A 115,343-nucleotide genomic window follows, 5' to 3' on the forward strand; every position below is an offset into this window, starting at 1 on the left:
CCCTTTGCCAATCTTCAAGGTTCATCTCATGCGGCATGGCTTCTGTACCGTTGAAGCCTGAATTGTTCACCATTACATCAAGCGTGCCAAAGTGTTCTAAAGCGGCATCCATCAGCGCCTGGATCCCTTCTTCCTTTGACACGTCCGCTTCGACTGCGACGGCTTTCCCTCCGTTTTGCTTAATGATGTCCACTGTTTCATCGGCTCCTGATGGGTCATTGTGATAATTCACCACCACATTCATTTTCTCGTGGCCAAAGCGTTCCGCAATGGCTTTCCCGATTCCTTTTGAAGAGCCTGTTACGATGGCTGTTTTCCCGATTAAATCTTTATACATAAATGATGTCCTCCTCTGATTTTCCATTGTGTATCTGGAAAATACCCCATTTTTCCGGGTTGAAAACAGCATAAAAAAAAGCAGAGAACCTTTTCGGTTCTCTGCCATCTCTTATTGGAAGCGCTGCTCGGCAAGTGTCTTTTTTATGTCCATCAGCCTGCGGTAAAAGAAAGCGGCGGACTCGTAATTTTGCTGCTGATTGAAGCGTTCTGCCGCGTCCAGCAGCAGCTCCTCTGCATCAGCGAGAAGCTGGCGGGATTCGAGAAGGTCAAAGCATTCTTCAAGTACCTTCCTGTCGCCGCTGCCAAGATAAAGCTCGTGAATAAGGCGGAATTTTGTTAAGTACATGTCATCCGCCCATTCTGCCGCGCTTTTTACCCCGTGTTGATACGCCTCTATTGCTTTCTCATATTTTTCTTCTTTACAGTAGATATGTGTCAGTGAAAATACAGCTTGAACGGTCTGCTGAAATTTGTGCTCTTCAAAAATGGCGGCGGCCTTCTTGAAATAGCCCTCCGCTTCGCTAAGATCTCCCAAGCTGTACTTACAGTGGCCTACGTTATAATGAGCGGCGGCAATCATATATGCTTCCTCAAGCTGCCTTGCATGATCCAAAGCGCTGCACAAGTGCTTGAGCGCCTTTTCATGATGGTAGACATCCGTCAAATTTCCGGCAATGATAAATTCACACTGCACACGGCGGCGGCCGTACAGTTCGTATTTCGTATAGATATCAAGCGCCTGGCTTGCATAATTCATCGAAAAATACGTTTGTTTGATGTGATAATACACTTCTGCGACCTTAAAAAGAAATTCAGCTTTTTCGATCTCATCTTCCACATACTCCAGCTTTTCCTCGGCGTGCTTATAATGATCGATGGCTAAAATGAAATTTTTCTGCTTAAATTCGTACATCCCTCTGAAATAGTAAAAATAATATTCTAATAAGCCCGTCAGTTTTTGCTGATTGCTTTCAATTTCGTTCAGCATGTCAGAGAACGGAGGCTCGGTGTCGCTGTCTTTCACCGGCATCAGCTTGTCCAGCATGATCCGATGCCGAAATTCCATCAAAGAAAAATATAATAGCAAATCCTGATTTTCTTCCATGTCTTCTAATTCGTACTCGATCTCCTGCTTTAACGCTTCTGCTTTATCTGCTTCAAACGCACGAATGTGTTTGTACCATTCGTTTAGTTTTACCGCCACTTCTTCAGATGGAATCTTTGCTCTCATTGTTCTGCCTCCTTCCTCCTGCTACTATTTATGTTATATTTTATCATAGCTATTCTCTTTTAGAGAGAGTCAATGGCTTAAAACATAACATTCAGCACCTCATGAGAAAGTGAGACCGATATGAAATTAATAGCAAAAACATCCTTCATCTTATGCCTCCTGTTTGTGGCGGACCTTTGTTTTTCATATGTGCGGCACGCATGGCACGCTCAAACCGCCCTGCAGGACAGGCCTGTTCCGTCTGCTCTTAATCCGATTGTGAAGCAGAATGCCGACACCCTCAAGGCTGCCGCTGCGCATAAAGGCATCTCAATTGTGATTACCGAAGGATTCAGATCCTTCAAGGAACAAGACGAATTATATAAGCAAGGACGTACAAAAAAAGGGAATATTGTCACCTATGCAAAAGGAGGGGAATCATATCATAACTATGGTTTGGCGATTGATTTTGCTCTTCAGAAAAAGGATGGAAGCATCTTATGGGATATGGATTACGACGGCAATCAAAACGGGAAATCAGATTGGCTGGAGGTCGTCACCATCGCTAAAAAACTCGGATTTGAGTGGGGCGGGGATTGGGAACGGTTCAAGGATTACCCTCACTTGCAGATGATTCCTGACTAGACACCTCACAGCCTCTTCTTTTTTCTTTTATGCGCGTCAATATATGAAGGATAAATCGGCTTATACACAAGCTTATAATGCTGATGGCTGCCTGCTGAAAAATCAGGCTGCCACTCCAGCTTCACATCAAACGCTGATAAAAATGCTTCTCTCGCTTCGTCAGCTGAAACATCCGGTTTGTGGTTGATTGTTTCTAATTGCTCTGGGTCTATATCCGGAGCCATAAAAGCGTCAACTTTTCCGGTTTCCGGGTTGACGATGATGCGGGCAGCGCCGAACCGCAGCGGTATTCCTTTATACCAGACAGAAAAATGATTGCGGACCCTGCCTCTTTCGTCGATTCGGATTGGATTAACTCTGAAAAACTCATCAGCTCTCGGATAGAGCGCGTACAAAAACTGAAGCGCTGTCTCTTGGCATTCTTCCATTGAGCAATGTGCAGAACCCTGCTGTTCCATAAAAGAAATAGCTGCTTTTAATTTTCCTGTTTTTTTATCAGTCTTCATTTTGATTGTATTTTTATTTCTCGTTGCAAAATAGCTTCCTATGCTTAAATCCTTTCGCTCCGGCGCACTGCCTTTGCGCCAAGTGCTTCCAAGTTCCTCTCCGAAGTCCTTTTCACCGACTTTTTTCATATCAGGGGTAAACCCCAGCATTCCAAATATATCGGTTTCTTCTTTTTTTTCAAGCGGCGGGAGAGGCGCCCCGTTTTCCGTTCTTTCATCCGATATATGCTGGTCAGGCACGATTTCATCTACATCCGCTGGATAGCTGTAACCGGGCAAAATCGGTTCATAGACGAGTCTGGGCGACTGTTCATCATCAATGACGTCATACATGAGCCGTAAAGACATGGTATTGACGTAATGGGAAATGACCTTCTCTTTCTCTACGAATTCCTTTGGGATGTCGGCTTTGTTCCCTTCTCCGTAATATAAAAAATGGACAATCTGTCCGCTGCGGGTGATATCTATTAAAAATCCTGAATTAGGAAGCGAGAGGCCCAGCAGTTTTTTTGTATAAACAAACCGGATGTGATGCCCTCGTTCTTCCTTGGCTTGAAAATGAAATTTCATAAATGTGGCCGGATGGTGGGCTGCGGCAAACTGAAGAGCTGTCAGCTTCAGCTCGGCATCTGGGAGCTTATTGTCCTGCTCGAGGCCGGCGGCTGTTGAAAATGTGAGCAAAGCACCGTCGTTCGAGAGTTCTACGATAATTTGCTTTTCCGGATCTTCGGGGTCCTTCCAAATGAAGTATGCATGCCCCTTCTTCTTTTGTTTTTGAGCATAATCTTCGATCTCAAGCTCATAATGCGGCGGTACATTTCCGATCTCTTGCGCCTTCTTTTTCAGCTGTTTGTTTACCAATGAAGTCATCCTTTCAAAGAGTCTACGACAAAGAGAACCTTGTTTATTATATAAAAAGACCCTTCTTCTTTGAAAGTGAAGAAAGGTCCTTTTCTATTAAGGAAACTGGGTTTCCATATTCTTTCTGTTACTTTTTTCATACTTAAACCAGTACACACGCCGAAAATGTGTGACTTTTGGCTGTTTTACAATGCACTTATGACAGCCTCACCAGTATGGGCATCAATCAATCTCGGATATACCGGCTTGTAGACGAGACGATAGCTGTTTTCTTCATCTTCTTCGTATTCTCTCTCCCAGCCAAGCTCGACTTTAAAATGGCGCCAAAAGATAGACTTGGCTTGTTCCGGTGAAATGGAGGGAACTGGGTCAACAGCTTGGAGCACTTCAGGGTCAATGTCCGGTCCCATATAAACGGTAATGCGCCCAGTCTGGCGGCTGACGCAGATTCTCACCTGCCCAAACCGAAGCTGAACTCCGTTACAGTGCACGTCAAACGTAAAGCCGGCTGACGAACCTTCTTCACCCTGTTTATCGTATTTGATCTTAAAATATTGATCAGCATTCGGGAATAACGCGAACAGAAAACGAATGGCGATTTTTTCGCACTCTTCCTCGCTTACGGTATTCGGCCCTTTTTCGTCTATAAACGACATAACACCTTCGAGTTTTCCGGTTTCTTTGTTATGGATGGTTTTCAGCACTTGGTGAACCCGTCCTCTTAACCAGCTGTCCATGCTTTTATCCGCCGGATGATACACAGGAACATCCGGTTTCCGCCAGACGATCCCGATTCTTCCATTTCCTATATCTGCTTCCCTTACTTTTACCAGTCCGCTGTTCAAGCCGATCATGCTGCCAAGGTCTGCATTTTCGTGAATACCTTCGAATAAGGGAAGAGGACAGCCTTCTGACTCCACGTAATCATCATCCAATACTTCTTTTTTTTCACTTACATCTGCAGGCACAGCAATGCCCGCGTTTTCAAACTCATACACCAAATGCGGCTGATCGTCTCCGTTTTTGTAGACAGAGCGATGAAGGATCTCAAACAGGAGAGTGACATCTACATCTTTCTTGAAATAAGCCAGTGCTTCTTTTTCATCTGCGACCTGTTCCGGCTTGATTATATTGCACGCTTTCCCGTAATACCGAAAATACACCACCTCCCCTGATAAGGAGACATCAGCCATAAATCCGCTCATAGGAAGCGGCAGCCCGTCTTCCATTTGAACATATGAAAACCTTACTTTATCATCATACGCCTCATCATTTTCTTCACGGACAAACGCAGACGGAGCTTCAGGATAATGAGAGTTCACGAACTGAATCAAGATATCCTCTATTTGGTCTTCGGACAGCTTCTCATCGCTTTCAAGCTCAACATCACGAGAAAGCCCTTCCAGCTGTCCGTCCGGTCCAAGCTCTACGATGATCCCTTTGTGTTCATCCTGCGGATCTATCCAGCAAAAATACGACCTTTTCTGTTCATCACCATAATCTTCAATTTCCAGCTTTAAGTGTGTCGGCACACGGCCGATTTCCAGTGCTTTTTGTTTCAATTCCTCTTTTTTCACCAAGGCGGCCCCCTTCTTCGTTCGAATGTCACCCTCTGAATGATCACAAAGTAATAGTCTAATATACACAAATTTCTGTGTTTTCCAGTTTTACCAGAACATTTTTCACCAAAAATAGTATGATGAACCTATTCAATATAAAAGCTAATAATCTTAAAATTAATTCCGTTGCAACTTTTTATAGGTCATCAATCGCAAAGAAGGACGGAGTTTCCAGAAATCTGGGTAAAACCGTGAGAAAAGAACCGATTTTTTTGGCTGCATGATGTCAATCCATTCAAAAAGATCCAATTCTCAAAGACAAAAGACTCCCCTTTCCTAAAACCATTTGAGGAGGAAAAATGAATGTTTCAGAAAAAAACGTACGCTGTTTTCCTTGTTCTCCTGCTGATGCTGTTTACAGCTGCTTGTTCCGGAAGTAAAACAAGCGCGGAGAAGAAAAATTCAGAAACAGAAAAAAGCGCAGATATAGCTCAAGTTAAGATCAAAGATGTCTCTTATACACTTCCGTCTCAGTATGATAAGTCAACTTCAGATGATCAGCTCGTGTTAAAGGTAAATGTCGCTGTGAAAAACACAGGGAAAGAACCGCTTAATGTAGACAATATGGATTTCACTTTGTACCAGGGTGATACCAAAATGTCTGACACAGATCCTGAAGACTATAACGAAAAGCTGCAGGGCAGCACGATTAACACTGACAAATCTGTTGAAGGAAATCTTTTCTTCGTTGTAGATAAAGGCGAAAAATACGAGCTGAATTATACGCCGGAATCTTACGGTGATAAGAAGCCAAAATCAGTTACATTCAACATTGATGGAAAAGACAAAAAAATCCTTGCGACAGCAGATCAGCTCCAAGACTCTGCGAAAGCTTTATCGGCATATATAGATGTCCTTCTTTTCGGTAAAGATAACAAAGATTTCGAAAAAATCACCGGCGCTAACAAAAATGAGATTGTAAACGACTTTAACGAGTCAGCAAAAGACGGCTATCTCTCAGCTTCAGGCCTTTCAAGCACATATGCGGACAGCAAAGCGCTTGATAATATCGTGAACGGTATTAAAGCGGGATTAAGCAAAAACTCATCGATTCAAGCGAAAACTACTTCAATCTCAAAAGATGAAGCCATTGTAGAAGCTACAATTAAACCAGTCGACGCTTCTTCTCTCTCCGACCGCATCGAGGACAGAATGAAAGACTACTACAGCAAGAATTCAGGTGCGAGCTATGAAGATGCTGTAAAATATGCGCTTCAAGTCTATCCAGAAGAGTTCAAAAAGCTTGGCCCGGCTTCAAGTGAAAAAACGGTTGAAGTGAAAATGAAGAAAAATGACATCGATCAGTGGCAGCTTGATATGGACGATTACAGAGCAGCAGAATTAGTTGAAGCATTCATTAAAGAATAAACATCAAAAGGAAATAGCCCTGTGGCTATTTCCTTTTTTATTTAAAAATCCTGCTGATGAAATCTGCTTCATCATCCGTCAGTTCAACATCTAAGGTTTTCAGGTTAGCCTTCAGCTGTTCCGGGCGCTTAGCACCTGGAATGATGGCGTCTACAGCCGGTCTCGTTAACAGCCAAGCCAAGGCGACATGAGCCGTTTCCGCATTCTTTTCCTCAGCTGCCGCTTTGAGCTTGTCCACTTTTTTCAGGTTTTGAATAAAGGTGTCTCCCTGGAATTGCGGCTTGTCCTTTCGAGTGTCGTCAAAGGTATCATCTTTTGTAAACTTTCCGGTCAGCAGCCCGGATGCGAGCGGGAAGTACGGAATAAAGGAAATCCCGTGTTTTTCACAGTATGGGAGCAGCTCCTTCTCAGCCTCACGCTGAATTAAAGAGTATTCTGACTGAAAGACCTCCAAGTAGCCGTCCGCATTAAATTCCTGCAATTGCTGATAATTGAGATTCGAAGCCCCGATCGCTTTGATTTTCCCTTCATCCTTCAGTTCCTTCAGCGTGCCCGCGACTTCCGCAAGAGGTGTCTTGCCATCCGGAAAATGAACATAATACAGATCGATGTAATCTGTCTTCAGCCGCTTCAGGCTCTTTTCCACCTCGCCGCGAAGAAAATCCTTGCTGTTATCAAATTCAATGCTGCCGTTTACTTCTTTATGGGCTCCTTTAGAGGCGATAATGAGCTGGTCCCGGACACCGCGTTCCTGAACAACCTCACCGATTAATTCTTCGGATCGCCCCAATCCATATATAAAGGAGGTATCGATAAAGTTCACGCCGCCGTCCAATGCCGTGCGAACCAAGTCCTTGCCAGTTTCATCATTCAGATTCGGAAACAGATTATGCCCGCCGACCGCATTTGCGCCGAATCCGATCCGTTTCACCTGTAAATTCGTTTGCCCAAGTGCACGTGTTTGATCCATTGTCCCTTCTCCTTCCGAAATGATTTGATGAAAAATAGCGCAGGTTCCACTTTCTGTATTAGATATCCTTTTTCTATTTTCCTTCTTTTTTCAGCATACACAAAAAGGAGAAAGTGTATTTCTCCTTTTGCAAGTTTATTTTGGCAGAACCCATTTGTCTTTTAAGAAGCAGGCTCTGGCCAGTAAAAAGAAAATGACGATGAGCACGACGATGGTTCCGCACGTGTATAGAATGGCAGCCGGATTTATCATCCCGAATAACAGCTGTTTAAATAAGGCGTGCAGGTTTAAGAATGGGATGAAAAAGTAGGATAGATCGATTTGATTCGGCGCCTTATTGAAGATGAAAAACATCGGGAATATAGGGAGAAAGACGACAAGAGACATATAGCTCTGCGCTTCTTTTACCGTGCCGGAAATGATGCTGATCATAAGCTCCATTGCGGCGATCAGCATTGCAGAAAGCACGATGATCAAGGCTGACGCTCCGATAATGACCCATAAATGATCTCCCAGCTGAAAGGCTGTTCTTAACTTTTCCGTAAATAAGACGGTGCACAGAATCAGAAAGATCAGTGACAATACGCCAGAGGCTATCCCGAAGGTAGAAACCGCAAGCCACTTGCCGACTAACACTTTGTTTCTGCTGACCGGGGTTAACAGCAGCGCTTCTATGGATTTCCGGTCCTTTTCTCCGGCAATAATATCTAAAGCAATCGGCATGGCACCTGAAACGATTGATGTTAAAAGCAGCATCGGAAGAATGGCGGAAAGCATGATCGCGGAAACGCCTTGCTCTTCATCTGCTTCTTTTTGCTGAACCGAAAACGGCTGGATCACCGAGTGGTCAATATGTTTACTCGTTAAACGTTCTTGCACAATTTCATTTTTGTACTGCTCTAAGGCAGATTGCACAAGCTGCATAGCATTTGATGAACCTTGATCGACCGAGCTGCCGTAAACGTCAACCTCAAAAGATGTCATACTGGTGATATAAGAATCAAACTCTTTCGGGACATTCAGATACACATCCGCTTTGCCGTCATCGACCGCCTGTTCAGGTTTTGCGAATGTCTTTACACTGATTTCGTCAATCGCATTCAGCTTATGTTCCAGCTCAGACGGCAGGGACTGGCCGACAGCGATCGTATACTGCTCCCCTTTGTCCGACAGCATGCTTTCGTAGAAAAACACAAGGCCCAGCATCGTAATCATCGGAACCAAGATCGTCAGTAAAATTGTTTTTCTGTCCCGTAATGCGTCGATCATCTCTTTTTTATAAATCTGTCCTACCATTTATGAAATCCCCCTGACCAGCTTAGACATAAAGATGTAGTTCAAATCGTCGCTGCGTTCGCTCTCGTATAGTGTTTCAAGTGCTCCTCTGTAAATGACCTCTCCGCTGTGCATCATAATGACACTGTCACAGAGCGCCTGTACCTCCTCCATAATGTGGCTGGAGAACAGGATGGTTTTGTGTTCTCTTTTCAGCTGCTGAATAAATTCACGGAAGATATTGCTTGACGTAATATCTAGTCCTGTCGTCGGCTCGTCAAATAAAATGATATCCGGATCGTGAATCAGCGCCCTGGCAATGGCGACTTTCTGCCTCATTCCTTTTGAAAACCCGCCCACTCTCCGGTCCATATAATCACGCATGCCGAACCGTTTTGATAAATCTTCAATTCTCGCTTTGATTTCGTGGCGGTTCAGCCCGTACAGCCGACCAAAGTACTGTAAATTTTCTTTTGCAGTCATCCGGTCATAGAGTCCTGTTTCTCCTCCGAATAAGACGCCGATTCGTTTCTTGACCTCCGCCGGCTGCTTGGCCGTGTCAAAGCCGTCTACTGCGATCGTGCCCTGTGTCGGTTCAAGCAGGGTCGCGATCATTCTCAGCATCGTTGTTTTGCCGGCTCCGTTTTCTCCGAGAATGCCGACGACTTCTCCTTTTTGAATCGTTAAGCTTACATCACGCACAGCTTTGACTACTTTTTTCTTATCTGTAAACCTGCGGCTGCAATCCGTCAGTGTAATCATGTCACAATCTCCCTTTTCGTTATTTCTAGTAATGACTATATACGAAAAGCTGGATTTGTTGGATAAAGTTGTCGCGAAGAGTTCTTTTTATGTCGCGAAATGGGATAAAATAAAGATGATTCTATTTAACTAGGGGAATGATAATGGTAAAAGTCGGACTAGTCGATGATTATCGAGTAGATTTAGAGAAGCTGGAAGCAATCGTGTCCAGAATGCAGGATGTCGAAATTGTCTTTGCCACCGATTCGGCGGAGGAAGCTTACAGCCGGGTGAAGAACGGGGACATTGATCTTCTGCTTGCCGATATTGAGATGCCTCACATGTCAGGCTACGAGCTGGCGGATTTAATCAGATCTCATTCGCTGGATGTGGATGTGATGTTCGTCACCGGCAACAGCGGCTATGCGGTTCACGCATTTGACCTGAACGTCCACGACTATATTATGAAGCCGTACCACGCCGATCGTCTCAGCTCTTCCTTCGAACGTTATTTCAAAAAGAAAACGGAAACGAGCTTGAACGGGCGGATTTTGATTAAACAAAAATCTAAAATGCATGTGCTGCAAAAGAAGGATATCATTTTCGCCGAACGCACAGGACGGTCGACGACGATTGTGACAACAGCTGAAGAAGTGCAAACGTATCAAACATTAAACGATATTAAAGGCGATCTGCCGGAGAAGGATTTTCTTCGTTCGCACCGCTCCTTTATTATCAACATTCATTACATTAAGCATTTTTCCGCTTATACGAAGCATTCGTTTACGGTTTCGTTCGAGGGAACATCTAAAAAAGCGATGATTACCAAGCAGCAGCTTGATTATTTTCAAAACTATTATTTTTGAGGAGCGCAGGTTGTGATAACTCTGTTTCAATGTCTTTATTTGTTTTTATTCAGTTTCCTATTTTATCAGTCGGCTGCCATTCTATCGCACAGCACAGCCATTTCTTGGCTCGCCGCTGCTTTAGGCGCGGCGGCAGCGGTTTTATACATATGGAAAACGAAGCCTCTGCGGGATCGCTGTCCGCTTCAGCTCTATTCATGTATCGCCGTGATTCACATTCTGTCGGCGGCGTTTTTGCTGATCGCCCCCTCTGGATTGGCGCTGCTGCTTGTGATTGTGATATTCGCAACGTGTGAATGGCTCCGCATCGGGCTGTGCCGCTCGCTGACAAAGCTTTTTGAACAAATTGATCGGCTGACTCAGGCTGAACAGCACGCCAATCGAATGCTGATGGATGTGAGGAGCCGGAATCACGATACAATGAAGCATATCACAGCGCTCAGCTCGGCGCAGTCAGATCCGGACACACAAACATACATAAAACATTGGGCGGGCCAGTACAGTCAATATGACCGGTTTTTGAAAGGAGAGAGTGCGTACATTGCAGGGGTGCTGTATGACTTTCTGGAAAAAGCAAACGCTTCGAATGTGAACGTTTCACTGCATTTGCATACACCGCTTTCTTCCCTCCCTTTCTCTCCCGCTGATCAGGTCAGCCTGGCCGGCAACATATTAGAAAATGCGCTAGACAGCGCTGCAGAGGCCCCTGAGAAAGCGGAGATCAAGCTGGAGACATCACTGCGAAGCGGACTTTATGTGCTGATTTGTGAAAATACGACACCCGGCATGGAACCGAAAGTGCTCGATACACTGTATCAGTCATTCGGCCATACGACGAAAAGCGGCACTCATGAAGGAATCGGCACTTATGTGATCCAAAAGCTGGTGAACCAAGCTTTTGGCAAGCTTGATTTCACATATCGCCATCCTGTCTTCCGATTAGAAATCAAAATTCCGTTCCAAAAATAAAAAACCTTGAAAAGCTTGGCTTTTCAAGGTTTTTGGTTCGTCATTAAGATGTTAAAGATTGTGCAAAGCGATCCGCTTCATCTTGCAGCGTGCTTTCAATTTCTTTGTAGCGGCTTGAAATCGTTGATGCGCTTACGCCGTATTTTTTCGCCAGTTTGGCTTGGGAAACGGTTGCGCCGTTAAGAGAGATTGCATTTACATAATATTCAACTGCCGCCGCAAAAGCTTCCGGCTTTCTGATGACAGGTGATTTTTTCTCGCAGAACGATTTCCAAATGTCAATGACTGCCGGAATCAGCTCATTCGGATATTCATCTCCGCTCATGCCTTTTTCGATCGCCGCGGCTGTTTCTTTCTCCATGTCATTTGCCCACTCAACGCTGCTTTCTTGAACAGGCTCCGCTTGCTGCGGCTGTTCATCTTTTTCAGCTAACAGCGCGAAAAGTACGTTGTTGAACTCCTGCTTCATGAAGTCCTCCGGCGTTTTGCCGTTTTTCACTGCAGCATCCGCATATGTTTTCACCTTGCTGATCAGCTCTTCCGTTCTCTTCACTGGGAAGATTGTGAACTGCATGAAGAATTCCGCTTTTTCCGCTTCGTGAATCGGATAGCCGAGAATCAAGCTTCCCACTGGAGGGAGGTCTTGACTTGTGACGTCCATTTCCACGTCGAATTGTTTTTTCGTAATGACATCTTCAAAATGAATAACTGCTTCTTTCATATCCTTCAGCAGCAATAAAGCAGGCGTCATGCTCTTCCAAGATTCAACGATCTCACGTGTTTTCGGGCGGGTGATCGTATCGCCTTTTTTCTGAAGGTACTCTTCAAAGATCGTTTTGTCACCAGCGAGCGGGTGGAAGAAGATTCCCCATATTCCTAAATTAAACACACTGATGTCCTTTGTCTGCCTGTCCATAGTAGAAAGAAAATCATGCTGGTTGATAAAACCTGAAATGCTTTCTCTATGTACTGTGAAGGCATACTCCACTAAGTCTTCCTGAATTTGTTTTGCTTCTTTTGCCGCTAATTCTGTCGGGAAGTCGACAACTTTATTTCCGCAGCATTTTTTATATTTCTTACCGCTGCCGCATGGGCAAGGGGCATTTCTTTTCACTTTTCCCACAATAAACCCTCCGAATTCTGTTGTAACTTTTCTATTTTAACAAAAATAACTTCTGAGGGCTTGGTTTCGGGCTAAAAAAGAATTTGGTAATGTGACAGCCTGGTTCATTATGTAAATTTACCTATGGCTTTTTCATCAACTTTTGTGATGTAAGACTTATAACCTATTCCCACTTTAGGCCCTTCTTTTTTACAATTGTTAGGTATTTATCTAAAATTTTTAAGGAAGTGTTTATGTTGGAACTAGCTGGTTTTATGCTGCGCGCCTGCGCTCTTGTGCTTGACGTGATCATTGCGGCCGCAGTGATTTTAGCATCCGGATTTATGTTTGGCGACGGGTCCGCTGGCGTCATTGCTGTCGCCATATTGATGCTGCTTGTGTATCCTTTGCTGATGCCGCTGACAAATTGGAAGGGTACGCTGGGCAAAAAAATCATCGGGCTGCAAATCGTGAGAGATGAAACACACGAGAAAATCTCCCTCCCACAGGCCATTGTCCGTTACATGATAGCGTGGGTGCATGTGTTTTCCCGCCTTATTTATTTGACAGCTGCATTTACAAAGAAAAAACAAGCCGTTCATGATATGGCTGCGAAAACAATTGTGCTGAAAGCAGAATAACCTTGAAGAATCGGATTCTTCAAGGTTATGTTTCTCATTAGTTCGTATTTTGTCCGCCACCGTTCAGCCCTTCTTTAATCAGGCTGTTGACTTGGCTGCTGTACAGAAGGCCGATATGTCCGACACCGTTGATACGAACATTTTTTGCCCCTTCTAAGTTAGACAGATAGTTCATAACAATCAAATCCGCCGAGCTGTAAATGGACGTATATAAAATCTTTTGATTTGGGTCCGTTCCCGGAAGAGCCTTGTTTGAAACGAGACGGTTCGCGCCGCCAAGCGTTACGACGTTTTCAATTTTATTACCGCCGTCCAGTTTTTTTATGTAATAAAGCGTGTTGGCGCCCCCCATGCTGTGAGCGACAATGTCCACTTTTTTCGCACCTGTTTCATCTAATACCTTTTGCACAAAACGTGATAATACTGGGCCGTTGTTTAAGTTATTGCCTGTCTTGTCCCAAAAATCTACAGCATACAGCTTGTCCCGTGACCAGCCTTGTGATGCCAAATAAGTTTTAATACCGGCAAAGTTAAAAGAAGCTCCGCCAATTCCGTGAACCATCACCACCGGATTATGTTCAGCGGCTTTCGCTGACGGCTGCATCGCAAACATGGATGTAACTGACAGCGCAACAATTGTTACAAGTGCAATGAACTTACTTCTTAAAAGTTTCATAATTTCCTCCTTTTTTTGTAACAAATTCTTAAATTATATTACTTTGCCAATTTAATTAAGTAAAGGGTAAATTTGACTTATTTTTGAAGAAATTTTAAGGTTGAGAGAACATTTCAGCTGTTTATGATCCCGAAAATGCAAAAAAAGAAGGCTTTTCCGCCTTCTTCTCTTTAATATTCATTAAAATAGTCTTGGATTTTTTTGGGATCATCTGTTTTGGTGAGCGCGAGCATTAACAATATCCGGGCTTTTTGCGGATTTAAGGAGTTTGATGCCAGAAGGCCGTTTTTCACATAGTCGCCGTTCGGTGTGACGACACCATTTCCCGTACGGGTTGAGCGAACCACTGTAATGCCTTTTTTGACCGCCCTGACTGCTCCTTTTTCGGCTGCGTCAGATAAAGATCCGTTGCCTGATCCTGCGAAGACTATGCCTTTTGCTCCGGCTTTCACAGCCGCATCAAACAGATAGCTTCCGTCATTTTGGTAGCCGTACAGAATGTCTACTTGCGGCAGTTTATCAAGGCCGGAAATCGAGAACTCGGTATCCTTTGTATGCTTGTGTGTCATTTCATTATGAAAATAAATGTCATCGGCAATCGTTCCGACGTATCCCATTTCTTCTGATTTAAAGGTGTCTGTTGCGGTTGTGTTGGTTTTTGTAACGTACCGTGCTGAAGCAATGCGGTCATTGAGAACGACGAGCGTCCCTTTCCCTTTTGCGTCAGGTGCGCCTGCCACTTTAACTGCGTTGTACAAGTTGGACGGGCCGTCAGCACTGATGGCTGTAGACGGCCTCATCGAACCGGCAACAACAACCGGTTTGTCACTTTTTACAATGAGGTTCAGAAAATAAGCCGTTTCTTCTAATGTATCTGTTCCGTGAGTCACGACAATACCGTCAACATCTTCTGAAGAAAGCAGTTTGTTGACTCGTTTTCCGAGCTTCAGCAATGTTTTGTTATCAATGTTTGTGCTTCCGACGTTAACCACTTGCTCGCCGCTGACATTCGCAATGTCTTTCATCTCTGGCACCGCTTCGATCAGAGACTCAACGCCGACGACACCTGCTTTGTATTCAGTTGTAGAGGTTTTTGATTTATCGGCTCCGGCAATCGTACCTCCTGTCGCCAGTATTTTGATATTTGGAAGATCATTTTTTTTGGAAGCAGAAGCTGAAGAAACTTTTTGTGTCTGCGGTTTTTCTTTTGGGGATTCTTTTGCTTCAGGAGATTGTGAGCATCCGGTAAAAGCAAGCAATAGTACGGTAAAAAGGGTCAGTAAGAGGAATCGTTGTGTTTTCATGTTTTTCTCTCCTTTTGTATGGTAACGTCTTTACGTCTTTTAATAATTGAATATTTCATTTATTCAGTCAAAACGTGCGTCAGGTTATCTCTCAGCTTTTTTATATGCTTATTTTATTTTCTTATACAAGTTTCTTTATCTTGACAATCTATGGGGGAATCAAGATAATAGACCAGTCACTATATTTTATGATCGCAATCAGTAAGGTGGGAATGTTATGAGCTATGGAGATTCTCGTGAGAAAATCCTTTCTGCAGCTACCCGGCTTTTTCAGCTGCAGGGGTATTACGGCACGGGACTGAACCAGATTATTAAAGAAAGCGGTGCACCTAAAGGCTCTCTTTACTACCACTTTCCCGGCGGTAAAGAACAGCTGGCAATTGAAGCCGTGAATGAAATGAAGGAATACATCCGACAGAAAATCACAGATTGCATGGACGTGAGCACTGATCCCGCAGAAGGCATTCAAGCCTTTCTGAAGGAGCTCTCCTGTCAATTCTCATGCACAGAGGACATCGAAGGCCTGCCCGTCGGCTTGCTTGCGGCAGAGACATCATTAAAAAGCGAGCCTTTGCGAAAAGCCTGTGATGAAGCCTACAAAGCGTGGTCCCTTGTGTTTGAGGAAAAATTGCTGCTGTCGGGTTACAGCGAGAGCCATGCCAAGGAATCAAGCATCATCATTAACGCGATGATTGAAGGCGGCATTCTTTTATCATTAACGGCAAAAGACAGCACACCGCTTCTTCATATCTCCAGCCGCATTCCCGCTCTGTTGAAGAAATAAAAAAAGAGACATACTACTACAAGCTGAGTGAATACATTCAGATGAACGAGAGGAGAAATAGATTTGGAAACAGCAGCTAAAGCATCTCAGCAATATAAAGTGATGCCAATTATGATATCTTTGCTGACGGCCGGTTTTATCGGCATGTTCAGTGAAACAGCGCTGAATATCGCGTTAACCGATCTTATGAAGGAATTGAACATTACAGCAGCAACCGTTCAATGGTTAACAACAGGCTATTTGCTTGTGCTCGGTATTCTTGTTCCTGTTTCAGGTCTGCTATTGCAGTGGTTTACAACTAGACAGCTTTTTACTGTGTCACTGATTTTTTCAATCATAGGCACCCTGATTGCGGCGCTTGCGCCTAGCTTCTCATTTTTATTAGCGGCGAGAATCGTTCAGGCACTTGGAACAGGACTCTTATTACCGCTCATGTTTAATACGATTTTGGTGATTTTCCCGCCCCATAAACGGGGAGCGGCCATGGGAACAATCGGACTTGTCATTATGTTTGCGCCGGCAATCGGCCCTACATTTTCCGGGTTGGTTCTTGAGCACCTTAACTGGCACTGGATTTTCTGGATCTCTCTTCCGTTCCTTGTGCTTGCGCTCATTTTCGGTATCCTGTACATGCAAAATGTGTCGGATATCACAAAACCGAAAATTGATGTCCTGTCTATTATTCTGTCGACGATCGGCTTCGGCGGCATTGTGTTTGGATTCAGCAACGCGGGTGAAGGCTCTGGCGGATGGTCCAGCCCGACGGTGATCGTTTCACTTATTGTCGGTGTTATCGTCCTTATTCTATTTTCAATCCGTCAGCTGACGATGAAGCAGCCGATGATGAACCTGCGTGCATTCAGATACCCGATGTTTATTTTGGGCGTCATTATGGTCTTTATTTGCATGATGGTCATCCTTTCATCCATGCTGCTTCTGCCGATGTATCTGCAAGGCGGCTTAGTCTTAACAGCATTTGCCTCAGGACTTATTCTCTTGCCGGGCGGTATTTTAAACGGATTTATGTCACCTGTCACAGGCCGTCTGTTTGATAAATACGGACCGAAGTGGCTTGTTATTCCGGGATTTTTGATTGTGACTATTGTTCTGTGGCTCTTCTCAAATCTCACGACAGCTTCAACAGCAGTGCTGATTATCGTGTTGCATACCTGCTTGATGATTGGGATCTCCATGATTATGATGCCTGCTCAGACAAACGGTTTAAACCAGCTTCCGCGTGAGTTTTATCCGGACGGCACTGCCATTATGAACACACTTCAGCAAATGGCGGGCGCGATCGGGACAGCTGTTGCGGTCAGCATCATGGCTGCCGGTCAGCATGACTACATGAGCAGCGTAAAAAATCCAGCCGATCCGGCAGTCATTCCGCAAGCATTGACAGCTGGCGTTCAGCATGCATTTGTCTTTGCGATGATTGTTGCGATTATCGGTTTAATTGCCGCTTTCTTTTTAAAGCGAGTAAAGGTTGATCATCAATAAGAAAACCCCCTGATCTTGAGGTCAGGGGGTTTTTTATGCCTATATCGGACAACACACTCAAGCAAGACGCGAGCGGCGCCGAAGGAGGTGAACATCTATTTTTAGGTGATCGCTTTTAACGCGCGGATAAAATCGCAGCCATTTCATCAATCGCATAACGCAGTTCGCCCTTCGTATTATAAAAGTGAGGAGCGAGACGGATGACATTGTCCCGCGGAGCGCAAATCACGTTTTTCTTCTTTAGTAACGCCGCCGTTTCCGATGCCCGTTCATCCCGAATGGAAATCATGCCCGGCTGCTGTCCTGATGGCGCCCCCGCAAGCTTCAGCCCTTTTTCAGCAGCATATTGAAACGCATCGGCACTCACTGCTTTTATATGATCGCGGATACGGGACATTCCGATATGATTCAGCAGCGATAAAGCCGCAGCCGCTGCATACACGCTTATAAAAGCAGGGGTTCCTGTTTGAAAACGCCTCGCGCCTTCTGCATAAGACGACGCCCCAAACCCGTTTTCCCGCCCGAACCAAGCAGATGCTTTGGGCTTCAGCTCGTTCGCCAGCTCTTTTCTCACATAAAGAAACGCCATGCCCGGTATGCCGAGCATATACTTTCTGGTGCCTGCCGCCAGCATATCTATGCCCCATTCCTTCACATCAATAGGAATATGCCCGGCAGATTGATATGCATCCACAAATACCATCGATCCCTTTCTCTTGGCGATGGCAGCGATGGCTTTTATATCTTGAATGCAGCCGTCACGATAATGAACGTGCGGAACACAGGTCAGCACCGTCTCTTCCGTGATATACCTTTCATATTGTTCGAGCGGCAGCTCACCGTCTATTGAAGGGATCATAGATACATTATAATCAGATTGTGCCTGCCAAATATGAGACACCGCCGGAAAATCCATCTCCGTGTATACAACATGTTTCTTTTTAACAGCAGACAAGGATGATGCCACGGAAATCAGCGCATCAGAAACTGACGGCACAATCGCAATCTCATCCGGCTCAGCCCCTACCAGTCTCGCAAACTCGTTTCTGGCACTCTCTGTCTTTTCAATCGCTTCATTCCAGTTCGTCCCTCTATGCAGCAAGCTGTCATGATAATCTTGTATCGCCTTTGACACCGGCTCTGCCAACGCGCTCTGTGAGCAGCTGGCAAGCATGATGCGGCTCTGCACGGTTGGGAACAGAAGTCGGTACTGCTGCGGCAAATGTTCCATTCTGATTCACTCCTTTTTATTATTTTGATGAAAAATCCAGAAATAAACAATAGAATAATAAAAAAAAGGAGATGGTTACCATGAGAAAAAAAGTGCTCTTCACAGGTTTTGACCCTTTTGATCAAGAAACTGTCAATCCATCGTGGGAAGCGGTGAAACGGCTGAATGGCTTTGAAACGGATCAGGTGATCATCGCTTCGGCACAAATTCCGACTGTGTTCAGAACCGCTCTCGACACTTTGCGGCAAGCGATTCATAAACATCAGCCGGACATCGTGATCTGCGTCGGGCAAGCCGGCGGCCGGATGCAGGTGACACCGGAACGGGTCGCGATCAACCTTGCAGACGCGCGTATCCCGGATAATGATGGAAACCAGCCGATTGATGAAGAGATTTCTCCCGGCGGGCCTGCCGCTTACTGGACAGGGCTTCCGATTAAACGCATTACATCTCAAATGAAGGAAAACGGCATTCCGGCGGCTGTTTCCTTTACGGCCGGCACATTTGTATGCAACTATCTGTTCTACGGGTTAATGGATCACATCCACCGTACGTCTCCGCACATTCACGGCGGGTTTATCCACATTCCGTACATTCCGGAACAAACAATCGACAAAACAGCGCCGAGCCTCAGCCTGGACATGATAGTCAAAGCATTGAGGATCGCCGCTGTTACGGCCGCACAATATGATCAGGATACGAAGTCACCCGGCGGCGCGCTGCACTAAGCGGCGGCCGCTTCACTGGTCAGTCTCTTTTTGTATACAAACGCTGACAGTGTGACGCTCACTTCGAACAGGACAAGCAGCGGAATCATCACGAGAAAATCAGAAATAAAATCTGGCGGGGTAATCAATATGGACACCACGATCAGCAGAAAATAGGACAGCTTTCTCGCTTTGGCCAGCCGGTATGGATTTAAGATGCCTAACCTTGTCAAAAACATCACCACAAGGGGCATTTCAAACAGAAAACCGAACGGCAGGCTCAAATTCACCATAAACCTGAAATAGCGGTCAGCGGTAAACATCGTTTCAAAATGGCCGGCAGACAAATGAGTCAAAAAGCCGAGAACGATCGGAAACAACACAAAATATCCGAACGAGATGCCGGCCAGAAACAGGGCGAATAATCCCGGTATGTACATCAGTGTCACGTTGCGCTCCGTTTTTGTCAGCGCCGGCGCTACAAAACGCCAAAGCTGATAGGCGGCAACGGGGATGGAGGCGGCAATCGCACAAATGCCGGCAAGCATCATATATACCCAGAGAATTTCACTCGGTCCGAGAACAGCTAATTTTCCGTCAAAATCTCTGATCAGCCAATCATAAATGTCCTCCACAAACAAAAAAGCCGTAATTAAAAACAGAAGAAAAGCCGCAAGTGTGAAGATGATCCGACGGCGAAGCTCTTCTAAATGTCCGATCAGATGAGTTTCTTTTTTATCCATTCAAAAAAGCCCTCCCTTTCATGAGAAAAAGAGGCAGACCATGCGTCTGCCTCATCAGCACTCAGCCTGCGTTTTTGTCCTGCTTCACCGCTGACAGCTCAGCTGATTTTTCTTCTTTTTCATCACCAGACACAAGTGATTTTGTGGCGCTTTTGAATTCCAGCAGAGTCCGACCGGCGGCTCGCCCGATTTCCGGAAGCTTTGAAGGGCCAAAAATAATGAGGGCGATGACAAAGATCAGAATCAAGCCTGGTATTCCAATGTTTGAAAACATTATGTTTCACTCCTTAATGCGTAATTTTTGCCCGTTTTTTGATCATTTGTTTTTCATGGGCTTTGTTGTGCTCAAAGAAACGGTCCTCTTCGACTTCATTGGATTGTTTCACTCCGCCTTGAACCATTGTCGAGGATACCTTTCTCAATCCGGTTTGGTCTTTTTGATAGACGAATGAAGCCCGTGTGGAAATAGCTGCTCCGGGCTCTGTCACAAATGGCATTACCCGATAATCAGCTTTCCACTGGTGCGGCGTTACTGTACAGCGGACATATCCGCGGTAATCGTTAAAGAACTTGATATGTGGATTTTCCTTTAAAATTTGATCGGTATCCGCCCGCTTATCCGCTCCGTTTCCTCCGGATGTGATGGAGGTGCCGACAAATTCAGCCCCGAAAATTTTTGAGCTTGTTTTATTAAAATCGACATGCAGATTCGATGCCCAGCTTGCGTGTACATCTCCTGTCAGCACGACAACATTGTTTAAATTTTTGCTGTTAATGTAATTGACGACCCGTTCGCGCTGAGCCGGATAACCGTCCCATGAATCCATGCTGTAGATCGGGCTTGAGCTTGTCCCGAAATTCCACTTCGCAAAGAAGATTTGCTGTGCCAGCACATTCCAATATGCAGTCGAGCTGCTCAAATTGTTAAAAAGCCATTGCTCCTGTTCTTTTCCTAACAAAGTCCGATTCGGATTGAGCGATTCATCAGAAGGCGGCTTATTGCCGTCGTTATTGGCTTGGTCATCTCTGTACTGGCGTGTATCCAGCACATTAAATGATGCCAGATTTCCATACGTAAAGTGGCGGTACAGCTGCATATCCGGGCCATTCGGCAGAGAGGAGATGCGGAGCGGCATATGCTCATAATAAGCCTGATACGCCGCCGCACGCCGCAATACAAACGCGTCAACCGACTGCCCTTTTTCCGGGATTTTATTGGCATAGTTATTTTCAACTTCATGGTCATCCCACGTGACAACCCAAGGAAACGCCGCATGCGCCGCTTTTAAATTAGCGTCTGAACGGTATTGGGCATGGCGGTTTCGATAGTCCTGCAGCGTAATGATTTCTGCGCTGTTGTGCGTCCGGACATTGCCTGTTTTCGATACATATTCATTCGGCCCGTACTCATATATGTAATCACCGAGATGGAAGACAAGATCAAGCTTTTCCTTCGCCATATGCTTGTAGGCTGTATAATAGCCATGCTCATATTGCTGGCAGGAAGCGAAGGCAAAGGTCATTTTCGGCACATTGGCACCTGGGGCCGGCAGTGTTTTTGTTTTTCCGACAGGACTTAGCTCATGTCCGGTTTTGAATCGGTAGTAGTACACTTTGTTCGGCTCAAGCCCGTCCGCTTCCACGTGGACAGAATGGGCGAGACTCGGTTTGGCCATTTCTGTGCCCTTTCTTACGATCTTGCGGAAGTTCTCATCCTTTGCCACTTCCCATTTGACAGGCACAGCCTGGTTCGGCATCCCCCCGTCGTTCAGCGGATCTGGCGCCAAACGCGTCCAGAGCACGACGCTGTCAGAAAGCGGATCTCCTGAAGCGACGCCGAGCGTAAACGGATAACTAGAGAACTTAGGCGCAGCATTTACTTCAAATGCTCCGACTGACTGAGCAATGGTTAACCCAAGAGAAAGCCCCGCAATTTTTCCAGCCCCCTGAATAAATTTGCGGCGGTCAAACGTATTATTCTGAAAGCTTTCGTCTTTCAATTTCTTTACCCATTCGTCAAAACGACTGTCATATGCCATTCCAGATCCCCTCTCTTCTCATTGATCGCTTTCATTATAGGAAACCATTGTTAATTAGCTGTGAAGAAGTGTGAAGGGATTGTAAGCACTGAACATGGGAAACAGGACTTCATTCACAGCCCTTTCGCCGAAACATGCCGACAGCTGGCAAAACGGCGTGTTTTCTGCATATCCTGTCGTTTGCAAGCCGCCCTTTTTACCCATTTTTCTTCACATGATCTTAAAAAAACAAAAACACCGAGCGATTTTGCAAAATCACTCAGTGTTCGGAAAGGCTATCTGTTATTTAGAAAACAATCTGCTGAAAAAGCCCTTCTTTTCCGGTTTTGCAGCTTCAGGCTCTTGTTCTATTAAAATTCCTTTTTCCTTCACTTCTTGCAGCCAAAATGGAAATTCAGTAAGCAATGCATCATAAAGCTCATCATCAGAGATGCATTCAATGTCTTCGATATGCAGGAAGTTTGCGTTATCAACAACACGCCCTTCTAGCGTATCCAGTTTATTAAGAAAATCGAAATTGCCGTTACCGATGCCGACAAACTGCCAAAACACCGGTTTATCAGAGGCAGCTTCAATAATGGGTTTGATGGATTTTTTACACCCTCCATCATTAATAAAAACGATAAAAGCGGGATATGAACTCGGTTCTTCCACAACATATTTATGTAACACGTCTTTTATGACCGGCGGCTCATCATTTCTCCCGAATTTATGCAAGAGTTCATTATTCAAAATTTCGCGATCAACATAGCCTGAAAAATCGATTTCAGAGACTGGCTTTAACCGGGAGAATTCATTATCATAAACCCATACATCAAGCAGGCCGTTATCATCAAACTGATCAGCCACAGCCAAAATCCGCTCCACCACTTTTTGAACCGTTCCGTTTTTATACAGCGTTCTCATTGAACCGGTAATATCCAGCACCAGCCCGACACGAGCCGTCACCTTGGTTAACTGTTTTTTCTCCAGTACGATTTTTACGCTCTTCTTTTGCAGGTCAATTGTCGCCATTTTGTCATCTCCTGTAGTTCTTTTATCCGATTATCTCACAGAAATATTTACCATTGGTATAACTTTTTAAAGAAAAAACACCGTTCAGATGTGAACGGCGTCTCTCTTTAAAATGTGTTATATACATTTTCACATGTTTCGCCCGTCGGCTGATAAAAACAATGTGATTTGAATCTGGCTACAAACGGCTGGTTATACCAGGTCGGCGGGCAGTTTCCTTCCGGCTTGAAATACCACAAGCTGAATTTTGCCGGCCAGAACCTCTCCCCGTTTATCGTCCGGCGTGCCAAGGCCCGCTCGCTTTCCCGCGGTCTTTGATAAAAGTATCCATGAGTCACCGCTTCAAACGCATGCGGCTGAAAAATCATCTGCCTGATGGTGCGGAGGCCTTTAAAATCAGAGCAATTGGCCCTCAGCCGATTAATCCCAACATTTCCGACAAGCAGCATCCCCTGCTTTCCTTCACCTTCCGCTTCCGCTCTGAGCAGCCGTGCCATCAAGTTGACATCAGCACTTGTTGCTCTCACAACCGCCATCACGTCACCTCCCCTTTTTCTCCTTTCATCATATTGCAATACCCAAAGAGTGATGACGGAGGGACAGAAGAAGTTTTAAAATTTATTCTCTCGGTACTGTCACAAACCATAAAGATCGGTAATTGCAGAAGAAAAATGGACACCTGGCCGTCAAGGGAAATCTCCAGTAAAATCCCGGATTCTACGGCATGGCAGATGCAGATTCACCCCTAAATTCATAACAATTCCTCATCCTTTTTCCACCCATAGCCGAAAACGCTTTGTGAAGAACACAAAGTAATGTTTAACTTTCCGTATTTGAGGAATCATACATAACAAATCAGATAAAAGAAGGAGGAACCTTATCATGACACATGTGAAAGCGCTCGCGATTAAAGGTATTATGACGATTATTGTTTTGTATTTGGTGCTGGGTCTTGGCTTTGGTTTCACGTTTGGTGATACGCTGCTGATGACAGTTGTGTTAGGGGTCATTTCTTATTTGCTTGGAGACCTTTATGTATTGCCCCGATGGAACAATATGATCGCCACTTTGGCTGATTTCGGTTTGGCATTTCTCGTGATTTGGCTGATGGGCATGCCGCTTTCTATGGGGATGACTGGCGGAGAAATTGCGCTGGCGGCTCTATTCGGAGCAATCGCCATGGCCATCGGTGAATATTGCTTCCATTTCTATATGATGAGCAAAGAAATTGGCAAAAAGCATTATCTTGAAACAAGAACAAATTCATAATCAAAAGGCCGGTGCTGACAGCATCGGCCTTCTATCATAAAGCATCTTCCCGGTCTATGTTTCGGACAGACCAAATCGCTATCAAGATGCCGATCGCACCTAAAGAAAGCGGAATGTAGATAATCGTTGCCAGCGATAACTCGGGGCTTTGCTGGCTGATCAGTATCGTCAATATAACCGATGAAATGATAGCAGCCGGAACAGAGCGTTTCCTCATCCCAAAATATAAAGGAATAAAACTCAAGCACGCAGCCGAAGCGGCATATATCGCCATACTGCCGACCTCTTGCCCGATAGTCTGGACTGATAACATCTCAGGTATAAGTTGATAATATTGATTGATTTGCGCAAAGATGAATGAAAGCGCAATTTCAGACACCATAATGGTGGTAAACGTCAGTCCGCCTGTAATCAGCAGCTTGGCAGCAATCAGTTTTTTCCGGCTGATGGGATATGTAAACATGACGGTAATCGTTTTATTTTTGTACTCACTAATAATCAATTTGGCAATCAGCACACTGGCGAAAACAACAAATACAGATCTTACAAACGTTCCAAGCAAAAATAGCGTGGATGCCGCATCAGTCATCACCTCCGGCTGCGGGAGTTTTTTTTCTTCTGATGCGATCAAGCATATAAATCCGAGAATACATAGATTTGCAATAACGGCGCCTCTGTAATACCAGCCTAATTTCATTTTTTTCAATTCAAGTTTCATTAAATTCAACATGTTGTTTCAACTCCGTATTTAAGCATCTTGCCGGTCAGCTTTCCTGACTGCCATGTATGAAAAAAACAAACCGACAGCAGCTAGAGATAATGGAATATATACAATGGAAGAAATGGACAGGCCCGGGCTTGTTGAACTCATCAGCATGACGAGCACGACAGATGAAATGATGGTTGCCGAGACAGAGTGCTTACGCATCCCAAAAAAGATGGGAACTAAACTGGTGCCAGCGGCGCCAAAAGCAAAAACCGCCATTTTTACCGAATGCTGAGAAATGACATCGGCGCTCAATTCTCCCGGAATGACATGGTAGATCGAGTTCAGCATATAGAAAGCGGCTGCTACGAGCGCATTTGAGACCAAAATGGTGATAAACGTCAGCCCGCCTGAGATGCTAAGCTTAGCAGCGAGCAGTTTTTTCCGGCTGATCGGGTACGTGAACATCACTTGAATCGTTTTGTTTTTATATTCCGATATGACTAATTTGGCGATCAGTACAGCGCCAAAAACGATAAACACCGCTCTGACAAAAGTGCCAATGACGAGAAATGCATCATCCATGCTTTGAAACGATTCAGTGCCCTCCGCTTTTTCTATGTAACTGACCAACCACATAAAGCCAAGGATAATCAGGTTAGCAATGATGACTCCTCTTACATACCATCCCATCTTCATTTTCCTTAATTCGATTCTGATCAAATTCAGCAACGGTCTCGCCTCCTTTACGCACTGATGTGATTGCCGTTGATCAAGCTGATGAAGTAGTCCTCCAGTGACGTATACTTTTTATTCATTGATTCAATGTCTACATCATTTAAAATCAGCGCTTTTGATATGGCACCCTGTGATTGTTGAGCATTATAAATCCGAATGGTTTTATCATTTAAGATTTTAAAGTTGGCAATGTGAAGTTCTTTCTCAAGCACAAAGCAGGCTTTTGTCTGATTCGATGTAACGAGTTCGATGTATTCTGTGTTTTGCCCCCTGACATCTTCCATCGACACCTCTTCCAGCAGCCTGCCTTCACGAATGACGCCGATTGTGTCCGCAATTTGTTCGATTTCACTCAGCATATGGCTGGAGATCAGCAGTGTCATTCCATACTCTTTGCTTAATACTTGAAATAAGTTTCTGATCTTTTTAATGCCGACAGGATCAAGGCCGTTTACCGGCTCATCCAATATAAGCAGATCAGGTTTGGTGAGGATGGCGCGCGCTATGCCGAGGCGCTGCTTCATTCCAAGCGAAAATGTTTTGACGGGTTTCTTGTCGATCTGTTTTAAATTCACCATATCGAGCACTTCTTGAATGGCTTTTTTATTGTGGTATCCCATGTATGCACAATGCAGCTCTAAATTTTCGATAGCCGTCAGATTTTCATAGAAAATCGGATATTCAATCATGCTGCCGATCTTGCCGAGCACCTCATATGACGTATGGGTGAGATTGTTTCCGAGGATAATGATTTCACCGCTTGTCGGTTTTACAAGACTTGTCAGCATTTTCATGATGGTTGTTTTCCCTGCTCCGTTCGGGCCGAGAAAGCCGTAAATTTCACCTTTTTTGATATGCATGCTGACATCTGATACGACTTCTTTGCCTTGAAACGTTTTGGTCAGTCCATTTGTTTGTACGATGTAAGTCAACGTTGTTGCTCCTTTCCTCTTTTTCCTGTTTTCTATTGTAGCGGCGGGCCCTGTCATTTTTATTTCTTCATTCTTAAGAAATTCTTACGATTGTTAATAGGTCATTCGTTTTAATGTAATCGTAAACGCTGTCCGTTCACACGGCTTGCTTTGAAGAGAGATGGAGCCCCCCATTTTTTCCACAAGCCTTTTCGTGATCGTCAAACCGAGACCGCTCCCTTGGAATGCTTTGTTTCTTGATTCTTCAAGTGTGTACAGCCTCTCAAAAACCCGCTGCTGGTCTGTTTCACTGATTCCTTTTCCGCGGTCCCATACGGAGATGGCAATGCTTGTCTCATCATAAGAAAGTGATAATCCGATAAACTTGCCAACCGCGCCATATTGAATCGCGTTGGATAATAAATTTTGCAGGATACGGTCCAGCGCCTCCTCATTTGCATGCGCGTATACCGGCGTATCCGGAATATCAATCTCCGCGTTAAAACCTTTTGCCTGAACGGCATCATAGTAATGCAGGATATTTCGTTTGCATACTTCGTTGATATGTATTTTTGTAATCGGGATTTGTTTGTCTTCAGATTCCAATTTGGCTAAATCAAAAAAAGAGTGGATCATTTGGATGAGTTCATTTGTTTTTTGGTGCAGCTTCTCAAGCAGTCTTTCCCGCTCGCTGTCCGGCATATCCCGGTCACTTTGGATGGCTTCGATATAACCGAGAATAACCGTCAGAGGTGTTTTGAGATCGTGTGACATATTGGTCAGCATCCGTCTCATGGATTGCTCTGTTTTTGCAAACCGGGCGTTGATATGCTGATGATCCTCAGCGAGCAGATTGATGTTGACGAGCAGGTCCCTGAGCGCACGGTCATCTGTATGAAGTAAAACCTGATCGGCCGATTCGTTGTCAAGCATGGCGCTAAGCTTTTCTGCCGTATACGTCAAATTCCTGTCCCGGTTCTTTTTCATCATATATTGAATGACATTCAGACACGCCAAAGCGATGATAGCGGCTATCGTTAATACTGCCATTCTAAAACTCTCCCCATTTATAGCCGATGCCCCATAATGTTTTGATATATTGAGGAGACGATGGATCATCTTCAATCTTTTCTCTCAGCCGTCTCATATGTACATTAATGATGTTTTGGTCGCCAAAGTACTCCTCATTCCATACGGAACGATAGATTTGTTCTTTCGTAAACACCTTTTTAGGATTTGCTGCAAATAGTATCAGCAGCTGCCATTCGGTTGACGTCAGCTGAAGCGGTTCGCCGTTTTTCAGAACGGATACATTGTCTATATCGATCGTAAGCTGGTGAACACGAATCACCTGATGTTCAGCCGGTTCACTCGACGAATATTGCGTCGCCCTCCGTATCGCTGCTTTGACTCTGGCTGTCAGTTCAATCATCGAAAACGGTTTGGCGATATAATCATCCGCCCCGAATCCCAGCCCCAGTGCTTTATCAACATCTCCGTCTTTTGCTGAAATCATTAAAACAGGAATCTTGCTTTTTTCCCGAATGATTTTTAAAACATCCATTCCATTCAGCTCCGGAAGCATAATATCAAGCAGAATAAGGTCGTACGCCTGCTCTTGAAACCTCCGAATGCCCTCTTCACCGTCGTAAGCATGCACGATTTCAAAGCCTTCTTTTGTTAAATAATGGTCCACCATTTCACTGATTGAATGGTCATCCTCCACAAGCAATATGCGCTGCATCCTCTCACCTAACCTTTTCATAGTCAAAAAACACACATGTCATTACGCTTATTGTAATTGAAAAACATGTGTGTTTTACAAAATTTATTCTTTTTTTCCTGTTTTCAGCTTTTGCCTGCAGCCGCTCTGCTCAGTTTTTCTCCTTTACTTGTTCATATGTTTTTGGATAAAATCCAAAAGCGTATTTCCTTGTGCGGTAAGAATGACGCCCTTCCCGCTGCATGCCGGGCAAGGTTTGCCTTCTATTTCTCCGGCTCTTTCACAATGCGGACAAGCAACCTCCAGATCATCAGTTGCGATCACCATTTGAATTCCTCCTTTCCCATTGATTAAACATGGACCACCAGCCTTCTTCCATTGGCCGTCACCTCCTTTAAGAAACACAAAAACCCCCGTCCTATCAAAGGACGAGGGTCTCGCGGTACCACCTTTATTAACAGCTAAAAAGCCATTCGCTCATCAGTACAGAAAACGTCAGTTTCGATACTCCTCTCTTGGTAACGGGGAGAGCATCCCGGCATTGCCTACTATCTATTCAGCAAAGCAATTCAGAAGCCCATTCGGCATCAGGGGAGGATCGGTTCACACCTGCCACCGACTCTCTGAACCCCGCTCACTGATGCTTACTTGCTCTTCCTCTTAATTGTTAATCCGTTCTTTTCATTTGTAAAATTTATAATACTCCGTCAATTTACAGAAGTCAATTCTTAATTCAATTTAGGTTCGCCAAGTGCTTCCAGAGCCATATTTACGTGCTCCTCCTGCTGTGTCTGAAGAGCGAACTTGGCAATTTCCAGCGGATACGCCGCCTGCATCTCTGAGATGTGATCCTGCATTTTTGACCATACACGGCCGCCTGCTTGATCATAGCATTCAAGCAAACGGGCTGTTTCTTTTTCTCCGAAAATCATGTGGTAAAAGACAAAATCCTTGGCTGGATCGGCGACTTTCGCTTCTGTCCAATCCAGGAGGCCTGTCACGTGTTCGTTTTGATCAATAAGGATATGCGGCGGATGGAAATCGCCGTGTATCAGCGCGGAGAAACCGGGCCAGTATGCATCATCATTGATCCACGTTTGCCATCTTTCCCAAAGCTGCTTAGATACGCCAAACTTATTCTTTACATCAGCCATAGATTCAGCTGTCATTTTCCTGAAATCTTCTGGCATCACCACTTCTATTCCGGATTGGCCGGCAGATGTTTGATTCATGCCATGTAATTCTGCCAGTATTTCAGCAAGTGTATGAACAAAATTATCTGACGGCGGCTGATGACTCATATTCCATACATACTGTTTCTGTTCCAAATCAATCCCAGCAGCAGGCGTTCCGCTAAGCTTCGGATAAGCGATCAATTCCGGCATATGAATTTTCCAATCCGGCACATCAGCTGTGAGGTTCGCGCGGAGAAAGGCAAGCGTTCTGCCTTCTGAAGCTGCTCTTTCAACTACATCGCTTCGCCGCGGTTTTCGCAGTACCCATGGCATACCTGTATCATCCTCGGCAAATACAACTTGAAAATCCATTCCCGTTTCATTCAATTGAGCGTTATCACAGTGAACCGTCAAACCTTGATTGCGTGCAAGCGCGACAATCTCAGTGATTAGCTGCCTTTCGTTCGGGTTTGTCATCTCTTTTCCCCTTTCTCATATTCCGCCTGTCGTTAGAGAGAAGGGATGTTTTTAAGGAACAAAAAAAGAGGGCAGCATCGCCACCCTCTTTTCATGACAATATAAGGGTACATACATAGGCAGATTCATCCCGATTCCCCGCATCCAGGCGAGTGTCGTTCACTATTGAATTCGTGTCAATCGGAATCTAATGAATGCCATGTCGGAACCCCTCCGTTCATTGTAGTTGATCTCCATCTTACATCATATTCCAGTTTTGATCTACTATAAAAAATGAATCAAGTCACAGGCGCGGGATTAAACAAACACAAATCATTATGAAGGCCCCAATGGTCCGCCCATGTTTGTTTCCTGCCGCTCGCTACATCTAAGACCATGCGAAAAATCTCCCAGCCGACTTCTTCAATACTGGCCTCTCCGGTAGCAATTCGCCCGGCATTGATATCGATTAAATCCGCCCAATGCTCTGTTAATGAATGGCGTGTAGATACTTTCAGCACTGGCGCAGCAGCCAATCCATACGGTGTTCCTCTGCCTGTCGTAAAGACCTGCAGATTCATGCCTGCCGCCAGCTGAAGGGTTCCGCACACAAAGTCGCTTGCCGGCGTCGCTGCAAACAGCAAACCCTTTTTCTCCGCCTTCTCCCCAGGCCCGAGCACACCGGAAATGGGGCTTGTGCCTGACTTTGCTACCGATCCTAACGCTTTTTCCACCACATTGGATAAACCGCCTTTTTTATTGCCAGGTGACGGATTGGCGCTTCTGTCTGCTTCCCCCCGCCTCAGATAGCTGTCATACCACTTCATCTCATCGATCAGCGAACGTCCGACCTCTTCGCTGACAGCCCGGGGCGTTAATAAGTGAATCGCATCCCGCACCTCAGTCACTTCAGAAAACAAGACCGTTGCGCCTGCCCGAACCAATAAATCAGCCGCATATCCCACTGCCGGATTCGCCGTCACGCCGGAAAAGGCATCACTGCCGCCGCATTGAAGGCCAATTACCAGATCAGAAACAGGGCAGGTTACACGGACTCTGCTATTGAGTCTGATTAACCGCTCCTCCGCCATTTCCATCAACGATTGAATCATATTCGCAAAGCCTTGATGATCTTGAAGTGAAATGATGTGATCTTTTTTCTCAGGTGCAATCCGTGCCGGGAGGAGCTTTTCACATCCTAATCCGACCACCATCACTTCCCCGCCGAAGTTCGGATGCTTTGCCAGATTTTGAATCGTGCGTATGGGAATCACGGCGTCTGGGGCATTGATGGCCACGCCGCATCCATATTGATGATGAAGCGGCACGACATCATCGACATTTGGATATTTCGGAAGAAGCTCTTCTTTTATCCGTTTTACCGCATAACCCAGCACGCCGACGACACATTGAACACTTGTGGTGATACCGAGAATATTTTTCGTTCCCGCACTGCCGTCAGCATTTCGATATCCTTCAAACGTATAGCCTTCAAGAGGCGGCAGCGGTTCAGGCACTTTGTTTGCGATAGGAAGGTCATGGAGTTCCGGAGGGGCGGGCATTCTCACCAAAGCTTCCCGCACCCAGCTTCCGCGTTTGATCGGCTGATCTGCAAATCCGATCACTTCTCCATAACGCACGATGGCATCCCCCTGATTCAAATCGGTTAGGGCCACTTTATGGCCTTGAGGGACATCTTCTTCAAGCATCAGCCCGCATGGAAAAACAGTGCTCTTTTTCAGTCCGCCGTCATTTACAATAATCGCCGTGTTATCTTTTACATTCACTTTAATGTAAAGAGGCGCTTGATTCTGTCTGAGGTTCATCACCATAGGAATATCACTCCTCAACATTGTAAACGCTTTCTGATTTTGGTTTAAAAAAAGCCGCAAATCCCGATTTCAAACTGCGGCTGTCATAACAATTATGTTTCGTCTATCCCATTCAAAATTTTGTCACGGACAAATTTCAAATGCTCATACATGTGGTAATGAGCCTGGTAAGGATCTCTTTTGGCAAGGGCGTCGTAGATTTTTTTGTGGTATTCAACCGTAACATCCCTTTCCCTGTACGGAATCTGGCTGTCGATTTTCGCATGTGTGATCAGCAAAGATTGAATCATTCCTTCAACAACGGGATTATTAGCGCTTAATGCAATAATTCGGTGAAATTCTTTATCTGCTTCTCCATAATTGTTGTCAGTGCTGCTGGCGATGTCGTCGATTGTTTTCTGTAAACGCTTAAGCTCATCTTCATTTATCTTTTCCGCGGCAATCGTCACCAGCCCGAGTTCTAACGCCATCCGCGCTTCAATAATGGCCGGAAGATTATCAGTCGCCAAAGCAAGCATGACGGAAAAAGGCTGCATCCCGATTTTGTCGTTGAAATACGTGCCGCCGCGGGTTTTTCTCGTGATAACGCCCAGCGTCTCTAGTGAGCTAAGCGCTTCGCGAAGCACCGGTCTGCTGACATGTAAGATATCCATTAGCTCCATTTCCGTCGGCAATTTGTCTCCGGCCTTTAATTGTCCGCTTGACAGTAAATGGACAATCCGTTCAATGACCTGCTTGGCTAATGTTTTCCGATTGACTGTATCCACCTTCAGATCTTCTAAACCTTCGTACACGAACAACTCTCCCTTCAGTTGTTCAATTGTAAGACAAAATATTCGTTATGACAATATTTAGAATAAAACTTATCTCACCAGACACGGGCGCTTGCGGTCAAATTCCCAATTGCTGATTAGAAACTGCATAGGGATTGCATCGTTCCGTGCGCCTAAATTCATTTTTCGATAAAGATCATGCGCTTTTTCCACTTGTTCCATATCAATGTCGATGCCAAGCCCAGGCTTATCAGGCACCTTCACACAGCCATCAGCAATTTCTAAAGGCTGTTTGGTTAAACGCTGACCGTCCTGCCAGATCCAATGGGTATCAATCGCCGTGATGCGTCTCGGAGCTGCGGCCGCCACATGGGTAAACATGGCAAGGGAAATGTCAAAATGATTATTGGAGTGCGAGCCCCACGTCAGCCCCCAATCATGGCACATCTGTGCAACCCGCACCGAACCCTGCATCGTCCAGAAATGGGGATCAGCCAGCGGAATATCGACCGCATGCAGCTGAATCGCGTGCCCCATTTCCCGCCAGTCAGTCGCAATCATATTTGTCGCTGTCGGCAGGCCTGTCGCGCGGCGGAACTCAGCCATCACTTCACGTGCGGAATAACCGTTTTCCGACCCGCACGGATCTTCGGCATAAGCAAGTACATCCTGCTTTCCTCTGCATAATGTAACAGCTTCTTCTAGTGGCCAAGCCCCGTTCGGATCAAGGGTAATTCTCGCCTCAGGAAAACGTTTTGATAACGCGGTGACGGCCTCCATTTCTTCCTCGCCCCGCAATACGCCGCCTTTCAGCTTGAAATCTTGGAAGCCGTAGCGCTCTTGCGCCGCTTCTGCAAGACGTACAACGGCCTCAGGAGTCAGCGCTTCCTCATGGCGGAGGCGGAACCACTCGCAATCTGACTGCTGATTACTTTGATACGGCAATGTCGTCCGCTTTCGGTCACCAATGTAAAATAGATAACCGAGCATCTTGACCTCATCCCGCTGCTGTCCTTCTCCAAGCAAAGCCGCAACCGGTTCATTGAGAAATTTGCCGAGCACATCTAACAAAGCGGCTTCTAAAGCCGTGACCACATGCACCGCAGTGCGCAAATCAAATGTCTGGATTCCGCGGCCTCCCCTGTCCTGGTCCGCAAACTGCTTTCTGACTGTTTGCAAAATCGACTGGTACGCGCCGATCGATTTTCCGACAACAAGCGGCTCTGCAAGCTCCAGTGTGCGGCGGATCGCTTCCCCGCCCGGCACCTCGCCGACACCCTGATTCCCGCTGCTGTCCGTTAAGACGACAAGATTTCGGGTGAAAAATGGGCTGTGGGCGCCGCTTAAATTCAGCAGCATACTGTCATGCCCCGCGACTGGAATGACTCTCATTTCAGCAATTGATGGAATATTCGATCTTTTTTCTTTTTGAACCTGTTCCTGTATTGGTGAACTCATCTGTCATCCTCCTTTGATAAAGCGCTTTCATAAGTATTAGACAGGCAGTGATTGATCGGGGTCTTGCTCTTGTTTCTTTAATACGACTCGTTTGATCGGCCCGACCAGCAGCAAATAGCTGAGGACTGCTGCAATCGCATTAGCGCCGACAAAAACGAGCGCGCCATTAAAAGATCCTGTAGCATTCACGATGTAGCCGATAATAATCGGAGTCGTAATCGAGGCGATGTTTCCGAATGTGTTGAACAAACCGCCGCTTAATCCTGCACACTCTTTTGGCGACGTGTCCGACACGACAGCCCAGCCCAAGGCGCCAAAGCCTTTTCCGAAGAACGCGAGTGACATGATTACAACGACGAGCCACGCTGAATCTGTATAGTTGCAGATAATCATGCTGCAAGACAGCAGCATGCCGACAATGATCGGTCCTTTTCTCGCAAAGGTGAGAGAACGGCCTTTTTTCAATAAAAAATCAGACACGATGCCTCCAAGCACGCCGCCCGCAAATCCGCACAGCGCCGGGAGGGAAGCCACAAATCCCGCTTCAAGAATGGACATTCCGCGGGCCTGAACCAAATATACCGGAAACCATGTGAGAAAGAAATAGGTGAGAGTCGTAATGCAATATTGCGCGATGTACACGCCAATCAGCATGCGGTTGGTTAATAATTGTTTGATATACGGCCATTTTGATTCTTTTTCCTGCTTGCTTTGACTGTCATCCATTGAAATCAGCCCGCCGCCTTCTTCAATGTACGCAAGCTCTGCTTTGTTGACCTTTGGATGTTTTTTCGGTTCATATACCGTTTTTAACCAGATAAAAGCCAGTAGGATTCCCGCGGCCCCCATCACCACGAAGACGGAATGCCAGCCAAAAGAGTGGGTGAGCCAGCCCATTAAAGGAGAAAAAATGACGATTGCGAAGTATTGAGCTGAGTTAAAAAAGGCTGAAGCTGTACCGCGTTCGGAGCTCGGGAACCAGGAAGCAACCACTCTGCCGTTTCCGGGAAATGAAGGCGCCTCAGAAAGCCCGACTAAAAAGCGCAGCGCGAACAGCAGGATAATCGCTGTGCCAGCGGTAAAAAATCCAATCGCCCCTTGCAGCAGCGTAAAAAATGACCAGAAAAAGATGCTTAACGCAATAACCGTTTTTGAGCCAAATCGATCCAGCAGCCAGCCTCCGGGAAGCTGTCCGATGACATAGGCCCAGCCGAATGCAGAAAAAACATACCCCATGGCAACCGAATCCAGTCCAAGGTCATGCTGGACGGAATCACCTGTAATCGAAAGCGTCGCACGATCTGCGTAGTTAATAGACGTCACAAGAAACAGCATAAATACGATGAACCAGCGTACAGATGTTTTTTTGCCCGCCGGCGAAACATTCGCATGGTCTTTTTTCATAATATCTTCTCCTTTGTCAAAGTAGAGAATCATATGCTGGCGGTGATAAGGCTTGGAAAGAGACAAGCGCCTCTTTCCAGCACCTTTACTGCTTCACAAATACGGTTTTGATCGCCGTGAAGAAGTCCTTCGCGGCCTCACCCTGTTCGCGGGAGTGGGAGCTTGATTGCTTCATGCCGCCAAATGGCGCCTGAAGCTCAACCCCTGCGCTTTCCGCGTTGACCCTGACAAGCCCGGCTTCAATCTCATCAACGAATGAAAACATACGGCCGATGTTTTGCGTAAAAATAGATGCACTTAATCCGAACTTCACATCATTGGCGATGTCTAAAGCCTCCTCCATCGTGTCCACCTTTAACAGAGCGATGACCGGTCCGAAAATTTCCTCCTGGGCAATCGTCATGTCAGATGTCACGTTGTCAAATATGGCAGGCTGCACATAATATCCGTTTTGATACTTTCCATCCTCCAGCTTTTCTCCTCCGATCAAAAGAGAAGCGCCCTCCTGCTTGCCTTTTTCAAAATATGACAGACAGTTATCAAGCTGATTTTTGCTTGCGATCGGTCCCATCCAAACGTTTTCGTTCAAGCTGTCTCCGATCGTAATCTCCTTTGTGCGCTGCAGCAGTTTTTCTTTAAAGCGGTCGTAAATTCCGCTTTGGACAATGACACGGCTTGTTGCGGTGCACTTCTGGCCTGTTGAACGGAAAGCGCCTGTCACCACGGCTTCTGCTGCCGCTTCAAGATCAGCATCGTCCGCTACGATCACCGGGTTTTTCCCGCCCATTTCAAGCTGATATTTGGCGCCTCTCGCTAAAGCGGCTTGCCCGATGATTTTCCCAACCTGATTCGAACCCGTGAACGTAATGGCATTGACCCCGTCATGTTCGGCAATGCCTTGGCCGACAACTGACCCTTGGCCAGTCACCAAATTGATGACTCCCGCCGGAAGTCCCGCTTCTTCAAAACAAGCGATGATCTTCGCACATGTAACGGCAGTTTCTGTTGCGGGTTTGATGACAATAGTATTGCCGTACACCAGTGCCGGCGCCATTTTCCAAATCGGGATCGCTACCGGGAAGTTCCACGGCGAAATCACGCCGACGACACCAAGCGGGACACGGGTTGTAAACATCAGTGCGTCTTTGTCAGTAGACGGGATGACATCGCCTGTTTTGCGCATGCCCTCGCCGGCGTAATAGCGAAGAATCGCAATGCCGCGAGCGGTTTCTCCTTTTGCTTCCGGCAGGGTTTTTCCCATTTCACGCGTCGCACATGCGGCGATGTCCTCTAAGCGCTGCTCCATGATATCAGCTGTTTTGTACAGCAATTGGCCCCGTTCTGCACCCGTCAGCTTTCTCCATCCCGTTTTTGCCTCATTAGCGGCGGCGACGGCCCGGTCCACATCATCAGCCGTTGAACTCTGCACATAGCCGACGATGTCATTCACATCCGCAGGATTTTCCGACTTGATCATGTCGCCTGATTGAGCTTTGACCCACTCTCCATTAATAAAATTGAGATATGTGTTTTTTTCCGTGATTACAGACATGCCCATTGCCCCTTTCATGCTTTTTATGTTTGTCAAACCGTCGCGGCCTTCTTCGGGAAACGATCCGCCGCTTGCTTCAAAATGGCTTCCAATTGCTGATAGTGTTCTTTTTCAACCGGTCCGACAGGCGGTCTGGCTGTATTTCTCACATTCATCCCCATAATCTCCATGCCGGCTTTGATCAAGGACACCGCATACCCTTTCCGCTGCTTCCGAATATCGTTGATCGGCAGAATGACATGCTGATAGAGTTCCTTCACTGCATCGTTGTTTCCGTTTTTCAAAGCTTCATAGAACATCCGGGAAATATGCGGAATATAATTCGAAATGGCTGAAGAATAAGAGTGAAAACCGATTGGCAGGTAGGACGGCATCGTCACTTCAGCCATCGGCATTCCGTTAAGCCATCCCAAGCGGTCACCGATTGTATAGGCGAGGTTGATATTCAAATCCATGTTCCCCACCCCGTCTTTCACACCAACAAGCTGTTCAAGCTCCGTCAGCCGCTTGATCTGTTCAAGAGAAAATACGGCGTTGTCGCGCTGATACAGAATGGCATTCAAGTCCGTGCTTTCAATAATCGTTTTGGCGTACTGATACAGCCCCTCCTGTTCGCCATGCACCAAATACGGAGGAAGGATCAAATAGCCGTCAGCGCCTTTTTTCTCCGATATACGCGCCCAATCAAGCGCGGTGCTGAGGTTGCCGCCCACTCCCGTATAGACCGGGACCTTTCCTCCCGCTGCCGAAACTGCGACTTCGACCATGTTTTCGTATTCTTTCTGGCTAAGGGACTGAAATTCCCCTGAACCGCAGGCGATAAAAATCGCTTCCAAGCCTTCTTCGAGCAAAAACTCGATATTTTGAAACAGAGCTTCTTCCTCCAGCTTTCCTTGTGTATTAAAAGGCGCAACCGGAAAACCTAAAATCCCTTCAGGTGCTTTTCTTATACGGCTCATGTACAAAACCTCCTGTCATTTGTGTAAACAGCTCATTTGAAAGCGCTTTAAAATCATGTGATTGCATATCCTCTCCTTTCAACATATTCTTTTGTTTAATTGTAAGACAAATAAACAATAAGTCAATAACTTTATTTTCAGACTTTTCATAAAAACGCTGAAAGCCCCCGTTTTTCCGCATAAAAAAAACAGCCGCTGCTAGCCGGCTGTTTTTTCACATACTTCTTTCTTTCATCGTTTCGTTCAAAAGCTTTGCTTCCAAAAAAAATACGTGGATAAATTTTTTCATATTCACTCTGGCAGGTGCGAGGGGTTTTGCCTCTTTGGATTGAATTTCTTTCATTTTTTGGCTGACGACCGGAAAATCAAAGAATTTTGATGCGTAGGTTTCGAATTTAGGATTCGAAAAATCAGTTGTGCCCAATGAGGCAAAATGGTCCAGCGAATGGATAATGGCTCTGCGGATTCGCTGTTCCGAGGCTTTCACTTCGCGGTTGATTTCCGTTTGTGATGCCGCAGCTCCAAGCTTTCGTTCCGCTACTTGTGTGAAGATTTGTTTTAAAGAAGGGATATTTTTTTCGTAAGGTTCAGATTGTTCATGCTCAGTTAAATACTGAAGGACCGCCATCATATCATGAGCGCCGCCTTCCCCCATCATGCCGAGCTCGGATAGCAAGAACGTTCCCGCTTCTTTTAAGCTGTTGTCATTTTTATACTGAGACCGTGCTTTCCGTTCGGTTCGGCTGACCAGCCGGCTTAAAGAGTTTTGGATATCTCCGATCGAGTTTTCAAGCTCGATCCGTTCCTTCACCTTTTGCAGAACAGTCACAATTTCAATACGGTTAATTGGTTTATGAATAAAATATTCAATGCCGAGAGAATACGCTTCTCCGACCATTTCTTTAGCTTCCACTTGTGAGATCATTACGATTTTCCCGGAATAAGAGTCCTTGATCCGGCGTATGGTCTCAATTCCATCACGCCCGGGCATTAATAAATCGATTAACAAAATATCAATCTGCTTAAATTGCAATATATGCCCTTCCACTTGGCTTCCGTCTTCCGCTTCACCCGCAGCCTCTCCAAGGTCCTCATCCTCTATGATCTGCCTTAAAATCGACCGCACCGCGCGGTCATCATCAGCGATAAAAAAACGCATATTATCCGTTCATCCTTTCTGAATCAAATGTCTGGCAGGCAGCCTGATGGTAAAGATCACTCCTTGCTGCTGGTTGTGAAACTTGATGTCTCCCTCAAGCTCTGTCACGATTTCCTTGACGTAGGAAAGCCCAATTCCGGTTGAGGGCGTGCCAAACTTGTCATACGTTGAGGTAAAGCCCGGATCAAACACAATATCTCCGATTTTCTCCGAAATGCCGGGACCATTGTCTTCCACCTGAAATTCTATCATACTCTCATCTGGCTTACGGAGCCTCAGGCTGACTGTTCCCTCATCCCTCATTGCCTCCACCGCGTTTGCCGTCAAATTATTAATGATAGAAAGAACAATAAATACATGATAATCGTCATGCTCACCCTCTATTGAACAATGAAAATTGATCTGTTTGCCCAATGATTCAGCGTACTTTTCATTCATTCGTATGACAAGCCGGAAAAGGTCCGAGGCATTCATATAATCTTTAAAACTTTCATTAGAAATCAGTTTCGAAAGCCCGGCATATATCCTCTGGTTGTCCTTTTTCACTTCATGAATTTCCCCTGCCAGCCTTAAAATCCTGCCGCCGAGCTGATCGTCCTTGCCGTTCACTTCCCGGTAGAGCTGATAGGATTCATTTGTCACGTGCTCTGTCGTTTTCAGCGTCTTTTTTAAATGCACTGTTTCTTCATATAAATTCGACACAATCATCAGCATGTGCTCATTTTGCCGCCTTGTCTGCTTTTCTCTGGACTGCGTTTCATACAGCTTCAGCACGTTAAAAAAGCTGATGACAATAAATGTATGAGAAATCGCAACGACCGCGATATCCGTTATTTTCTCAGGCGTCACCACCGTATGAAAAATAAGAAACTGAACGGCCAGTTCGACGCTATCGGAAGCAATTTCAATCATAAATCCATAAAAACCGAGCATAACCGGCCGATCACGATAGCGGTTCGCCCGCAACACATAAAACAGACATGCAAACGTCATGTAAAAGAAAAAGCCGGACGCTTGATCATACAGGATTGGAATCAGTCCTGCGTGTCTTCCGTCCCATAATTCCAATAAGACACGAAATACGAAAACCGATGTTCCAGTCAAAAATCCCGGCAATACAGCGGACACATGCCGCAGCAGCACTAAGAAAAAGAAAAAAGCCGGCGCGCCGAAGCTGATTCGGAACTCTTCATTGAGGGGATAAAATTTCAGTTCGCCTGCAAGCGGCACAGTAACGAGCATGAGCGCCATTATATATGCGTCTTTCTCAAAAAAACGTTCCAGTTTGATTATGATCACATCCTCATTTTTTATTTTGAGGAAAGGACAAAAAACCTGCAAATTTCTTTCGACCCAGTATGTAAGCTTTTTATAAAACCAACGGCTTATTTTCAAAAAATTTTTGTCGTATTTTGTATGATTCTGTAGTCTCCATTATAAAGTTATGATACCTTTCCGCATTCTTGAAAGCGTTTAACGCCTCGCCTGTCTTCGATTTTACTCCGCCTCAGTCCCCAATAGCAAAAACAGATAGGAGGAATTTGATGAAAGAACTGATAAAAGAACGCCCGGAAGAAAAGAATCTGGCGTCACAGCTGTATGAATGGGTAGAACATTACCGCCCCTTTGCCGCCAATGGACAAAGCGCAAATTATATCCCCGCGTTAGGAAAAGTTAATGACTCACAGCTCGGCATTTGTATATTGGAGCCTAATGGAGCAATGATACATGCCGGCGATTGGAACGTCCCTTTTACCCTGCAAAGCATTTCAAAAGTCATCAGCTTTATCGCTGCGTGCATGAGCCGCGGCATTCCCTATGTGCTTGACCGCGTCGATGTCGAGCCGACAGGTGACGCCTTTAATTCAATTATCCGTCTTGAAATGCACAAGCCCGGAAAACCGTTTAACCCTATGATTAACGCTGGCGCCATTACAATCGCCTCGCTTCTTCCGGGAGAGACAGCCCGCGATAGGCTGGAGTATCTGTACTCTGTCATTGAAACATTAATAGGGAAACGGCCCAGAATACATGAGGAAGTTTTCCGGTCTGAATGGGAAACCGCCCACCGTAACAGAGCACTGGCTTACTACTTAAAAGAGACAAACTTTTTAGAAGCCGATGTGGAAGAAACGCTGGAGGTTTACCTGAAGCAATGCGCTATGGAAGGCACGACAGAAGACATTGCATTGATCGGCCTGATCCTTGCTCATGACGGTTATCACCCGATTCACCGCCAGCAGGTGATTCCAAAGGATGTGGCAAAGCTCGCCAAGGCTTTAATGCTGACATGCGGCATGTATAACGCCTCCGGAAAATATGCGGCGTTTGTCGGGGTACCGGCCAAAAGCGGTGTCTCCGGCGGCATCATGGCGCTGGTTCCTCCAAGCGCCAGAAGAGAGCAGCCTTTCCAAAACGGATGCGGCATCGGCATTTACGGGCCTGCCATTGATGAATACGGCAACAGCCTGACTGGCGGCATGCTGCTGAAGCACATCGCACAGGAGTGGGAACTCAGCATTTTTTAAAATAAAAAACGAGGTGATTGTATGCAGCAATTCCTGGAACATATCGTCGGTTTCGCTAATGATTTTTTGTGGTCAAAGCTATTAATTGTATTGCTTCTTTCTTTGGGAATCTATTTTACGTTCAGGCTTAAATTTTTGCAGGTTCGCATGCTGAAGGAAATGGTCAGGGTGTTAAAGGAAGGCGCTGCATCCCGGTCGAAAAACAGCATCTCTCCGTTTCAAGCGTTTTGTATCAGCATGGCAGCCCGTGTCGGCACTGGAAACATTACGGGTATTGCCATTGCGATTGCGCTGGGCGGGCCCGGTGCGATTTTCTGGATGTGGATTATTGCCATTATCGGGTCAGCGTCAAGCTTTGTCGAAAGTACACTGGCTCAAATTTATAAGGTGAAAGATGCAAACGGCTTCCGCGGCGGTCCTGCTTATTATATGGAAAAAGGACTGAACAAAAGATGGATGGGCGCCTTGTTCGCCGTTTTAATCACGCTGTCGTTCGGTATCGTCTTTAACTCGGTTCAATCAAATACGGTCAGTCTCGCGTTTGAAAACGCGTTCGGCACAAACCGCCTGACACTTGGACTCATTTTAATTGCTGTGTTTGGAACGATTATCTTTGGCGGAGTCAAACGCATCGCAAAACTGGCTGAATATATTGTTGTTGTTTTGGCTGTCCTGTATATCGGAGTCGCTTTTTTCGTGATTCTCACAAACATCACCCAGCTTCCTGCCGTTTTTGCGCTTATTGTCAAAAACGCGTTTGGATTTGACCAGGCGGCCGGCGGCGCTTTGGGAGCGGCTTTAATGCAAGGTGTCAGACGGGGGATTTTTTCAAACGAAGCGGGAATGGGAAGCGCACCGAATGCCGCTGCCACCGCGACGACAAGCCATCCTGTAAAACAAGGGCTGATCCAGGCATTTGGTGTGCTTACTGATACGCTGGTCATTTGTACAAGCACGGCCTTTATCATCCTGTTTTCAGACGCCTATCATACACCGGGACTGAGCGGAATCGCCTTAACTCAAGCCTCTCTCAGCTCCCATATCGGACCATGGGCATCAGGCTTTCTCGCCATCCTGATCCTCTTATTTGGATTCTGTGCCTTGATCGGCAACTATTATTATGGCGAAACCAATATCGGCTTTTTGAACAAAAGCAAAAAACTGATCTTCGTTTACCGCATCGGCGTGCTTGCAATGATCGTGTTTGGCTGTGTAGCCAAGGTGCAGCTTGTATGGGATTTGGCCGATTTGTTTATGGGCTTGATGGTCGTCGTCAACTTAATCGCCATTTTCTTATTGTCGAAGGTGGTTTTTGCGGCTCTCAAGGACTATACCCGGCAGAAAAAAGCGGGCAAAGATCCCGTTTTTTATAAAAATGTCATAAAAGATCATGAGCGGATTGAATGCTGGGAGCTTTCAGAAACGCCTGCTGATCCTCATAACAAACAAATATCATAACGCAGAAGGTGTTCAGATCAATGGAATCTGAACACCTTTTATCTTTCGGTTGATTGACAAACATCAAGACGTCCTTTACCATTTTCATATCTTTTCAAAAAATCAGAAAGAAGGATCGAAACAGCCTATGAATCCAATTCAGCATCTATTAGATACATACCCGCTTATCGTGTTAGACGGCGCGATGGCAACCGAGCTTGAACGCAAAGGCTGCAACTTGAATGACAGTCTCTGGTCGGCAAAAATTCTGATGGAGCAGCCGGACCTGATTAAACAAGTTCATACTGATTATTTTGCGGCAGGCGCCGACTGTGCGATCACCGCCAGCTATCAGTCTACGTTTGAAGGCTTTGCCGCACGCGGGCTCAGCGAAGCGGAAGCCCGCCGGCTTATCCAGATGTCCGTCAGCATCGCGGCCGAAGCCCGTGATGAATTTTGGGCACAGAAAGGTAACCGCTTGAATCGGCCAAAACCGATCGTTGCGGCCTCTGTCGGCCCGTATGGCGCCTATCTTGCGGATGGCTCCGAGTATCGCGGAAACTACGGAATCTCTGAGGATGAGCTGGCTGAATTTCACCGCCCCCGTATGAAAGCCCTGATTGACGCCGGTGCGGATGTTTTGGCATGTGAAACGATTCCATGTCTTACTGAGGCAAAAGCAATTGTCCGTCTGCTGAAGGAATTTCCTGAAACATATGCGTGGTTCAGCTTCAGCGCGAAAGACGGTCTGCATATCAGTGACGGAACCCCTGCCGCTGAATGCGCGTCATGGCTTGATCAGCACAGCCAAGCGGCGGCGGTCGGGATCAACTGCACTCCGCTTCAGCATATCCCTTCATTGATTGCTGAGCTAAAGAAGAACACTTCTAAACCGATTATCGTCTATCCGAATTCAGGCGAACAGTATGATCCGGACACCAAAACGTGGAACGGCGCAGCATGCGGCGAGCCTTACGGACAAAGCGCCCGCATCTGGTATGAAAACGGAGCAAAGCTGATTGGCGGCTGCTGCCGGACAAAACCGGAGGATATTAAAGAAATCGCCGGCTGGGCCCGGACTTTAAAAACCACTTGACTTATCGGAATAGTTTGTATATTCTAACCTAAAAGCCAGCTTGCCGGAATCTCGTGTCACCCGCTGACATGAGATTTTTTATTAGGAAGCCATCAAATCGCCGTATAGAAAGTTGGAAAAAGATGAAATCCGCTCACAACAAGAATGAGACAAACTTTCAGAGAAGTATGAAAAGCAGACACCTCTTTATGCTTTCATTAGGAGGCGTCATCGGAACCGGTCTGTTCTTAAGTTCAGGCTATACCATACAGCAAGCAGGCCCTGCCGGAACCATCCTTGCGTACTTAGTCGGCGCGGGAATTGTCTATTTGGTCATGCTGTGCCTTGGCGAATTGTCTGTAGCCATGCCAGTGACAGGCGCGTTTCATACCTATGCAGCAACATACATAGGGCCGGGCACAGGTTTTACGGTCGCCTGGCTGTACTGGCTCACATGGGCCGTTGCATTGGGATCTGAGTTCACAGCGGCAGGCCTGCTAATGCAGCGCTGGTTCCCCGATACGTCTGTTTGGATGTGGAGCGCCGTTTTTGCTTTGTTGATTTTCTTGCTCAACGCGTTTTCAGTTAAGTTTTTCGCTGAATCAGAGTTTTGGTTTTCCAGCATTAAAGTATTAGCCATCGTATTATTTATTCTTTTAGGCGGCGCCGCTATGTTCGGCATCATCCCGATCAAAGACGGGGGCGCCGCTCCGATGCTGTCAAACTTCACAGCGGAAGGCGGGCTCTTTCCGAATGGATTTGTCCCCATTTTCATGACCATGCTGTCTGTCAACTTTGCCTTCTCGGGAACTGAGCTGATCGGAATTGCCGCGGGTGAAAGCGTCGATCCCGACAAGACCATACCAAAAGCGATTAAAACAACGGTCTGGCGCCTCTCACTCTTTTTTATTGGAACCATTTTTGTACTCTCAGGGCTGATTCCGATTCAAGAAGCGGGCGTTATCAAAAGCCCATTCGTTGCAGTCTTTGACAGAGTCGGTGTACCATACGCAGCTGACATCATGAACTTTGTCATTCTGACAGCCATCCTGTCAGCCGCTAATTCCGGACTTTACGCTTCGTCCCGTATGCTTTGGTCACTGTCAAAAGAACAGACGCTTCACCCAACATTTGCAAAGCTGACATCAAAGGGAATCCCGCTAAACGCGCTGGTGTTCAGCATGATTGGCGGCATCCTGTCATTACTGTCCAGCGTATTTGCGCCAGACACGGTGTACGTTATACTCGTGTCGATTTCCGGCTTTGCCGTCGTTGTCGTTTGGATGGGCATCGCCGCTTCTCAATTCATGTTCAGAAAACGGTATCTGGAAGCGGGAAACAAGGTCACAGATTTAAAATACCGAACGCCTTGGTACCCATTTGTGCCGATTGCCGCATTTCTTTTATGTCTGGCATCCGTGATTGGCATTGCCTTTGATCCGAATCAAAGAATCGCGTTATATTGCGGTGTGCCGTTTATGGCCATCTGCTATGCGGTGTATTACACGAAAAACCGCAAAAGCCGTCCGGCCGCTGATATGACCCATTCAAAATAAAAGAACCTGCCCCAAGGCAGGTTCTTTTTCTATCCTCATACTTCCACTGTCCAACGAAACGGATCTTTCACTTTTCCAAGCTGAATATCGGTTATCGTTTGATACAGCTTTTTTGAGATTTCTCCTATTTGCCTGTCGTTCACAATCACCGTTCTTCCATGAATATTGAGTTCGCCGACAGGCGTAACAACTGCAGCCGTACCTGTGCCGAATACCTCTGTCAATTCTCCTCGTGCGGAGGCTGCATAGATATCATCGATCGATATCCTTTCTTCCCGGACCGGGATGCCCCAGCTTCGGATCAGCTCAATAGCAGAAGCTCGTGTAATCCCGCTCAAAATACTTCCGCTTAATGCAGGAGTCACAACTTCTCCATTTATGACGAAAAAGATATTCATACTCCCTACTTCTTCCGCGTATTTCTTTTCAATGGCATCCAGCCACAGCACCTGATCATAGCCTAATTCATTCGCCTTCTGCTGCGCCTGAAGACTCGCCGCGTAATTTCCTGACGTCTTGGCATTTCCGACTCCGCCATTAACTGCCCGCACAAACTCATCTTCCACATAGATGTTAATCGGCTGCAGCTGATCGCCATAGTAAGAGCCGACAGGCGAAAGCACGATCATAAATGTATAGTTTTTTGACGCCTTTACACCGAGACTCGGTTCAGTGGCAATAACAAACGGACGAATATACAGCGACGTTCCCTTTTCCCTCGGAACCCACTCTTTTTCCAGCTCGACCAATTGCGTCAGTGCCTCCAGCACCAGCTCTTCGTCTAAAGGAGGCATACTCATTCGCTGACATGATCTGTTCAGCCTTTTCATATTTTGCTCCGGCCTGAACAGCAGCACCCTGCCATCTTCAGTTCTGTATGCTTTCAAACCTTCAAAAACAGCCTGGCCGTAATGGAAAACAGAAGAGGACGGATCGAGCATAATCGGTGCATAAGGAGTAAGTCTTGGACGATGCCAGCCCTTTTCCTCCTCATAATCCATCACAAACATATAATCTGTAAAGTATTTGCCGAACCCTAAGGATGAAGGGTCTGGTTTTTCCTTCTTTGATGTGATTTTCTCTCGTTCAATAAGCTTGTTCACTGATAAGCACACCTTTCTAGATGAATTTGTTTAAATTTTCTGTCAATTTTGAGCTGCAAATCGGTAATGCCTTTCTTTTTTACAGGCGGTTTTCCGTTCTCATTTGATATAAGAGGGCTCAAATACAAATGTCAGAATATTCTTTATCGTCTTCGGCTATTATACACTACATTTAGTGTAAGATGAAGGTGAAGTTATAGAAAAAACAGCCAGAGATTTTTCCGGCTGTTTTCGTTAAACTGCTAAAAACAAAATGACAGCATGACCAATCAGCAGAATATAAACCGCGATCCCTAACTGCCAGTTGACCTTCCGCGCCAATGCAAAAACAATCATCAAGGCCGGCAAAATAGCTGTTCCAGCCAGCTTGTTGACCGTCAAATCCGGGCTGTTCGTTACATCATAATGAATCGGCATATCTGCCGGAAGAAAAGGATAAAACACCATAGAGAGTATGACAGCCGCAAAGACAGACCCCCACACCACTTTCTCATTCATCAATAGAAACATAGAACCAGTCCTCCTCATCACTTCCTAAAACAATAAAGCGTTTTCTTTATCTCCCATTGCTTTACAATTGATATGACTGTTCTACGGTGAATTTCGTTCGGTCTCCTCGTGTAATAATTTGTGCATATTCTACTACTTCTTCATTTTTGTCATAGGTGAGGGATTCCGATAAAAATGCAGGCGCTCCAACATTGGTTAACAGGTGCCCGCTGATCGTTTCATCCGTTAAAATCGGTTCGATCGATTCCGTCCCCCTGCTGATTTCGATATTGTATTTTGTTCTTAATAATTCAAACAGAGATCCGGTGCACTCTTCCTGCACCAGCCCCGGTGCCGCTTTCCAAGGTATATATGAGGTATGGTATTGCAAAGGCTCACCCTCGGCGTATCTGACTCTGACAAGCTTGTTGACAGGCTCATTCTCTTTCATTTTCAGCAGCTCGGCTATGGAATGATCGGCAGGGATCACCACAAGTTCAAGCACTTTTGACTCAGAACGCAGCCCTCTCATTTGTTCTGCAAAACTCGTAATCTTATGCGGAATCGGCGTTTGGATTTTAGCTGCCGATACAAATGTTCCTTTTCCCTGGATTCTCTGAATATATCCTTCAAGCTCAAGCTGCTGCAAAGCCAGCCTTACAGTTGTTCTGCTGACATCATATTGCTCGCAAAACTCGCTCTCTGTCGGCAGCTGATCATTCGCCTGATATTTGCCCGACTTGATTAATTCAATGATTTTAAATTTGATAACAGAATATAAAGCTGCCATTTCATCCTCCCCATTCTGTATGTAAACCGATCTTTTTGAATGAAACCATAATACCATCTGCTTTCCTATTTTGAAAGATTTGTACTTCCTTTTGTAACAAATTTTCAGAAAATAACGTTGACAATTTTATGGCGATGGTGCTAAATTCGTAATGACAAATATCATAAATTGATCATAACAAATATGGTGCTTGTCTATTTCATTGAGGGGGTGTCAGATGAAGATTATCGTTGCTGATCATTATGAAGATCTCTGTAAGTTAAGCGCTAACATGATTAAGGAATATGTACAGGCAAAGAAAGATGCCGTTCTTGGCCTGGCTACCGGCAGCACGCCGATCGGCTTGTACAAACAGCTCATTTCAGACTATCAGGCAGGCGAAATTGATTTTTCAAAGGTTATAACATTTAATTTGGATGAATACGCAGGCCTGTCTCCATCTCATCCACAAAGTTATAACAAATTTATGCACGAGCATCTTTTTCAGCATATCAATGTTCAGCCTGACCATGTTCATATCCCGCAAGGAGACAATCCCCAGCTTGAGGCTGAGTGCAAAGTGTATGAGGAACTTATCCGCCAGGCGGGAGGCATTGATGTGCAAATCCTTGGCATCGGCTCGAATGGCCATATTGGCTTTAATGAACCCGGCTCTGATTTTGAGGACCGGACACGAATCGTCAGGCTGTCTGAAAGCACGATACAGGCAAATGCCAGATTTTTCGGCGGCGATCCTGTACTTGTGCCGAGGCTTGCCGTTTCAATGGGCATCAAAACGATCATGGAATTCAGTAAACACATTGTGTTATTAGCAAATGGCGAGGAAAAAGCGGACGCGATCCAAAAAATGGCTGAAGGCCCTGTGACGCCGGACGTACCGGCCTCAATTCTTCAAAAACACAATCATGTAACCGTTATCGCCGATCAAAAAGCAGCTCAAAAACTGAAGAACTTATCATCCTTATAAAACAAATAGAAGGAGACTGTTATGTTTAAAAAGGCATTTCAAATTCTGCAACAGCTCGGCCGCGCTTTGATGACTCCGGTTGCCGTCCTGCCGGCAGCCGGCCTGCTGCTCCGTTTCGGTGACAAGGATTTACTTAACATTCCTATTATAAAGGATGCAGGCGGCGTTGTATTCGATAACCTGCCGCTGATTTTTGCCGTAGGTGTCGCGATTGGTTTAGCTGGCGGCGAAGGAGTGGCCGGACTTGCCGCTGTCATCGGATACTTGATTTTAACCGTCACGCTGGATAACATGGGAAAATTACTCGGCCTTCAGCCTCCTTATGAAGGGGCCGAGCATCTGATTGATATGGGGGTATTCGGCGGCATTATCATCGGGCTGCTTGCCGCATATTTGTACAAGCGTTTTTCATCAATAGAGCTGCATCCCGTTCTTGGATTTTTCTCAGGAAAACGATTTGTCCCGATTATTACTTCGGTCAGTTCATTGGTCATCGGTGTTATTTTCTCATTTGTTTGGCCGCTAATTCAAAACGGAATAAACGCCGCCAGCAGCTTAATTGCCGATTCAACGGTCGGCCTGTTCTTTTATGCGACAATCTATCGCTTACTGATTCCTTTTGGACTGCATCATATTTTTTATACACCTTTCTATTTTATGATGGGCGAATACACAGATCCATCAACAGGCAATACCGTAACCGGCGATCTGACAAGATTTTTCGCCGGAGACCCGACTGCGGGACGTTTTATGATGGGCGATTTCCCTTACATGATTTTCTGTCTGCCGGCAATCGCGCTTGCCATCATCCATACCGCGCGGCCCGAAAAAAAGAAAATGATTTCCGGCGTCATGATTTCAGCAGCGCTTACGTCTATGCTCACTGGAATTACAGAGCCAGTTGAATTTGCTTTCTTGTTCGTCGCGCCTGTGCTTTATTTAATAAACTCTATTCTTGCCGGCGTCATCTTTGTCGTGTGTGATCTGTTCCATGTCCGTCACGGCTACACCTTCTCCGGCGGCGGAATTGACTATGTGCTGAATTACGGGCTTTCGACAAAGGGCTGGGTCGTCATTCCTGTCGGGATCGTCTTCACCTTTATTTATTACTATTTGTTCCGTTATGCGATTTTGAAATGGAATCTGAAAACACCCGGCCGTGAAGCAGATGAAGGTGATCAAAGTGAAGCCAAATCTCCTGTTTCAAAAGACCAGCTCGCCTTCCACGTATTGCAGGCGCTGGGCGGCCAGCAAAATATCGCCAACCTCGACGCATGTATTACAAGGCTGCGTGTCACCGTTCATCAGCCAAGCCAAGTAAACAAAGACGAACTAAAGCAGCTTGGGGCGGTCGGTGTGTTAGAAGTGAACAACAACTTCCAAGCGATTTTCGGCACAAAGTCAGATGCTTTAAAAGATGATATCAAAACGATTATAGCTGGAGGTGTCCCGGCTGCCGCCGCGGCGCTTGATGCTGAAGCCGAGACCCAGCAGGAGCCTCCTGCCGAAGAGTCTTTTATATATCCGGTACAAGGAGAAAAACTCTCCCTATCCGACGTGCCTGACCAGGTATTTTCAGAAAAAATGATGGGTGAGGGTTTTGCGATTGATCCAACAGAAGGAAAAGTCGTTGCCCCCGCTGACGGCGAGATTGTATCGATATTTCCGACAAAGCACGCCATTGGCTTTACAAGCGCTGGCGGCACGGAAATGTTGATTCATGTCGGCATTGATACGGTGAAGCTGAACGGAGAAGGCTTTGAAGCTCATGTCACGAGCGGCCAAACCGTCAAACAAGGCGAACTGCTTCTAACCTTTGATCTGAATTACATTAAGCAGCATGCCGCTTCCGCCATAACGCCTATTATTTTCACAAATGTATCTGAGGAACAAATGAACCGTATGAACATGAAGTAAAAAGTCCCCCTGACGAGGGGGGACTTTTTATCCAACATAATGAAAGCGCTATCAAAATAAATTTTTAAAAAAGGGGTTTGCATTTGATTCACGAATGGTATGAATAAGCCTCATCATATCATTCTAAAGGGGGATTCATTTGAAAAAATTTATCGCGTTTCAAATTTTAATCGCATTGGCTATCGGCGCAGTAATCGGCCACTTTTTTCCTGATTTCGGAATGGCGCTCAGGCCTGTCGGTGACGGATTTATCCGCTTGATTAAAATGATTGTCGTGCCGATTGTATTTTCTACCATTGTCATCGGAGCTGCTGGAAGCGGAAGTATGAAAAAGATGGGCAGCCTCGGCGTAAAGACCATTATCTGGTTTGAAGTGATCACCACTTTGGTGCTGGGCCTGGGACTTTTATTGGCAAATGTCTTAAAACCGGGCGTCGGGCTGGATCTTTCTCACTTAGCGAAAAAAGATATTCATGAACTTTCCGGCTATACAGAGAAAGTCGTGGATATCAAACAAATGATCCTCGATATTATCCCGACAAACATTATTGATGTCATGGCCAGAAACGATTTACTCGCTGTCATTTTCTTTGCGATTTTATTCGGTGTCGCCGCCGCTGGCATCGGCAAAGCCTCTGAACCAGTGATGATTTTTTTTGAATCGGTCGCTCAGATTATGTTTAAACTGACGCAAATCGTCATGGTGACCGCTCCTATCGGCGTGCTTGCCCTAATGGCCGCCTCTGTAGGCCAATATGGCATCGAACTCCTCCTCCCCATGTTTAAATTGGTCGGTACTGTTTTTCTTGGTCTGTTTCTGATCCTCTTTGTCCTCTTTCCGCTTGTTGGTCTCATCTTTCACATTAAGTATTTTGAAGTGCTGAAAATGATATGGGATCTGTTTCTGATTGCGTTTTCTACAACCAGCACCGAAACCGTTCTTCCTCAGCTTATGGATCGAATGGAGAAATACGGCTGTCCGAAGCGGGTGGTATCATTTGTCGTTCCTTCCGGCTTATCGCTGAATTGTGACGGATCAAGCCTATACTTATCGGTTTCCTGTATATTCTTGGCACAGGCCTTCAATGTAGACATGACGCTGTCACAGCAGCTTCTCATGATGCTTGTGCTTGTCATGACCAGCAAAGGCATCGCTGCTGTTCCGTCGGGCTCCCTTGTCGTTCTTTTGGCGACTGCAAACGCTGTGGGGCTGCCTGCCGAAGGCGTCGCCATTATTGCAGGCGTGGACCGCATCATGGATATGGCCCGAACAGGTGTGAATGTACCGGGACACGCGGTCGCCTGCATCGTGGTTTCTAAATGGGAAAAGGCCTTCCGCCAAAAAGAATGGGCCGCCGCAAACGGACAAACGGAAAGCATGTAAAAAAAGAACACCTCTCTGCATGAGAGGTGTTCTTTCCATATTATTCAGCGGCAGCGTGCTCTTCTTTTTCAATCGCTGCAAGTCTGGCGCTAACTTCTTCCGCCGTCATATTGTGTTCTTGTACATATAAGTTTCTTGGGTTCGTGCGGCATTCGTGGCTGCAGCTGCGCATATATTTGTATTCATTTTCCGGTGTGCATATGATTTTCTTATTGCATGATGGATTTGCACAGTTGACATACCGTTCACACGGTTCACCTGTAAAGTAGTCTTTTCCGACAATGACATGCTCGACACGGTTGACCGGCACGCTGATTCTTTCATCGAATACGTAGCATTGGCCGTCCCAAAGCTTTCCTTGCACCTCAGGATCTTTTCCGTATGTGACGATTCCGCCGTCAAGCTGTGATACGTCTTCAAAGCCTTGCTTCATCAGCCAGCCTGAGAATTTTTCACAGCGCACGCCGCCCGTACAGTATGTCAAAATCTTTTTGCCTTCAAGCATCTCTTTATTTTCTTCGATCCATTCTGGCAATTCACGGAACGCCTCGATGTCAGGACGGACAGCTCCTCTAAAATGGCCGAGATCATATTCATAATCATTACGCGCATCAAGGACGACTGTATCAGGATCCTGCATCTTTTCAAAGAATTCTTTAGGCTTCAAATGCTTTCCTGTTGTTTCATTTGGATCCACATCATCCTCAAGGCGAAGCGTCACAAGCTCTTTTTTATGACGGACGAACATTTTCTTGAACGCATGATTTTCTTCTTCATCAATCTTGAACACCATATCCGCAAAACGAGGATCAGCTTTCATCGCTTGCATATATTTTTCAGTCTGTTCAAACGTACCTGATACCGTACCGTTAATCCCTTCAGCTGATACAAGAATACGGCCTAACAAACCAAGCTCCTTACAAAAAGCCAGATGCTGCTCTCTAAACACCTCCGGCTCTTCAATCGGAACATATTTATAGTAAAGTAATACTCTGTATTGTTTTTCCATGATATAAACACCCTGTTCAATGATATAGTTAGTTGTTATGCACACTCTTACTATATCATACAGGAAAACACCTCAAAGATGAACACATCCGCCCAGACTGATAAAAATATCCAAACTCTTACAAACCCAGGAGGCGAGCGGGTTTGCGGAAAAACAATAGTATTTTCCATTAATTCGCTAATTGTTTTATGTATTATCATGGATAGTTGTCAGATAACTATAACAAAAATTATTATTAAAATCATAACCCTGTGTTTAGCACAGGGTTATGCCACTTTACTTTATAATAACAGAAGGCGTTATATGCTCCAGCCAAATCACACCGTCATATTGTTCCTTCAGTATCATTTGCTCCTCCTTGAAACCCCAATATAGCGCTGTACGGGGGGTATACATCCATGAAGTTCCTTTGCTTTTTTTGGTATGGAGAAAATCAACAAAGACCGATGGATGGTTCGCAGCTTTCAGCAAGTCTTCAAGACTTCCAGCCGGCGGCGGGCTTGTTACCGGATTAACGGTCTTATTATCGGAGCTATCCAGACTGGCTCCAGAGTACGCATAGATTCCAATGGTATAGGTCTGTTTTTTCAGCCGCTCAGGCAAATAATCACCCATGTTAGGTCCGTTTAGCTGTACCCAGTCCTTTATCATTTTGGTATTCTGTTTGCGAAGATGGTAATTGTGCCCCCAGACGATGATCTTCTTTTTTGGATAAAGCGTTTCTGCAACCCACTGAAATTGTTCGGCCATCATGCGGTCTCTCATAAAGAATGAAAAATCCTCCATATTCTCCGGATAATCCATTAGCTTTTCTTTCATTTCTTCCAGCATGTATGTTTCCATTACGTCAATTCTCAACTGAAGGGAATGCACAAAGATCTCATAAGCTTTCGGCTCTTTCGGAAGGTGCGCTTTTAGCGTTGAAGCATGTGTGTCAGCGAACTTGATAAGCTCCCGGTAGTTTGTTACAAGCGCTTCCTTCTTTTGCGTAAATTCTTCCATCGTTTTGCTGTTTGACACTAAGCTGAAAAAATCATTTTCTGATTGAGAAAGCAGCTCGGCTTTTTCAGGGTCCGCTGCCTTTACCCATTGATTCGCAGCACCGGCAAATGAATTCCTCAGGCTTTGAATATCAAATCCAGTGAGAATAAGCGGATCGCCTTTCTCTTTTTGCGCTTTCATATAATCAAACAGTTCAACCACATCTTCTGTGTGCCATACGGGGTAAATGGATTGTTTCATCATGCTCTTCGGGGTTAATTGATCCATGTGAAGGTAGGATGCATTTGCTTCGGGAAAGCCAGACTCAAAGGCCAGTACATCATATCCCAGTTCTTCGTGGAGGTATTTGATCATGCGGACCTTTGTTGCATTCATCTCACCTGAGCCATGTGTGGTTTCTCCTAACTGGACGATTCGTTTTCCTTTCAGCACTTTCCTCAGAAATCGAAGATCTTTGTTTGAAGCATCGGAAGAATCCAGCGGATGGGCATTCCGTTCAATCCAGCGATCCCAATGTTTTTCTTCAGAAGCAGCACGGGCGGGCGCCGCAAAAGAAGAAAATGCCAGACAGACGATCAGCAGCGGCAAAGTCATTTTTACTAACTTATGTTTCAATTCTATCTCTCCTTTTCTGCTAGGTTCTCTAGTAGTTACGAGATAGTTATAGAAAAAGTTTCCTTTTCAGTTATAAAAAAAAGCTTCTGCTGATAGAAGCCGTTTTTTTAAGAGCCTTTCATTGCCTGATGAAAATAAAACCGATACGTATTTCTCAAAAACGTTTCAACCGGAAGCTGCACATCCGATTGGTATTTGCTGATGATGAATGGAAACCGCTCCAATCCTTTTTGGCGCAAATCGTTCACTTGCTCTGCATCAGTTGCCGCCTCTTGCAGAACTGTTTCCACAATCGGCCAGCACGCTTCCTGCACCTTGTGAAGAGCCGCTCCATCTCCGGTTTGCTGATAATGTGTGATCCAGCTGACGATTTGTTTTTCCATCACTCTCACCTTTCTTCAAAAAAAGAGGCGCCGCTTCCATTTGCGAGCTCCTCTTCTTTACTCTCCATAACCTATCAGTTGCCCGACTTGGACTTCTTGGCCTTCTGTTACATCAGCAGACGGCCGGAACGCGTCTTTTTCAAAGATCAAAATGACGGTTGAACCAAATGAAAAGTACCCCAGCTCCTCGCCGATCTTCAATTGATCACCTGTGCTGGTCTGCACGATGGAGTTAATATTCATCGCGCCGACAGGAATCATCAGCACGTTTCGATTGCCGCTATTCAACTCATAAACAACTCGGTAATTTTTCGACAGTACATCTTTTCCGTATTTTAATCCTAACTGATTCACCGGGTATGAACGGTTTCCGAGTTCAGCCAGCTTTTGATATGTGCAGCTGATCGGGGAATGAAAACGGTGGTAATGCCGCGGGCTTAAATAAAGCACGATGAAATATCCGCCGTTGTATTGATGATCAGCGCTTTTACAGCCGGTCAATTCAGCAAATGAGTAGTCTTTTCCCTTTACCGTAAAGGTTTGATTATGATTGATAGTCCCTATCGTCTGAACGACACCGTCAACGGGGCTGACCACAGCATGCGCCTCTTTTGAAACAGGGCGACGCTCCAAATTAATATTCCGAATAAACAATTCGGAAAGCGAACCGTAGTCAGCGGCCGTTCCGTCTACATCATTCCAGTTAATCTGAAAGTGTTTAGAGAAGAGCGGAATGACCGGCTTACTGATTTTCGATTCGCAAAATCCTTTGATCAGGCAGGATGATAATCGATGGTTTGTCAATTCTATCAATGATCGGTACAGAATCTTAATAGCCGTATTAAACATGAATAATCCCTATGACCCTTCCGATTGTAATAAAAATAAAGCACCACAAAAAGGCGCCGATCGCTGCATATGCGATATACGTTTTCAGCTCCATTTTGCCGATTCCCGAAAAATAACACGTCACATGCCGGACGCCTGGAATAAAATAACCTAATATAAGAGAATACGGTCCGTATTTCTTCATCCATTTTTCTACTTTCAGCATTCTCTTTTCTTTCAAACCGACCCATTTGCCATACTTATCGATAAACGGACGCCCGGCCTTTCTGCCGATCATGTAGCTGATCATCATCCCTAACAGGGCTCCGACAAAGCTGATAAAAATGGCAAGCTCATAATTCAGCACATCAATATGCGTAAAATAACCGACGATTGTCATCATGACTTCGTCGGGTATCGGCAATCCAATAATTCCAAGAACAAGCATCAAAAAAATAGCGAGATAACCATAATCCGCTATCAGCTGCTGCACTAATTCCATCTTTCGGACTCCAGATTTTCTGCTGCGTGTTTTTTAAAATGAGGAAATTTCACTTTGCTCACCATTAAATAAGACAGCCCGCATGTGCCGAGCGCCAGCAAAATCGGGTTATTCACAAAGCATAAAATGACGAGACACATTGCCGCAAATGGAATCGGCATTCCGATAAACGTCGGAAGCTTGCTTTGTTCAACATTAAATTTAGAGAGCCGAAGCATTCCGCAAATACTGTAAGCCAGCGCGCATAGTATCCCGATAAACGGCAGGGCATATAAAGCGACACTGTAGGCGAGCATGGATGGCGCCACGCCAAATGTAACCAGATCGGCAAATGAATCCAGTTCTCTCCCCATATCAGATACAGCATTCAGCTTCCGCGCAGCCATTCCATCGAAGAAATCGAGAAACATGCCGGTAAAAATGAAAATCACTGCTGAATGGATGTTGTGAAATATTAAGGAATGAACCGCCAAAAGCCCGCAAATAAAGTTTCCTATCGTAATCATACTGGGTATATAATTCACAGTGTAATCAAACCTCCAATTGAAAAAACCTTATATCAACACGACGTTGTATATCGAATCAGCGTTACAGGAAAAATCTCTCTATTAAGCATGATAACATAGACTGCCAGAAAAAAAGCAGCACTCAAATTCTATTATTATACAACATTTGTTACCTTTTGAACAATGAATGCCAGTCTTTTCAATTTATGTGCAAATTTCATTTTCGCCTAAAAATGACAAAACACGTTCATTGACATAATCCGGCTGCTCCAGAGGTAACAGGTGTCCCGCGTTCTTAACCATTTCCGTCTGAATCCCCGTAACCAATACAGAAGCTCTTTCTAAAGCCATTTGCTGACGGTACATCACCTCATGCTCACCGAACATCACCAGCATCGGAACCGTGATCGACTTTAACTCCGCGTCTGTGAACACGTACGGGAAGCCTTTTTCTCTCGGTGTCAGGCTTCTTTTCTCATCCTGCCACTTGACTCCAGCCTTGATCTGCTTTTGCAGCATGGGATGAAGCTGATAGCGGTCAGCTGTCAGCCACTTGATGTAAGCATCAGCCCCGCTCGGCTCACTAAGGCCTGCGGCATATTTATAGACATCCGGATGAAATGATATAAACGCTTCAGCAGGACTCATGACAACCGCTCGTTCCACTCTTTCAGGCATATCAAGCAGAAAGTTCACTGTATGAAGCCCGCCAAGGGAAAATCCGGCCAGATGTGCTGTCTTAAGTCCAAGCGAATCAAAAACATCTTTCAGCCAGTGAGCGCAATCAGCTCTCGTATCCAGAGAGGCTGATGGTATACTTTTATTTTTGTCTCCTATTATATCGACTGCATATGTACGATATTGACCGCTCCACTCGGCGATATTCGGATACCACATGACAGAGCTGAAGAGCCCTCCGTGAAGCAGTACGAGCGAAGGTGCGTCCTTTGGCCCACTTGCCATGATATGTGTTTTTCCAAAACGAGTAGAAACATAGAAAGCTTCCGAATCAATCGGCCACAAAGAAAGGCTTTCATCATAAGCCTGGTAAAAGCATGTACCGCCTTCAGCCGCGGCAAGCTGCATCGAATCCTGTTTCATCTTTTTCTTTTTCCTCCGACTTTCATTTATATATAGAGAAAGGAGACTGCCCTTTCTTGTAAGAAAAAATACCCATTCTTATTATCTCATATAACAATTTTCCAGTATATAGTTTGATCATATACGAAGAACAATAAAAAAAAGACGCTCTTCCTAAACTTGAAGGAAAACCGTCTATTCTTTAAAGACTAATGGAATAACCTTATCTTTTTTGTCCTTTGTTAATGACACTTGATGTGTCACAGACGCTTCATTCTTCGTTAAGGCAATGGAGTATTCTCCCTTTTTCCCGGTATCCCATGTGATGTCTCCGTTTTTGTCTGTCAAACCGAGAATCTCACCGATCTCTGTATTCGGCTCCTGATCTGATGCCGGCGCTTTGACAATCGTCACTTGAACGCCTTCCATCGGTAACCCGGCATCGTCTTCCACATGAAGGGTCACAGGGATCGTTGTTTCTTTCTGAGCAGAATCTGAATGCGCCTGAGAGCTGCATCCGCATAAAAACAAAATAGAAAGGAAAACGGCCAGTTTGCCGTATTTATTGCTTTGCCCAATATTGTATATTGTTGAATACATCATTCGTCACCCTTGTTCCCAAGTTATATGACGATCCTCCGTTGGTATGGATTGCAATGGCCGTCTGCCCCGTATCACTATAATTGCGGTAAACAGGCGAGCCGCTTTGGCAGCCGTACGTATCAGTTGTATAAGTCAGCTTATACGTTTCCGCAGAGCGAATCGGCTTTGTATCAGACCACATGGTGCCGAAAGTCTTGTCACACGGAAATCCTGTAACTGAAGTAGAGAGGCCGACGGGGCTACTGCTGTTTGTTGTTCTATAGCCATACCAGCCAACCGTGTTGCCAGGAGAACCATTTAGTTTTATTGCACCGTAATCATAATTGGTATCTTTGCTTTCCGTCCATCCTTTAACGGAGTAAAACATCGTGCCGGAATAAGTGCCGTATGGATAGGATGAACCATTGCGGCCCGGCGCAGCAGTGATCGAAGAAGCCCACCCGTGATCCTGGCTGTACACACAATGTCCGGCCGTTACCACAGTATTTGGGTTCACTAAAAAGCCTGTGCATCCATAAGTGCTTGAGGTATTGGGATATTTGACAGATAGCTGAACCGTTGCTCTGTAAGGAAATGACGTAGTGCCTGAAATTCTGACGCGTTCATCAGATCCAATTACACTTGAAGGCTTTAAGGATTTAATGTTTTTTTCTGATTCTATGAGCTCGTGTAATGTTTTGCTTGTTTTTCCGGTTCCTTCATAAGGATCAGAAACCAATTCCGCTTTCGACGTCTGGTTATTGCTGACTTCAGCTTCCTTTCCCGTATTGGAGACAGAGGTTTGCGGGTTCTCCGCCGCTTCTGCCGGCGTTCCGAAAGATACCGCCGCTGCCGTTGCCAAACACAAAATCATAAACCCTGCAAAGCATTTTTTTCTGAATCTTGAGACTACTCTCATTTTAGTCATCCCCCTCCTTTTGTGTCAACCAGCCTTTTCATTGGAAGACTTTTACATTATAATCAAGAATTTGATTCTTATGATACAATTTTTGGCGGGATGATAAAAAAACGGGCCATGTATCAAGACAAGGCCCGTCTGTTTCATGTTTATTGAATCGATAGTTGATCCAGCGCTTTCTTCGCGTTCTCTCGCGCTTTTCCAACAGTGTCAGCCGCAGAAAGCGCAACCGCCATACGGCGTCCGACCTTCGTTATCGGCTTTCCAAACACGCGCACTTGTGTCTTTGGCACTGCCAGCGCGTTTTCCAAACCTTCAACAGTGTAATCCGCTGACTCTTCCGGTGCTTTGAGGGGCCGGCTGGCGCCTGGAGATAGCTGTGTGATTTCTGTAATCGGAAAGCCGAGAATCGCCCGGACATGCAGCGCGAATTCCGACAAATTTTGCGTCACCAGCGTCACAAGACCTGTATCATGCGGTCGAGGAGACACCTCACTAAAATATACCTTGTCTTTCGCAAGGAAAAGCTCAACACCAAACAGACCGTACCCGCCAAGCTCATCAGTAATGGCTTTCGCAATATGCTCCGCCTCTTCAATTTGTTGCTCTGTCATATGATGAGGCTGCCATGATTCGATATAGTCTCCATCCTTTTGCTCATGGCCGATCGGCGCACAAAATACCGTACCGTTCACTGCACGCACAGTTAAGAGTGTAATTTCTGATTCGAACGGGATAAACTCCTCGACGATCACGCGTCCGTTCTTCACTCGTCCGCCTTCCATCGCCGTCTCCCAGCAGCTCTCCAAGTCCGCTTCCGAGCGGCATACGCTTTGGCCTTTTCCCGAAGAACTCATCAACGGTTTGACAACACAAGGAAAGCCGATATGAGCTGCCGCCTGTACAAATTCTTCATATGTATTCGCAAATTCATAGCCTGCCGTCGCAAGATCGAGCGTTTCTGCCGCAAGCCGCCTGATGCCTTCCCGATCCATCGTCAGCTTTGCTGCACGCGCATTTGGGATAACGTGAAATCCTTCCTCTTCAAGCTTCAGCAATTCATCCGTCGCGATTGCCTCAACCTCAGGCACAATCAAATCAGGTTTTTCTTTCTCAATAATGTGTCTGATCTGCTCACGATCCAGCATGTCAGTGACATAGCTTTTATGCGCCACCTGCATCGCCGGAGCATGCTCGTAGCTGTCTACCGCCACCGTCTCTACCCCGAGACGCTGGGCTTCAATCACAACCTCTTTCCCAAGTTCACCTGAGCCTAACAACAAAACCTTCTTTGATTGATACATCTTTGCCCCTCCTATCTGTTCAAAAACCATTATAACTGAAATATTCAAAAAATAAATTTCACAATAAAAAAGCTAAAATAAGAAAACCCTTATTTTAGCTTATGATTCCAACACATTGATTGCCGCCACAACATCCGCTTCACAAAAAGAACCCATCAAACATAACGATTCTTCCGGCTTGCACGCATGAGCCGCAATGACTTTCTTCGCTTGCTCTTGATCCTTATGGATGCCTAAATCACTCAGTTTCACCGGGAAGCCAAGCTGCTGATAAAATGGAATCAGCTCTTCAATTTCCTGATTTCTCTTCTCAAGCGCAAGCTGAATCAGTATGCCGTACGCCACCTTTTGTCCGTGCAGTACATGATGGGTTTTCGGGATAAAACTCAGACCGTTGTGAACCGCATGGGCACCCGCCATCCTGCCGAAGCGTCCGGCATAACCGCCTACAGTTCCCGCCAATGTAATAATGGTTTCTGCTACAGCTGTGAAAGAAGCCGAGGCTTCCCCTCTCTCAAGGCTTTCAACAGCCTTAAGGCTTTCCTGCAGCAAAAGATCACGAATATAGACAGACTGCCTAAGCCCTGCTTCGACCATTAATGAAACAGGCTCCTTCGTATTTCTGATAATGGCTTCCGCTTCATACCACTTCGCAAGCGTGTCGCCAATTCCGCTTTTGACATATTCGATAGGAGAAGAAAGCAGCAATAACGGATCAACGAGTGTCAAATAGCTGGAACGTTTATGATAATCAACTCGAATAAAGTTGCCTTCTTGATCATAGATCACGCTCAGCGGCGTGCTTGCCGCGCAAGTTCCCGGGATTGTCGGAACAGTTATGACTTCAATATCCAAATGATCTGCGACGGCTTTTGCTGTGTCTAACACCGTTCCGCCGCCAATCCCGATCATGAGATCAGCAGATGCCGCTTGTTCCGCAATCTCCCTTATTGCTTCAGGCGAGCTGTACCCTTTATGCTGAATCACTCTCCACTCTGGCGGAATCGCAGCATACTTTTGAAACGCCTCATACGACTTGATGCCCGTTACAACAACAGGATGCTTCCATTCCTTCACAAATGCCGGCAGCTCTTTTACAATTCCTTGTTTGCATATGTATTGATTCGGACCGCTTCGGACAATATCTTCTGGCTGCATCTCTCATCTCTCCTCCATTTTTTCATCAATCATCTCACTCTCCTTCAAATGGTGTCAATCCGCTTACCCCGCAAACCACCCGCCAATGGCATAAGCGCTGAAAAATGGTGCAACCCCTGTAAATCCCGCCTCATAGAGCAGTTCCTCTGCTATGCGGGAACTGGATGAGTACTCACGCCTATGGAATCCACCCTGGGAAAGGTTAGTGGCAAAAAAATGTTCATCCACGCTTGCATCTGTCATTGACACAAGGACGAATTGACTTCTCCATCAATCGAAATCATCAAAAATGGCGCTTCTTTTATTAAACTATTAATATTCCTTTGATAATTAATGTTGGGCATTTTATTAGTACTTCACAAAGCTAATAGCGAAACATAACGTTAGCAGCAGGTAATGTAAATCACCTGCTTTCTCCTTGTCCTGCAGCAACATCATACAAGAAATCCCCAAAATTCATGCTACACTTAACCCAAGACCACCACACCGACAGGAGGCATCCCATGCAAAACGAAACCCGAACACTGCACCTTGACCCGCACCTTAATATAGAAGCCTACCGCTTCAAGGGGATTATGCAAAAATTCCCGAATCACTTTCACGATTATTATGTGATTGGTTTTATTGAAAAAGGGCAGCGGTACCTGGCCTGTCAAAATCAAGAATATATCATCAATCCAGGTGATCTTCTTCTCTTTAACCCCCGTGACACGCACAGCTGTGAGCAGATTGACGGGCGCACGCTCGATTATCGGTGTATCAATGTGATGCCGGATGTCATGAAGAAGGCGGTGGAAGAGATTACTGGCGCCGGGCATCTCCCTTATTTCTCCCACCATGTGTTATTCCGCCATGAGCTGACATCCAGTCTGCAGGAATTGCACATTCTGATTTCCAAGGAAAGGCAGGCTTTGCGCAAGGAGGAGCTGTTTCTTCATTTACTGGAAGAGCTGATCCGCCGTTATTCAGACGTTACATTCCTCAACAGCATTCCTGAACCATCCGACGAAGTCAAGGTGGTTTGCGGATTTCTAGAAGAACATTATGCCGAGAACGTCACGCTCAATGATTTGAGTGAACTAACAGGCTGGAGCAAGTATCATTTATTGCGTTCATTTACAAAACAAAAAGGAATTACGCCTAATAGCTACCTGGAGACAATCCGGATTAATCAAGCGAAAAAACTCCTTGAACAAGGGGTTAGACCGATTGATGCGGCATTTCAGACAGGATTCAGTGATCAGAGCCATATGACGAAGTTTTTCAAACGACAGGTGGGGCTGACGCCGAAGCAATACATGAAGATTTTCGAAAGGGAGTTTCAAAAATGAGCATTCAACGAGAAACTGCCGGCCATACAGCGGCAATTGTGACCATTTTGATTTGGGGTACGACCTTTGTTTCGACAAAAGTTCTGCTGGCTGACTTTACTCCGATGGAAATATTATTTTATCGGTTTTTGATCGGCTTTATTGCTCTGATCCTTGTACGTCCTAAAATGATCCCGTTCAAAAGCTGGCGGCAGGAGCTGTTGTTCGCCGGAGCAGGTTTATTTGGCGTGACCTTATACTTTCTATTAGAAAATATAGCGCTCACGTATACATACGCATCCAATGTTGGCATGATTGTGTCCATTATTCCGATGATTACTGCGGTTCTGGCTCATTTTCTGCTTGAAGGGGAAAAACTGCAGCTGACTTTTTTCATCGGATTCGCTGCAGCGCTGATCGGGCTTTTATTGATTACTTTCAACGGTAATGTCGTGCTTCAACTGAAGCCGCTCGGGGACATCTTAGCCGCCGCAGCCGCTCTCGTGTTTGGATTTTATTCGATATTTATGAAGAAATTAAGCGCTCACCGTTATCACATCATCGAGCTGACACAAAGAGTATTTTTGTACGGTTTGCTGTTTATGATTCCCGCTTTATTCTTGTTTGACTTCCATCTTGACCCGAGCCGCTTTTCAACCGCTTCAAATGTACTCAACATGCTTTACCTTGGCATCGGCGCTTCCGCCTTATGCTTTGCCACATGGAATTACTCGGTCGGCGTGCTCGGCGCCGTGAAATCCAGCGCTTATATTTACATGGTGCCGGTTATCACAATCATCTCTTCCATCATGATTCTGCAGGAAAAAATGACATGGATTGCTCTTCTGGGAGGGGTGCTTACACTGTTAGGACTTTACATTTCAGAGCTGAAACCGAAAGCGAAGCTGATGGACGGATGTAATATGGATGCTTAGCGGTGCAAACACAAACATCTCTAGTCAGTACGTAATGGTTATTTGGAAGTTTATGTAAATCTAACTGCTCAATCGTTAAATATTGTAGTTAAAATCTATACGCCTGATATTCCAGTAGGTGACAGTACTACAACTGGACTTACGATTACGATTAAAATAAAATAGAAGTATTTTACTTTATCAGATACTGAGGAAGTATACCCGACAGAATGGGAATCTACTCTTTCTATAACATTTGGAGCAGCTGCTGTATTAGAAGTTGCTGTCTTGATAACAAACCTTAGCAGTAGGAGGAGCCGCAGCTTTTATAAGTGCATTTTTAGCTTTATTTCCTTCTGTAAATAAATAACATATCAGCACTACATGGATCTATATCATTTCTCATGTAGTGCTTTACTTTTAAGGAGGATGCTGGATGACACTAAATCAACAAACATTTAAAGAAACCGTAAAAACAGCCGAAACAATTACACAGTACAAGGAAAATGATAAAGAAATCTTGGCTTTTCTAAACAAACAGGATTCTATCATGCTGAATCAGCTAAAAGTATTCTTTAGCGAGCCCCAGCTGACTCTTATACATAGTATAAAAACAGTAATCTACAGCACATTAGTTACTCTATTTTTATATTTTACAACGAATGAATTACCACATGAATGGAGTTTACTTGCCAGACTATTTTTTGTTATTGTCGGTTTTATTTGGCTAGCCTCTTGTTTTAAAAATGAAAAAGCCATTCAAATCTCCCAAAACTTCAAACAAAAATCCGAAAACTCCCGCATTGTCGGTATGATCGATTTCGTATTAGAACAAAAATACAAAAAAAGCATCTCTGAATAATCCTCGCCAGAGATGCTTTTTCTCACTTACACCTTCTCCGTCACAGCCGCACTGTCACGATTCATCGCCGCAGGCTCCCTCAGCATCACGTTCATCACGCTTGCAAGCACAAGCATTCCAATCGATAAATAAAAAGCCAGCGTATACTCACCTGTTACGGTATAAATGACGCCGGGCACATACGCTCCGAGGGCAGAGCCAATTTGATGGGCAAGTGACAGCCAGCCGATCATGAGGCCGATCGAGTAATTCTGAAAGTACTGGGTGGCAAGCATTTGCGTCGGCGCTACCGTTGCAAAGTCCACCAATCCAAACAGAACCGCAAAGCCTAAAAGCAAGTAGGGTTCGTGGCTGTAAATCAGAATCACAATCGACAGCGCGCGCACCGCATATAAAAAACAGAGGATTTTCCGGCTGCTCCACCGATCCGCTATGATTCCGGACAGTAAGATACCAGCGATATTAAAACCGGCCAGCAGACTGACAGCGGCGCTCGTAACAGTCGTAGAAAAACCGTGATCATGAGAAAAGGGAATCAAATGGGTATCCATCAGCCCGACGGTCGTAAAGCCGCAGATTAAAAATGGAAGGACCAACAGCCAAAACTGCCTCATACGAAACATCGCGGTTACTGAGCCTGCTTTGGTTTTTGATCCTGTTTCTAACTCCTCCTCAGCAGCCCCGCCGATCGGCTCTTCATTTTTTTCTGAAGGATGATTTCGCAGCAATAAAAGGGATGCCGGAAGGACAACGACCATTAACAGCAACCCCAATGCTACAACCGTCAGCTTCCAGCTAAACCAATGGATCAGCATAAGCGAGCCGGGAACCAGCAGCATTTGCCCCGCTCCAAAGCCCGCTTCCATGATTCCAAAGGCAAGGCCGCGCTTTTTGCTGAACCAATTCACCACCAGCACACTTGTTGCTACATTCGACGCTCCGCCAACTCCGAGTGACACCCCCAACCCGTAAAGCAGAAAGAGCTGCCACGGTGAAGTGATAAAACATGTCGAGAAAATGCTGATCCCGGTCAGTAACGTGCTCCATGATAAAACCGCCCGTGCGCCCCATCTGTCCACAAGCCGCCCGATCACAGGCTGGGATATCCCGTAAACGATAAAGCTCAGCGTTGAAATCAGCGAGATGGTGCCCCTATCCAGCGAAAACTCCCGCTCCCAAGGCTCGACAAACGCACCAAACGACAGGCGCACACCTTGTACGGCCAATAAAATCAAAAAGGTGATAAAAACGATGATCCAAGCATAGTGGAGTCTTTTCATGACAGCTCTAAATCCCATCGTTCTTCTGTCAGATGCTGTCCCCATAATGGCGTTTCTTCTTTCACTTCACTCAGTCTAAATCCAAATTTCTCGTAAAGCGGACGGGCTTCAGCCATACTGCTCACTGTCCAAAGAAAAATCCGTTCAAACTTCCTCTCTCTGCTATATGTAACGAGATGCTCAAGCAGTTTCGTGCCCAGCCCTCTGCCTCGAAACGCGGCATCAACCAAGAACCATCTCAGCTGCACCGTCTTTTTATCTTGTTTGACCAATCCCACACAGCCTGCAAATTTTCCGCCGCTTTCCGCGATCCATATCTTTTCAATTTCCGCGTCAAATGTCTCATGGAGATAAGCTAAAAATGTATCATCCCAGCCATGAGTCTCTGCATAAAATTGCCTTTGCTTTTCAATGAGAAGGTGAATATCATCCGAAAGATAATAATCTCTGATTGAAATGCCTGATGACCTGGATGAGAGCGACTGAGACAATATGGCTTCAATCTCCTCCATAGCCGTCGCAAGCTTGTGCTGCTCTTCGTCATCGATTTCCTTCAGCATCAGCTCAACCTGTTCATTTGCTTTCTTCTCAAGCTTTTTATAAATGGCTTCCCCCATTTCCGTCACATAGATATAATGATGGCGGGCGTCAGCTTTGCTCTTCTCTTTATAAATCAAACCTTCTTTTTCAAACTGTTTCAGCATTCTGCTGACATATCCCCGGTCAAGCCCCAGCTTATCCTGAAGATCTTTCGCCGTACAATGTGGCGTATTGTAAATCTCAAATAAAATCCGTGTCTCCGTTAAGGAAAACGGGCTGTCATAAATGTGTTCGTTAAGGAAGCCAAGAACATTCGTGTAAAACCGATTGAACTTTCTGAATTTTAAGCCCGTTGCTGATTCATTGGTTTTCAAACTTCTCCCCACTTTCTTATATCGTTGATTAAAGCAATTATAATCACATATAGTTGCCATAGTCAACGATATATCAAAAAAGCGGGGCGAAAATTTTATTTTCCAGATGCCTTCCTCTTCCTCAACACCTTCAATGTAATATACGATAAAATCAGCGAAAACAAGCTATAGACAACGGCCCATCCCAAAAAAGATTGATTGAAAATCGTAAACGTAAGCACAAGAGAAATGATCAAACTAACTAACGGCATCATATATACATTTTTACAAACATAAGTCCCCGCGACCGATAACACAATAATTGCTAACGGTAAAATGCCGAATGCGATATCTAATTTATCCACCTGCAACAGCCTCCCCCCCAGATTTTTATGTTATTTGTAAAAAAACATAACTACCAAAAGGATAACATTTCTTTTTCACACAATTTAAAATTACCCGTTTACATTCACTCCAGACTATGATAATTTAAGAAAGCGCTATCATGATAAGTTAATAGCTTGGATGGAGATGAGGAGAGCCAGGAATTCCACCCCTTTTGACAAGGGGGTGTTTTCTGGCTCTTTTTGTTTTTCAGAAAGGAGGGCACGCCACACATCCAACACAAACAGCAAAGGGGATGATTTGATGTTTCACTTATTTAAACCGGCTCCGCACATTGAGAGACTGGATGATTCAAAGACGGATGCAGCTTATAAACGGCTCAGGCTGCAAGTATTCTTAGGTATTTTTATCGGCTACGCAGGCTATTACCTGCTGCGGAAAAACTTTGCTTTTGCCATTCCTTATCTGCAGGAACAAGGGTTTTCAAAAACCGAGCTTGGATTGGTGCTGGCCGCCGTATCCATTGCGTATGGCTTCAGTAAATTTATTATGGGCATGGTGTCCGACCGCTGCAATCCGAGGTATTTTCTCGCGACAGGCTTATTTTTATCTGCAATTGTAAATATTCTTTTTGTTTCTATGCCCTGGGTAACTTCGAGCGTCACCATCATGTTTATTTTTATGTTTATCAATGGATGGTTCCAAGGAATGGGCTGGCCTCCATGCGGCAGAACGATGGCCCATTGGTTTTCTATTAGTGAACGCGGCACGAAGATGTCGATTTGGAATGTCGCTCACAACATTGGCGGCGGGATCCTGGCTCCGCTTGTCACTCTTGGAATTGCTATGTTTGTCACTTGGAAAAGCGTGTTTTTCTTCCCTGCTATTATTGCGATTCTGATTTCATTTTTAATTGTCCTTTTGGTGCGGGATACCCCTCAATCTTGCGGGCTTCCGCCAATTGAAGAGTACCGGAACGACTATCCAAAACACGCTTTCAAAGATCAAGAAAAAGAATTAACGACAAAAGAAATCCTTTTTCAATATGTACTTAATAATAAGTTTCTTTGGTACATCGCATTTGCAAACGTATTTGTTTACTTTGTGCGGTACGGCGTAGTGGACTGGGCGCCTACTTACTTAACAGAAGCCAAAGGGTTCTCTCCTGAAGACTCCCGGTGGTCGTATTTCCTTTACGAATACGCCGGCATACCGGGAACGATCCTGTGCGGCTGGATCAGCGACCGCTTCTTTAAGAGCCGCCGCGCACCGGCAGGCGTTCTGTTTATGGCAGGTGTTTTCATTGCCGTATTGGTGTACTGGCTGAATCCGGCCGGCCATCCGCTGGTAGACAACATCGCTCTGATCAGCATCGGCTTCTTAATCTATGGACCTGTGATGCTCATCGGTCTGCAAGCCATTGATCTTGCTCCGAAAAAAGCAGCCGGAACTGCAGCTGGTTTGACCGGGTTTTTCGGATACATCGGCGGGTCTGCTTTCGCAAACGCGATTATGGGATTTGTCGTTGACCGATTTGATTGGAACGGCGGCTTCATCATGCTGATCTCATCTTGTATACTGGCCATCGTGTTCTTGGCTTTGACATGGAATACGGGAAAACGGGCGGAGCATGTTTAAGAAAAGATTATAAAAGATTAATATTTTTCCAACATGCCATTTACATCCGTTTTCTAACATAAAAGCTGTTACTGCTTGTTCATAAGGAGGAAGAAAAGATGAGAAAAAATAGATTACTAGCTTTGGTTCTGCTATCTTTTGGTTTGCTGTCGTTTATGGTTACACCAGTTTCAGCAGCCTCAAAAGGAAACCTGCTGTCTCCTGACCGTATCCTGACAGTCGCGCACAGAGGGGCTTCCGGATATGTGCCTGAGCACACGATCCTGTCTTACGAAACCGCTCAGAAAATGAAAGCCGATTATATTGAGTTGGATTTACAGATGACAAAAGACGGGCAACTCATTGTTATGCACGATGAAAAACTGGACCGCACCACAAACGGAACGGGCTGGGTGAAGGATCATACGCTCGCGGAGATTAAGAAACTTGATGCCGGCTCTTGGTTTAATGAAGCTTACCCGGCAAAAGCGAAGCCGCAGTACGCCGGCCTTAAAGTTCCTACATTAGAAGAGGTATTAAACCGTTTTGGCAAACATGCGAACTATTACATTGAAACAAAATCGCCTGACACCTATCCAGGCATGGAGAAAAAACTGATCGCTTCCTTACAGAAGCATAAACTGCTAAGCAAGCATTCAAAGCGCGGCCAAGTGATCATCCAATCGTTCAGCAAAGAAAGCCTGTTAAAAATTCATCAATTACAGCCTAACCTGCCGACTGTTCAATTGATGGAAGCAAAGCAAATTGCTTCAATGACAGATGCTGATTTGGAAGAAATCAAAACCTACGCTGTCGGCGCAGGTCCGGATTATAAAGCGTTGAATGCAGAAAATGTCCGCATGATCCGCAGCCACGGTCTGCTTTTGCATCCTTACACAGTCAATACAGAAGCAGATATGCGCCGCCTGCTGGACTGGGGAGTTACCGGCGTATTTACCAACTATCCGGATGTATTTCATCATGTGAAAAAAGACTACAAAAAAAGCTTTGAATCCTAGGATTCAAAGCTTTTTCTCATCATTTTTCCTCAAGTACAGCCTGCGCAATATTCACCGCATGATCGCCGATACGCTCAAGATTACTGATCATATCAACAAATACGATACCCGCTTGCCCTGTGCACAGTCCTTCATTTAGACGGATAATATGCTTTTTGCGAAGCTTTCGTTCCATCTTGTCAATTTCATCTTCTTTTTCAATGACATGAGCAGCAGTTTGCTCATCATTGTGGTGCAGAGCCTCCATTGATGCCTTCACAGTGGAAATTGTTAAATCCATCATGTCCGTTAAGTCCGTCATGGCTGATTCAGTAATGACGACACGGTGTGCCTGCTGATATTCAATCAATTCAATCACATTTTCAAAATGATCGCCGATTCTCTCAATATCTCTGACAGTATCCATCAGCATGTGATGCTCCTCAGATTCGTGATCTGAAAGGGAGCTCGATGAAAGCTCAATCAAATAATCGGTAATTTTCCGGTCGAGATTGTTGACCGCATCCTCTATCTGATAAGCATTTGCCGCGTATTTCGGCTGTTTTGTCACTAAGAATTGTTTTGTGACTTCCAGCCCCTGCACCGCAAAGTTCCCCATTTGCAGCACTTCTTCCTTCGCTTGTCCGAGAGCAATAGATGGAGATTGCTCGATAAAAATCGGATCAAGATGCGACTTGTATTCCACCATTGAATCCTTGCCTGGAATCAGTTTTGTCACAATCAAAGCCAATAACCCGACAAAAGGAAGCTGTATGATCGTATTGGACGTATTAAAGATTCCGTGGGCAAATGCAATCGTCATTTTAGGATCAAGCCCTATCGAAGCCTGAAGCCATAAGATCAAAGCAGTAAACGGCTTGAGCAAAATCAGGAAAATTGTTGTCCCGATTAGGTTAAACAGTACATGAGTAGCCGCAGCACGTCTCGCTGCAACAGATGCTCCAAGAGACGCAAGCACCGCGGTTATCGTCGTCCCGATATTGTCCCCGAATAACACTGGCAGCGCGCCGTTAATATCAATCAGACCATCTGCAAATAAACCTTGCAGAATACCGATGGTGGCACTGGAGCTTTGCACGAGAACCGTAAACAAAGTGCCGATGACGACACCGAGAACCGGATTTGAACTCATATTGACTGTTAAATCATGAAAGGCCTCAAGGGAACGGAGCGGTTTCATGCCGCCGCTCATTAACTCTAATCCATAAAACAAAGCCCCGAACCCAAACACAATCTGACCCGCATTTTGCATATTTTTATGCTTAAAGAAAAACAGTAAAAATCCGCCGACAGCAATAATCGGCAACGCATAGGCCCCTATATCGATTCCGATAATAAAAGCGGTAACCGTTGTACCAATATTGGCGCCCATAATGACCCCGATCGCCTGCCTCAGCGTCATAAAACCTGCACTCACAAGGCCGACGGTAATAACAGTCGTTCCGGAACTGCTTTGTATCAAAACTGTCACAATTATACCCGCTAACACGCCCATCAGCGGATTGCTTGTAAAACGGTCTAAAATATTTCTTAATCTATCTCCAGCCGATTTCTGAAGCCCGTCTCCCATGAACTTGATCCCAATCAGGAAAATACCAAGTCCCCCCAGAAATTCGAACAGTAATGTTTGTAAGTCAATCCCCAACATGTTCACCTCTATTTAGACATTATTCAGCAAACTCTCTTCGATTATGTTTCAAGTTCATATGATTGTAAACAAGTCGCCTGACAAATTTACAATAACTTAACAATAAGTAAAAAGGACCCCAACCGCATTTACATTGGTGTAATATTTCGCGATAACCATGACTTGTTGACTAAAAAAACCTTGTGCTCTTCAGCACAAGGTTTTCTCCATTTATTCTTTTCCCGCAGCAGCTTCTGACTGTGCGCTTATCAGCTGGCTATTAATCTCCTTCGCATCTTTCAAATACTCTGTCTTGAATCCGCTCTTCAGCGCCCACACATAGAAACCGAGTGATACAAAGGCAATCAAGGCCATATCCCAGCCATACGTTATGACGTTCAGACCGCCGAATTTGTCACTGCCCAAATAGGAAATCATCATCATGACAAGCAGGTAAAACACCATCCATATGCCACCTTTAAAGTTTTGGCCAAATCCTTTCCATTTAGCCTTGGCCTGGTAATAGAAATAAATCGGAAGTCCGATCAAAATAATAAACAGAACCTGCCCTGTTAACGGCCAGCGCGCCCAATACAGCACGAGCGACGCAAAGATAAATCCAAACGGTGCAATCACGCTTAAGCCTTTTAATCGAAGAGGCCTGTACAAATCCTTCCCTGTCCGTCTCAATGTCATCACTGTAACCGGGCCGGTGATATAAGAAATTAACGTGGCTACAGAAATAATTTCCGCTAACACACCCCACCCTCTGAACAGGAACAAAAAGATAAACGAAACAATCAAGTTAAAAAACATCGCTTGGCGCGGAACTCCGTAAATCGGATGAAGCTTGCCAAACACGCTCGGCATGTATTTGTTCTTCTCCATTCCGTAAATCATGCGGGAAGTCGTCGCCGTATACGTAATACCTGTTCCGGAAGGTGACACAAAAGCATCCGCATATAATACGATGACAAGCCAGTTAATATTTAATGCAATCGCCAAATCAGCAAAAGGAGAATTAAAATTAAGATGGCTCCAGCCGTGAGCGATATCAGACGGATTCACCGCTCCGATGAAAGCAATCTGCAGCAGCACATAAATGACTGTAGCAACTAACAGAGAACCGACAACCGCAATCGGGATCGATTTCCCGGGATTTTTGGCTTCTCCCGCCATATTGATCGGGCTTTGAAATCCGTTAAACGCAAATACGATACCTGAAGTTGCAACCGCAGTCAGAACACTTGCCCAGCCATTCGGTGCAATGCTTTGGCCCGCTGTAAAGTTTTCTCCATGAAATCCGACAAAGAGCAAAGCGCCAATTGTCAGGCCTGGAATAATGATTTTAAAAATCGTAATTAATGAATTCGCTTTCGAAAACAAATTGACTGTCCAGTAGTTCAGCAGAAAATAAATCAGAAGCAAAACAGAAGCGAACACCAATCCTTCTCCTGTCAGCGTTCCGTTTTTCACCAAACCGCTTGTCCATTTCGCCCATTCCCATGGCCACGAACTCATATATTGAACGGAGGCTACAGCTTCAACAGGAATAACGGATACAATTGCAATCCAGTTGGCCCAGCCTGCAATAAATCCGATAAACGAACCGTGTGAATATTGCGTATATTTCACCATTCCTCCTGCCTCAGGGAACATAGAACCTAATTCACTGTAAGAAAGAGCAATAAATAAAATAACAATCATGCCGATAACCCATGAAATAATAGCAGCAGGCCCCGCAATTTGGGCAGCGCGCCACGCCCCAAATAACCAGCCTGACCCGATCATCGACCCGAGCCCGACCATCATAAGGGCAAACGTTCCCATTCTTCGATGTAACTGATTCATATCGTAAACACCTTTCATGTATGATGACATTCTGTTGCTAAGTTATATTATTATTCTGACTACTTTACTTTGTCAATATTTATCGAATGATAACTAAAATAATAAAAAATTAATGTATCTCGCTTTCCAATATAGGAATTAAGTAACTAACTTCACCTAAAATAGAATTTACTGTAAATCAATTGATAAAATACACAGAGGTTTAGCCTTAAGCAGAACGGGAATGATACAGGAAACATTATTTTTAAAATAGAAAGGAGTTATTACCATGAAACAAAAGCTGTTACTTTCCGGTCTCGCTGTTTCAACTGTCGGCATCACTTCTTATCTATTAAAAGACCCGTCAAACCGCCAAAAGGCAAGAGAATTCATTCACGGCATGAAAATGAAGATAACAAAACAACCAGATATGGAAACGTTCCCAGTCGATAAAGCCGGTCACCCGCACCCTCATGACATTGAGGACAACAAAATGGTATCCGAAGGCTCCATGTATCCTGTTCAATACTATGATGAAAAAAAGAAGTAATCAAAAAGCTCTCTTCGAAAAAGAAGAGAGCTTTATATTTAGCTTTTCCGTCTAATGCTGCTCATCACAAAACCGCTTTCAGGCAATGACGGCATTCTGGCAAGACTGTAATGCAGTGATTGTGTTGGCACGTCATATTCAACCTGATTCACGAGAAAATCCAGGCTCGCTTTCATCACTTCAATGGTAATCCCTTCCCCCGGACAGCGGTGGCCCTTCTCCGCGTTGCCCCCGCCTTGAGGGATGAAATCAAACGGATTGTCCTCCCGCTCTTTAAATCGCTCAGGCCGGAACTCATCAGGCCTGTCCCATATACGGGGATCATGATTCGTTCCATACACATCAAGCAGCACTGATGCACCCTTTTTAAACTCGCAGTCATTCCATATAAAATCTTTTTTGACAACGGCTCCTAAAAACGGCCCAAAGGGATAAAATCTGCGCACCTCCTGCACAAACATTTCTCTTTCCTCACTGCCTCCAGAACGAAGCCATTCCTTATAATTCGGGTGTTCATGCAGCGCCAACGCTGAAAACGAAATAAAGTAAGCTATCGCTATAATCGGACGCAGCACATTAATGAGCTCAATGGCTGCCATGCGGGCATCAAGCCGGCTTCCATTCTCTTGCGTATAAAAAGCCATTTCATGCAGCGCTGATCCATTTTCTGTTTTCAGCCTGCCGCCGCGGACCTCTTCAATCATTTTTTCAATCCACTCTTCTGTTCGGGGTCTTGCTCTTCTTCCCTTCCAATGCCGCGGTCCCACAGCACCGAACGCGTCTACCATATCAATGAAATCGTCCGCTCTCTCTTTCACTTCCGTTTCCTTCAGCGGAATACCCGCCCAATAGCAGGCCACCCGGCATAAGATTTCTTTTGCTTCATCAAACAACACAACCTGATCCGCCATTTCCCATCTTGTTACAGCCGCTTCCCACTGCTCTGTCATCAGCTCAGCCAGCCGTTTTTGATGCGGCGGTGTCATTAATGACAGAAAAAGCAGCTTCCGATGAATATGAGCGTCGCCATCCATTGTCTGGATTGCATTGACGCCAAACAGCGATTTCTGCACTCGTTTCGGGAGAGCACCCTGCCGCTGAAACCGTTCGGTATCATAAAATACCTTCGCAGCCTCCGCGCCGCTCATACAAATAAATGTTTTTCCAAGCAAGCGTGCCTGGAACAAATCCGAATGGTAATGCTCTTTTCTATTCTTTATAAACAAATATCCTTCCCGCATCAAAGCCACACTGTTATCGAGGCTTTTGTCATGTGGAATCTGCTCATTCATCCCGCAACCCTGCCTTCCTTTTTTACTTCTGTTTTCACGTTATCTCACGAAGATAAACCCAATTACAGTATTTGCTTCCAAGCATTTTTTCATTACTTTTAAAGGTAGAAAAGCAGAAATGGAGAAAAGATAGATGATCAAAACAAAGGGGAGATCAAAATGAAGAAATGGATATATGCTTTTCTTGTGCTGGTCATTGCCGTGACAGGAGGTTTGTCCGTTCATGCAAAAGCGCCCTCCAATGAAACAAAAAAGCACCTGAATGTCAGCCGGATGAATGTGGATAAGGAGTTCAAGGATACTGACGGAACCTTCATCCTTCATGATTTAGAAAAGGATAAGACATTTGTCTACAACAAGGAACGGGCCAACAAAAGACAAACTCCGCAATCTACCTTTAAAGTGACCAATGCCTTAATCGGCTTGCAGGTAAAAGCCGTCCGGGATGAATATGATGTCAAACGCTGGGATGGCGTCAAACGCGAATTCGAATCATGGAACCGCGACCATACACTTGGCTCAGCCATGCGGGAATCTGCCATCTGGTATTACCAGGCATTAGCGAGGGACATCGGCGAGGAAAGAATGAAAACATGGCTTCATACCCTGTCATACGGAAACGAAGATATCAGCGGCGGAATCGACCAGTTTTGGCTGCAAAGCTCTCTGACAATTTCTCCGTTGGAACAAGAAGCCTTTATGGAGAAGCTTTACAAAGAGAAGCTCCCGTTTGACAAAACGGTCATGAAAACGGTCAAACGCATGATGATTCAAGATGAAGGAGATCATTTTACGCTTTACGGTAAAACCGGAACCCGCCTGACAGACATGGGATTAGGATGGTTTGTCGGATTCATCAAAACAGAGCACGGCTCCTATACGTTTGTCACCAATGTTGATGACTCCGGTACAACAGCCAAAAACATCACAATTGATATTCTAAAAAAGTATGGCCTGATTACTTCATAAATGAATGAGCCCTGCAAACGTACAGGGCTCTTAAATGTCATGCTCGAAGCAATAATGATTCACAAGCTCTTCAATCAAATCATGATCCGGGTAATCCCCGTTAAACTCAAATTCAATTTCTTCAACAAATTCTCCATGATGATACACGTGGATCGCCCCATTTTGCCGGACGACACTAAACTCCGGCTGAAACGTATATCCGCTTCGTTCAATCGCACCCAATTTCATTCCCGCCTTTCTCAAAGCAGTAATTCATACACCTCATTTAATTCCTTGGCCCGTTTTTGATCCTGTTCGTCTTGGGCATACTTAATTTCCTTTTCCAGCACCTGATTCAAATATGACATCTCATCGTCATCCAAATCCTTTACAAACTCCTCTTCATTGGCATAGCGCTTCGCCAGCATCTTCTTGCAAATCCGCAGACAGACTTCGTTTTCAAGATGATTTGAAAGTGACTCGCGCAAATAACCGAGTGTAACATCCATAGTATAAGCACCTTTCCTTTGCGTTCTATATCCTATAGGTTGCTGAAATGAGAAAAATCCATACGCAAAAAATGAAAAAAGAGACATCAGTCAATGTCTCTTTTTCCTTTATTATTCAGCTGCTTGATTTCTTTTTGTAAGATCCGCCTGCACGCGCTTCCCAATTCCAAAAGCATAATAACTGATGACCACAAGAGCTAAGAAAATAACCCCTACAATTAGAGATATCCGAGTATCATCATTAAACCACATGCCGACAAGAACCATCAGCAAGAAAGCAATCGTCAAATAATTTGTGAAAGGTGCAAACGGCATTTTGAACGGATGTTTATCTAACGCCGCGCCCTTCGCTTTTCTGAATCCGAGGTGGCTGATCAAAATGATAAACCAAGGAATCATCCCCGGCAGCACGCTTGCGCTGTATACATAAACGAAAATCTTCGGCGGCGCAACATAGTTCAGCACAACGCCGACAGCTAATCCGATCAGCACCGCGATTGTGCCATACAGCGGCACACCATTGCGAGAAATCTTCGCAAAGAATTTCGGTGCCTGTCCATTGACACCTAATGTATAAAGCATACGTCCCGCGCTGAATATCCCGCTGTTGCAGCCTGACATCGCCGCCGTGATAACGACAAAGTTAATAATGCCGGCCGCTGCCGTAATTCCAACTTTAGAAAACGTAGACACAAACGGGCTTCCAAGTGAATTCAGCTCATCCCAAGGATATACCGTCACAATCACAAAAATAGCACCGATATAGAAAATCAAAATACGCCAGATAATGCTTTGAATCGCGTTGCGCAGCGTGTTTTGCGGGTCCTTTGCTTCTCCGGCAGTAATCCCGATCAGCTCAACCCCTTGATAAGCCGCAATAACCAGAGACAATGCAAAGAAAAATCCTGAGAAACCGCCCGCAAAGAAGCCTCCGTGAGACCACAGATTAGACAAACCGATGGCATCTCCGCCGTTGCCAAAGCCAAAGAAGATAATCCCGAATCCGGCAATAATCATTAAGATAATCGTCACGATTTTAATCATCGCAAACCAAAACTCAAACTCGCCAAACGACTTAACAGAAATTAAGTTCGCCGCACCAAGAATTGCCATAGCTATGATACCAGGTATCCAAGCAGGCAAATCCGGGAACCAATATTTCATATAAGAACCGACTGCGATAATTTCTGACATGCCGACGATAATCCACTGGAACCAGTTGCTCCACGCCGTCATATAACCAGCAAGGGGATGAATGTATTTATGGCCGAATGTTGCAAAAGAACCGGTACTCGGCTCCACATACAGCATTTCACCCATTGCACGCATGATAAAAAAGATAAAAATTCCGCAAATCGCATAAGCCAGAAGGACAGACGGGCCAGTCCATGAAATCGTGCTGGCAGAACCCATAAATAAACCAACACCGATCGTACCGCCCAAGGCAATCATCTGAATATGACGGGCGTTCAAACCCCTCTTCAATTCTTTATTTTCCACTCCGCTTCCTCCTCTTAAAAACGAATACATGTACAGCTCAACCGAAATAGGATCAAGGCCGACCAGCCTCCAAAACGTTCTTCATTTCTTATCAAGCTGAAAATATCAGAAAATTCAATCATAAAATTGTTAGATAATCTCCAAAATTACTTATTTCATCATAATAAATTTCTCTGGAAAATACAATTGTTTTTTTCGGGTAAACACTTTCATTCAATGGGTTTGATCTATCACTTTAATTAAAATCTTTTATATGAATATAATGAAATCATGACAATATTGAAAACGATGCATGATACAGCTGCTTTCATGAGATGGGCATAAAAAAATAAGCTGTTCACGATGAACAGCTTACCTAATAATTCACGCCGGTTTGACGTTTTAATGTTTCAAGCCGGCTGTATGCCTTTCCCAGCACCTCTGCAGATGTACTCCTGCTTTATCAGCCGAAACTTTTTTGTGATATACTGTGCCATGAGCTGGGTGCGGATATATTGACGATCCAGACGCATTCGATTCCCTCCTGAATAATTCTCTCTTCTCTATTTATCGGCAAATCCCTTGTATATATTAACCTATTAAAACATTTATTTACATCCGGAACTTTATTATGCATGATGAGAAAAAAGGAGGCTTTCTCATGGCTAAAAATGGATCATTCAATTCGCTCTCATGCTGTCAGTTCTATTTACTTGTACTTATTCTGTTTCCGCAGCCGGAATCACTGCCATTACAGGGATCCGGCTCTTTTTTATGCTAAGCTTCCATAGAATAGACTTAGCCCAAGATGCAATTGTTTTGATAAACTATAATCAGTACAACCAAGGGAAGTGCAGCGCAATGGCATTAAAACAGTTAAAAAAGCTATTATTTGACCGCCCACTGAAGAACGGCCTCCTACTGAACAACCAATACAAAATCGAAGAATGCCTCGGCATGGGCGGCTACGGCTTGGTTTATGTGTGCACCGATGTTCATACGCAAACACCGTACGTCTTAAAACAGCTCCGTCCGACAAAAGCAAAAAAACAAAAGGAAAGAGTCCGATTTCAGCAGGAAATTGGTCTGCTCAAAAGCATCAGCCACCCGCAAATCCCGGCCTTCATAGAAGACTTCAGCATAGACGGACAAGCCTGCTATGTCATGCAGCTGGTCGAGGGCGATAATATAGAGGAATTGTTATTTTTTCAAAAACAGCCGTTTACAGAGCTGATGGCATTACAGCTGATGTCTCAGCTGCTGGACATTGTAGAATACCTGCATGAACGTCTCATTTTTCACACTGACATCAGAACGCCAAACATTATGATGAATCACGGTAACGTATATCTTATCGATTTCGGCCTTGCCAAACAGTTATCTCATGAAGAAGATGAGGAATTAAAGCTCAGAAAACAGGATGACTTCTTCGATCTCGGAGAAACCCTGTTGTTCCTGCTGTACTCTCAATATAAAGGGAAAAAGAAGAAAAACGCCACTTGGCTGGAGGAATTAACGCTGACAAAAGAAGTAACCCTGCTGCTGAAAAAATTATTGGGCATTGATGAAGAGTATCAGCACACGGCTTCCATTCGCGAAGACCTGAAGCGTGCGATTCAATCAGTGACATAAAAAACCCTTGTCCCAATGCGGAACAAGAACTTTTTTTGCGATTAACTGCTGCTGTAGCTCCGGCGTTTGTAGCGGTGACTGCCGCCATAACGATCATAATGTCTTCTTCTGCCAGAGCTGCTGCTGTAGCTCCGGTAATGGCGGCGCCGGCTGCTGCTGTAGTGCCGGTGTCTGCGATGGCGATCACTCGAGCTGCTTGAGAGGTACTTGATCGTTTTGATGATTTTTTTAAACATATGCTGTTCACCCCTTTTCTGCTTCCTATTATATATAATTGTTCGGAAGAAAGAAAAACATAGCCGGATCACTTTTTTGAAAACAAAAACGCAGTCCCATTTCCATTTGTCTTCAGCACATAAGTAATATGAAGCAACCGGCATATATCCTCAATAATCTTCAACCCAAGCCCGTTACTATCTTGATCTCTATCAAATCCAATGCCATCATCGCGAATCGAAACAGCTCCGTTTTCTATCGTGACTTCCAGCTTTTCAGCTTTCGAATGCTTTAGCGTATTTTGAAAAATGTTATCGAATAACCTTTGGATCCATAAACTGTTGCTCATCCATATCAAACTTTGACCTGACGGCTTAAATTGCAATTCAATGCCATTGATACTGTATAAATAATCCCACTTTTTCACTGTGGTTTCTAATAGATCAGAAATATTAACTTCGTCATTTACAATATAAGAACTCTCTAACGTTTCGGCTGAGTAATGATTGAATTCATTCGTTAATTCCGCAATATATTCAATTTGCTGGTACAAAGATTCAAATGCGGTTTGATCCTGGCACTGGCTCTCCAAATAAAATAACTGCAGCCTGAGAGCTGTTAAAGGTGTATTGATATCATGCCTTAGTTTTTGCAGCAGCTCCTTTTTTATTTCCTCTCGCTGTCTTAGTTCCAGTTCCCGGTACGTTGTCCGTTCAATTAACAAGTTGACCGACTTGATCAATTCGCCAATTTCATCAGCGCGTTTCACTTCTATTTTATCAGGCACCTTTTGATCACTCGCCAGATGCCGAATGGTTTGATTCAATAGATTGATTTTACGCAGCAGAGAATGGATCGATTTTGAAAATAAAAAAGCTAACAATAAAAGTGATAATAAAAATACGGCCAGCATTGCCGGATACGCAAAAGACCTGTGAAAGGGCACGCCATGATTGATCGGTTTAAACAGGCTGTCATAAATCACCGACATCAAAATGCTAACCGCCAGCAACAGTACCGGAACACTAATGACGGCCGTACATAATAACAACTGATATTTTGTCTTTAGCTTCATTTCTTCACAACGGTATTCAGCCGATACCCTTCTCCATAGATATTTTCAATGATCTCACCCGCTAAATCATTAATTTTCGCTCTGATTTTTTTAATGTGCACATTCACGATATTCGGATTCCTGTCTTCAAGCTGCCATAGATAATCAAAGAAATGTTCCTTTGTTAAGATATTGTTTCTGTTTTCATACAGATAGAAGAATATTTTCCGCTCAATCGCGGTAAACAGCACTTCATGGTGCAAACTCCCATTGAATACCTTTTTGGTATCTGCATCAATATACAAATGTTTGATTTGCGTAAAGGTGCCATAATGATGCTCTAGCATATTTTTCATTCTCAGCAGCAGCTCTCTCGGGTCAAAAGGCTTTACCATGTAATCCTCGCCAATTTTCAACCCTTGAAGCTTGCTGTCCATATCATTGCGGGCGGACAGAAAAATAATAGGAAGGTTTAACCCCAAATCTTTTATTTTCTTAGACATTTGATACCCGTCCTCACCCGGCAGCATCACATCCATAATGATCAAATCCGCCTTCTGAATCACCGAAAGCACATCCGCTCCATCTGTTTTCCACATCACATGATATCCCTCACGCTGCAAAATCTTCTGCAGCAGATCACCAATCATGACATCGTCTTCCACGATTAAAATATGATAACCCTTCATCTTAGCGAACCTTTCATTTCAGTTTTTGTTTGAGAAACTTCATAGAAAGCTGATAGATCTGATCAGGCTGGTATAAATATATGCTGTGTGTGCCCCTTAGCTCTTTCACTTCTGATACTTCTAATTGGCCTGCAAGTTCTTTATAATCTTTACGTTGCTGTTTTGTATATTTTGAGTTTTTATATTGATCAGCGATGGCATCTAAAAATAAAATCGGGGTTTCTTTTGGTACCGGAAGATTTACAGATTTGCTGCCATTTTGGTCAGACTGTAACAGCTCATGCTCCATATCAGCATTAAAAAATTGCTTAAAATTAATGGCTTTATAGATTTCTTTTTCTTCATCAGTTAAAAACGACTGCCGAATCACCTCAGGATTGTATACTGCGGAAGGCATAAATCGATGAAAACCGATCGAAGTCAACAGATGGAACCCCCTCATTTTCAGTCTGTCAATCCCGCTCAATTTATACGTGACATACTGCTGAGGCAATCCAATATCCATCGCAACAATCGCCTTAATTTCCTCAGGATATTTCTGCGCCCAATAAATCGTTTCAATCCCGGATATGGAATGAGGCATTAAAATATAAGGAGGCTTATTCCCGCTTTGCAGAAGCGCTTTTCTCGTCTGTTCTAATATTGTATCAATATCCCTGTCATCATCATACACGTCGCTGTAGCCATAGCCTGCACGATCCACTACAGCAATCTTGTTTTCTTTTGAAAACTTGCTGTACAACCCCTTCATCTCATAAGCAGGCGCCGCAATCCCCGAACCGGACATAAACACAAACGTATCCTTCCCGCTTCCCTCTTGATACACATTCATCTTTTTACCGTCAACATCGACTAATGTGCCTTTTTCTTTAAGGAGTGCTGCTTCCTGATTTAGCTGGTAATGGTGGTAGATAAAGACCGAGACGGCTGCAAGCAAAATCAAAGCAACTATGCTGCCAAAAAAGATTTTTACGACTTTCCATAACGTTTTCATATGATGCTCCTTTCACGTGATACTGAAAGGATACGATATCAAAATAAATAACTGATTAACTTTGGAACAGTTTTATTTTCATATTTGACTTTGCCCTTACGGAAAGGTGTACATTTGGAGCATGGAGGTGATCGCTTGCTGTCGATCGGTGATTTTTCAAAGATATGCAAAGTATCAACAAAAACACTGCGATACTACGATGAAATCGGACTCATCCACCCCGAAGACATTAATCCTGAAAATGGATATCGATATTATTCTATCAGGCAGCTGAAAGAAATGATCTTGATTAACCGTTTAAAGTCGTATCATTTTTCTTTAGAAGAAATCAAAGCCATTCTCGATTTGGAAGAGGATCAGGTTGAAGAAAAGCTTGGTTCTGCCCTTCAGCGAAAAAGAAAAGAAGTACAGGAAAAGATCGATGCTTATGAATATACCCTTACCCAATTGAACCTCGATATTCTGCGTGCAGAGAAAGGCAAACCAATGATGTCATGGCTTGACGATATAGAAGTAGTGCTTGCTGAAACCAAGCCAATGAACATCCTGTATTTACGCAAAATGATGAGCAGTAATGACTATGCCCTAGGATACGAAAAATATTTTAGCAGGCTATATGAAAGAATTGCTGTTGATAAACTTACCTTGCTCGGCACGCCCATGACGATTTATCACAGCCCTGAGTACAATCCTGCCGGTAATGATACAGAGTTTGCGATTATGTTTTCTATGCATCAAAATAGGAGACTCAATTTACATAAAAATATATGAAACTTCTCAGTGTTGGGCTCCGGAGTATTCTGTACGAAAAATGGTCTGATTTTTTAAGATAAAATATTTATGCTAAAAAGCCAATCAGGCATATAATATATAATGGATCTTAAATGTAATATATGGAGCTCTTATCAATTTTAATTCAAATGAAAACTCGCATTTTGATTTACAAAATGCGAGTTTTTTAAAATAATATATCGAAAATTTTAATCCAACTAGAAAATTATCGATTCATTATTATCAGAATATCGCTAGTCTATACATTATATTTTTTAACTTACAGGTTCACATTCTTCTTCGAAGATTAAATCATAATATTCACAAAATATCACACAAAGATCTTTGTAAAATGATTCCAATTCAACATAATCTTCATTTTTTCTTTTTTTTTCGTCTATTTTCTCTTTCAACGATTTTTTTTTCAATCGTATCTTCTCCAAATTATAGAATATGCTATGTCTTTTTAGATAAAGCTTTAATTCTTCATACATATATTTACCTAATAATGTTTTATAGAAAATTTTCCCTTTGTCGTCCCTTTCAAGATGCACGTCATACTCATCAGTACAGGGGTCAACAAATCCTTGATTTCCTATAACATTCTCATTTGATGTGTTACCTACCCACTTATTAGATTTTGAAATATTGCAAAATGGACAACTATATAATAAATTATCATATGTAAACTCAAGTTCTTTAAATTTTTCCTTTGGTGCAAAATGCTCTACATGATACACATTATAGCCACCACTATAAATATCATAATCATCACAGTAAGCACATTTATTATCAAAATCTTTAGCCAGTCTACGTTTATTCGAACTATTTGTACGCCATACTTCTCCGCTATAAGACCTTATAGGTTTTTTACATTTTACTTTCCCCAATATTTTACTCCTTATCTAAGATTGCATCTATCTTATTTAATAGTTCATTTAATTTGTTTGAATCTAAATCTCTCTTCATCTTACTTGGAATTGAATTATTACCATTAATAGACCTCTCTAAATTAGAATCTAATTCCAGTAGTTTGGAATCTATTTCCTGAGATGTTCCTGCTAAAGGTAACAAAATTTTTATTTCATCTTCCCATTTTTTTCTTTGCTTTACAGTTTTCAAAATCTGTTCAATGATTTTATAGTTTATTTCGATTCTCTCTGATTCCTCATTTAAATATCTCGCAAAATCAAATACTTGGTAAGCATTAAATATTTCATTTACAAAAAGATCATCTTCATATGAAGTTATAATAAAAATAGGAAAATCAAACAATGCCTCACCAAGTGCTTTGGCAAACTCAACCCCTGAATAATCTACATTTTTATATGATGATAATTTATAATCCACTAAGACACAATCAAGCCTTTCTTTTATTACTTGTTGAATCATTCCTTCAAGGTCATCCATAATTTCAAGCTCTACTGGATTAAATTGAAACATTGAGTATTTATTTTGTTTTTCATAAGTCGCTTTACTGAATCCTTCTGTCAATTTTATCATTATTTGAGTCGCTTTCGAAGAGTCATCATCGATTATTCCTATTTTAAATACCTGTTTCATCATTTAGCCACCTATATAGAAAATTTTAATTCTAATCCAAAACCTGAGATGTGCTTTGTTATATTATATTCTGCATTATATTCTCTTAGCGTTGATGCAACAATATACATACCCAATCCTGTTCCAATCGATTCCCCATTTCTATCTTTTTTGCTAGTTACTCCAAAATTAAAAATGTCATAAGGATTTTTGAATATATCAGACAAACCACTACCATTATCCTCATAATGTAGAATGAATTCAGAATTTGTTTCCATTCTAATATTAATAACTCGCTCTTTTAATTTTATTTTTTCAAAAGATTCAATTGAATTTATGATTAAGTTGTAAATAATACTCTCAAAATCAGAGACAAATATTCTTTTAAAAACCTCATTATTATCATCTTGAATGTTCACTCTAATGTTTTTCTGACTTAGTATCGGATTTAATACAAGAATAGTATTCTTAACTGTCTCATAAATATTTTTTTTCAGTCTCTTTCTTTTATCTTTTTTTTGACTAGTTATAACTGTTATCCATGACTTTAGAAAAGTATCATTTTTTTTCAAATCTGCTAAACAGCGCTCTACTAAAATATTATTTTTATTTTCAATAGCAAATTTCAGTGAATGTACTCTATTAACTAAAATTGCGTTTATACTTTTTAAATCATGCACTATTGATGTTGTAATCAATCCATTTGTCGATAATTCCCTTAATAATTTTATTTCTGAAATTAATTCTTCTCTCTCTTCTTGAAAATACTGTACAGCTTTTGCAAGGGTTTCAACTCGTTCTGTCTGCTCATTTTGCTTCGAATCATCAGAAGATTCTTCTTTATTTTTTTCTTTTAGGATTTCTTCCGCCAGTTCTTTACCAGTTTGTTTCGTTCTATCCTTTTCACTAACAATATCTTTATATTTCTTTATTGTTCTTGCTACATATGCTCGATCTCTTTCGAAAACAGAAATAATATTTTTTATGACATCTCTAAAATTTTTAAAATAATTATTTTCAATTATGCCTTCTCGACTAGACTTGTCTAATATACTTCCATTATTAATACGAGAAATAAAAATTGTGCCTTGTCCTTGGCGATTCCCTACATGCCAATTTCCACTTTGGTGAGTGATTCCTGCAGGATTTTTAGCTTTTCTAGCATCTATACCTAGCCAATCAAAAGAATCTGATTCTGAATCTCCATAAGGTCTAACTAAAAAATTATCCCTGTATATTTTTATACCGTTATGTTGTTTAAGCCAGATCTTACGTTTCTTGCTAATTTGTTTATAATAAAAATCCTCTTTAGTATCTTCACTAAGAGACATTTTCATATAAGTATAATCAAATTTAAACGGTCCTATTTTTTTAATTGAATCTTGATATTTTTCATCTTTATTTCTCATAAGTTCAGGTATCGTGAACTCATAATAGATATTTTTATTTTTGAAATCCTCATACCTAAAAGGATAATCTTTAAAATCGTCTAACTTGAATATTTCTTTAGGCATTTGATTTAAGTCAAACTCATTTCTATTTAAAGTAATTTTGAATACTTCTCCATCAAATTCTGCAAATAATCTGTAATCGTATTCCTCCGAAATCTCATTCTCTACAATAAAATAGGGATCTAAGAATGACTTTTGAGCACCTATAGTATATTCTTTTTGCTCGTTAGGAGGAATTAAAAATCCTAAAGAATTAAATATATTATTGATTTCTCTATTAGTCCAAGTATCACGTAATTGGCTTATTTTTAAAAGTGTTCCTGTTTCAAGGCTTATACTTATTTTGTGTTCTTTTTCCTTTTTTTCTTTTATATTTATAATACTCTTTAACATTTCTGAAGGGATAGTCTGTTTAAACGACTTATCATTAAGATATGCAAAGTCAGCTTCTATATCGTTAATAGTTTTTCCTCGCTCTTCAAACTTTGTCCAATCATTCCTCCAGAGTATTAATTCTTCTTTTTCACTTTTTGTATACATATCACACTGACTTCCTAAGCGGTCAAGCGCGAATCTTCCTATGCCTTTTTCACCTGATTTAATTCTATTTTTAACTGACTTGTAATTTTCTCTTTTATTATCAGTTCCAATCATCATCCAACAATTTTCTATTACTTCTTTGGTCATACCGACACCATTATCAAAAATATAAATACAATCATTTTCAATATCAAAGCATATAAAGCATAGTGTAGCATCAGCATCATATGTGTTTTTTACTAGTTCAATAATAGCCCCATCTACTTTCGATACACTCTCACGTCCTAATAATATTGTTGCACGTGATGAAATTTTATACTTCATTTTCTCCATTATTAGAACACCTCCTGTCTATAAAACTCAAAATTATTAATATCTCGTGCGGTAATTCTTAATGAACTCCCACTAGCATTAATTCCAATAGAACTTACATAATGATAAAATGACTCACTTTCTAGTAACTTCTTAGCTTTATCTAACTTTAAATCTCCTTTAGACACAATATAAATCCCCGAGTATGGGATACATTCCTTATTCAGTTCATAAATTCTTACTTTCTTTGTTACAATGGTAGAGGTTAAAAGTTTTTCTTGATTCAAATGTGCAAGTGCTTGTGTTCTTCCATATTCGTACCAATGCACATTTTTATCAGACTTCCTTTTAATCAATTTATCTTTATATGTTTCTAAATATTTTATTGCCTCAGGAAACTTTTTTTGGAATGTATCCAACGAATATCTACGTAACTCTCCATTTGAATAGAAATAAGGAAATATTATACACTCTTTTTTATTATAATTTAACCCCCGAGGACTTACTGTTTCACGTAGAATCTCCTTTTCTATTTTAAAATCTCTAACTTTAATGTACTCATTATCGGATTCAAAATTATCTATAACAAATGCCTCATTTAATAATGTTGCAATACTGATTGAAGCAGTGAAAAAATCACTGAATTTACATTTTTCTAATTGAGTATTTTCTTCTATCGGCTGGGAGAACACCCATTTTTCAGTTAGTTTATTTTTATTTATGCTAATTGAATTATCGTTTTCTATATCAAAATATTTAACTTGATCACATACCCTACCTTTATCAAAAATTAGTATTGCAGACGATGTTAGCGCATTATGAAATATTTTTTGTACTGTATAATCATATATTTCCGTAATATCACAAAGCATCATATCTCGTAATCTTTGAGCAAATACATTTTTAAATATGCTACTGGGGATAAGATATGCCATTTTTCCTTTATCATTTAAACTATTTAAGCTAGCCTCAATAAACGCATAACAATAATCAAATTTCCCTTTTGAACAAGATTTAAAATTTTCTCTAATAAATAATCTTGTATCCTCATCTAAATCTCTATAAGTAATATATGGAGGGTTCCCTATAACAAAATCAAAGCTTATTTCTAATTTTGTTTTTAATATATCCCTATTTAAGATATTCCAAGATACATTATACAAACCATAATTGGCTGCTATTAAGTCTAAATTTTTTATGCAATTACTCTGGTGGATTGGATCTATTTCAACCCCGTATATATCTAATTCCAACCCTGCCTTTATTTGTTCTAAAGATAAACTTTTGTGTAAACATTCTTCAATATATCTTTTAACAATTTCTTTTAAAATATTTCCATCTCCACAAGCATTCTCAATGACCTTTTTTCCATATAAATTTGAAACATACCCTACTAGATCTAACATCTCTACTACAATCTTAGCAGGAGTAAATACTTGACATTTTTTATTCATTTGTTTCTCCTAATTTGAGTTTTCAACTAATCTAAGATTCGTTCACTGTATTAGTAATAATTAATATTATATTCAATTTATTCAAGAGTGCCTATATCAGATATAATATTTTTTCAGCTCCATTTAGTTTCAGTAACAACATGTAATATTACCTTGCAAAATTACTTGCTAATCTCATGTCTAGCTACCATGGAGTATTATATACTTATTTTAATTTATAAGATTTTGATCTCGAATACACTTCAATGAATGATTCAGTTGTTATTGCAATGGTTCAGTTAGTCTAGAACCAGGGTAGTATTAGTGCTTAACCAATTTGCAACTACAAATATTTTTTATACCAGTATTAAAGCAGATATCCTCTATTATAAACCCAAATCAGTATGATCAGTTAAGAAAAGATAGTAGCTTTCAAACTAGTAGGAGTACCTAATGAAGGTACATCTAGAATCTTTAGCACAGGCTTTTTCTATGAACCTATAGTAGGTTAGAATCTCGCCCTTGTTTAATACATCTTTATCAAATTTAAATGTTCTGGTTGTTTTCGACATAAAAAAAACCCCTCTAGACAATTGTAGCTAAAGGGGGTTAATCATTTTACTCCACAGTAACACTCTTCGCAAGGTTACGCGGCTTATCAACATCACAGCCGCGATGCAATGCAGCATAGTGAACGATCAGCTGCAATGGAACAACAGATACCCCAAAGCCTTCTGTCTGGATGTAAGACATCTCTTTCAGCTTCAGTCGCCTTCGACACAATAGATTTTGAACAGCTTGTAAAAAACACCCGCTTATATTACGAGCGGATGTTAGATCTTTCGAAATGAACCCATTGAATTTTAAGAAGTATATTATTGATTGATATCTTTTAGCGCTTGTTTCGGTTGCGAATGAAAAATCATCAATGATGCAATAATGGCAATCATAACCCCTAATGCACCAATCCAGGTAATCGAGGCCAATGATACGTTTTCTACAAAAACTCCCCCTATTCCTGCGCCGACTGCCATGGCGAATTGCATCATTGACTGATTCATGCTAAGCAAAACACCTGACATCCCCGGTTCTATTGTAGCCAGGTGGAATTGCTGTGTCGGACCGGTAGACCATGCGGCAAACGACCATAATATCAGAATCACCAACACTCCGATATGGGAATGGGTGACAAGTGACAGCAGAATCAGTGTGACGATATGCAATGTCATCCCGCCAACGAGTGTAAAGGGCACTCCCCATTTATCGGTGCTATATCCCCCAAACTTTGATCCAACCAAACTGGCTATTCCAAATATAAGCAAAACACCGCTAAGCAGTTTGCCGTTTATACCTGAGATGTTCAAGAGATACGGTGACAAATAGGTATAAGCAACAGAATATCCCCCGAGCCAGAAGAAAGTGATTGATAAGCCCATCGCCACTTTCCGTTTTTTGAAAAGAGCAAGCTGTTGAAGCAAAGGTACAGGTTTATCCCCTTCAGTATGCGGAAGAGTAAAGAATATAACGACCATTGCGATCAATCCCAACAAAGCAATTGCACCAAATACAGACTTCCAGCCTAATGCTACTGCTATCATTCTTCCAAGCGGAACACCAATGATTAAAGAAGCGGTAAATCCCATAACGACCGTAGCGATGGCACTGCCCTGCTTCCCTTCCGGCGCAATCTTAGCGGCAATCGTTAATGCGGTTACAACAACCACACCTGCTCCCATCGCCATAATGATCCGCGCTGCAATAAACCAACCATAACCAGGCAGAACAAAGGCCAAGATATTGCCGAACACAAACAAACCGAGAGCATAAATCATCAATCTGCGTCTATCCATACTTGCTGTCAACGCCATGAGTACGGGTGTTAAAAGAGCATATACAAGTGAAAAGATCGTAATGAGCTGGCCCGCGGCAGCCAAGGTGATCCCGAGTGTATGCGCAATGTGATCCAAAATACCGGAAATGATGTACTCTGAAGTTCCGACTAAAAAGCTGACAATGGCTAACATATAAATTTTCAAGGTGTTAGACATAAACGTTCACTCCTTATTTTTATTAGAACAACATATCACGAATTATCGATGTGTTAATTTAAAAAATAAACACATCGTAATATGTCGATATGTATGGCGTAAAAATAAACATCTTTTGATGTTTATTTTTATATCTCTGTTTTAAGAAAGTCCGCAAGTTTCCCAATGGCTTCTTCATCTCTTTTGTAATAAGTGTACTTTCCGATTCGTTGAGCCTTAATCAGGCCGGCTCTTAAAAGGATGGTGAGATATTGGGAAGCCGTTGATTGCGTCATTTTCAATTTGTCTGTTATTTGACTGACACATACCCCGATTGTGTTCATATCAATCCCTTCATGGGGTGAAAAATGACGATCAGGTTCCTTCAGCCATTGCAAAATTTGCAGCCTTGATTCATTTGATAAGGCTTTGAATACTTCAATGGGTTCCATATCGTTTATTATATCGTTATATTCCGATATGTCAATTCGTTTTTGATGACTGACTTCTTTTTAGACATTAAAAATCTGAAGACTTATTTCAGTTCAGTTGGAGGTATTACAGAACTTAACTTTCGCATATCTACTGTTAGATTGACCATTAGAAAGCGCTGCTTTATATATACTTTGCTCTCATTCTGCTTTTTTATCTCTCCAAATATTATAGATTTTTCTCAAGATCATTACATAATTTAAATATCATCACTCGTTCGCCTGTCCGAGAGCTTAAATCGGTATGAAAACTTTTCACTTCTTCTCCAGTTATCGTTAGGATAATATCCTTTAGACCCTCTATCCCTGATTCAACTAGCTCCGAACGAGTTTGTTTGATAGATAACATACCCTCTTTTGATCCACAAACTGCATATTCTGCTGGTGTTAAAATTCCTTTTAAATTAACGATGATCATATCCCGCAGTATATCAGTTTTAACAGATACAGACCCACGCCCAAGATAATCCTTCTCCCATTGCGTAATGGACTTACTGATCTCTGATTCAATAGAACCTTTCGTTTTTTTCATATATAACACATCTCCTGGCAAAATAATTGGCATATTCTATTCGTTATTTCGTCTCATTAATATTCTCTTACAACATGTCCTTCATATACACCTTCAATATCCAAATCAGTTGTGCCGTTTCTTGTGACCGCTACAATTTTGGATAACATATTTTCTTCCATCATAGAATGTACATGCAAAAATCGAACGCTCCCTAAATGGGTTTCCTCAACTTCTTCATAAGATTTTAAATGATAAAAATGAATTGCTTTTCTTATTACTTTTTTCATACATTGCATATTTTCACGATCAAACAGAGTCATTTCCTCTATTGTTTTCGTGACAAAATCAGTTATATTAGCGCCCATTACATTCTCCTTAAAACTGCTTTCTCCCCATATATGGGTGTAGAAGCTGACCACTTCACTCCATCATGACAAGCAATGATCAGGTAAGACTTGACCTGTTTTAGTAGAAGGAACCTCCACAATTGAGGATTCCCCATCCTTATGATCAACGATTAAACCTCTGACTTTAACATATGACGGCACCAGTGGATGTTGACGAATGATATCAACACTTTTTTCAACAGCGCCACTGCTATCTTCATTTAGCCATTCATCGACTGTACCGCCTAAAAATTCAGGCTTGCAATGTTGAAAGAGATAATCCAATGTCTGTATTTTATCTTTCATTGTTTCAAGTTGAGTTAGTCCATGATCTGTTGAAGTCTGCTTATCTTTTGTTCCTACTACAAAGACCTCCTCAACATCTTCCTGGTAAATCGCAAAAATAACAGACCTCATGATTTCTCCATAAGGGTGTGAGATAGCGGCACCATAACTTTGTATCGTCAGCATATTTTCTGCTGGAGTATTAGTCACTTCTTGTAAAATAGGCTCCAAACCGTTTTCCATGTCCGTCAAAAATAATACTTTTTTATTTACATTCATATAACACACCTCTTCCTTATGTTTATCATTTTTATATTAAGTAACAAATCCATTTGAGAAATGTTTAGATTCATAATTACCAGCTTTCCCAACATCCTTCTGGATCAATACTAGCCAGTCGAACCCATCCATTTTGAATTTTTTGCAGAAATACTGGGTCATTATTTAATAACCGTTCTACATGTTGTCTAGGCGCTTGGATGACAATCAACAAACGAAGAGGAGAATGATAAGCCTCATGGTCTGATTGCATGACGGATTGCCAAGGCAGTCCGGCTAACAAGTCACTTGCATTCCCCTGCATCACTCCGAGACCTGCAGTAACGGTTTGAGTTGCTTTATTTCCGCTGCCATAATAATGGGGTGCTACTGTTGATGCGTAATATTGTAAATTAATCCATTGGGCCACAGTTCCAGGTCCTGCAATAATATTTGCTAGGAGTTCACCGCTTTCATCCTGCTTCCAATCATAATTATGAAGGAAAGCTCTTCCTTCCAAATCACAATCCTGTGTTAGTTCACGTTGGCCGATAATAAAAGCGGCATTACGAGCCAGTCCCCATTCCGGACGTATCTCACTCCAATCTTCCGCAAATCGGTGTGCCTCAGCCTTCGGATTTTTAAGTTTCGATTGGACATTCGGTAATTGGGCCAGTCGTTCTGCATTTGCATGATGTTTTACTTTAGGCATAACGGCTTCAATATGATCAAATGCTTCCTGTGCAGCTTCGGAAAGATCTGGCACATAAAGCCAATGTAATTCATCCACCGTTGTATTATGTTCAGCAGCGGCAAAAACCGTATCCTCAGGGATTTTCATTCCTTCAGTTAATAGAGCTTCTCTTACCTCTGAAAGATTACATAAAGCAGCTAAAACTCTTGCATTGAATCCGCCGGCCGCTCCACCGCAGGCACCACAATCAAGAGCCGCGGCATAAGGATTATTGGTGCTTTGACTGCCATGTCCGCAAATCACGACCAAGGGTGCAAAATTCTCTGTTAATCCCATCATTTTTAGTGCTTGCCGAGCATAGTTCACTTTTTCTTCTTCAGTAAAACCCACAGGTATCTCTGCCTCTGTGTCATTAACATGATGAAGCGAGAGTTTTGTATCAGGTTTCCGTAACCAAGTCTCACGAAGATTACGAATAAAACGATCTGCTCTTCTTGGCGCAAAGCTGCGTGCCACCATTTGCAAACTAAGCCAAGGTCCACTTAGCTCAGGTAGAAGTAAGCTCGTAAGTACATTCTGTTTCATCTTTTTAAATGTATAGCTTAAGGAATGAACTGCCTGCTTGCGTTGGTTGTATTTTTCGAGTACATCTTCATCTGCGAACTCTTTTATTTTGTTTTGCGGTTTTTGTATGACCGGCAAAGAGGCATGACTGTGTTTACTGCCAAGTTCACAAGTTGCAATCGGCACCCCGAAGAAACCAGCAACACCAATCGTTTCAAACGGGCCTGCTTTTTCTAGTTGACGACGAAAAGGCTCTGACCGTACATCGATACAGAATGCTAATTGAGCTAATGCAGATTTTTTACCGTTGGTTTCACGTTGTTTCGAGATGATCTTCTGACTTAATCGATCAGTGTGTGTTTGCTCCCATGCTTCTAACCAAAGTTTCCTGCGAAGTTTCTCATCAAAGCTGTAGGCAAATGATAAATATTCGTTTTGTTCATCGGCCGGCATCTGTGCCCATTCTTCTAATGTAAGGCCCCCCCAATGAATCCAAGCTGCTATAAGGGGAGTAATTGAAATTTTATTCTCAAATCGTTCATTATTAATAGGTAAATATGGCTTTATAAGAGCCCACTCCATGGATATCCGAACTGCTAAATATTCTGTTAGAAGTGCATGTTCATGGCTCGATTGTTGGGAGCGCCAAAGCATCATCCCTGCCCATCCGGGTAAGGAAAGTAAATGGCCTTCAAGATAACGCTGGATTTCTGATTCGGGGATTTCTAGTGCGAATAACGCTTCTTGTAAAGCCACATGTGCATCTTGCGGCCAACCTTTTAACCTTTCACGCTGCTTTTTACTAAGTGCTGGATCATACTGAATGAGATGCTGCCAGGCACGATAGAAACCTTCCTCACGGTTTGGCATTGTCCAACCTGCTTGAGAGTCATCAAGATATAATTTACTCCATTTAATGACATGATGATCTAGTATGTTGACTACCTTTTCACCATCCTGATTCTCTATATACGAACTGATTGGCTGCATAAAAACATTCTCGATATGATCCACTCCACTGCATTCATTCACCAATTTCTCCAGCTTATGTGATGATAAAAGGTCGGAAGGCAGTGGTTCTAATTGTAATCCAGCTAGACAAAATCGCTCTGCCACGTCCCTTGGGATATGAAAGGAATGTGAATCAAGCCAATGTTGCAGCCCCATTTCCACAAAGTCTTCATCAATCTCACCTTTATTCTTTGCTGAACGGATCATAGACGCACTAGGGTATATATCAACATTACGAGTGTTTTTCAACCAGCTCGCAACCTGATCAAAAGGTTGGTTTTCAAGTCCCATCCACGGATTGCGTGCAGCAAATGTAGAAATAGGCCAGAGTGGCGCGATCACTCGGCTGGCAGATTCAATTAAAACGTTAATATCTCTTTCTTGAACATCAATATCTGTCTCTTTCTTTTTTACATTTTCTTTCATTAATACGGATGTAATGCCCAACACTTATTACCTCCTTATGATAAATATTGTTTAAGGTAGTCTGGATGACTCTCTACTGTCTTGGGTTTTGCTTCACCTAATCGCACTAACCAAAGATAGAGCACTGCGAAGAAAACGGAAGAACGATGACGAGCAACCCACGTACTCAAAACACCGCCAAATAGCAATAGACATACAACAATGATGACAGCTGACATTGGAGGCTGAACACTTTGAAAAACGCTTGTATGCAGCCACTCATAGAAGAAATTATGAATGATAACATATACAAAGGCTGCTCCTCCTAAACATGTTAAGCCGGCAATTCGACCCATTTTCCCCTCTCCAAAAGCTACGAGCTGAGTCCAAGAAACGGACAATGACCACCCTAAGATTAGGGCACTCATTAATTGATATCCCTCTCCAGGAGCAGCGAGCCAAAAAGCAACGCTTATCACTAAGGCTAACGCACGGCCAGCTACGATCCATAAAAAGGATGATCCCTCATTAGCGCGTTTCGATACTTCAAGACGCCGTACCACTGAACCAGCCTGTAAAAACAACGTAGCTTTGAATAAACCATGTAAAATAAGATGAATAATGGCTGCGATATAGGCTCCTAATGCACACTGAATGAGCATAAACCCCATTTGTCCAATCGTGGATCCTACTAACTGACGTTTATAGTCAACCTGGACTAAACTAATACCAGTTCCAATCAATACAGAGATGCCAGCAAGCATAAGTAAAATAATCGAAGCTATACCACCATTAAATAGAGGTGAAAATCGAGCCAGTATAATCCCGCCTGCATTTACTAAACCTGCGTGCATAATCGCAGAAACAGGAGTTGGAGCAACAATAGACTCAATCAGCCATCTTTGGAATGGCCATTGAGCCGCAGGAATGATCACTGCCAGTACAATCAATAGCTGAATCCCTGTTCTCTCCCATTCTCCCAGCCCAGCTAAACTTTCATTTGTTACAACCAATGATAACTGCCATTTACCTGTGGTATGAAAAAGCCACATCATCGCAAAAAACAAAGAAAACCAACTTAACAAAAATAATCGGCCAGTAACCTTGGCTGCTTCACTAGCGACTTGCCAAGCACTGTTTAACCTGATAAGCAGGGTTAAACCGACAAGAGTTGCTCCCCAAGAAATAACCATCAAGCGGAGGTCACCACTTAACCATGCAATTGAAGCAGCACCTGTAGTGAAAGTAAAAAGCGTAAAATATTTTCGATAAGATCGGTCTCCCATTAAGTAACGTACAGAAAAACGCTGAATGATTAAACCAATTGTAAGAACAAAAAAAGTCATTAACCAAGCTAAGGTATCTAAGTGCCAAGGACCAACGTTTCCACTCACGCTGCTATTGGCAAGGATCAGTAAGGAAACCAAAAGTGGTAAAGCCAAGATCCCCATATGAATGCGAACAAAACTCAAGGGCACTCGCGGATGTAAAAACAAAAGTCCACTTATCCCAGAAGCAATAAGCATAATAAAAAATAATGTTAATAATGATGACAAACTCAGCGAAACTAACATTTCAAATTCTCCCTTTTTAAAAGTCGTTATTGCTCAAAAGACCTTTAGATCAGATCATATTTTCTATCATTTAATACAAATTTTATATATCTCTATTTTTTCCAATAAAAAAGCCGACAATTTCAAAATTTCAATGATGTTTTTAATCATTGAATCTTGAAAATTGTCGGCTTCACTTCAACTAACTTCTGCAAAGTTTTTTGAAGAGCTACCTTATTATTGGTCATTTTACTATATGCTATGTTTTAACTTCCTTCTAAAGGAATGAAATCATCGCTACATTTTAATATAGTGCTTAATTATCAAATAAAATCAACTTATGTTTCTCTTCCGTTTAAATTAGGATACTTTTTCATCCTGTCAAGATTAGTTGAAAGAATGCTAAAGACCTAATAATTTAACAAACGAAAATAAACATCTGGGCCGATTATTAAGTTAAGTATAAGATATGCTAAATTTTAAGCATTGTCAAGGTGTTGGAATACAGAGAAAGAAGTATCAAATCCTTCTTTCCCTTTAAATATACATCCTGAATCTTTATCCAAGGCTTATGATATCTATCACTTTAATTTTTTGTAGAAATACAAGAAGAATTTTATAATCATTTTTCTATTTTCTTGTTTAATAAATAACCTTTGGCTAAAACTGTAGCTTTAAAATAAAGGTTGATCAAAAATAACACATGAACCTTCAGTTTACGGCAAATTTAAAGAATCCATAGAAAAAAAGATAGATCAAAATGGATTCTACAGCTTTGAATACAGATGGAATCTTTATAAAAGAGTTTATCATTTTAGGTTACGATTTTTTGAACATTAGCACTCGATTGTTGAATAAATCTAAAGGTTTTTTGACTTGTTTTCCTTTCTTTTGAAGCGATAAAGAAGTATGTTTTCACATTTTTCATAAATTTTCATGGTAGTTTGAGTAATATTTAGTTTAGGGAATGTTAAATATATAAAAGTTGAAACTGCTAGGCTTATTAATACTCCTGCTAAAACATCAAAAGGATAATGAACACCAACCCATATACGGGAGACTCCCACAAGAACAGCTAACAATACCCATAAAATTGACCAGCCTCTCTTAAAGAGCCAGAATGAAATACAATATGAGAAGAATAAAATTGTATGGTCACTTGGAAAAGAATTGTCTTTTTCTTTATGTATCAGTTTATTAACCTCTCCCAATTCAACAAAAGGTTGATAATTCGAGTGAAATACCCCTGAAACCTTCCCTATCGTAAAGGCACAAATGAAAGCGATAGATGCACAAAGAATCATAATTCTATTATCCGTATCTCTTGTAAACCAAATAAAAAGAACACTTAGTGCAAGTAAAAAAACCATATATTCAGCAATAAAACTAAATACAGGATTCAAAAAGGGATGTTCTTTTCCTAAGTCATTAACTAGTCTAAACAGTGATATATTAACTTCTGAAATATCCAAACCTAACACCATCCAATCTCTTTTTAGAACATAATAAAAGAAAATTAGATGACCTGCCATCGAATCAAATTACATTATTTGAGATTAAAGTTACATTTTTGTAAGATTGGTGTCACATCATTTATGTAAAAAGGGGGTCCAAAATCAATTGGAATCCCCTTATAATTTTTAGTTACCTGCCTCTTTAGTTAAAATAGAAAAATACCCTTAGACAAAAATTATCTAAGGGAAAAAGCATCGCAACATTTTTATAAACGTCGTAACTTTATTTTAAAGCCGCAAAAACAACCAAAGGGGTTAAACATTTTACTCCACAGTAACACTCTTCGCAAGGTTACGCGGCTTATCAACATCACAGCCGCGATGCAGTGCAGCATAGTAAGCGATCAGCTGCAATGGAACAACAGATACCAATGGAGCAAGCGCTGGGTTTACTTCCGGCAGTACGAATCTGTCATCCGCATCGTCTAGGCCTTTCAGTGAGATGATGCATGTGTTTGCTCCGCGAGCGGCAACTTCTTTGACGTTTCCGCGGATGCTTAGGTTTACGTGCTCTTGTGTTGCCAGTGCGAATACTGGTGTTCCTTGTTCGATCAAGGCGATGGTGCCGTGCTTCAGTTCGCCGCCGGCAAAGCCTTCTGCCTGGATGTAAGAAATCTCTTTCAGCTTCAATGCGCCTTCGACACATACGAAGTAGTCGAGGCCGCGTCCGATGAAGAAAGCGTTTCTGGATACAGTCAGGTATTCACGGGCGATCATTTCCATTTCGTCTTTCTGGTCGCAAAGGGCTTCCATTGCGTTTGCTGCGATACCGAGTTCTTTGACAAGATCAAATCCGATATCGATGCCGTTTTTGTCAGCAGCTACTGATGCAAGAACCGCAAGAACTGCGATTTGTGCTGTGTATGCTTTTGTTGACGCAACAGCAATTTCAGGGCCTGCATGAAGCAGCAATGTATAGTCAGCTTCACGGGAAAGCGTTGATCCCGGTACGTTTGTGATCGTCAGCGCTTTGTGTCCGAGTGCTTTGACTTGAACAAGAACCGCGCGGCTGTCTGCTGTTTCTCCGCTTTGAGAAAGGAAAATGAAGAGCGGTTTCTTAGACAGAAGCGGCATGTTGTAAGAGAATTCACTCGCTACATGCACTTCAACCGGCACGTTTGCCCACATTTCAATGTATTGTTTACCGACAAGTCCTGCGTGATAGCTTGTTCCGCAGCCAATGATATAGATGCGGTCCGCTTCCGCTACAGCCTCAGCAATATCGCCAGGCACAGACAGTTTGCCGTTTTCGTCTTGGTACGTTTGGATGATTTTGCGCATCACAACTGGCTGCTCATCCGTTTCTTTCAACATGTAGTGAGGGTACGTGCCTTTTTCGATATCACTGGCATCCAGCTCAGCGATATAAGACGCACGTGAAATAACGTCGCCATCAAGGTTTTTGATAACAACTTGATCATCAGTCACGATGACCATTTCTTTATCCATCAGCTCTACATATTCGTTTGTAACTTGAAGCATTGCCATCGCGTCAGACGCCACGACGTTGAATGTATCTCCAAGTCCAACTAATAGAGGGCTTTTGTTTTTCGCTACAAAAATCGTTTCTTTGTTATCGTTATCGAATAAAGCAATTGCGTAAGAGCCTTTTAACAGTGTAAGTGTTTTGCGGAACGCTTCTTCTGTATCAAGTCCTCCGTTGACAAATTGCTCGATTACTTGAACGACTACCTCTGTGTCGGTGTCACTTTTGAGCTCTACATCTTGTAAATAGTCCTGTTTCAGCTGAACATAGTTCTCGATCACGCCGTTATGAACAAGTGTAAAGCGGCCCAGTGCGCTTTGATGCGGGTGAGCGTTCAGATAGCTTGGTTCGCCGTGTGTTGCCCAGCGAGTATGGCCAATTCCTGCTTTTGCTCCTACATTGGCATCCACAACTTCACGAAGATCGGCAATGCGTCCTTTTTCTTTAAACACATGGATCCCCTGTTCGTTGGCAACTGCGATACCCGCAGAGTCATAGCCGCGGTACTCAAGCTTCTCCAATCCTTTTAACAAAATTTCCTTCGCATCAAGCTGACCGATATAACCTACGATTCCACACATAATTTCTTCCTCCTAAGATTGTAAAAGGAGACGAAGAAAGTCATTTTTCAAGGGGACTTTCAATCGTCCCCTCCTACATGTTTTATGGAAGATCATGTGATTTCCCTTTGTTCAAGGAGTCGCCTCCTTGGTTTGAAGAAATCCTTACGGCTGTGATCTGCATACTCAGCCGGGAGGCATCCGCCGAAAAATCGATAACCTCCATCCTCGTCAACTAAGCCTTTTTTCGGGCGCTTAGTTCGGGCGCTATAATTATAAGTGAAACAAAATCCCGTCTTTCCTGCCTCTAGAAAACAAGAACAAGACAAGCTTGATTTTACAGCATGTGCCAAGAATGGTCAATTGTTTTTTAAACAACTTTGCCGCCTGTCTCACAATTATTATATGTGAGCCGCACTTGTCTTGTTCGCTCTCTGTTTATAGATTTCGTTACTCTAATCCCATTTCTGACCGGACGACTTCAACAATGCGATTAACATATTCATCGCACAGTTCTTTCGTCTTCGCTTCAGCCATCACACGAACGAGCGGTTCAGTGCCAGATGGGCGCACTAAAATCCGTCCGTCGCCGTTCATTTCTTTTTCAACCTCAGAAATAACGGCTTTTACTTTTTCGTTTTCTTCGACTTTATATTTATCAGTTACTCTCACATTGACTAAAAGCTGCGGAAACTTCTGCATTTCAGCCGCAAGCTCTGACAGCGGCTTGCCTGTCGCTTTTAATGTATTCATCAGCATAATGGCGGACAATAATCCGTCACCTGTTGTGTTGTAATCAAGGAAAATTAAGTGGCCGGACTGTTCTCCGCCGACATTGTAGCCGTCTTTTTTCATCGCCTCTACCACGTAGCGGTCGCCGACAGCCGTCTGCACGCTCTTTATCCCTTCTTTTTCAAGCGCTTTATAGAAACCGAGGTTGCTCATGACTGTGGAAACAACCGTATCATCCTTTAAGCGGCCCTCTGATTTCAGGTATTTTGAGCATATGTACATAATTTGGTCGCCGTCAACGATATTTCCTTTTTCGTCGACTGCGATCAGGCGGTCGCCGTCACCATCGAACGCAAGGCCGATATCAGCATTTTTCTCTTTTACAAACGCACTGAGCGCTTCAGGATGAGTCGATCCGACTCCGTCATTGATGTTTAATCCGTTCGGAGAAGTTCCCACTGTCGACACGTCTGCGTCTAAATCGGCAAACAAGTGTGTCGCAAGCGATGACGTCGCTCCGTGTGCGCAATCAAGAGCAACATGAATGCCTGTAAAATCTTCGTCGGCAGTCTGTTTTAAGAATTGCAGGTACTTTTGGCCGCCTTCAAAATAGTCGTTTACAAGTCCCAAGTCAGCTCCAACCGGTCTTGGCAGCTTATCCTCCGGTTCATCCATCAGACGCTCAATTTCAGCCTCCTGTTCATCAGAAAGCTTAAATCCGTCTCCTCCAAAGAACTTGATTCCGTTATCCTGCACTGGGTTATGAGAAGCAGAAATCATGACGCCCGCCTCTGCATCCATCGCTTTTGTTAAATAGGAAACACCAGGTGTAGAAATGACTCCCAGACGCATGACTTCTGCGCCAATTGATAAAAGTCCGGCGACAAGGGCTCCCTCCAGCATATGGCCGGAGATGCGTGTATCGCGGCCTATCAGCACTTTTGGACGTTGTTTGTCTTTTGTCAGCACATACCCGCCGAAACGTCCGACTTTAAAGGCCAGCTCAGGCGTAAGCTCGCTGTTGGCAACACCTCTTACACCATCTGTTCCAAAATACTTGCCCATTTTATAATCGCTCCTTTTTTATTCTGATGAAGATTGTGAACCTGTATTTGATTCATCTTCATCCTGATCCTGATTTTGATCTTGGTTTTCGTCTTGATTTTGATCATCATTGTTTTTATCGCTGTTCGTTGTATCTTCTCGCTGATTATTCTCTTTGTCATTCGTCTTGTCATCAGTGTCATCCTGGTTCCCTGACGTCGTATTGCTGTTATCTTTTGTTGTCGTATTCGTTTTTTTAGACGTAAGCTTGATTTTTGCGTTTTTCTGCCCCAAGGACCAGGTTACATTTTGAGGCCCGTTTACTTCAAGCTTCACACTGTGCTCTCCGTCATCTAAATCAGATACATTCACATACAATTCTATATCTGATTTCTGCAGTTTTTTTATGTTGCCGGGAGAGCCTTTGGCCGTAACATCTATCGTTTGTGATTCCGGATCCAGAAATTCAATGTTCTGTGAGCTGCTCAGCCCTACAGTCTTAATAGGGACATTCTCAAACGTCTGATCTGCTTCACTATCTACTTCTATATGCAACGTCACCTTTGACGGCGAGATTTTTTTGACGCCGTCAGGAAGCGGAATATCTGCCTCGATATCAGAATCCTTTTTGATTTTGCTTAAATCTAAGCTGACACCGTCTATAAATTCAAGAGAATCCAAGACATCCTGCGAGCCGTAAACCGTCACCTCACTGGGACTTGATTCGATATTTGCTATGCTGACCCCGTCAGGAAGGCTTCCTGTCCGTTCAATTTTAAAGGGCACTTTTTTACTCGGACTTGTCACCGGAACGGTAATTTTGATGACCGAGGGCTCCACATCGACAGGAAGCGCGTTTCCGTCTTTATCATAGACAGTCACTTTCGCTTCCTTTTCAATCGTTTCATCTGCATTTTCCAGGTTTACCGAAGCTTTCACAAGAGAAATATTATCAATCACGGCTTTAGAACCGGTAATCTGTACATTTTTAGGACTGACAATCGGCTGCTCCGGAGAATAGCCTTTTTTCATCTTGCTTTTGTTGTAGTACTCCACTTCAACAGGAAAGCTTTCTGTCGTGCGTTCTTGAATGGTGACGGTCGTCACGGACGGATTAATGGATATCGTCAGTCCATCCGACACGTTTTTGGCCTTAAGCTCGACCTTATGTGTGCCGGTTTTCAGCTTCTCCATATCCGCGTATATCTCAAAATTCTTTGTCTGTCTCGCCTTCTTCACGGCGCTTGTCGGACCTTTTATCGTGACATTCACCGTTTGCGGAACGCCCGTCACGACATAATTTTCATCATCGTAATATGCTTTAACCGGTATATCAGTCAGTGTTGCCTCATCAGTTGTAGATGTTGGAAAAAATGATTCACCTGGTTTTTTCGGAGTTGGTGCTTGGTTGCTGTTAACCGCTACATAAAGCAAGAGCGCGAAAAGCAGCGCAATGACTTTCACAGCCCAGCGGTTGTTTAAGAATTTATCCATTTTTCTTGCCCCTCCAATACCAACGGTTAGAAGAAGTCTCTCTGGTGTTCTTCTTAAACTCTGCTTCAAGCATTTCTTTCAGCGCTTCTTCCGTCAGCTCTCTGTGAAGGTCGCCATTCCTCGCCACACTGACGCCGCCGGTCTCTTCAGACACGATAATCGTCAAACTGTCTGTAACTTCACTGATTCCGACAGCCGCCCTGTGCCGCGTTCCCAGTTCTTTTGAAATGAACGGGCTTTCAGAAAGCGGCAAATAACAGGCGGCAGCGGCAATTTCATTATTTTTCATAATGACCGCTCCGTCATGAAGCGGTGTATTCGGGATAAAAATATTGATCAAAAGCTCAGAGCTGACCTTTGCATTCAAAGGAATGCCCGTTTCAATATAATCCCCCATACCCGTATCCCGCTCAATGGTTAAAAGGGCGCCGATCCGGCGTTTCGCCATATAATTGATCGCTTTCGTTATAGCCTCAATTGTTTTCTGCTGCGCCTCCTCAACCGGCGTGCCGCTCCTCGAGAAGAAACGGCCCCGTCCAAGCTGTTCAAGCGCTCTTCTCAGCTCAGGCTGAAAGATAATAATAATTGCTAAAAATCCCCATGTTATCGCTTGGTCCATCAGCCACTGAAGCGTGCTGAGGCCCAAATATTGACTGGCCATACGGACAAGCACGATCACAACGATTCCTTTTAAGAGCTGAACCGCCTTCGTGCCGCGTATCACCATAATCAGTTTATATATCACATACCAAACAAGGAGAATATCAACGGCATTGCCGAGGTACTGCAAAAAAGGGATATCCTCAAAAGCCATTTCCTCGTCCTCCAAGAATTCAGTCATTTCGTATTTTGAAGTTTAATGTGTTACGCATATGTACTTTACATAGCGAGCCCATTATACCACATTTCGTTTTGGCAAGTGAAATATGCCAGCCGTTTGAGAACCTAAAAAAGAGTAAAGCGCACCACACGCTTTACTCTTCTCCGTTCGGATCTAATGCATTGAATACACTTTTCCCCGCAGACTTCATTTTATACCATGTCCAGTCGAATAATTCATTAATCTCCTCAATTTGACCGGTGACTTGTCCAGCAGAGGCCATATACTTTTCTCCGTTTACAACGGTTACATCCCCGTCTATTTTCCCTTTAATAATCAGCTTGCCGTTTTTGACGGTGACATCACCTTTGACCGTCTCACCTTCAGGCACGATCACAGTGTTGTTTTGCACGACCAGATTCGGCTGCTTCGACACGCTGAAGTTGTGGTCATTGTGCCAGCTGTTTAACAATCCTCCGCCCATCAAAATGATGAATACCGCAGCAGCCGCGATAACCGGATGGGATCTGAACCATCTTTTCACAGAAGCTCTTTTCTTCTCCTTAGGCAATTTTGCCATGACGTTAGCGGTAAAATCGGCGGGGGCTTCGACATGCGATGTGCTCCGGACGAGCGCAATGGATTTTTCCATCTCATAAAAATGCTTTCTGCATTCCTCGCATGCCTCCAGATGTTCTTTTAATACTTGTTCATCTTTCGGAAGGATATCTCCATCAAGATGCATATGCATAAGCTGCACAATTTGTTCAGGACAGCTCATTTCATCACCCCACTTAAAGATCCCTTAATTGTTTTCTAAGAGCCTCTCTGCCTCTGTGAATCCGCGTTTTTACAGTCCCCACAGGAATGTTCAGAATCTCGCCGATTTCAATTAATGAGAGTTCATCAATATACTTTAATACAATGACAGTTCTGTATTTGTCAGGAAGCTTTAATATTTTCTGCTGAATTGTGTGTGAAAGCTCCAGCGATACGACTGCATCTTCAGGCAAAACTCCATCTGCGGCGATTTGGGAATACATCGTCAAGCCTTCTGTACCCGCCACTTCTGCATCGAGGTAATAATCCGGCTTCTTTTTGCGAATGCGGTCAATGGTCAAGTTGGTCGCAATTCGATAAAGCCAAGTTGAAAATTTCCGGTTGATATCAAAACTGTCGATATTGACGTACGCTCTGATGAAAGCCTCTTGTGCGATATCTTCCGCCTCATGCACATTGCCAAGCATACGGTAGCAAAGCTGATAAATTTTATCCTTGTAAATATCTACGATGTCCGCAAATGCATTTTGATCGCCTTTTTTGACTTGCTTAATTCTCTTTTTAATCATCATTTCCATATTTATCTAACCTCTGCCTTCACCGGTCTGTATGTATACGAGCTTCGTTTCTAAAGGTTTCAATTTTTTTATAAAATAAGTTTAACAAATTTTTAGCAGGGTGTAGATGGCAATTTGTGAATAAACTACCTTAACATATTTTTAAAATTATTATACAGACTGAACAGTTAGAAGTTGGAATGATTTTTCAAAAAGAAAAAAGACACCTTTTGATCAAAGGTGTCTGTGACTGGGCTAGCTGGATTCGAACCAACGCATGACGGAGTCAAAGTCCGTTGCCTTACCGCTTGGCTATAGCCCAATGATGGTGGAGGGGGGCAGATTCGAACTGCCGAACCCTGAGGGAGCGGATTTACAGTCCGCCGCGTTTAGCCACTTCGCTACCCCTCCACATTTTCAAGAAAAACAGTGCCGGCAAGAGGACTTGAACCCCCAACCTACTGATTACAAGTCAGTTGCTCTACCAATTGAGCTACACCGGCAAGATGGTGGAGGATGACGGGCTCGAACCGCCGACCCTCTGCTTGTAAGGCAGATGCTCTCCCAGCTGAGCTAATCCTCCAAATGGTGACCCGTACGGGATTCGAACCCGTGTTACCGCCGTGAAAGGGCGGTGTCTTAACCGCTTGACCAACGGGCCGTTTCTGTTCTCGTCGAGCTGACAAAAGTTATTATATACAGGTTCCCCCCCTTTTGTAAAGAGGAAATTTAAATTTTTTATTTTCAAACTTTTTAACCCCTTTTTTAACTGAAAAAGCCTCCTACCATTTATCATTTATCTTAAGATAGATATAGATCGAATCAAGAGAGGAGAAACCAATATGATACTAGTCAGCTCTTGCCTCGGCGGCATTGAATGCAGATACAACGGTTCGCATGCCGCATCAGAGAAAATTCGAAAACTGATTGAAGAAAAACAAGCAGTGATGGCTTGCCCTGAGCTTCTCGGCGGCTTCTCCACTCCCCGGGAACCAGCAGAAATCATCGGGGGCACTGGTGAGGATGTTCTTAATGGAGCCGCGAAAATCATAACGTCTTCAGGAGAAGATGTAACAGATTTATATATGAAGGGCGCGGCCCAAACATTGGCCTATGCAAAAGAAATCAATGCCTCTGCCGTCATATTGAAAGAAAACAGCCCATCATGCGGAAGCAATTTCATCTATAATGGCTCATTTTCAGGCAAAAAAATCGCTGGAAACGGAGTAACCGCCGCGCTATTAAAACAAGCGGGGTACCGTGTAATTTCTGAAAACCAGTTAGACGACATATTATAAGGAGGCTCATCATGACGCAAGATATCTCTTTATCCTTCTATAAGCCTGAGCATTTGCCGGAGCTTTACGCATTTACTTTACACAATGATGACAAACGCTTTACCGCTCTCCCTAAAGAGGTGCTGACTCAGGCTCTAAGCATACAGGAGCGCTATCCGGTTGTTATCTTAAAAGGTGATCTGCCAATAGGCTTTTTCATTCTACATACGTCAAAAGAAACCATTGCTCCCTATTCCAACAATCCATTTGCTTTATTGCTCAGTTCCTTATCATTAAACTCTGCCCACCACGGACAAGGCTATGCGAAAAAAGCCATGCTTCAGCTCCCCTCTTTTGTTAACGGGTATTTCCCATGGTGTGATGAAATCATTTTAGCCGTCAATCACCTGAACACCCGTGCAAAGCAGCTTTATATAAAAACCGGATTTCTTGATAAAGGACGTCGAAAAATCGGGCCGCTTGGCGAACAGCTGATACTTCATTATTTCTTATAGCCTCTTTTAAAATAAAATTTCAAAAATTAAAAATGATAGTTGAAATATCATAACAGAAATGAATATACTGAATATTGAGATATATTTATTTTTACACAGGGGGCATCCTCATGTCAGAACAATTGAATCTTCACAGCCTTACAACGGAATCACGCAATAGCCAAACATCGGAAATACACAAAGCTAATACCCTCGATATCTTAAAAATGATTAACAATGAAGATATCAAAGTCGCTGCCGCCGTTCAGCGTGTCCTTCCCGATATCGAAGCAGCCGTCGAATGCGCGTATGAATCCTTTCAAAATGGCGGACGGCTCATTTACGCAGGTGCAGGCACTAGCGGCCGACTCGGTGTGATGGACGCAGTTGAATGTCCTCCGACCTACAGCGTCAGTCCTGATCAGGTAATCGGATTAATGGCCGGCGGTCCCAACGCATTTTTGCAGGCGGCAGAGGGGATTGAAGATCATGAAGAAGCAGGGGCCGAGGATTTACGAGCCATCCATCTCACCTCAGCCGATACAGTGATCGCGATTGCAGCAAGCGGCCGTACGCCTTATGCAGCGGGTGCGCTGAAATACGCCCGCAAAATCGGAGCAAACACCGTCTCCCTTACCTGTAACAGTCAATCTGCCATCAGCAAACACGCTGATCACAGCATTGAAGTCGTCGTCGGGCCAGAAGTCATTACAGGCTCGACACGTATGAAAGCCGCAACCGCTCATAAAATGATTCTAAACATGATATCCACCGCTGTAATGGTCAAAATCGGCAAGGTCTACGAAAACTTGATGGTGGATGTCAATGTCAGCAACAAAAAACTAAAAGAACGCGCCATTAGCATCATTCAAAGCCTTACAGACGTTTCTTATGAGAAAGCGCAATACACACTTGAACAGGCGAATCTTCATGTCAAAACAGCAATTGTTATGCTCAAAACCAGCACAGATCAAAACAAAGCGAAGACATTGCTTGATGAAGCGAACGGTTTTATAGACAAAGCAATAGAAAACTACCATTCATGATAAGGAGAGACAGTAATGGCGACAGGCGGTTTAGCTATCATTCAATCAATGAAACACAAGCTGCCACAATCAGAGCGTAAGCTTGCGGACTACATATTAGCCCATCCCCACAAAGCGATAGAAAGCACAGTCAGCGAAATCAGCGCCTTAGCTAATTCAAGTGACGCTGCCGTCATCAGGCTCTGCAAGTCACTGGGACTAAAAGGATTTCAGGATTTAAAAATGAGGGTAGCAGGCGACCTGGCAAAACCTGCTGTTCAAGGCTACCGGGACATCGCTCCTCATGAATCGCTGCCTTCCATCTCTGAAAAAGCAGCCGGCAATGCCATTCAAGCAATTCAAGACACCTCAGATCTCATGGATTACCAAGAGCTTGAGCGGGCTGTTTCTCTGCTGCTTCAAGCGAACACTGTACATTTTTTAGGTCTGGGCGCCTCGGGAATTGTCGCCAAGGATGCCCAGCAAAAATGGCTTCGAATTCATAAACAGGCGACTGCTTTCACGGACACTCATCTTGTGGCATCTTTAATCGCAAATGCAGATAAGAAAGACATTGTATTTGCCATTTCATTTTCAGGTGAGACACAGGAAATCATCGAGCTGCTTTCGATGGCAAAGGAAAAAGGCGTCACAATCATCAGCCTCACGCAATTCAGCCAAACCTCCGTCTCTGCATTATCCGACGTTTCATTATATACAGCCCATTCCAACGAGGCCCTGATTCGAAGCGCAGCCACTTCCTCCCGTCTCGCCCAGCTTTTTATGATTGATGTTTTGTTTTTAAGCATGGCGGCCGAGCAGTATGAAGAAACGGTCGGCTACATTGATAAAACGAGAGAAGCAATCAAAACTATGAGAAAGACATAAGGCATCATGAAAGGGAGGGGTTTGTATGAGCAAAGAAAAACACTACAATACTCTGGCGGAAAAAATCCTTGAGCTATGCGGGGGGAAATCCAATATTTCTTCCTATACGCATTGCATGACCCGCTTGCGCATTACGCCTTACGATGTCAGCAAAACGGATAGTAAGGCGTTAAGAGAACTTGATGGCGTCCTTGGAGTCGTCGAAGCTGAAACCCTGCAGATTATCCTCGGCACTGGTGTCGTTAATCATGTCACCGCCGCTTTTTCGAAGCTGGTATCATCAGAAGAAGATTTTAATCTAAAAGAGGCCGCCGCCAAAAAGAAATCCGATATCAATCGTAAGAACGCCACCCCGTTTAAGCTTTTTTTACGTAAAATAGCCAGCATCTTCATACCTCTCATTCCCGCACTCGTCGCTTCAGGCTTAATTACCGGGATTACCAAAGCGATAATCCAAGCCGGCTGGCTCTCTGCAGAATCACAAACAGCTATTGTCCTTACAGTCATCGGATCAGGCCTGTTCACTTATCTCGGCATTCTCGTCGGCATTAACGCGTCAAAAGAATTTGGCGGGACGCCCGCTCTCGGCGCTCTGGCAGGGATTCTGATCATTAACCCGGAAATCGCAAAGATCAGCTTATTCGGAGAACAGCTTCTTCCCGGCAGGGGAGGGCTCATCGGCGTTCTATTCGCAGCTATATTCATTGCTTACACAGAACAATTCGTCCGCCGCTTTATTCCTCAATCACTCGATATTATCGTAACTCCAACAGTTTCACTTTTGATCACTGGAATATTGACGTATGTCGTTTTCATGCCTTTAGGCGGGTTCATTTCAGATGTCATCACATCCGGTCTTCTGTCCATCTTAGACATCGGCGGAATCGCTGCAGGCTTTATTCTGGGCGCGACCTTCCTCCCTCTCGTTGTCACCGGGCTACATCAAGGCCTGACGCCGGTGCACATGGAACTCATCAATTCGATCGGTGATGACCCGCTTCTCCCTATCCTTGCTATGGGAGGCGCGGGACAAGTGGGCGCAGCCTTCGCCATATTCGTTAAAACAAAGAAAAAAACGCTGAGAAAAGCGATCACAGGGGGTCTTCCTTCAGGACTGCTCGGCATCGGTGAACCGCTCATATTCGGTGTAACGCTGCCGCTTGGCCGTCCGTTTTTGACAGCATGCTTAGGGGCGGGGATCGGCGGAGCTTTTCAAGCTTATTTTCAGGTAGCCACGGTTGCGCTCGGCGTCTCCGGATTGCCGCTCTCCTTTCTGGTTCTGCCTTCACAAATCATCTTATATATCATTGGTCTCTTTATTTCCTATGTGGCCGGCTTTTTATTGACCTACGCTTTCGGATATAAAGATGAAATGGCTGCCCAGTTCGATTAAATGATGACGTTTTAGGAATAGTAACGGCATAGAAACACGGAAAGGAGCAAGCTTGTGAGAACGAAGACATTAGCATTACTCAGCGCTATTTTAACCGTGTCCATTCTGACGCCGAACGAAGCCTTCGCACAAACCGTCCTTCATCAAGCAGACAATCAGGTTGAGCCGAAAACAATAAATCCAGAAACTGCACAGTTTTCGTCGAAGAAACTAAGGAAGGTTGATCAGATGATTGAACGGGACATTGCAGCAGGATTCCCCGGCGCCGTTCTGGTCGTCGTGAAGGACGGCCGTATGATCAAAAAAGAAGCATACGGCTACAGTAAAAAATATGACGGGGCAGAACTCTTGCGCCGTCCGGCAAAAATGAAAACCCGCACGATGTTTGACTTGGCATCAAATACAAAAATGTATGCGGCCAATTTTGCTTTACAGCGCTTAGTGAGCCAAGGCAAACTCGACGTTTATGAAAAGGTATCTGCTTATTTGCCTGATTTCAAGGATCAGCCTACAGATCGCATCAAAGGGAAAGATAACATTCGTGTCATTGATGTCCTGCAGCACCAATCAGGGCTTCCATCCAGCTTCTACTTTTACAGCCCGGAAAAAGCCGGAATGTATTATTCGCAAGAGCGGGAGAAAACCATTGAATACTTGATGAAAATCCCGCTAGATTATGAAACAGGAACAAAACACGTATACAGTGACATTGGATACATGCTTCTCGGCTGTATTGTCGAAAAACTCACCGGCAAACCGCTTGATGTCTATACGGAACAAGAGCTCTACAAACCGCTGAAGCTGAAACATACGTTGTACAATCCGCTGCAAAAGGGCTTTAAAGCAAAACAGTTCGCAGCCACTGAACGTATGGGCAATACACGAGACGGTGTTATCCATTTTCCCCATATTCGCACAGACACGCTGCAAGGAGAAGTACATGACGAAAAAGCCTTCTATTCGATGGAAGGCGTTTCAGGCCACGCCGGACTGTTTTCAAACGCTGATGATATGGCGATTCTGCTTCAAGTCATGTTAAACAAAGGAACGTACCGAAACGTTTCATTATTCGATCAGAAAACAGCTGACCTATTTACGGCGCCATCAGCAACAGATCCGACATTCGGCCTTGGATGGCGGCGAAACGGCAGTAAAAACATGGAATGGATGTTTGGCCCTTATGCAAGCGAACATGCGTACGGACATACTGGCTGGACAGGAACGGTTACCATCATTGATCCGGCATACAATTTAGGCATCGCTTTGTTAACAAATAAAAAGCATTCACCTGTCGCTGATCCAGCGGAAAATCCGAACGTGTTTGAGGGTGACCAATTTTCAACAGGCAGTTACGGAAGCGTCATTACCGCGATTTATGAAGCAATGAAATAATTGACGATAGGAGGAAGTTGTTATGAAACCTGTCATTTCGCTTATCCTTTCCACCGTCCTTTTTCTTTCATGTTTTCTCGGTGTCAGTCAGACAGCTGAAGCAAAACCCCGCAGCTCAGATGATGCCAAACAGATCGTTGATCGTATGGCGTTAGATGAAAAACTTGGCCAGATGCTGATGCCGGATTTCAGAAACTGGAAAAAGGAAGGTGAGTCTTCTCCGCAAGCCTTCACAAAAATGAATGAGGAAGTCGCTGGCCTCATCAAGAAATATCAATTCGGCGGCGTCATACTATTTGCAGAAAATGTAAAAACAACTGAGCAAACGGTACGGCTGACAGACGCATATCAAAAGGCCAGCCCCAAGATTCCGCTCTTACTCAGCATTGATCAAGAAGGCGGGATCGTGACGAGATTAGGGGAGGGCACTAATTTCCCAGGCAATATGGCGCTTGGCGCAACAAGAAGCAGAATCAATGCATATCAGACCGGCAGCATGATTGGAAAAGAGCTTTCTGTCTTAGGCATCAATACAGATTTCAGCCCAGTCTTGGACATTAATAATAACCCTGATAATCCCGTGATCGGTGTGAGATCATTCAGTTCTGATCGTGAACTGACAGCACGACTCGGTTTATATTCTATGAAAGGTTTGCAACGGCAAAATATCGCCTCTGCTCTTAAACATTTCCCGGGACATGGAGACACTGACGTTGACAGCCATTATGGACTGCCGCTCGTTTCTCATAACCAGGAACGGCTTCGTGAGGTTGAACTCTATCCTTTTCAAAAAGCGATTGATGCCGGAGCAGATATGGTGATGACAGCTCATGTTCAATTCCCAGCCTTTGACGACACCACATATAAAAGCAAGCTTGATGGATCAGATATTATGGTTCCCGCTACACTTTCAAAGAAAGTAATGACTGGGCTGCTTCGGGAGGAAATGGGATTTGGCGGTGTAATCGTCACTGATGCTCTCAATATGAAAGCCATTGCAGATCATTTCGGTCAGGAAGAGGCGGTCGTCATGGCCATAAAGGCCGGTGTTGATATCGCGCTAATGCCTGCCTCAGTTACATCTTTGAAAGATGAACAAAAATTGGCAAGCGTAATTGACTCCTTAAAAGAAGCTGTTAAAAATGGAGACATTCCCTTACAGCAAATCAACAAATCGGTGGAAAGAATCATTTCCCTGAAAATAAAGCGCGGTATTTACCCCGCTCAGCATGACAGCAGCATAGATAAAAAGGTGAAGAAAGCGCTCAACACAGTGGGAAGCAAACACCATACGAAGACAGAGCAAAAAATCGCTGAAAAGGCAGTGACAGTATTAAAAAATGATCAGCATACCTTGCCGTTCAAACCCAAAAAAGGCAGCCGAATCTTAATTGCCGCACCTTACGAGGAACAAACAGCATCCATTGAAAAAACCATTCACGATTTAATGCAGCGAAAAAAAATCAAATCTGTTTCCCTTACCAAAATTAACTTTGCAGAAAAGGTATTTAATGCTGAGTATGAAAAACAAGTAAAAGAAGCTGATTATATTATTACAGGCTCTTACGTTGTAAAAAATGACCCTGTCGTCAACGACGGCGTCATCGACGACACGGTAACAGATTCAAGCAAATGGGCCACCGCTTTTCCGAGAGCTGTCATGAATGCCGCACTGCAGCACAAAAAGCAATTTGTCTTAATGAGTCTGCGCAATCCATATGATGCCGCCAATTTCGAAGAAGCAAGAGCTTTGATTGCCGTCTATGGTTTTAAAGGATATACAAACGGGCGTTATCTTCAGCCGAATATTCCGGCCGGCGTTAAAGCGATCTTCGGACAATCAAAGCCAAAGGGCACGCTGCCAGTCGACATTCCATCCGTCACCAAACCGGGAGACATCCTTTATCCGTATGGCTATGGAGTAAACATCAAAACGGGAAAACCGCTTTAATAAGGAGGAGCATATGAAGAAAACGGTATTGGTTCTTCTCGCAGGGCTTATGATGTTCGGAACAATGACGGCTGCCTCAGCTTCGCCTGATTCAGAAAAACAAACAGCAAAAAAACCTAAAGTCCAGACCGGTATTGATATCCTCTTGTCACAACACAAAAAGCAGCTAAAGGGAAAAAGAGTTGGACTGATTACCAATCCAACAGGTGTGAGTGCATCCCTTAAAAGCAGTGTAGATATTCTTTACGAAGACCCCGATATTCAGCTGACAGCTTTATTC

General features: G+C 43.6%; 110 protein-coding genes, 5 tRNA genes, 5 pseudogenes and 1 other annotated feature (2 of these 121 cut by a window edge). Of the genes and pseudogenes, 36 read left to right on the top strand and 84 right to left on the bottom strand.

What is annotated here, in order from left to right; all coding sequences use genetic code 11:
- Both MTN95_RS07575 and MTN95_RS07580 read right to left on the bottom strand, forming a co-directional pair.
- Positions 1–337, bottom strand: partial view of an SDR family oxidoreductase gene (locus MTN95_RS07575; RefSeq protein ID WP_227599061.1) — the beginning only. Its footprint begins 440 nt before the window's first position; only the first 337 of its 777 coding nucleotides appear in the window; the start codon lies at positions 335–337; its stop codon lies off the left edge, out of view.
- 111 nt (positions 338–448) lie between these two features.
- On the bottom strand, positions 449–1,570 hold the full coding sequence (locus MTN95_RS07580) for a response regulator aspartate phosphatase (protein WP_227599062.1): 1,122 nt from the start codon (positions 1,568–1,570) through the stop codon (positions 449–451).
- 120 nt (positions 1,571–1,690) lie between these two features.
- Here MTN95_RS07580 and cwlK point away from each other — a divergent pair, with 120 nt between their 5' ends.
- Entirely contained in the window at positions 1,691–2,194 is a 504-nt protein-coding gene (gene cwlK, locus MTN95_RS07585; protein ID WP_105955396.1) for a peptidoglycan L-alanyl-D-glutamate endopeptidase CwlK, read from the top strand.
- A 5-nt stretch (positions 2,195–2,199) separates the two neighbouring features.
- On the opposite strand, the gene MTN95_RS07590 is transcribed toward cwlK, so the two are convergent.
- Together MTN95_RS07590 and MTN95_RS07595 are read right to left on the bottom strand one after the other, a co-directional pair.
- Positions 2,200–3,561 carry a YcdB/YcdC domain-containing protein gene (locus tag MTN95_RS07590; protein ID WP_227599063.1) on the bottom strand — a complete coding sequence of 454 codons (1,362 nt, stop codon included), beginning with the start codon at positions 3,559–3,561 and terminating at the stop codon, positions 2,200–2,202.
- 185 nt (positions 3,562–3,746) lie between these two features.
- Positions 3,747–5,165, bottom strand: a complete 1,419-nt coding sequence (locus MTN95_RS07595) for a YcdB/YcdC domain-containing protein (RefSeq protein WP_248337706.1) — start codon at positions 5,163–5,165, stop codon at positions 3,747–3,749.
- A gap of 164 nt (positions 5,166–5,329) precedes the next feature.
- Between MTN95_RS07595 and MTN95_RS07600 the strand changes: the two are divergent.
- Positions 5,330–5,460: pseudogene (locus MTN95_RS07600) on the top strand (hypothetical protein).
- Positions 5,461–5,483: 23 nt separating this feature from the next.
- On the top strand, positions 5,484–6,548 hold the full coding sequence (locus tag MTN95_RS07605; protein WP_105955398.1) for a DUF4352 domain-containing protein: 1,065 nt from the start codon (positions 5,484–5,486) through the stop codon (positions 6,546–6,548).
- A gap of 37 nt (positions 6,549–6,585) precedes the next feature.
- Here the strand turns inward: MTN95_RS07605 and MTN95_RS07610 are convergent, their stop codons facing one another.
- The 3 genes from MTN95_RS07610 to natA all read right to left on the bottom strand — a co-directional run bounded on the left by MTN95_RS07610 (position 6,586) and on the right by natA (position 9,555).
- On the bottom strand, positions 6,586–7,518 hold the full coding sequence (locus MTN95_RS07610; RefSeq protein ID WP_248337573.1) for an aldo/keto reductase: 933 nt from the start codon (positions 7,516–7,518) through the stop codon (positions 6,586–6,588).
- Positions 7,519–7,653: 135 nt separating this feature from the next.
- Positions 7,654–8,814, bottom strand: coding sequence for an ABC transporter permease (locus MTN95_RS07615; protein WP_105955400.1), 1,161 nt, complete (start codon positions 8,812–8,814; stop codon positions 7,654–7,656).
- Entirely contained in the window at positions 8,815–9,555 is a 741-nt protein-coding gene (gene natA / locus MTN95_RS07620; protein ID WP_059292022.1) for a sodium ABC transporter ATP-binding protein NatA, read from the bottom strand. It abuts the gene before it with no gap.
- Between the two features lie 143 nt (positions 9,556–9,698).
- Between natA and natR the strand changes: the two genes are divergently transcribed.
- Both natR and natK read left to right on the top strand, forming a co-directional pair.
- Entirely contained in the window at positions 9,699–10,400 is a 702-nt protein-coding gene (gene natR, locus MTN95_RS07625; RefSeq protein ID WP_059292023.1) for a two-component system response regulator NatR, read from the top strand.
- A gap of 12 nt (positions 10,401–10,412) precedes the next feature.
- Positions 10,413–11,369 (top strand): two-component system sensor histidine kinase NatK, encoded by a 957-nt coding sequence (gene natK, locus MTN95_RS07630; RefSeq protein WP_248337575.1) that lies wholly within the window; start codon positions 10,413–10,415, stop codon positions 11,367–11,369.
- Positions 11,370–11,412: 43 nt separating this feature from the next.
- Here the strand turns inward: natK and MTN95_RS07635 are convergent, their stop codons facing one another.
- Positions 11,413–12,492, bottom strand: a complete 1,080-nt coding sequence (locus MTN95_RS07635; RefSeq protein WP_248337577.1) for a helix-turn-helix domain-containing protein — start codon at positions 12,490–12,492, stop codon at positions 11,413–11,415.
- A 236-nt stretch (positions 12,493–12,728) separates the two neighbouring features.
- Here MTN95_RS07635 and MTN95_RS07640 point away from each other — a divergent pair, with 236 nt between their 5' ends.
- Positions 12,729–13,112 (top strand): RDD family protein, encoded by a 384-nt coding sequence (locus MTN95_RS07640; RefSeq protein WP_059292102.1) that lies wholly within the window; start codon positions 12,729–12,731, stop codon positions 13,110–13,112.
- A gap of 37 nt (positions 13,113–13,149) precedes the next feature.
- Here MTN95_RS07640 and estA read toward each other — a convergent pair whose 3' ends face one another.
- A complete protein-coding gene (gene estA, locus MTN95_RS07645; protein ID WP_059292026.1) occupies positions 13,150–13,788 on the bottom strand; it encodes a lipase EstA in 639 nt (212 codons plus the stop codon).
- Between the two features lie 170 nt (positions 13,789–13,958).
- Positions 13,959–15,092, bottom strand: a complete 1,134-nt coding sequence (locus MTN95_RS07650) for a type II asparaginase (RefSeq protein ID WP_248337579.1) — start codon at positions 15,090–15,092, stop codon at positions 13,959–13,961.
- A gap of 217 nt (positions 15,093–15,309) precedes the next feature.
- Between MTN95_RS07650 and lmrA the strand changes: the two genes are divergently transcribed.
- Entirely contained in the window at positions 15,310–15,876 is a 567-nt protein-coding gene (gene lmrA / locus MTN95_RS07655) for a transcriptional regulator LmrA (protein ID WP_248337581.1), read from the top strand.
- Between the two features lie 57 nt (positions 15,877–15,933).
- The gene (gene lmr(B), locus MTN95_RS07660; RefSeq protein ID WP_248337708.1) at positions 15,934–17,376 is read left to right on the top strand and encodes a lincomycin efflux MFS transporter Lmr(B); all 1,443 of its coding nucleotides are present in this window, start codon (positions 15,934–15,936) and stop codon (positions 17,374–17,376) included.
- 115 nt (positions 17,377–17,491) lie between these two features.
- On the opposite strand, the gene MTN95_RS07665 is transcribed toward lmr(B), so the two are convergent.
- Entirely contained in the window at positions 17,492–18,607 is a 1,116-nt protein-coding gene (locus MTN95_RS07665) for an aminotransferase class V-fold PLP-dependent enzyme (protein WP_248337583.1), read from the bottom strand.
- Positions 18,608–18,687: 80 nt separating this feature from the next.
- Between MTN95_RS07665 and pcp the strand changes: the two genes are divergently transcribed.
- A complete protein-coding gene (gene pcp, locus MTN95_RS07670) occupies positions 18,688–19,335 on the top strand; it encodes a pyroglutamyl-peptidase I (RefSeq protein WP_248337585.1) in 648 nt (215 codons plus the stop codon).
- Here the strand turns inward: pcp and tatC are convergent.
- The 6 genes from tatC to MTN95_RS07700 all read right to left on the bottom strand — a co-directional run bounded on the left by tatC (position 19,332) and on the right by MTN95_RS07700 (position 23,646).
- Positions 19,332–20,057, bottom strand: a complete 726-nt coding sequence (gene tatC / locus MTN95_RS07675; RefSeq protein ID WP_024120100.1) for a twin-arginine translocase subunit TatC — start codon at positions 20,055–20,057, stop codon at positions 19,332–19,334. The genes pcp and tatC overlap by 4 nt on opposite strands.
- Before the next feature lie 61 nt (positions 20,058–20,118).
- Complete coding sequence (gene tatAD / locus MTN95_RS07680; protein ID WP_010332899.1) at positions 20,119–20,331, bottom strand: sec-independent protein translocase protein TatAD; 213 nt, start codon at positions 20,329–20,331, stop codon at positions 20,119–20,121.
- Between the two features lie 13 nt (positions 20,332–20,344).
- Positions 20,345–22,096: an alkaline phosphatase D family protein gene (phoD, locus tag MTN95_RS07685; protein WP_248337588.1), complete on the bottom strand. Its 1,752-nt coding sequence runs from the start codon at positions 22,094–22,096 to the stop codon at positions 20,345–20,347.
- A gap of 54 nt (positions 22,097–22,150) precedes the next feature.
- Complete coding sequence (locus MTN95_RS07690) at positions 22,151–22,300, bottom strand: hypothetical protein (RefSeq protein ID WP_049809871.1); 150 nt, start codon at positions 22,298–22,300, stop codon at positions 22,151–22,153.
- 78 nt (positions 22,301–22,378) lie between these two features.
- Positions 22,379–23,110 (bottom strand): vWA domain-containing protein, encoded by a 732-nt coding sequence (locus MTN95_RS07695; protein WP_105991800.1) that lies wholly within the window; start codon positions 23,108–23,110, stop codon positions 22,379–22,381.
- Between the two features lie 107 nt (positions 23,111–23,217).
- Positions 23,218–23,646 (bottom strand): cell wall hydrolase, encoded by a 429-nt coding sequence (locus tag MTN95_RS07700; RefSeq protein WP_101865304.1) that lies wholly within the window; start codon positions 23,644–23,646, stop codon positions 23,218–23,220.
- Positions 23,647–23,992: 346 nt separating this feature from the next.
- Here MTN95_RS07700 and MTN95_RS07705 point away from each other — a divergent pair, with 346 nt between their 5' ends.
- Together MTN95_RS07705 and MTN95_RS21595 are read left to right on the top strand one after the other, a co-directional pair.
- Positions 23,993–24,379 carry a YndM family protein gene (locus tag MTN95_RS07705; RefSeq protein WP_105955412.1) on the top strand — a complete coding sequence of 129 codons (387 nt, stop codon included), beginning with the start codon at positions 23,993–23,995 and terminating at the stop codon, positions 24,377–24,379.
- Positions 24,351–24,413, top strand: a pseudogene (locus MTN95_RS21595) (hypothetical protein); the annotation flags it as partial. The gene MTN95_RS07705 and the pseudogene MTN95_RS21595, both read left to right, overlap by 29 nt.
- On the opposite strand, the gene MTN95_RS07715 reads toward MTN95_RS21595, so the two are convergent.
- The 15 genes from MTN95_RS07715 to glnK form a co-directional block, all read right to left on the bottom strand.
- Positions 24,414–25,109 (bottom strand): ABC transporter permease, encoded by a 696-nt coding sequence (locus MTN95_RS07715; protein ID WP_105955413.1) that lies wholly within the window; start codon positions 25,107–25,109, stop codon positions 24,414–24,416.
- Between the two features lie 18 nt (positions 25,110–25,127).
- Positions 25,128–25,814, bottom strand: coding sequence for an ABC transporter permease (locus MTN95_RS07720; RefSeq protein WP_202852466.1), 687 nt, complete (start codon positions 25,812–25,814; stop codon positions 25,128–25,130).
- 17 nt (positions 25,815–25,831) lie between these two features.
- Positions 25,832–26,755, bottom strand: coding sequence for an ABC transporter ATP-binding protein (locus tag MTN95_RS07725; RefSeq protein ID WP_248337591.1), 924 nt, complete (start codon positions 26,753–26,755; stop codon positions 25,832–25,834).
- Between the two features lie 93 nt (positions 26,756–26,848).
- Positions 26,849–27,784, bottom strand: coding sequence for a HAMP domain-containing histidine kinase (locus MTN95_RS07730; protein ID WP_202852412.1), 936 nt, complete (start codon positions 27,782–27,784; stop codon positions 26,849–26,851).
- 1 nt (position 27,785) lies between these two features.
- Positions 27,786–28,466, bottom strand: a complete 681-nt coding sequence (locus MTN95_RS07735) for a response regulator transcription factor (RefSeq protein WP_105955433.1) — start codon at positions 28,464–28,466, stop codon at positions 27,786–27,788.
- A gap of 156 nt (positions 28,467–28,622) precedes the next feature.
- A complete protein-coding gene (locus MTN95_RS07740; RefSeq protein ID WP_024120093.1) occupies positions 28,623–28,784 on the bottom strand; it encodes a tryptophan RNA-binding attenuator protein inhibitory protein in 162 nt (53 codons plus the stop codon).
- Positions 28,785–28,878: 94 nt separating this feature from the next.
- Positions 28,879–29,128, bottom strand: a binding site (T-box leader).
- 57 nt (positions 29,129–29,185) lie between these two features.
- The gene (gene mphK, locus MTN95_RS07745; RefSeq protein ID WP_248337593.1) at positions 29,186–30,109 is read right to left on the bottom strand and encodes a macrolide 2'-phosphotransferase; all 924 of its coding nucleotides are present in this window, start codon (positions 30,107–30,109) and stop codon (positions 29,186–29,188) included.
- 278 nt (positions 30,110–30,387) lie between these two features.
- On the bottom strand, positions 30,388–31,920 hold the full coding sequence (gene garD, locus MTN95_RS07750; RefSeq protein ID WP_248337595.1) for a galactarate dehydratase: 1,533 nt from the start codon (positions 31,918–31,920) through the stop codon (positions 30,388–30,390).
- A gap of 92 nt (positions 31,921–32,012) precedes the next feature.
- Complete coding sequence (locus tag MTN95_RS07755) at positions 32,013–32,714, bottom strand: FadR/GntR family transcriptional regulator (RefSeq protein WP_059292040.1); 702 nt, start codon at positions 32,712–32,714, stop codon at positions 32,013–32,015.
- Between the two features lie 69 nt (positions 32,715–32,783).
- The gene (gudD, locus tag MTN95_RS07760) at positions 32,784–34,151 is read right to left on the bottom strand and encodes a glucarate dehydratase (protein ID WP_248337597.1); all 1,368 of its coding nucleotides are present in this window, start codon (positions 34,149–34,151) and stop codon (positions 32,784–32,786) included.
- Positions 34,152–34,187: 36 nt separating this feature from the next.
- Positions 34,188–35,555, bottom strand: a complete 1,368-nt coding sequence (gene gudP, locus MTN95_RS07765) for a glucarate transporter GudP (protein WP_105991809.1) — start codon at positions 35,553–35,555, stop codon at positions 34,188–34,190.
- Between the two features lie 85 nt (positions 35,556–35,640).
- Complete coding sequence (gucD, locus tag MTN95_RS07770; RefSeq protein ID WP_248337599.1) at positions 35,641–37,107, bottom strand: alpha-ketoglutaric semialdehyde dehydrogenase GucD; 1,467 nt, start codon at positions 37,105–37,107, stop codon at positions 35,641–35,643.
- Between the two features lie 32 nt (positions 37,108–37,139).
- Complete coding sequence (kdgD, locus tag MTN95_RS07775) at positions 37,140–38,066, bottom strand: 5-dehydro-4-deoxyglucarate dehydratase (protein WP_059292043.1); 927 nt, start codon at positions 38,064–38,066, stop codon at positions 37,140–37,142.
- A gap of 214 nt (positions 38,067–38,280) precedes the next feature.
- On the bottom strand, positions 38,281–39,225 hold the full coding sequence (gene glnL, locus MTN95_RS07780) for a glutamine utilization two-component system response regulator GlnL (RefSeq protein ID WP_105955422.1): 945 nt from the start codon (positions 39,223–39,225) through the stop codon (positions 38,281–38,283).
- Between the two features lie 9 nt (positions 39,226–39,234).
- Positions 39,235–40,467 (bottom strand): two-component system sensor histidine kinase GlnK, encoded by a 1,233-nt coding sequence (gene glnK / locus MTN95_RS07785; RefSeq protein WP_248337710.1) that lies wholly within the window; start codon positions 40,465–40,467, stop codon positions 39,235–39,237.
- Positions 40,468–40,769: 302 nt separating this feature from the next.
- On the opposite strand from glnK, the gene MTN95_RS07790 reads away from it, so the two are divergent.
- The 4 genes from MTN95_RS07790 (at position 40,770) to mmuP (ending at position 45,821) form a co-directional block, all read left to right on the top strand.
- Entirely contained in the window at positions 40,770–41,753 is a 984-nt protein-coding gene (locus MTN95_RS07790; RefSeq protein ID WP_024120081.1) for a glutaminase, read from the top strand.
- 21 nt (positions 41,754–41,774) lie between these two features.
- On the top strand, positions 41,775–43,211 hold the full coding sequence (locus MTN95_RS07795; RefSeq protein WP_044162103.1) for an alanine/glycine:cation symporter family protein: 1,437 nt from the start codon (positions 41,775–41,777) through the stop codon (positions 43,209–43,211).
- Positions 43,212–43,338: 127 nt separating this feature from the next.
- On the top strand, positions 43,339–44,286 hold the full coding sequence (gene mmuM, locus MTN95_RS07800) for a homocysteine S-methyltransferase (protein ID WP_248337601.1): 948 nt from the start codon (positions 43,339–43,341) through the stop codon (positions 44,284–44,286).
- Positions 44,287–44,408: 122 nt separating this feature from the next.
- Positions 44,409–45,821 (top strand): S-methylmethionine permease, encoded by a 1,413-nt coding sequence (mmuP, locus tag MTN95_RS07805; RefSeq protein WP_101860213.1) that lies wholly within the window; start codon positions 44,409–44,411, stop codon positions 45,819–45,821.
- Positions 45,822–45,856: 35 nt separating this feature from the next.
- Here the strand turns inward: mmuP and MTN95_RS07810 are convergent, their stop codons facing one another.
- The 3 genes from MTN95_RS07810 to gamR all read right to left on the bottom strand — a co-directional run bounded on the left by MTN95_RS07810 (position 45,857) and on the right by gamR (position 48,203).
- Complete coding sequence (locus tag MTN95_RS07810) at positions 45,857–46,924, bottom strand: branched-chain amino acid aminotransferase (protein ID WP_248337603.1); 1,068 nt, start codon at positions 46,922–46,924, stop codon at positions 45,857–45,859.
- A gap of 234 nt (positions 46,925–47,158) precedes the next feature.
- Complete coding sequence (locus MTN95_RS07815; RefSeq protein ID WP_227599076.1) at positions 47,159–47,434, bottom strand: DUF1648 domain-containing protein; 276 nt, start codon at positions 47,432–47,434, stop codon at positions 47,159–47,161.
- A gap of 61 nt (positions 47,435–47,495) precedes the next feature.
- Entirely contained in the window at positions 47,496–48,203 is a 708-nt protein-coding gene (gene gamR, locus MTN95_RS07820; RefSeq protein WP_248337605.1) for a transcriptional regulator GamR, read from the bottom strand.
- 217 nt (positions 48,204–48,420) lie between these two features.
- Here gamR and nagB point away from each other — a divergent pair, with 217 nt between their 5' ends.
- From nagB to gltP, 3 genes are all read left to right on the top strand, one after another.
- Positions 48,421–49,170 (top strand): glucosamine-6-phosphate deaminase, encoded by a 750-nt coding sequence (gene nagB / locus MTN95_RS07825; protein ID WP_248337607.1) that lies wholly within the window; start codon positions 48,421–48,423, stop codon positions 49,168–49,170.
- Positions 49,171–49,191: 21 nt separating this feature from the next.
- Positions 49,192–51,087 (top strand): glucose-specific PTS transporter subunit IIBC, encoded by a 1,896-nt coding sequence (ptsG, locus tag MTN95_RS07830; protein ID WP_248337609.1) that lies wholly within the window; start codon positions 49,192–49,194, stop codon positions 51,085–51,087.
- A gap of 139 nt (positions 51,088–51,226) precedes the next feature.
- A complete protein-coding gene (gene gltP / locus MTN95_RS07835; protein WP_248337611.1) occupies positions 51,227–52,471 on the top strand; it encodes a dicarboxylate/amino acid:cation symporter in 1,245 nt (414 codons plus the stop codon).
- Positions 52,472–52,511: 40 nt separating this feature from the next.
- Here gltP and trhO read toward each other — a convergent pair whose 3' ends face one another.
- From trhO to MTN95_RS07890, 11 genes are all read right to left on the bottom strand, one after another.
- Positions 52,512–53,480, bottom strand: a complete 969-nt coding sequence (trhO, locus tag MTN95_RS07840) for an oxygen-dependent tRNA uridine(34) hydroxylase TrhO (RefSeq protein WP_105991818.1) — start codon at positions 53,478–53,480, stop codon at positions 52,512–52,514.
- Positions 53,481–53,756: 276 nt separating this feature from the next.
- Positions 53,757–55,076, bottom strand: a complete 1,320-nt coding sequence (locus tag MTN95_RS07845; protein WP_396022369.1) for an erythromycin esterase family protein — start codon at positions 55,074–55,076, stop codon at positions 53,757–53,759.
- A 128-nt stretch (positions 55,077–55,204) separates the two neighbouring features.
- Complete coding sequence (locus tag MTN95_RS07850) at positions 55,205–55,480, bottom strand: hypothetical protein (RefSeq protein WP_024120068.1); 276 nt, start codon at positions 55,478–55,480, stop codon at positions 55,205–55,207.
- 57 nt (positions 55,481–55,537) lie between these two features.
- Positions 55,538–56,329 carry a phosphatidylserine decarboxylase gene (locus MTN95_RS07855; RefSeq protein WP_248337615.1) on the bottom strand — a complete coding sequence of 264 codons (792 nt, stop codon included), beginning with the start codon at positions 56,327–56,329 and terminating at the stop codon, positions 55,538–55,540.
- Positions 56,322–56,810 carry a DedA family protein gene (locus tag MTN95_RS07860; protein ID WP_024120066.1) on the bottom strand — a complete coding sequence of 163 codons (489 nt, stop codon included), beginning with the start codon at positions 56,808–56,810 and terminating at the stop codon, positions 56,322–56,324. Before MTN95_RS07860 ends, MTN95_RS07855 begins: the two co-directional genes overlap by 8 nt.
- On the bottom strand, positions 56,801–57,334 hold the full coding sequence (gene pssA / locus MTN95_RS07865) for a CDP-diacylglycerol--serine O-phosphatidyltransferase (protein ID WP_024120065.1): 534 nt from the start codon (positions 57,332–57,334) through the stop codon (positions 56,801–56,803). The genes MTN95_RS07860 and pssA overlap by 10 nt, the downstream gene beginning before the upstream one ends.
- Before the next feature lie 186 nt (positions 57,335–57,520).
- Positions 57,521–58,417: an alpha/beta fold hydrolase gene (locus MTN95_RS07870; RefSeq protein WP_248337617.1), complete on the bottom strand. Its 897-nt coding sequence runs from the start codon at positions 58,415–58,417 to the stop codon at positions 57,521–57,523.
- Between the two features lie 174 nt (positions 58,418–58,591).
- Entirely contained in the window at positions 58,592–58,996 is a 405-nt protein-coding gene (locus tag MTN95_RS07875; RefSeq protein WP_105991822.1) for a DUF2606 family protein, read from the bottom strand.
- The gene (locus tag MTN95_RS07880) at positions 58,959–59,897 is read right to left on the bottom strand and encodes a trypsin-like serine peptidase (RefSeq protein WP_105955631.1); all 939 of its coding nucleotides are present in this window, start codon (positions 59,895–59,897) and stop codon (positions 58,959–58,961) included. Before MTN95_RS07880 ends, MTN95_RS07875 begins: the two co-directional genes overlap by 38 nt.
- Positions 59,898–60,046: 149 nt before the next feature.
- Entirely contained in the window at positions 60,047–61,201 is a 1,155-nt protein-coding gene (gene purT / locus MTN95_RS07885) for a phosphoribosylglycinamide formyltransferase 2 (RefSeq protein WP_248337619.1), read from the bottom strand.
- A 99-nt stretch (positions 61,202–61,300) separates the two neighbouring features.
- Entirely contained in the window at positions 61,301–62,359 is a 1,059-nt protein-coding gene (locus tag MTN95_RS07890; RefSeq protein WP_248337621.1) for an iron-containing alcohol dehydrogenase family protein, read from the bottom strand.
- A gap of 503 nt (positions 62,360–62,862) precedes the next feature.
- Between MTN95_RS07890 and MTN95_RS07895 the strand changes: the two genes are divergently transcribed.
- The 4 genes and pseudogenes from MTN95_RS07895 (at position 62,863) to MTN95_RS07910 (ending at position 65,445) form a co-directional block, all read left to right on the top strand.
- Entirely contained in the window at positions 62,863–63,690 is an 828-nt protein-coding gene (locus MTN95_RS07895) for an AraC family ligand binding domain-containing protein (RefSeq protein ID WP_248337623.1), read from the top strand.
- Positions 63,687–64,604: a DMT family transporter gene (locus MTN95_RS07900; RefSeq protein WP_248337626.1), complete on the top strand. Its 918-nt coding sequence runs from the start codon at positions 63,687–63,689 to the stop codon at positions 64,602–64,604. The genes MTN95_RS07895 and MTN95_RS07900 overlap by 4 nt, the downstream gene beginning before the upstream one ends.
- 24 nt (positions 64,605–64,628) lie before the next feature.
- A pseudogene (locus MTN95_RS07905) lies at positions 64,629–64,766 on the top strand (hypothetical protein); the annotation flags it as partial.
- Between the two features lie 253 nt (positions 64,767–65,019).
- The gene (locus tag MTN95_RS07910) at positions 65,020–65,445 is read left to right on the top strand and encodes a hypothetical protein (protein ID WP_248337628.1); all 426 of its coding nucleotides are present in this window, start codon (positions 65,020–65,022) and stop codon (positions 65,443–65,445) included.
- A 26-nt stretch (positions 65,446–65,471) separates the two neighbouring features.
- Here the strand turns inward: MTN95_RS07910 and MTN95_RS07915 are convergent, their stop codons facing one another.
- From MTN95_RS07915 to MTN95_RS07925, 3 genes are all read right to left on the bottom strand, one after another.
- Positions 65,472–66,725 carry an MFS transporter gene (locus tag MTN95_RS07915; protein ID WP_227599118.1) on the bottom strand — a complete coding sequence of 418 codons (1,254 nt, stop codon included), beginning with the start codon at positions 66,723–66,725 and terminating at the stop codon, positions 65,472–65,474.
- The gene (locus MTN95_RS07920; RefSeq protein WP_248337630.1) at positions 66,722–67,639 is read right to left on the bottom strand and encodes a bifunctional helix-turn-helix transcriptional regulator/GNAT family N-acetyltransferase; all 918 of its coding nucleotides are present in this window, start codon (positions 67,637–67,639) and stop codon (positions 66,722–66,724) included. The genes MTN95_RS07915 and MTN95_RS07920 overlap by 4 nt, the downstream gene beginning before the upstream one ends.
- Before the next feature lie 95 nt (positions 67,640–67,734).
- On the bottom strand, positions 67,735–67,983 hold the full coding sequence (locus tag MTN95_RS07925) for a YbeF family protein (protein ID WP_105955640.1): 249 nt from the start codon (positions 67,981–67,983) through the stop codon (positions 67,735–67,737).
- Between the two features lie 283 nt (positions 67,984–68,266).
- Between MTN95_RS07925 and glpT the strand changes: the two genes are divergently transcribed.
- Positions 68,267–69,601, top strand: a complete 1,335-nt coding sequence (glpT, locus tag MTN95_RS07930; protein ID WP_024120054.1) for a glycerol-3-phosphate transporter — start codon at positions 68,267–68,269, stop codon at positions 69,599–69,601.
- A 98-nt stretch (positions 69,602–69,699) separates the two neighbouring features.
- On the top strand, positions 69,700–70,599 hold the full coding sequence (locus MTN95_RS07935; RefSeq protein ID WP_105991833.1) for a glycerophosphodiester phosphodiesterase: 900 nt from the start codon (positions 69,700–69,702) through the stop codon (positions 70,597–70,599).
- A 19-nt stretch (positions 70,600–70,618) separates the two neighbouring features.
- On the opposite strand, the gene MTN95_RS07940 is transcribed toward MTN95_RS07935, so the two are convergent.
- Both MTN95_RS07940 and MTN95_RS07945 read right to left on the bottom strand, forming a co-directional pair.
- Positions 70,619–72,244 (bottom strand): Na/Pi cotransporter family protein, encoded by a 1,626-nt coding sequence (locus MTN95_RS07940; RefSeq protein ID WP_396022370.1) that lies wholly within the window; start codon positions 72,242–72,244, stop codon positions 70,619–70,621.
- 213 nt (positions 72,245–72,457) lie between these two features.
- Positions 72,458–74,077, bottom strand: coding sequence for a glutamate/serine transporter AimA (locus MTN95_RS07945; protein ID WP_105955643.1), 1,620 nt, complete (start codon positions 74,075–74,077; stop codon positions 72,458–72,460).
- 268 nt (positions 74,078–74,345) lie between these two features.
- Between MTN95_RS07945 and MTN95_RS07950 the strand changes: the two genes are divergently transcribed.
- Positions 74,346–74,606, top strand: coding sequence for a hypothetical protein (locus MTN95_RS07950; protein WP_105955644.1), 261 nt, complete (start codon positions 74,346–74,348; stop codon positions 74,604–74,606).
- A 38-nt stretch (positions 74,607–74,644) separates the two neighbouring features.
- Here the strand turns inward: MTN95_RS07950 and cypC are convergent, their stop codons facing one another.
- Complete coding sequence (gene cypC, locus MTN95_RS07955) at positions 74,645–75,898, bottom strand: CYP152 family fatty-acid peroxygenase CypC (protein WP_248337634.1); 1,254 nt, start codon at positions 75,896–75,898, stop codon at positions 74,645–74,647.
- A gap of 159 nt (positions 75,899–76,057) precedes the next feature.
- Between cypC and blaOXA the strand changes: the two genes are divergently transcribed.
- A complete protein-coding gene (gene blaOXA / locus MTN95_RS07960; RefSeq protein ID WP_248337636.1) occupies positions 76,058–76,867 on the top strand; it encodes a class D beta-lactamase in 810 nt (269 codons plus the stop codon).
- A 30-nt stretch (positions 76,868–76,897) separates the two neighbouring features.
- On the opposite strand, the gene MTN95_RS07965 is transcribed toward blaOXA, so the two are convergent.
- The 4 genes from MTN95_RS07965 to MTN95_RS21530 all read right to left on the bottom strand — a co-directional run bounded on the left by MTN95_RS07965 (position 76,898) and on the right by MTN95_RS21530 (position 79,367).
- A complete protein-coding gene (locus MTN95_RS07965) occupies positions 76,898–77,089 on the bottom strand; it encodes a DUF5370 family protein (protein ID WP_044162226.1) in 192 nt (63 codons plus the stop codon).
- Positions 77,090–77,106: 17 nt separating this feature from the next.
- Complete coding sequence (locus MTN95_RS07970) at positions 77,107–77,355, bottom strand: sigma-G-dependent sporulation-specific acid-soluble spore protein CsgA (RefSeq protein WP_010332841.1); 249 nt, start codon at positions 77,353–77,355, stop codon at positions 77,107–77,109.
- A 111-nt stretch (positions 77,356–77,466) separates the two neighbouring features.
- Positions 77,467–78,855: an amino acid permease gene (locus MTN95_RS07975; RefSeq protein WP_248337638.1), complete on the bottom strand. Its 1,389-nt coding sequence runs from the start codon at positions 78,853–78,855 to the stop codon at positions 77,467–77,469.
- A gap of 389 nt (positions 78,856–79,244) precedes the next feature.
- Positions 79,245–79,367 carry a hypothetical protein gene (locus MTN95_RS21530; RefSeq protein ID WP_282459444.1) on the bottom strand — a complete coding sequence of 41 codons (123 nt, stop codon included), beginning with the start codon at positions 79,365–79,367 and terminating at the stop codon, positions 79,245–79,247.
- Between the two features lie 328 nt (positions 79,368–79,695).
- Here MTN95_RS21530 and MTN95_RS07980 point away from each other — a divergent pair, with 328 nt between their 5' ends.
- Positions 79,696–80,466 carry a serine/threonine-protein kinase gene (locus tag MTN95_RS07980; RefSeq protein ID WP_248337640.1) on the top strand — a complete coding sequence of 257 codons (771 nt, stop codon included), beginning with the start codon at positions 79,696–79,698 and terminating at the stop codon, positions 80,464–80,466.
- Positions 80,467–80,507: 41 nt separating this feature from the next.
- Here the strand turns inward: MTN95_RS07980 and MTN95_RS07985 are convergent, their stop codons facing one another.
- The 4 genes from MTN95_RS07985 to MTN95_RS08000 form a co-directional block, all read right to left on the bottom strand.
- Positions 80,508–80,702 (bottom strand): hypothetical protein, encoded by a 195-nt coding sequence (locus MTN95_RS07985; RefSeq protein WP_248337642.1) that lies wholly within the window; start codon positions 80,700–80,702, stop codon positions 80,508–80,510.
- Positions 80,703–80,770: 68 nt separating this feature from the next.
- Positions 80,771–81,757, bottom strand: a complete 987-nt coding sequence (gene ybdK, locus MTN95_RS07990) for a two-component system sensor histidine kinase YbdK (RefSeq protein WP_248337644.1) — start codon at positions 81,755–81,757, stop codon at positions 80,771–80,773.
- Positions 81,754–82,425, bottom strand: coding sequence for a two-component system response regulator YbdJ (ybdJ, locus tag MTN95_RS07995; protein ID WP_202852387.1), 672 nt, complete (start codon positions 82,423–82,425; stop codon positions 81,754–81,756). Before ybdJ ends, ybdK begins: the two co-directional genes overlap by 4 nt.
- A 13-nt stretch (positions 82,426–82,438) precedes the next feature.
- The gene (locus MTN95_RS08000) at positions 82,439–83,419 is read right to left on the bottom strand and encodes an alpha/beta fold hydrolase (RefSeq protein ID WP_248337646.1); all 981 of its coding nucleotides are present in this window, start codon (positions 83,417–83,419) and stop codon (positions 82,439–82,441) included.
- A gap of 135 nt (positions 83,420–83,554) precedes the next feature.
- Between MTN95_RS08000 and MTN95_RS08005 the strand changes: the two are divergent.
- A pseudogene (locus MTN95_RS08005) lies at positions 83,555–84,139 on the top strand (MerR family transcriptional regulator); the annotation flags it as partial.
- Between the two features lie 326 nt (positions 84,140–84,465).
- Here the strand turns inward: MTN95_RS08005 and MTN95_RS08010 are convergent.
- The 24 genes and pseudogenes from MTN95_RS08010 to MTN95_RS08120 form a co-directional block, all read right to left on the bottom strand.
- Complete coding sequence (locus tag MTN95_RS08010; RefSeq protein WP_248337648.1) at positions 84,466–85,080, bottom strand: HNH endonuclease family protein; 615 nt, start codon at positions 85,078–85,080, stop codon at positions 84,466–84,468.
- Positions 85,081–85,084: 4 nt separating this feature from the next.
- The gene (locus MTN95_RS08015) at positions 85,085–85,756 is read right to left on the bottom strand and encodes a response regulator (RefSeq protein WP_248337650.1); all 672 of its coding nucleotides are present in this window, start codon (positions 85,754–85,756) and stop codon (positions 85,085–85,087) included.
- Positions 85,757–85,764: 8 nt separating this feature from the next.
- Positions 85,765–88,056 (bottom strand): ATP-binding protein, encoded by a 2,292-nt coding sequence (locus MTN95_RS08020; RefSeq protein ID WP_248337652.1) that lies wholly within the window; start codon positions 88,054–88,056, stop codon positions 85,765–85,767.
- A gap of 2 nt (positions 88,057–88,058) precedes the next feature.
- Positions 88,059–89,489 (bottom strand): Eco57I restriction-modification methylase domain-containing protein, encoded by a 1,431-nt coding sequence (locus MTN95_RS08025; RefSeq protein ID WP_248337654.1) that lies wholly within the window; start codon positions 89,487–89,489, stop codon positions 88,059–88,061.
- A 597-nt stretch (positions 89,490–90,086) separates the two neighbouring features.
- Positions 90,087–90,191, bottom strand: a pseudogene (locus MTN95_RS21535) (hypothetical protein); the annotation flags it as partial.
- Positions 90,192–90,343: 152 nt separating this feature from the next.
- The gene (locus MTN95_RS08030) at positions 90,344–91,516 is read right to left on the bottom strand and encodes an MFS transporter (RefSeq protein WP_248337656.1); all 1,173 of its coding nucleotides are present in this window, start codon (positions 91,514–91,516) and stop codon (positions 90,344–90,346) included.
- A 128-nt stretch (positions 91,517–91,644) separates the two neighbouring features.
- Complete coding sequence (locus MTN95_RS08035; protein WP_024120036.1) at positions 91,645–91,947, bottom strand: ArsR/SmtB family transcription factor; 303 nt, start codon at positions 91,945–91,947, stop codon at positions 91,645–91,647.
- A 208-nt stretch (positions 91,948–92,155) separates the two neighbouring features.
- On the bottom strand, positions 92,156–92,518 hold the full coding sequence (locus MTN95_RS08040) for a Na-translocating system protein MpsC family protein (protein ID WP_248337658.1): 363 nt from the start codon (positions 92,516–92,518) through the stop codon (positions 92,156–92,158).
- A 56-nt stretch (positions 92,519–92,574) separates the two neighbouring features.
- Positions 92,575–92,865, bottom strand: coding sequence for a DUF6407 family protein (locus MTN95_RS08045; protein WP_248337660.1), 291 nt, complete (start codon positions 92,863–92,865; stop codon positions 92,575–92,577).
- 63 nt (positions 92,866–92,928) lie between these two features.
- Complete coding sequence (locus MTN95_RS08050) at positions 92,929–93,450, bottom strand: carbonic anhydrase (protein ID WP_248337662.1); 522 nt, start codon at positions 93,448–93,450, stop codon at positions 92,929–92,931.
- 76 nt (positions 93,451–93,526) lie between these two features.
- Positions 93,527–96,145, bottom strand: coding sequence for a DUF2309 domain-containing protein (locus tag MTN95_RS08055; RefSeq protein WP_248337712.1), 2,619 nt, complete (start codon positions 96,143–96,145; stop codon positions 93,527–93,529).
- Positions 96,146–96,159: 14 nt separating this feature from the next.
- Positions 96,160–97,677 (bottom strand): NADH dehydrogenase subunit 5, encoded by a 1,518-nt coding sequence (locus MTN95_RS08060; protein WP_248337664.1) that lies wholly within the window; start codon positions 97,675–97,677, stop codon positions 96,160–96,162.
- Between the two features lie 839 nt (positions 97,678–98,516).
- Positions 98,517–99,140 carry an undecaprenyl-diphosphatase gene (locus tag MTN95_RS08065; protein ID WP_083504421.1) on the bottom strand — a complete coding sequence of 208 codons (624 nt, stop codon included), beginning with the start codon at positions 99,138–99,140 and terminating at the stop codon, positions 98,517–98,519.
- Between the two features lie 294 nt (positions 99,141–99,434).
- Positions 99,435–101,237 carry a glutamine--fructose-6-phosphate transaminase (isomerizing) gene (glmS, locus tag MTN95_RS08070; protein WP_024120031.1) on the bottom strand — a complete coding sequence of 601 codons (1,803 nt, stop codon included), beginning with the start codon at positions 101,235–101,237 and terminating at the stop codon, positions 99,435–99,437.
- A 429-nt stretch (positions 101,238–101,666) separates the two neighbouring features.
- Positions 101,667–103,013, bottom strand: coding sequence for a phosphoglucosamine mutase (gene glmM / locus MTN95_RS08075; protein ID WP_248337666.1), 1,347 nt, complete (start codon positions 103,011–103,013; stop codon positions 101,667–101,669).
- Positions 103,014–103,031: 18 nt separating this feature from the next.
- Positions 103,032–104,486, bottom strand: coding sequence for a CdaA regulatory protein CdaR (cdaR, locus tag MTN95_RS08080; RefSeq protein WP_024120029.1), 1,455 nt, complete (start codon positions 104,484–104,486; stop codon positions 103,032–103,034).
- Entirely contained in the window at positions 104,479–105,300 is an 822-nt protein-coding gene (gene cdaA / locus MTN95_RS08085) for a diadenylate cyclase CdaA (protein WP_024120028.1), read from the bottom strand. Before cdaA ends, cdaR begins: the two co-directional genes overlap by 8 nt.
- A gap of 160 nt (positions 105,301–105,460) precedes the next feature.
- Positions 105,461–106,087 carry an anti-sigma-W factor RsiW gene (gene rsiW / locus MTN95_RS08090; RefSeq protein WP_105955657.1) on the bottom strand — a complete coding sequence of 209 codons (627 nt, stop codon included), beginning with the start codon at positions 106,085–106,087 and terminating at the stop codon, positions 105,461–105,463.
- Between the two features lie 13 nt (positions 106,088–106,100).
- Positions 106,101–106,664 (bottom strand): RNA polymerase sigma factor SigW, encoded by a 564-nt coding sequence (sigW, locus tag MTN95_RS08095; RefSeq protein ID WP_010332813.1) that lies wholly within the window; start codon positions 106,662–106,664, stop codon positions 106,101–106,103.
- Between the two features lie 229 nt (positions 106,665–106,893).
- A tRNA-Gln gene (locus MTN95_RS08100) sits at positions 106,894–106,965 on the bottom strand.
- Between the two features lie 4 nt (positions 106,966–106,969).
- Positions 106,970–107,054: transfer RNA gene (locus MTN95_RS08105), tRNA-Tyr, on the bottom strand.
- A gap of 19 nt (positions 107,055–107,073) precedes the next feature.
- Positions 107,074–107,146, bottom strand: a tRNA-Thr gene (locus MTN95_RS08110).
- Between the two features lie 4 nt (positions 107,147–107,150).
- Positions 107,151–107,226, bottom strand: a tRNA-Val gene (locus MTN95_RS08115).
- Positions 107,227–107,229: 3 nt separating this feature from the next.
- Positions 107,230–107,304, bottom strand: a tRNA-Glu gene (locus MTN95_RS08120).
- 181 nt (positions 107,305–107,485) lie between these two features.
- Here MTN95_RS08120 and MTN95_RS08125 point away from each other — a divergent pair.
- The 8 genes from MTN95_RS08125 to MTN95_RS08160 all read left to right on the top strand — a co-directional run.
- Positions 107,486–107,941 (top strand): 2-thiouracil desulfurase family protein, encoded by a 456-nt coding sequence (locus MTN95_RS08125; RefSeq protein ID WP_105991847.1) that lies wholly within the window; start codon positions 107,486–107,488, stop codon positions 107,939–107,941.
- Positions 107,942–107,952: 11 nt separating this feature from the next.
- On the top strand, positions 107,953–108,435 hold the full coding sequence (locus tag MTN95_RS08130) for a GNAT family N-acetyltransferase (protein WP_248337668.1): 483 nt from the start codon (positions 107,953–107,955) through the stop codon (positions 108,433–108,435).
- Between the two features lie 110 nt (positions 108,436–108,545).
- A complete protein-coding gene (gene murQ / locus MTN95_RS08135; RefSeq protein WP_248337670.1) occupies positions 108,546–109,460 on the top strand; it encodes an N-acetylmuramic acid 6-phosphate etherase in 915 nt (304 codons plus the stop codon).
- Positions 109,461–109,475: 15 nt separating this feature from the next.
- Complete coding sequence (locus MTN95_RS08140) at positions 109,476–110,327, top strand: MurR/RpiR family transcriptional regulator (protein ID WP_248337672.1); 852 nt, start codon at positions 109,476–109,478, stop codon at positions 110,325–110,327.
- 25 nt (positions 110,328–110,352) lie between these two features.
- Complete coding sequence (locus tag MTN95_RS08145; protein WP_248337674.1) at positions 110,353–111,720, top strand: PTS transporter subunit EIIC; 1,368 nt, start codon at positions 110,353–110,355, stop codon at positions 111,718–111,720.
- A gap of 54 nt (positions 111,721–111,774) precedes the next feature.
- Positions 111,775–113,112 (top strand): penicillin binding protein PBP4B, encoded by a 1,338-nt coding sequence (gene pbp4b, locus MTN95_RS08150; protein WP_248337676.1) that lies wholly within the window; start codon positions 111,775–111,777, stop codon positions 113,110–113,112.
- Between the two features lie 22 nt (positions 113,113–113,134).
- A complete protein-coding gene (locus MTN95_RS08155) occupies positions 113,135–115,063 on the top strand; it encodes a glycoside hydrolase family 3 protein (protein WP_248337678.1) in 1,929 nt (642 codons plus the stop codon).
- 13 nt (positions 115,064–115,076) lie between these two features.
- A protein-coding gene (locus MTN95_RS08160; protein ID WP_248337680.1) for an exo-beta-N-acetylmuramidase NamZ family protein crosses the window boundary here: on the top strand, positions 115,077–115,343 show its 5' portion. It continues 978 nt past the right edge of the window; the window shows 267 of its 1,245 coding nt (coding positions 1–267); the start codon lies at positions 115,077–115,079; its stop codon lies beyond the right edge, outside the window.

This window comes from Bacillus sp. 2CMS4F, from assembly GCF_023161785.1.
GTDB classification, from domain to species: domain Bacteria; phylum Bacillota; class Bacilli; order Bacillales; family Bacillaceae; genus Bacillus; species Bacillus halotolerans.

Coding starts and splice junctions, on each gene's coding strand:
- MTN95_RS07580 (WP_227599062.1), bottom strand. CDS start 1,570: ATGAGAGCAAAGATTCCATCTGAAGAAGTGGCGGTAAAACTAAACGAA.
- cwlK (WP_105955396.1), top strand. CDS start 1,691: ATGAAATTAATAGCAAAAACATCCTTCATCTTATGCCTCCTGTTTGTG.
- MTN95_RS07605 (WP_105955398.1), top strand. CDS start 5,484: ATGTTTCAGAAAAAAACGTACGCTGTTTTCCTTGTTCTCCTGCTGATG.
- MTN95_RS07610 (WP_248337573.1), bottom strand. CDS start 7,518: ATGGATCAAACACGTGCACTTGGGCAAACGAATTTACAGGTGAAACGG.
- MTN95_RS07615 (WP_105955400.1), bottom strand. CDS start 8,814: ATGGTAGGACAGATTTATAAAAAAGAGATGATCGACGCATTACGGGAC.
- natA (WP_059292022.1), bottom strand. CDS start 9,555: ATGATTACACTGACGGATTGCAGCCGCAGGTTTACAGATAAGAAAAAA.
- natR (WP_059292023.1), top strand. CDS start 9,699: ATGGTAAAAGTCGGACTAGTCGATGATTATCGAGTAGATTTAGAGAAG.
- estA (WP_059292026.1), bottom strand. CDS start 13,788: ATGAAACTTTTAAGAAGTAAGTTCATTGCACTTGTAACAATTGTTGCG.
- MTN95_RS07650 (WP_248337579.1), bottom strand. CDS start 15,092: ATGAAAACACAACGATTCCTCTTACTGACCCTTTTTACCGTACTATTG.
- lmrA (WP_248337581.1), top strand. CDS start 15,310: ATGAGCTATGGAGATTCTCGTGAGAAAATCCTTTCTGCAGCTACCCGG.
- MTN95_RS07665 (WP_248337583.1), bottom strand. CDS start 18,607: ATGGAACATTTGCCGCAGCAGTACCGACTTCTGTTCCCAACCGTGCAG.
- pcp (WP_248337585.1), top strand. CDS start 18,688: ATGAGAAAAAAAGTGCTCTTCACAGGTTTTGACCCTTTTGATCAAGAA.
- tatC (WP_024120100.1), bottom strand. CDS start 20,057: ATGGATAAAAAAGAAACTCATCTGATCGGACATTTAGAAGAGCTTCGC.
- tatAD (WP_010332899.1), bottom strand. CDS start 20,331: ATGTTTTCAAACATTGGAATACCAGGCTTGATTCTGATCTTTGTCATC.
- phoD (WP_248337588.1), bottom strand. CDS start 22,096: ATGGCATATGACAGTCGTTTTGACGAATGGGTAAAGAAATTGAAAGAC.
- MTN95_RS07690 (WP_049809871.1), bottom strand. CDS start 22,300: ATGGGTAAAAAGGGCGGCTTGCAAACGACAGGATATGCAGAAAACACG.
- MTN95_RS07695 (WP_105991800.1), bottom strand. CDS start 23,110: ATGGCGACAATTGACCTGCAAAAGAAGAGCGTAAAAATCGTACTGGAG.
- MTN95_RS07700 (WP_101865304.1), bottom strand. CDS start 23,646: ATGGCGGTTGTGAGAGCAACAAGTGCTGATGTCAACTTGATGGCACGG.
- MTN95_RS07705 (WP_105955412.1), top strand. CDS start 23,993: ATGACACATGTGAAAGCGCTCGCGATTAAAGGTATTATGACGATTATT.
- MTN95_RS07715 (WP_105955413.1), bottom strand. CDS start 25,109: ATGTTGAATTTAATGAAACTTGAATTGAAAAAAATGAAATTAGGCTGG.
- MTN95_RS07730 (WP_202852412.1), bottom strand. CDS start 27,784: ATGGCAGTATTAACGATAGCCGCTATCATCGCTTTGGCGTGTCTGAAT.
- MTN95_RS07740 (WP_024120093.1), bottom strand. CDS start 28,784: ATGGTGATCGCAACTGATGATCTGGAGGTTGCTTGTCCGCATTGTGAA.
- mphK (WP_248337593.1), bottom strand. CDS start 30,109: ATGACAAACCCGAACGAAAGGCAGCTAATCACTGAGATTGTCGCGCTT.
- garD (WP_248337595.1), bottom strand. CDS start 31,920: ATGGTGATGAACCTCAGACAGAATCAAGCGCCTCTTTACATTAAAGTG.
- gudD (WP_248337597.1), bottom strand. CDS start 34,151: ATGAGTTCACCAATACAGGAACAGGTTCAAAAAGAAAAAAGATCGAAT.
- gudP (WP_105991809.1), bottom strand. CDS start 35,555: ATGAAAAAAGACCATGCGAATGTTTCGCCGGCGGGCAAAAAAACATCT.
- gucD (WP_248337599.1), bottom strand. CDS start 37,107: ATGTCTGTAATCACGGAAAAAAACACATATCTCAATTTTATTAATGGA.
- kdgD (WP_059292043.1), bottom strand. CDS start 38,066: ATGAGCCGTATAAGAAAAGCACCTGAAGGGATTTTAGGTTTTCCGGTT.
- glnL (WP_105955422.1), bottom strand. CDS start 39,225: ATGCGTTTTTTTATCGCTGATGATGACCGCGCGGTGCGGTCGATTTTA.
- glnK (WP_248337710.1), bottom strand. CDS start 40,467: ATGCTCGTTACTGTGCCGCTTGCAGGCGAACTGAAATTTTATCCCCTC.
- MTN95_RS07790 (WP_024120081.1), top strand. CDS start 40,770: ATGAAAGAACTGATAAAAGAACGCCCGGAAGAAAAGAATCTGGCGTCA.
- MTN95_RS07795 (WP_044162103.1), top strand. CDS start 41,775: ATGCAGCAATTCCTGGAACATATCGTCGGTTTCGCTAATGATTTTTTG.
- mmuM (WP_248337601.1), top strand. CDS start 43,339: ATGAATCCAATTCAGCATCTATTAGATACATACCCGCTTATCGTGTTA.
- mmuP (WP_101860213.1), top strand. CDS start 44,409: ATGAAATCCGCTCACAACAAGAATGAGACAAACTTTCAGAGAAGTATG.
- MTN95_RS07815 (WP_227599076.1), bottom strand. CDS start 47,434: ATGTTTCTATTGATGAATGAGAAAGTGGTGTGGGGGTCTGTCTTTGCG.
- gamR (WP_248337605.1), bottom strand. CDS start 48,203: ATGGCAGCTTTATATTCTGTTATCAAATTTAAAATCATTGAATTAATC.
- nagB (WP_248337607.1), top strand. CDS start 48,421: ATGAAGATTATCGTTGCTGATCATTATGAAGATCTCTGTAAGTTAAGC.
- ptsG (WP_248337609.1), top strand. CDS start 49,192: ATGTTTAAAAAGGCATTTCAAATTCTGCAACAGCTCGGCCGCGCTTTG.
- trhO (WP_105991818.1), bottom strand. CDS start 53,480: ATGGAAAAACAATACAGAGTATTACTTTACTATAAATATGTTCCGATT.
- MTN95_RS07845 (WP_396022369.1), bottom strand. CDS start 55,076: ATGACTTTGCCGCTGCTGATCGTCTGTCTGGCATTTTCTTCTTTTGCG.
- MTN95_RS07850 (WP_024120068.1), bottom strand. CDS start 55,480: ATGGAAAAACAAATCGTCAGCTGGATCACACATTATCAGCAAACCGGA.
- MTN95_RS07855 (WP_248337615.1), bottom strand. CDS start 56,329: ATGTTTAATACGGCTATTAAGATTCTGTACCGATCATTGATAGAATTG.
- MTN95_RS07860 (WP_024120066.1), bottom strand. CDS start 56,810: ATGGAATTAGTGCAGCAGCTGATAGCGGATTATGGTTATCTCGCTATT.
- MTN95_RS07870 (WP_248337617.1), bottom strand. CDS start 58,417: ATGAAACAGGATTCGATGCAGCTTGCCGCGGCTGAAGGCGGTACATGC.
- MTN95_RS07875 (WP_105991822.1), bottom strand. CDS start 58,996: ATGTATTCAACAATATACAATATTGGGCAAAGCAATAAATACGGCAAA.
- MTN95_RS07880 (WP_105955631.1), bottom strand. CDS start 59,897: ATGAGAGTAGTCTCAAGATTCAGAAAAAAATGCTTTGCAGGGTTTATG.
- purT (WP_248337619.1), bottom strand. CDS start 61,201: ATGTATCAATCAAAGAAGGTTTTGTTGTTAGGCTCAGGTGAACTTGGG.
- MTN95_RS07890 (WP_248337621.1), bottom strand. CDS start 62,359: ATGCAGCCAGAAGATATTGTCCGAAGCGGTCCGAATCAATACATATGC.
- MTN95_RS07895 (WP_248337623.1), top strand. CDS start 62,863: ATGCAAAACGAAACCCGAACACTGCACCTTGACCCGCACCTTAATATA.
- MTN95_RS07900 (WP_248337626.1), top strand. CDS start 63,687: ATGAGCATTCAACGAGAAACTGCCGGCCATACAGCGGCAATTGTGACC.
- MTN95_RS07910 (WP_248337628.1), top strand. CDS start 65,020: ATGACACTAAATCAACAAACATTTAAAGAAACCGTAAAAACAGCCGAA.
- MTN95_RS07915 (WP_227599118.1), bottom strand. CDS start 66,725: ATGAAAAGACTCCACTATGCTTGGATCATCGTTTTTATCACCTTTTTG.
- glpT (WP_024120054.1), top strand. CDS start 68,267: ATGTTTCACTTATTTAAACCGGCTCCGCACATTGAGAGACTGGATGAT.
- MTN95_RS07935 (WP_105991833.1), top strand. CDS start 69,700: ATGAGAAAAAATAGATTACTAGCTTTGGTTCTGCTATCTTTTGGTTTG.
- MTN95_RS07945 (WP_105955643.1), bottom strand. CDS start 74,077: ATGAATCAGTTACATCGAAGAATGGGAACGTTTGCCCTTATGATGGTC.
- MTN95_RS07950 (WP_105955644.1), top strand. CDS start 74,346: ATGAAACAAAAGCTGTTACTTTCCGGTCTCGCTGTTTCAACTGTCGGC.
- cypC (WP_248337634.1), bottom strand. CDS start 75,898: ATGAATGAGCAGATTCCACATGACAAAAGCCTCGATAACAGTGTGGCT.
- blaOXA (WP_248337636.1), top strand. CDS start 76,058: ATGAAGAAATGGATATATGCTTTTCTTGTGCTGGTCATTGCCGTGACA.
- MTN95_RS07970 (WP_010332841.1), bottom strand. CDS start 77,355: ATGGATGTTACACTCGGTTATTTGCGCGAGTCACTTTCAAATCATCTT.
- MTN95_RS21530 (WP_282459444.1), bottom strand. CDS start 79,367: ATGCGTCTGGATCGTCAATATATCCGCACCCAGCTCATGGCACAGTAT.
- MTN95_RS07980 (WP_248337640.1), top strand. CDS start 79,696: ATGGCATTAAAACAGTTAAAAAAGCTATTATTTGACCGCCCACTGAAG.
- MTN95_RS07985 (WP_248337642.1), bottom strand. CDS start 80,702: ATGTTTAAAAAAATCATCAAAACGATCAAGTACCTCTCAAGCAGCTCG.
- ybdK (WP_248337644.1), bottom strand. CDS start 81,757: ATGAAGCTAAAGACAAAATATCAGTTGTTATTATGTACGGCCGTCATT.
- ybdJ (WP_202852387.1), bottom strand. CDS start 82,425: ATGAAGGGTTATCATATTTTAATCGTGGAAGACGATGTCATGATTGGT.
- MTN95_RS08000 (WP_248337646.1), bottom strand. CDS start 83,419: ATGAAAACGTTATGGAAAGTCGTAAAAATCTTTTTTGGCAGCATAGTT.
- MTN95_RS08015 (WP_248337650.1), bottom strand. CDS start 85,756: ATGATGAAACAGGTATTTAAAATAGGAATAATCGATGATGACTCTTCG.
- MTN95_RS08020 (WP_248337652.1), bottom strand. CDS start 88,056: ATGGAGAAAATGAAGTATAAAATTTCATCACGTGCAACAATATTATTA.
- MTN95_RS08025 (WP_248337654.1), bottom strand. CDS start 89,489: ATGAATAAAAAATGTCAAGTATTTACTCCTGCTAAGATTGTAGTAGAG.
- MTN95_RS08030 (WP_248337656.1), bottom strand. CDS start 91,516: ATGTCTAACACCTTGAAAATTTATATGTTAGCCATTGTCAGCTTTTTA.
- MTN95_RS08035 (WP_024120036.1), bottom strand. CDS start 91,947: ATGGAACCCATTGAAGTATTCAAAGCCTTATCAAATGAATCAAGGCTG.
- MTN95_RS08040 (WP_248337658.1), bottom strand. CDS start 92,518: ATGAAAAAAACGAAAGGTTCTATTGAATCAGAGATCAGTAAGTCCATT.
- MTN95_RS08045 (WP_248337660.1), bottom strand. CDS start 92,865: ATGGGCGCTAATATAACTGATTTTGTCACGAAAACAATAGAGGAAATG.
- MTN95_RS08050 (WP_248337662.1), bottom strand. CDS start 93,450: ATGAATGTAAATAAAAAAGTATTATTTTTGACGGACATGGAAAACGGT.
- MTN95_RS08060 (WP_248337664.1), bottom strand. CDS start 97,677: ATGTTAGTTTCGCTGAGTTTGTCATCATTATTAACATTATTTTTTATT.
- MTN95_RS08065 (WP_083504421.1), bottom strand. CDS start 99,140: ATGGTGTTAGGTTTGGATATTTCAGAAGTTAATATATCACTGTTTAGA.
- glmS (WP_024120031.1), bottom strand. CDS start 101,237: ATGTGTGGAATCGTAGGTTATATCGGTCAGCTTGATGCGAAGGAAATT.
- glmM (WP_248337666.1), bottom strand. CDS start 103,013: ATGGGCAAGTATTTTGGAACAGATGGTGTAAGAGGTGTTGCCAACAGC.
- cdaR (WP_024120029.1), bottom strand. CDS start 104,486: ATGGATAAATTCTTAAACAACCGCTGGGCTGTGAAAGTCATTGCGCTG.
- cdaA (WP_024120028.1), bottom strand. CDS start 105,300: ATGGCTTTTGAGGATATCCCTTTTTTGCAGTACCTCGGCAATGCCGTT.
- rsiW (WP_105955657.1), bottom strand. CDS start 106,087: ATGAGCTGTCCTGAACAAATTGTGCAGCTTATGCATATGCATCTTGAT.
- sigW (WP_010332813.1), bottom strand. CDS start 106,664: ATGGAAATGATGATTAAAAAGAGAATTAAGCAAGTCAAAAAAGGCGAT.
- MTN95_RS08125 (WP_105991847.1), top strand. CDS start 107,486: ATGATACTAGTCAGCTCTTGCCTCGGCGGCATTGAATGCAGATACAAC.
- MTN95_RS08130 (WP_248337668.1), top strand. CDS start 107,953: ATGACGCAAGATATCTCTTTATCCTTCTATAAGCCTGAGCATTTGCCG.
- murQ (WP_248337670.1), top strand. CDS start 108,546: ATGTCAGAACAATTGAATCTTCACAGCCTTACAACGGAATCACGCAAT.
- MTN95_RS08140 (WP_248337672.1), top strand. CDS start 109,476: ATGGCGACAGGCGGTTTAGCTATCATTCAATCAATGAAACACAAGCTG.
- MTN95_RS08145 (WP_248337674.1), top strand. CDS start 110,353: ATGAGCAAAGAAAAACACTACAATACTCTGGCGGAAAAAATCCTTGAG.
- MTN95_RS08155 (WP_248337678.1), top strand. CDS start 113,135: ATGAAACCTGTCATTTCGCTTATCCTTTCCACCGTCCTTTTTCTTTCA.